Annotated in this window: 99 protein-coding genes and 1 tRNA gene (2 of these 100 cut by a window edge); 42 read left to right on the top strand and 58 right to left on the bottom strand. The window is 68.4% G+C overall.

Annotated features, from left to right (window positions below):
- Positions 1-195 carry the 5' portion of a lipid A export permease/ATP-binding protein MsbA gene (gene msbA, locus AC1DNF_RS04780; protein ID WP_478147445.1) on the bottom strand. Its footprint begins 1,527 nt before the window's first position, so the window shows 195 of its 1,722 coding nt (coding positions 1-195); it begins with the start codon at positions 193-195; its stop codon lies off the left edge, out of view.
- A gap of 220 nt (positions 196-415) precedes the next feature.
- Between msbA and tolB the strand changes: the two genes are divergently transcribed.
- The 6 genes from tolB (at position 416) to AC1DNF_RS04750 (ending at position 4,563) form a co-directional block, all read left to right on the top strand.
- Positions 416-1,732 (top strand): Tol-Pal system beta propeller repeat protein TolB, encoded by a 1,317-nt coding sequence (gene tolB, locus AC1DNF_RS04775; RefSeq protein WP_478147405.1) that lies wholly within the window; start codon positions 416-418, stop codon positions 1,730-1,732.
- A 20-nt stretch (positions 1,733-1,752) separates the two neighbouring features.
- Positions 1,753-2,271, top strand: a complete 519-nt coding sequence (pal, locus tag AC1DNF_RS04770; protein WP_478147404.1) for a peptidoglycan-associated lipoprotein Pal — start codon at positions 1,753-1,755, stop codon at positions 2,269-2,271.
- A gap of 5 nt (positions 2,272-2,276) precedes the next feature.
- Positions 2,277-3,026 carry a tol-pal system protein YbgF gene (gene ybgF / locus AC1DNF_RS04765; RefSeq protein ID WP_478147403.1) on the top strand — a complete coding sequence of 250 codons (750 nt, stop codon included), beginning with the start codon at positions 2,277-2,279 and terminating at the stop codon, positions 3,024-3,026.
- Between the two features lie 28 nt (positions 3,027-3,054).
- Positions 3,055-3,867, top strand: a complete 813-nt coding sequence (locus AC1DNF_RS04760) for a tRNA threonylcarbamoyladenosine dehydratase (RefSeq protein WP_478147402.1) — start codon at positions 3,055-3,057, stop codon at positions 3,865-3,867.
- Positions 3,868-3,913: 46 nt separating this feature from the next.
- Positions 3,914-3,989 (top strand) — tRNA-Lys (locus AC1DNF_RS04755).
- Between the two features lie 307 nt (positions 3,990-4,296).
- Positions 4,297-4,563: a hypothetical protein gene (locus AC1DNF_RS04750; protein WP_478147401.1), complete on the top strand. Its 267-nt coding sequence runs from the start codon at positions 4,297-4,299 to the stop codon at positions 4,561-4,563.
- Here AC1DNF_RS04750 and AC1DNF_RS04745 read toward each other — a convergent pair.
- The 9 genes from AC1DNF_RS04745 to gabT form a co-directional block, all read right to left on the bottom strand.
- Complete coding sequence (locus AC1DNF_RS04745) at positions 4,560-4,877, bottom strand: hypothetical protein (protein WP_478147400.1); 318 nt, start codon at positions 4,875-4,877, stop codon at positions 4,560-4,562. The genes AC1DNF_RS04750 and AC1DNF_RS04745 overlap by 4 nt on opposite strands.
- Positions 4,878-5,000: 123 nt before the next feature.
- Positions 5,001-5,819: a DUF2182 domain-containing protein gene (locus tag AC1DNF_RS04740; RefSeq protein ID WP_478147399.1), complete on the bottom strand. Its 819-nt coding sequence runs from the start codon at positions 5,817-5,819 to the stop codon at positions 5,001-5,003.
- A gap of 12 nt (positions 5,820-5,831) precedes the next feature.
- Positions 5,832-6,434, bottom strand: a complete 603-nt coding sequence (locus AC1DNF_RS04735) for a DUF1326 domain-containing protein (protein ID WP_478147398.1) — start codon at positions 6,432-6,434, stop codon at positions 5,832-5,834.
- A gap of 115 nt (positions 6,435-6,549) precedes the next feature.
- Entirely contained in the window at positions 6,550-8,028 is a 1,479-nt protein-coding gene (locus AC1DNF_RS04730; protein WP_478147397.1) for an NAD-dependent succinate-semialdehyde dehydrogenase, read from the bottom strand.
- Positions 8,029-8,087: 59 nt separating this feature from the next.
- A complete protein-coding gene (locus AC1DNF_RS04725; RefSeq protein WP_478147396.1) occupies positions 8,088-8,906 on the bottom strand; it encodes an ABC transporter permease in 819 nt (272 codons plus the stop codon).
- Positions 8,907-8,924: 18 nt separating this feature from the next.
- Positions 8,925-10,181, bottom strand: a complete 1,257-nt coding sequence (locus AC1DNF_RS04720) for an ABC transporter permease (protein ID WP_478147395.1) — start codon at positions 10,179-10,181, stop codon at positions 8,925-8,927.
- Between the two features lie 12 nt (positions 10,182-10,193).
- A complete protein-coding gene (locus AC1DNF_RS04715; protein WP_478147394.1) occupies positions 10,194-11,222 on the bottom strand; it encodes an ABC transporter substrate-binding protein in 1,029 nt (342 codons plus the stop codon).
- A gap of 52 nt (positions 11,223-11,274) precedes the next feature.
- Positions 11,275-12,384 carry an ABC transporter ATP-binding protein gene (locus AC1DNF_RS04710; protein ID WP_478147393.1) on the bottom strand — a complete coding sequence of 370 codons (1,110 nt, stop codon included), beginning with the start codon at positions 12,382-12,384 and terminating at the stop codon, positions 11,275-11,277.
- Positions 12,385-12,398: 14 nt separating this feature from the next.
- A complete protein-coding gene (gene gabT, locus AC1DNF_RS04705; RefSeq protein ID WP_478147392.1) occupies positions 12,399-13,691 on the bottom strand; it encodes a 4-aminobutyrate--2-oxoglutarate transaminase in 1,293 nt (430 codons plus the stop codon).
- Positions 13,692-13,853: 162 nt separating this feature from the next.
- On the opposite strand from gabT, the gene AC1DNF_RS04700 reads away from it, so the two are divergent.
- The gene (locus AC1DNF_RS04700; protein ID WP_478147391.1) at positions 13,854-15,284 is read left to right on the top strand and encodes an aminotransferase-like domain-containing protein; all 1,431 of its coding nucleotides are present in this window, start codon (positions 13,854-13,856) and stop codon (positions 15,282-15,284) included.
- A 7-nt stretch (positions 15,285-15,291) separates the two neighbouring features.
- Here AC1DNF_RS04700 and AC1DNF_RS04695 read toward each other — a convergent pair whose 3' ends face one another.
- Positions 15,292-15,813: an Lrp/AsnC family transcriptional regulator gene (locus AC1DNF_RS04695; RefSeq protein ID WP_478147390.1), complete on the bottom strand. Its 522-nt coding sequence runs from the start codon at positions 15,811-15,813 to the stop codon at positions 15,292-15,294.
- A 92-nt stretch (positions 15,814-15,905) separates the two neighbouring features.
- On the opposite strand from AC1DNF_RS04695, the gene AC1DNF_RS04690 reads away from it, so the two are divergent.
- A complete protein-coding gene (locus AC1DNF_RS04690; protein ID WP_478147444.1) occupies positions 15,906-19,496 on the top strand; it encodes an indolepyruvate ferredoxin oxidoreductase family protein in 3,591 nt (1,196 codons plus the stop codon).
- A 40-nt stretch (positions 19,497-19,536) separates the two neighbouring features.
- Positions 19,537-21,618, top strand: a complete 2,082-nt coding sequence (locus AC1DNF_RS04685) for an NAD(+) synthase (RefSeq protein ID WP_478147389.1) — start codon at positions 19,537-19,539, stop codon at positions 21,616-21,618.
- 27 nt (positions 21,619-21,645) lie between these two features.
- Here the strand turns inward: AC1DNF_RS04685 and AC1DNF_RS04680 are convergent, their stop codons facing one another.
- The 3 genes from AC1DNF_RS04680 to AC1DNF_RS04670 form a co-directional block, all read right to left on the bottom strand.
- A complete protein-coding gene (locus AC1DNF_RS04680) occupies positions 21,646-21,993 on the bottom strand; it encodes a PRC-barrel domain-containing protein (protein ID WP_478147388.1) in 348 nt (115 codons plus the stop codon).
- A 154-nt stretch (positions 21,994-22,147) separates the two neighbouring features.
- A complete protein-coding gene (locus AC1DNF_RS04675; RefSeq protein ID WP_478147387.1) occupies positions 22,148-22,882 on the bottom strand; it encodes a GntR family transcriptional regulator in 735 nt (244 codons plus the stop codon).
- Between the two features lie 8 nt (positions 22,883-22,890).
- Positions 22,891-24,576, bottom strand: a complete 1,686-nt coding sequence (locus tag AC1DNF_RS04670) for a sigma 54-interacting transcriptional regulator (RefSeq protein WP_478147386.1) — start codon at positions 24,574-24,576, stop codon at positions 22,891-22,893.
- A 283-nt stretch (positions 24,577-24,859) separates the two neighbouring features.
- Here AC1DNF_RS04670 and AC1DNF_RS04665 point away from each other — a divergent pair, with 283 nt between their 5' ends.
- From AC1DNF_RS04665 to amrS, 18 genes are all read left to right on the top strand, one after another.
- On the top strand, positions 24,860-25,078 hold the full coding sequence (locus AC1DNF_RS04665) for a phenol hydroxylase subunit (protein WP_478147385.1): 219 nt from the start codon (positions 24,860-24,862) through the stop codon (positions 25,076-25,078).
- A 33-nt stretch (positions 25,079-25,111) separates the two neighbouring features.
- Complete coding sequence (locus AC1DNF_RS04660) at positions 25,112-26,107, top strand: aromatic/alkene monooxygenase hydroxylase subunit beta (RefSeq protein ID WP_478147384.1); 996 nt, start codon at positions 25,112-25,114, stop codon at positions 26,105-26,107.
- Positions 26,108-26,130: 23 nt separating this feature from the next.
- Entirely contained in the window at positions 26,131-26,400 is a 270-nt protein-coding gene (locus AC1DNF_RS04655; protein WP_478147383.1) for an MmoB/DmpM family protein, read from the top strand.
- 23 nt (positions 26,401-26,423) lie between these two features.
- Positions 26,424-28,001: an aromatic/alkene/methane monooxygenase hydroxylase/oxygenase subunit alpha gene (locus AC1DNF_RS04650; RefSeq protein ID WP_478147382.1), complete on the top strand. Its 1,578-nt coding sequence runs from the start codon at positions 26,424-26,426 to the stop codon at positions 27,999-28,001.
- Positions 27,998-28,354, top strand: a complete 357-nt coding sequence (locus AC1DNF_RS04645) for a phenol hydroxylase subunit P4 (protein ID WP_478147381.1) — start codon at positions 27,998-28,000, stop codon at positions 28,352-28,354. The genes AC1DNF_RS04650 and AC1DNF_RS04645 overlap by 4 nt, the downstream gene beginning before the upstream one ends.
- Before the next feature lie 28 nt (positions 28,355-28,382).
- A complete protein-coding gene (locus AC1DNF_RS04640) occupies positions 28,383-29,447 on the top strand; it encodes a 2Fe-2S iron-sulfur cluster-binding protein (RefSeq protein ID WP_478147380.1) in 1,065 nt (354 codons plus the stop codon).
- A 12-nt stretch (positions 29,448-29,459) separates the two neighbouring features.
- Entirely contained in the window at positions 29,460-29,801 is a 342-nt protein-coding gene (locus AC1DNF_RS04635; RefSeq protein WP_478147379.1) for a 2Fe-2S iron-sulfur cluster-binding protein, read from the top strand.
- Between the two features lies 1 nt (position 29,802).
- On the top strand, positions 29,803-30,747 hold the full coding sequence (locus tag AC1DNF_RS04630; RefSeq protein WP_478147378.1) for a catechol 2,3-dioxygenase: 945 nt from the start codon (positions 29,803-29,805) through the stop codon (positions 30,745-30,747).
- 16 nt (positions 30,748-30,763) lie between these two features.
- Positions 30,764-31,201, top strand: coding sequence for a GlcG/HbpS family heme-binding protein (locus tag AC1DNF_RS04625; RefSeq protein WP_478147377.1), 438 nt, complete (start codon positions 30,764-30,766; stop codon positions 31,199-31,201).
- A 13-nt stretch (positions 31,202-31,214) separates the two neighbouring features.
- On the top strand, positions 31,215-32,669 hold the full coding sequence (locus tag AC1DNF_RS04620) for a 2-hydroxymuconic semialdehyde dehydrogenase (RefSeq protein WP_478147376.1): 1,455 nt from the start codon (positions 31,215-31,217) through the stop codon (positions 32,667-32,669).
- A complete protein-coding gene (locus tag AC1DNF_RS04615) occupies positions 32,650-33,525 on the top strand; it encodes an alpha/beta fold hydrolase (protein ID WP_478147375.1) in 876 nt (291 codons plus the stop codon). The genes AC1DNF_RS04620 and AC1DNF_RS04615 overlap by 20 nt, the downstream gene beginning before the upstream one ends.
- The gene (dmpE, locus tag AC1DNF_RS04610) at positions 33,522-34,304 is read left to right on the top strand and encodes a 2-oxopent-4-enoate hydratase (protein ID WP_478147374.1); all 783 of its coding nucleotides are present in this window, start codon (positions 33,522-33,524) and stop codon (positions 34,302-34,304) included. The genes AC1DNF_RS04615 and dmpE overlap by 4 nt, the downstream gene beginning before the upstream one ends.
- Before the next feature lie 14 nt (positions 34,305-34,318).
- Positions 34,319-35,230 (top strand): acetaldehyde dehydrogenase (acetylating), encoded by a 912-nt coding sequence (locus AC1DNF_RS04605; RefSeq protein WP_478147373.1) that lies wholly within the window; start codon positions 34,319-34,321, stop codon positions 35,228-35,230.
- Between the two features lie 13 nt (positions 35,231-35,243).
- A complete protein-coding gene (gene dmpG / locus AC1DNF_RS04600) occupies positions 35,244-36,287 on the top strand; it encodes a 4-hydroxy-2-oxovalerate aldolase (RefSeq protein WP_478147372.1) in 1,044 nt (347 codons plus the stop codon).
- Positions 36,288-36,298: 11 nt separating this feature from the next.
- Positions 36,299-37,087 carry a 2-oxo-3-hexenedioate decarboxylase gene (gene dmpH, locus AC1DNF_RS04595; RefSeq protein ID WP_478147371.1) on the top strand — a complete coding sequence of 263 codons (789 nt, stop codon included), beginning with the start codon at positions 36,299-36,301 and terminating at the stop codon, positions 37,085-37,087.
- Between the two features lie 13 nt (positions 37,088-37,100).
- Positions 37,101-37,292, top strand: coding sequence for a 2-hydroxymuconate tautomerase (locus tag AC1DNF_RS04590; RefSeq protein ID WP_478147370.1), 192 nt, complete (start codon positions 37,101-37,103; stop codon positions 37,290-37,292).
- 82 nt (positions 37,293-37,374) lie between these two features.
- Positions 37,375-38,190 (top strand): AmmeMemoRadiSam system protein B, encoded by an 816-nt coding sequence (amrB, locus tag AC1DNF_RS04585; RefSeq protein WP_478147369.1) that lies wholly within the window; start codon positions 37,375-37,377, stop codon positions 38,188-38,190.
- The gene (amrS, locus tag AC1DNF_RS04580) at positions 38,187-39,296 is read left to right on the top strand and encodes an AmmeMemoRadiSam system radical SAM enzyme (protein ID WP_478147368.1); all 1,110 of its coding nucleotides are present in this window, start codon (positions 38,187-38,189) and stop codon (positions 39,294-39,296) included. Before amrB ends, amrS begins: the two co-directional genes overlap by 4 nt.
- Before the next feature lie 38 nt (positions 39,297-39,334).
- Here the strand turns inward: amrS and AC1DNF_RS04575 are convergent, their stop codons facing one another.
- The 8 genes from AC1DNF_RS04575 to AC1DNF_RS04540 all read right to left on the bottom strand — a co-directional run bounded on the left by AC1DNF_RS04575 (position 39,335) and on the right by AC1DNF_RS04540 (position 47,462).
- Positions 39,335-41,305 carry a hybrid sensor histidine kinase/response regulator gene (locus AC1DNF_RS04575; RefSeq protein ID WP_478147367.1) on the bottom strand — a complete coding sequence of 657 codons (1,971 nt, stop codon included), beginning with the start codon at positions 41,303-41,305 and terminating at the stop codon, positions 39,335-39,337.
- Positions 41,306-41,310: 5 nt separating this feature from the next.
- The gene (locus AC1DNF_RS04570; protein ID WP_478147366.1) at positions 41,311-42,201 is read right to left on the bottom strand and encodes a sensor histidine kinase; all 891 of its coding nucleotides are present in this window, start codon (positions 42,199-42,201) and stop codon (positions 41,311-41,313) included.
- A gap of 4 nt (positions 42,202-42,205) precedes the next feature.
- Positions 42,206-43,228: an ATP-binding protein gene (locus AC1DNF_RS04565; RefSeq protein ID WP_478147365.1), complete on the bottom strand. Its 1,023-nt coding sequence runs from the start codon at positions 43,226-43,228 to the stop codon at positions 42,206-42,208.
- Positions 43,219-43,623: an anti-sigma regulatory factor gene (locus AC1DNF_RS04560; RefSeq protein WP_478147364.1), complete on the bottom strand. Its 405-nt coding sequence runs from the start codon at positions 43,621-43,623 to the stop codon at positions 43,219-43,221. The genes AC1DNF_RS04565 and AC1DNF_RS04560 overlap by 10 nt, the downstream gene beginning before the upstream one ends.
- Positions 43,613-43,987, bottom strand: a complete 375-nt coding sequence (locus AC1DNF_RS04555; protein ID WP_478147363.1) for an STAS domain-containing protein — start codon at positions 43,985-43,987, stop codon at positions 43,613-43,615. Before AC1DNF_RS04555 ends, AC1DNF_RS04560 begins: the two co-directional genes overlap by 11 nt.
- Positions 43,988-43,994: 7 nt before the next feature.
- The gene (locus tag AC1DNF_RS04550; protein WP_478147362.1) at positions 43,995-44,840 is read right to left on the bottom strand and encodes an STAS domain-containing protein; all 846 of its coding nucleotides are present in this window, start codon (positions 44,838-44,840) and stop codon (positions 43,995-43,997) included.
- A 280-nt stretch (positions 44,841-45,120) separates the two neighbouring features.
- Complete coding sequence (locus tag AC1DNF_RS04545) at positions 45,121-46,275, bottom strand: outer membrane beta-barrel protein (RefSeq protein WP_478147361.1); 1,155 nt, start codon at positions 46,273-46,275, stop codon at positions 45,121-45,123.
- Between the two features lie 56 nt (positions 46,276-46,331).
- Positions 46,332-47,462, bottom strand: coding sequence for an ice-binding family protein (locus tag AC1DNF_RS04540; protein WP_478147360.1), 1,131 nt, complete (start codon positions 47,460-47,462; stop codon positions 46,332-46,334).
- A gap of 236 nt (positions 47,463-47,698) precedes the next feature.
- Between AC1DNF_RS04540 and AC1DNF_RS04535 the strand changes: the two genes are divergently transcribed.
- The 4 genes from AC1DNF_RS04535 to AC1DNF_RS04520 all read left to right on the top strand — a co-directional run bounded on the left by AC1DNF_RS04535 (position 47,699) and on the right by AC1DNF_RS04520 (position 53,199).
- Positions 47,699-48,070 carry a hypothetical protein gene (locus AC1DNF_RS04535; protein WP_478147359.1) on the top strand — a complete coding sequence of 124 codons (372 nt, stop codon included), beginning with the start codon at positions 47,699-47,701 and terminating at the stop codon, positions 48,068-48,070.
- 135 nt (positions 48,071-48,205) lie between these two features.
- Entirely contained in the window at positions 48,206-49,351 is a 1,146-nt protein-coding gene (locus AC1DNF_RS04530) for a substrate-binding domain-containing protein (protein ID WP_478147358.1), read from the top strand.
- Positions 49,352-49,363: 12 nt separating this feature from the next.
- Positions 49,364-52,366 carry an EAL domain-containing protein gene (locus tag AC1DNF_RS04525; RefSeq protein WP_478147357.1) on the top strand — a complete coding sequence of 1,001 codons (3,003 nt, stop codon included), beginning with the start codon at positions 49,364-49,366 and terminating at the stop codon, positions 52,364-52,366.
- A gap of 65 nt (positions 52,367-52,431) precedes the next feature.
- Positions 52,432-53,199: an SOS response-associated peptidase gene (locus tag AC1DNF_RS04520; RefSeq protein ID WP_478147356.1), complete on the top strand. Its 768-nt coding sequence runs from the start codon at positions 52,432-52,434 to the stop codon at positions 53,197-53,199.
- Between the two features lies 1 nt (position 53,200).
- Here the strand turns inward: AC1DNF_RS04520 and AC1DNF_RS04515 are convergent, their stop codons facing one another.
- The 6 genes from AC1DNF_RS04515 to AC1DNF_RS04490 form a co-directional block, all read right to left on the bottom strand.
- Positions 53,201-55,207, bottom strand: coding sequence for a bifunctional DedA family/phosphatase PAP2 family protein (locus AC1DNF_RS04515; RefSeq protein WP_478147355.1), 2,007 nt, complete (start codon positions 55,205-55,207; stop codon positions 53,201-53,203).
- A gap of 95 nt (positions 55,208-55,302) precedes the next feature.
- Positions 55,303-55,584: a hypothetical protein gene (locus AC1DNF_RS04510; protein WP_478147354.1), complete on the bottom strand. Its 282-nt coding sequence runs from the start codon at positions 55,582-55,584 to the stop codon at positions 55,303-55,305.
- A 121-nt stretch (positions 55,585-55,705) separates the two neighbouring features.
- Complete coding sequence (locus AC1DNF_RS04505) at positions 55,706-56,626, bottom strand: NAD(P)/FAD-dependent oxidoreductase (RefSeq protein WP_478147353.1); 921 nt, start codon at positions 56,624-56,626, stop codon at positions 55,706-55,708.
- Positions 56,626-58,296, bottom strand: coding sequence for a UGSC family (seleno)protein (locus tag AC1DNF_RS04500; protein ID WP_478147352.1), 1,671 nt, complete (start codon positions 58,294-58,296; stop codon positions 56,626-56,628). Before AC1DNF_RS04500 ends, AC1DNF_RS04505 begins: the two co-directional genes overlap by 1 nt.
- 276 nt (positions 58,297-58,572) lie before the next feature.
- Entirely contained in the window at positions 58,573-59,697 is a 1,125-nt protein-coding gene (locus AC1DNF_RS04495) for an aldo/keto reductase (protein WP_478147351.1), read from the bottom strand.
- Positions 59,698-59,700: 3 nt separating this feature from the next.
- Positions 59,701-60,684, bottom strand: coding sequence for a tripartite tricarboxylate transporter substrate-binding protein (locus AC1DNF_RS04490; protein WP_478147350.1), 984 nt, complete (start codon positions 60,682-60,684; stop codon positions 59,701-59,703).
- Positions 60,685-60,858: 174 nt separating this feature from the next.
- On the opposite strand from AC1DNF_RS04490, the gene AC1DNF_RS04485 reads away from it, so the two are divergent.
- The gene (locus AC1DNF_RS04485; protein WP_478147349.1) at positions 60,859-61,773 is read left to right on the top strand and encodes a LysR family transcriptional regulator; all 915 of its coding nucleotides are present in this window, start codon (positions 60,859-60,861) and stop codon (positions 61,771-61,773) included.
- An 18-nt stretch (positions 61,774-61,791) separates the two neighbouring features.
- On the opposite strand, the gene AC1DNF_RS04480 is transcribed toward AC1DNF_RS04485, so the two are convergent.
- Genes AC1DNF_RS04480 through AC1DNF_RS04470 form a run of 3 tightly spaced genes read right to left on the bottom strand, consistent with a single transcriptional unit; the run spans position 61,792 to position 64,847 of the window.
- On the bottom strand, positions 61,792-62,703 hold the full coding sequence (locus AC1DNF_RS04480; RefSeq protein WP_478147348.1) for a LysR substrate-binding domain-containing protein: 912 nt from the start codon (positions 62,701-62,703) through the stop codon (positions 61,792-61,794).
- A gap of 37 nt (positions 62,704-62,740) precedes the next feature.
- Positions 62,741-63,838: a TauD/TfdA family dioxygenase gene (locus AC1DNF_RS04475; protein ID WP_478147347.1), complete on the bottom strand. Its 1,098-nt coding sequence runs from the start codon at positions 63,836-63,838 to the stop codon at positions 62,741-62,743.
- 40 nt (positions 63,839-63,878) lie between these two features.
- Positions 63,879-64,847, bottom strand: a complete 969-nt coding sequence (locus AC1DNF_RS04470; protein WP_478147346.1) for a tripartite tricarboxylate transporter substrate binding protein — start codon at positions 64,845-64,847, stop codon at positions 63,879-63,881.
- Positions 64,848-65,099: 252 nt separating this feature from the next.
- Between AC1DNF_RS04470 and AC1DNF_RS04465 the strand changes: the two genes are divergently transcribed.
- Positions 65,100-65,615 carry a hypothetical protein gene (locus AC1DNF_RS04465; protein WP_478147345.1) on the top strand — a complete coding sequence of 172 codons (516 nt, stop codon included), beginning with the start codon at positions 65,100-65,102 and terminating at the stop codon, positions 65,613-65,615.
- Here the strand turns inward: AC1DNF_RS04465 and AC1DNF_RS04460 are convergent.
- Genes AC1DNF_RS04460 through AC1DNF_RS04450 form a run of 3 tightly spaced genes read right to left on the bottom strand, consistent with a single transcriptional unit; the run spans position 65,612 to position 69,940 of the window.
- Positions 65,612-67,165 carry a hypothetical protein gene (locus AC1DNF_RS04460; protein ID WP_478147344.1) on the bottom strand — a complete coding sequence of 518 codons (1,554 nt, stop codon included), beginning with the start codon at positions 67,163-67,165 and terminating at the stop codon, positions 65,612-65,614. The genes AC1DNF_RS04465 and AC1DNF_RS04460 overlap by 4 nt on opposite strands.
- Entirely contained in the window at positions 67,143-68,423 is a 1,281-nt protein-coding gene (locus AC1DNF_RS04455) for an ATP-grasp domain-containing protein (RefSeq protein WP_478147343.1), read from the bottom strand. The genes AC1DNF_RS04460 and AC1DNF_RS04455 overlap by 23 nt, the downstream gene beginning before the upstream one ends.
- Positions 68,420-69,940, bottom strand: coding sequence for a pyridoxal phosphate-dependent decarboxylase family protein (locus tag AC1DNF_RS04450; RefSeq protein WP_478147342.1), 1,521 nt, complete (start codon positions 69,938-69,940; stop codon positions 68,420-68,422). The genes AC1DNF_RS04455 and AC1DNF_RS04450 overlap by 4 nt, the downstream gene beginning before the upstream one ends.
- A 186-nt stretch (positions 69,941-70,126) precedes the next feature.
- On the opposite strand from AC1DNF_RS04450, the gene AC1DNF_RS04445 reads away from it, so the two are divergent.
- The gene (locus AC1DNF_RS04445; RefSeq protein ID WP_478147341.1) at positions 70,127-71,041 is read left to right on the top strand and encodes a protein NO VEIN domain-containing protein; all 915 of its coding nucleotides are present in this window, start codon (positions 70,127-70,129) and stop codon (positions 71,039-71,041) included.
- A 39-nt stretch (positions 71,042-71,080) separates the two neighbouring features.
- Here AC1DNF_RS04445 and AC1DNF_RS04440 read toward each other — a convergent pair whose 3' ends face one another.
- Complete coding sequence (locus AC1DNF_RS04440) at positions 71,081-71,476, bottom strand: hypothetical protein (RefSeq protein ID WP_478147340.1); 396 nt, start codon at positions 71,474-71,476, stop codon at positions 71,081-71,083.
- 285 nt (positions 71,477-71,761) lie between these two features.
- Between AC1DNF_RS04440 and AC1DNF_RS04435 the strand changes: the two genes are divergently transcribed.
- Both AC1DNF_RS04435 and AC1DNF_RS04430 read left to right on the top strand, forming a co-directional pair.
- On the top strand, positions 71,762-77,536 hold the full coding sequence (locus AC1DNF_RS04435; RefSeq protein WP_478147339.1) for a HAMP domain-containing protein: 5,775 nt from the start codon (positions 71,762-71,764) through the stop codon (positions 77,534-77,536).
- Positions 77,533-79,797 (top strand): response regulator, encoded by a 2,265-nt coding sequence (locus AC1DNF_RS04430; protein ID WP_478147338.1) that lies wholly within the window; start codon positions 77,533-77,535, stop codon positions 79,795-79,797. Before AC1DNF_RS04435 ends, AC1DNF_RS04430 begins: the two co-directional genes overlap by 4 nt.
- Here AC1DNF_RS04430 and AC1DNF_RS04425 read toward each other — a convergent pair.
- From AC1DNF_RS04425 to dapC, 15 genes are all read right to left on the bottom strand, one after another.
- Complete coding sequence (locus AC1DNF_RS04425; RefSeq protein WP_478147337.1) at positions 79,737-80,654, bottom strand: aldo/keto reductase; 918 nt, start codon at positions 80,652-80,654, stop codon at positions 79,737-79,739. The genes AC1DNF_RS04430 and AC1DNF_RS04425 overlap by 61 nt on opposite strands.
- The gene (locus tag AC1DNF_RS04420; RefSeq protein WP_478147336.1) at positions 80,641-82,344 is read right to left on the bottom strand and encodes an FAD-dependent oxidoreductase; all 1,704 of its coding nucleotides are present in this window, start codon (positions 82,342-82,344) and stop codon (positions 80,641-80,643) included. Before AC1DNF_RS04420 ends, AC1DNF_RS04425 begins: the two co-directional genes overlap by 14 nt.
- Before the next feature lie 193 nt (positions 82,345-82,537).
- Positions 82,538-82,744, bottom strand: a complete 207-nt coding sequence (locus AC1DNF_RS04415) for a hypothetical protein (RefSeq protein ID WP_478147335.1) — start codon at positions 82,742-82,744, stop codon at positions 82,538-82,540.
- Between the two features lie 190 nt (positions 82,745-82,934).
- Entirely contained in the window at positions 82,935-83,519 is a 585-nt protein-coding gene (locus AC1DNF_RS04410; RefSeq protein WP_478147334.1) for a hypothetical protein, read from the bottom strand.
- A 35-nt stretch (positions 83,520-83,554) separates the two neighbouring features.
- Positions 83,555-85,594: an ABC-F family ATP-binding cassette domain-containing protein gene (locus tag AC1DNF_RS04405; RefSeq protein ID WP_478147333.1), complete on the bottom strand. Its 2,040-nt coding sequence runs from the start codon at positions 85,592-85,594 to the stop codon at positions 83,555-83,557.
- A complete protein-coding gene (locus AC1DNF_RS04400) occupies positions 85,591-87,345 on the bottom strand; it encodes a M14 family metallopeptidase (protein ID WP_478147332.1) in 1,755 nt (584 codons plus the stop codon). The genes AC1DNF_RS04405 and AC1DNF_RS04400 overlap by 4 nt, the downstream gene beginning before the upstream one ends.
- A gap of 2 nt (positions 87,346-87,347) precedes the next feature.
- Positions 87,348-88,217 carry an ABC transporter permease gene (locus AC1DNF_RS04395; RefSeq protein WP_478147331.1) on the bottom strand — a complete coding sequence of 290 codons (870 nt, stop codon included), beginning with the start codon at positions 88,215-88,217 and terminating at the stop codon, positions 87,348-87,350.
- A gap of 12 nt (positions 88,218-88,229) precedes the next feature.
- On the bottom strand, positions 88,230-89,153 hold the full coding sequence (locus AC1DNF_RS04390) for an ABC transporter permease (RefSeq protein WP_478147330.1): 924 nt from the start codon (positions 89,151-89,153) through the stop codon (positions 88,230-88,232).
- Positions 89,154-89,165: 12 nt separating this feature from the next.
- The gene (locus tag AC1DNF_RS04385) at positions 89,166-90,698 is read right to left on the bottom strand and encodes an ABC transporter substrate-binding protein (RefSeq protein WP_478147329.1); all 1,533 of its coding nucleotides are present in this window, start codon (positions 90,696-90,698) and stop codon (positions 89,166-89,168) included.
- Between the two features lie 49 nt (positions 90,699-90,747).
- Positions 90,748-92,607, bottom strand: a complete 1,860-nt coding sequence (locus AC1DNF_RS04380) for an ABC transporter ATP-binding protein (protein ID WP_478147328.1) — start codon at positions 92,605-92,607, stop codon at positions 90,748-90,750.
- Between the two features lie 95 nt (positions 92,608-92,702).
- Positions 92,703-93,590: a 50S ribosomal protein L3 N(5)-glutamine methyltransferase gene (prmB, locus tag AC1DNF_RS04375; RefSeq protein WP_478147327.1), complete on the bottom strand. Its 888-nt coding sequence runs from the start codon at positions 93,588-93,590 to the stop codon at positions 92,703-92,705.
- Positions 93,587-94,765 (bottom strand): succinyl-diaminopimelate desuccinylase, encoded by a 1,179-nt coding sequence (dapE, locus tag AC1DNF_RS04370; protein WP_478147326.1) that lies wholly within the window; start codon positions 94,763-94,765, stop codon positions 93,587-93,589. The genes prmB and dapE overlap by 4 nt, the downstream gene beginning before the upstream one ends.
- A gap of 26 nt (positions 94,766-94,791) precedes the next feature.
- Positions 94,792-95,940 (bottom strand): PilT/PilU family type 4a pilus ATPase, encoded by a 1,149-nt coding sequence (locus AC1DNF_RS04365; protein ID WP_478147325.1) that lies wholly within the window; start codon positions 95,938-95,940, stop codon positions 94,792-94,794.
- A gap of 125 nt (positions 95,941-96,065) precedes the next feature.
- Positions 96,066-96,890: a 2,3,4,5-tetrahydropyridine-2,6-dicarboxylate N-succinyltransferase gene (dapD, locus tag AC1DNF_RS04360; RefSeq protein WP_478147324.1), complete on the bottom strand. Its 825-nt coding sequence runs from the start codon at positions 96,888-96,890 to the stop codon at positions 96,066-96,068.
- A 9-nt stretch (positions 96,891-96,899) separates the two neighbouring features.
- Positions 96,900-98,099 (bottom strand): succinyldiaminopimelate transaminase, encoded by a 1,200-nt coding sequence (dapC, locus tag AC1DNF_RS04355; protein ID WP_478147323.1) that lies wholly within the window; start codon positions 98,097-98,099, stop codon positions 96,900-96,902.
- A gap of 170 nt (positions 98,100-98,269) precedes the next feature.
- Here dapC and AC1DNF_RS04350 point away from each other — a divergent pair, with 170 nt between their 5' ends.
- From AC1DNF_RS04350 to AC1DNF_RS04330, 5 genes are all read left to right on the top strand, one after another.
- Positions 98,270-100,105 (top strand): FAD-dependent oxidoreductase, encoded by a 1,836-nt coding sequence (locus AC1DNF_RS04350; RefSeq protein ID WP_478147322.1) that lies wholly within the window; start codon positions 98,270-98,272, stop codon positions 100,103-100,105.
- Positions 100,102-101,961 (top strand): 2-oxoacid:acceptor oxidoreductase subunit alpha, encoded by a 1,860-nt coding sequence (locus tag AC1DNF_RS04345; protein WP_478147321.1) that lies wholly within the window; start codon positions 100,102-100,104, stop codon positions 101,959-101,961. The genes AC1DNF_RS04350 and AC1DNF_RS04345 overlap by 4 nt, the downstream gene beginning before the upstream one ends.
- Entirely contained in the window at positions 101,958-103,013 is a 1,056-nt protein-coding gene (locus tag AC1DNF_RS04340; RefSeq protein WP_478147320.1) for a 2-oxoacid:ferredoxin oxidoreductase subunit beta, read from the top strand. The genes AC1DNF_RS04345 and AC1DNF_RS04340 overlap by 4 nt, the downstream gene beginning before the upstream one ends.
- Positions 103,014-103,057: 44 nt before the next feature.
- Positions 103,058-103,495 (top strand): CBS domain-containing protein, encoded by a 438-nt coding sequence (locus AC1DNF_RS04335; RefSeq protein WP_478147319.1) that lies wholly within the window; start codon positions 103,058-103,060, stop codon positions 103,493-103,495.
- A 202-nt stretch (positions 103,496-103,697) separates the two neighbouring features.
- Complete coding sequence (locus AC1DNF_RS04330; protein ID WP_478147318.1) at positions 103,698-104,144, top strand: SRPBCC family protein; 447 nt, start codon at positions 103,698-103,700, stop codon at positions 104,142-104,144.
- A gap of 76 nt (positions 104,145-104,220) precedes the next feature.
- Here the strand turns inward: AC1DNF_RS04330 and AC1DNF_RS04325 are convergent, their stop codons facing one another.
- From AC1DNF_RS04325 to AC1DNF_RS04290, 8 genes are all read right to left on the bottom strand, one after another.
- Positions 104,221-105,585 carry a 3-hydroxyacyl-CoA dehydrogenase gene (locus tag AC1DNF_RS04325; protein WP_478147317.1) on the bottom strand — a complete coding sequence of 455 codons (1,365 nt, stop codon included), beginning with the start codon at positions 105,583-105,585 and terminating at the stop codon, positions 104,221-104,223.
- Positions 105,586-105,590: 5 nt separating this feature from the next.
- Positions 105,591-106,379 carry a crotonase/enoyl-CoA hydratase family protein gene (locus tag AC1DNF_RS04320; protein WP_478147316.1) on the bottom strand — a complete coding sequence of 263 codons (789 nt, stop codon included), beginning with the start codon at positions 106,377-106,379 and terminating at the stop codon, positions 105,591-105,593.
- Positions 106,380-106,409: 30 nt separating this feature from the next.
- Positions 106,410-107,378 (bottom strand): PDR/VanB family oxidoreductase, encoded by a 969-nt coding sequence (locus AC1DNF_RS04315; RefSeq protein ID WP_478147315.1) that lies wholly within the window; start codon positions 107,376-107,378, stop codon positions 106,410-106,412.
- 20 nt (positions 107,379-107,398) lie between these two features.
- Positions 107,399-108,373 carry a Bug family tripartite tricarboxylate transporter substrate binding protein gene (locus AC1DNF_RS04310; protein ID WP_478147314.1) on the bottom strand — a complete coding sequence of 325 codons (975 nt, stop codon included), beginning with the start codon at positions 108,371-108,373 and terminating at the stop codon, positions 107,399-107,401.
- Between the two features lie 83 nt (positions 108,374-108,456).
- Positions 108,457-109,692 carry a Rieske 2Fe-2S domain-containing protein gene (locus AC1DNF_RS04305; RefSeq protein ID WP_478147313.1) on the bottom strand — a complete coding sequence of 412 codons (1,236 nt, stop codon included), beginning with the start codon at positions 109,690-109,692 and terminating at the stop codon, positions 108,457-108,459.
- Between the two features lie 45 nt (positions 109,693-109,737).
- On the bottom strand, positions 109,738-110,739 hold the full coding sequence (locus tag AC1DNF_RS04300) for an amidohydrolase family protein (protein WP_478147312.1): 1,002 nt from the start codon (positions 110,737-110,739) through the stop codon (positions 109,738-109,740).
- A 20-nt stretch (positions 110,740-110,759) separates the two neighbouring features.
- Entirely contained in the window at positions 110,760-111,146 is a 387-nt protein-coding gene (locus AC1DNF_RS04295) for a RidA family protein (RefSeq protein ID WP_478147311.1), read from the bottom strand.
- A 20-nt stretch (positions 111,147-111,166) separates the two neighbouring features.
- The gene (locus AC1DNF_RS04290) at positions 111,167-111,925 is read right to left on the bottom strand and encodes a GntR family transcriptional regulator (protein WP_478147310.1); all 759 of its coding nucleotides are present in this window, start codon (positions 111,923-111,925) and stop codon (positions 111,167-111,169) included.
- A gap of 329 nt (positions 111,926-112,254) precedes the next feature.
- Between AC1DNF_RS04290 and AC1DNF_RS04285 the strand changes: the two genes are divergently transcribed.
- Positions 112,255-113,225, top strand: partial view of an acetate--CoA ligase family protein gene (locus AC1DNF_RS04285; protein ID WP_478147309.1) — the 5' portion only. Its footprint extends 1,180 nt past the window's final position; the window shows 971 of its 2,151 coding nt (coding positions 1-971); its start codon is at positions 112,255-112,257; the stop codon falls past the right edge of the window.

The raw sequence follows: 113,225 nt of genomic DNA, 5'->3' as shown, positions 1-113,225 counted from the left end.
CTGCGCGATGCCGCGCACCGCGAAGAGCAGGATGATAGTGGCCGGGACAGTCCACAGCGCGAGCTGCCCTTTCGTGAAGCCGCGATCGAGCAGTGGCTTCAGTAGCGCGGGCATCAGGGGTTCGGTCAGCGCGGCAATGAGCGCGGCGCCCATCCCGACGGCCCACCACTGGCGCGAGCCTCCGAACCAGGTCATGAGCCGCGAGAGACGGCGCTTCAAGGGGGGGTGCGCGTTCTCCGCAGCGGGGTTCGATTGCATATGGCGGCGGATTCTACGGTTGTCCCTTTTTCCCTCGTCGTGTAGGACCGGACCGGTTCGTACACCTTTTGTGACTTCGACCGAGTCGCAATGTGTACCATGTGGCCTCGTTTCGTCCGGCGAAGAAACTTAATCGCCGGAAACCTCTCCGAACTGCATGAAAAAGCCGTTGCAAGAATATTCCCCGACCCCTTCTTCATCGTTTCTCGTCCGCCGCACCCTGATTGCGGCCCTGGCTGCCTCCCCCGTTCTCCCAGCGCTCGCCCAGTTCCGGGTCGAGGTGTCGGGTGTCGGGCTGACGCAGCTTCCGATCGCGCTCGCGCCCTTCAAGGGCGAGGAAGCGGCTCCCCAGAAACCCTCGGCCATCGTCCAGGCCGACCTAGAGCGCAGCGGGCAGTTCCGAGGCGTCGACGCCTCGGGCCAATCCCTCGACGAAAGCTCCAGGCCCGACCTGAGCCTCTGGCGCCAGCGCACGGCCGATTCGCTGGTCGTGGGCAGCATCAGCAGGCTGGCCGACGGCCGCTACGACGTGCGCTTTCGCCTGTGGGACGTGGTGCGCGGGCAGGACCTGGGCGGCCAGAGCTATACCGTGCCGCAGGGCGACCTGCGACTCGCATCGCACCGCATCGCCGACTATGTGTACGAAAAGCTGACAGGCGAGAAAGGCATCTTCTCGACCCGCATCGCCTACGTCACCAAGGCCGGCAACCGCTACAGCCTGTGGGTGGCCGACTCCGACGGCGAGAACGCGCAGGCCGCGCTCGCCAGCCCGGAGCCCATCATCTCGCCGTCCTGGTCGTCCAATGGGTCGCAGCTGGCCTATGTGTCCTTCGAGTCGCGCAAGCCGGTTGTCTACGTGCACAACGTCGCCAGCGGGCAGCGGCGGCTGGTGGCGAACTTCCGCGGCTCCAACAGCGCGCCGGCCTGGTCGCCCGACGGAGGCACGCTGGCCGTCACCCTGACCCGCGACGGCGGCTCGCAGCTCTACACCATCTCGTCGAACGGCGGCGAGCCGCGCCGGCTCACCCAGAGCAACAGCATCGACACCGAGCCGAAGTACTCCGCGGACGGCAGCTCCATCTACTTCGTGAGCGACCGCGGCGGCGCCCCGCAGATCTACAAGATGGGCGCCAGCGGTGGCAACCCCACCCGCGTGACCTTCACCGGCACCTACAACATTTCTCCGTCGATCAGCCCTGACGGGCGGTGGTTGGCCTACATCTCGCGCATCGGCGGCGCCTTCAAGCTCCAGGTGATGGAGCTGGCGACCGGCAATGTGCAGACCATCACCGAAACGACAGCCGACGAGAAGCCCAGCTTTGCCCCCAACAGCAAGTTGATCGTCTATGCAACCAAGTTGCAGGGACGCGAGGCGCTGATGACAACGACGCTTGACGGCAAGATCAAGGCGCGGTTGGCGGGGCAGGCAGGGGACATACGGGAACCGGACTGGGGTCCGTTTCAAAAGCAATGATTTACTTGAGGAGTTCGAAAATGTTGAAACGTACGATTTACTCGTTGGCCATCGTGGCGCTGATCGCCGGATGTTCGTCGGGAACCAAGCTGAATGAAGCACCGGTCGTCGACCGCGGTGCGGCCGGCGGCGCGGGCCAGGGCGGAGCGGCCAGCGGCGTGGCGCCTGTCACCATCGATGCGAATGCGCAGACGGCGCAGGGTCCGGTCGGTGTCGCGCGGATCATCTACTTCGATTTCGACAGCTACACCATCAAGCCCGAGTTCCAGCAACTCATCGATGGGCATGCCCGCTTCCTGAAGGCCAACCCGAACCGTCGCGTGTCCATCGAAGGCCACACCGACGAGCGCGGCGGCCGCGAGTACAACCTGGCGCTGGGCCAGAAGCGCTCCGAGGCCGTGCGCCGCGCGCTCACGCTGCTGGGCGTGAACGACAGCCAGCTCGAAGCGGTCAGCTTCGGCAAGGAAAAGCCGGCGGTACAAGGCACGGGTGAAGAGGTCTGGGCGCAGAACCGTCGCGCCGAGATCTTCTACCGCTGATGACGATGCGAAGCGTTTCCTTGCGAAGCGCTGCGCTCGCCGCCGCGTTGTTGTGCGCCTCGCTGGGCGCGCAGGCCGCGCTGTTCGAAGACGACGAAGCGCGCCGCGCGATCCTCGACCTTCGCCAGCGCGTGGAGACCCTGCGCGTCCAGAGCGAGCAGCGGCAGACCGAAGACATCGCCCAGTTGCGGCGCAGCCTGCTCGACCTGCAAACCCAGATCGAGCAGCTGCGTGGCGACCTGCAGCGCATGACCGGCCAGAACGAGCAGCTCACGCGCACGATCTCCGAGCTGCAGCAGCACCAGACCGACATCGACGACAAGCTCAAGAAGAACGAGCCCACCAAGGTGGCGGTGGATGGCCGCGAGTTCACGGCCGACCCGAAGGAGAAGGCGGACTTCGACGCCGCGCTCGGCATCTTCCGCGCCGGGCAGTTCGCGCAGGCGCAGACGGCCTTCGCGGAATTCGTCAAGCGCTATCCGCAGAGCGGCTACAACGCCTCGGCCCTGTTCTGGCTTGGCAATGCGCAATATGCGACGCGCAACTACAACGAGGCCATCGCCAATTTCAGGTCGATGCTGTCGCTGGCGCCCGATCATGCCAAGGCGCCCGAGGCCGTGCTGTCGATCGCGAATTGCCAGATCGAGCTCAAGGACACGCGCGCGGCGCGCAAGACCCTCGAGGATCTGACCAAGGCCTACCCGCAGTCCGAAGCCGCGCAAGCCGGGCGTGAACGTCTGTCGCGGCTTCGCTAGCCCCGGGGTGACTGATCCGGTGAACGGCGTGTCGAGCGCAGCACTTCCCATCGTCGCGCTGGACGAGCCGGACCTCGGCCGCCGCTTCGGCGGGCTCGAGCGCCTTTACGGCGTTCCGGGCGCGGCTCGCATCCGCGATGCGCACGTGATGGTCGCGGGCGTGGGCGGCGTCGGTTCCTGGGCGGTCGAGGCCCTGGCGCGCAGCGGGGTGGGGCGGCTCACGCTGATCGACCTCGATCACATCGCCGAATCCAATATCAACCGGCAGATCCATGCGCTCGACGCAACCGTCGGCCAGGCGAAGGTCGAGGCCATGCGGGAGCGCATCGCCCACATCAATCCCGCCTGCAGGGTGCTGGCGCTCGACGAGTTCGTCGAGCCCGACAACTGGCAGGCCTTGTTGGCGACTGCGCAGGCCGAGAACGGGCCCGTCGATGCGCTCATCGATGCCTGCGACCAGGTGAAGGCCAAGCTCGCGATGGCCGCATGGGCGCGCGAGACGGGCGTGGGCTTCATCACGGTCGGCGCGGCGGGCGGCAAGCGACTGGCGCACAAGGTCGACATCGACGACCTCGCCCTGGTCACCCACGACCCCTTGCTGGCGCAGCTGCGCCAGCGCCTGCGCAAGGCACATGGCGCGCCGCGCGAGGGAAAGAAGATCGGCGTGGCTTGCGTCTTCAGCCGCGAGAGCGTCGCGCCGCCCGATGCCTCCTGCGCGATCGAGGGCGACGGCTCGCTCAACTGCCATGGCTACGGCTCGGTGGTGAGCGTGACGGCGACCTTCGGACAATGCGCGGCCGGATGGGTCATGGACCGGATTGCCCGAATAGCGACGCTATAATCGCGGGCTTTGCCGGACTTGCTGCCGGCAAAAGAGATCGAAGCGTGGGACGTTAGCTCAGTTGGTAGAGCAGCGGACTTTTAATCCGTTGGTCACTGGTTCGAATCCAGTACGTCCTACCATGCGCACCGCATGGAATATGAAAAGCCTGTTATCTGTTTGATAGCAGGCTTTTTCGTTTTTGGGGGCGATCCGTGGCGTGTTCTTCAAGCCGGCGGATCGGGAAATGGAGCTGTCCGCGGTAGTGCCTGTTTATGAGGCATCGCGTCCCGAGCCAAGTCTGGAGCCAATCCCTGAGGTTTCCCCTGCCGTTGTCCACAGGTCTGTCCACGAGGCCAGGGGACAATCCTCGGCCGGTGGCGCTGTCCGTTGCGGCACCCCCCCGGGCGGCCAGCCGGGGCTACGATGCCATCTTTGCTGGAGGTCACCATGAGCATGCCACGCACCGAAGCACACGACCCGCCGATGGATCGAGGCACCGCCGCAATCCACGGCCTTCTGGCGACTCTGGTCGTCCTGCAGCGCAACGGGCATCTCCGGATTGCCGACGTCATCGCGGAGATCGGGAACGCCATCGATGCGCGTCGCCAGCAACATCTGGAGGACCGGGGACAGCACGAAGCCTTGGCGCACCTCTACGAGTTGCTGATCCACACCGATCGAAACGAGCGCCAACCCAAGGACACATCGGTCTAGTCCAAGGTGGCGTTCCGGTAATCAGCCAATGTCGTGCGGCGGAATGCGCCCACCGGGATGAGCTTGTCCCCCCGATCCGGAAAACGTGCGCGAACGTTGCCGGGTTCGCGGACCCAGCATCCGGTCGAGGTTCCGCCATCCCACGACGTCAGGTAACAGACACGGGATGGCGAGGGGCAATCATCCTGGGCGTCGGTCAACTGCAGCACCTGGAAAGGGCTTCCGTCTGCCACGAACAGAACACTCGGCTGCACGTCGCAGCCGACAGCGAATGTGCAACCGGCAACAACTGCCACGACTGAAGACGTCTTCATGCCGGACCCTCCAGAGGCTGTCGGGAAGGTCGATTGAGCGCTCTGCCATTGCAGGCGTCAACCCTGCTGATGGTGATAGGCCAGCGCCGCCGGCGACGCAGGCCTGCTCGCGCAGCCCGCGGCTCAGGTGTGGGTGGCGACCAGGACGATGGCCCAACCCAGAAGCCCCAGCCCGAGCGGCGTGCTGAGACGCCGGCCCCAGCGCAGGTTCTTCTCCACCGCCATCACGGCGGCGAGCAGGAGCATCCAGCCGAGGCTGCCGGTGCCGAGCGCGAACATCAGCAACATCAGCGCCCAGCAGCAGCCGACGCAGAACAGGCCGTGGTGCATGCCGAGCGCAAAGGCATGGCGCGCCTGCGCGCGACCGCGCCAGTGCTCCATGACGAAGCTCAAGGGCGTGCGACATTCTTCCAGACACCGGTACTTGAGCTGGCTGAACTGGAAGGCGCCGGCCACCGCGATGATCGCCGCGCCGATCACCCAGCCATGCCATGCCAGCGAGGGCGCGGCCGCAAGCAATGACAGCAGCACGCCGTGAAGCAGGTGCGCCAGCAGACCGAAGGCACCCCACACCGTCATGTAACCCAGGCCGAGCAGCGCGAGAAGGCGTCCGTGGTCGGGGCGCCCCGCCGTGAGACGGTCGAAGGCGGCGAAAAGAGGCAGTGTGGTCGGAAGCATCATGGCCGCGGTCATGAGCATCCACGCCAGGGCGTAGAACACCAGGGGCACGATCACCTCGCCGCCGGGCACGGCGCGGCACAGGAAGGCCGCAGGTCCCGAGGCCGCCCAGTCATCGTGTTCGAGATAGCGTCCGTAGGGACTGCGCGCCAGCGCCCACAGCGCCACCCACGCGAGCGCGATGAGCGCCGCGAGGAGCGGCAGGAACACGCGGCGATGACGGGCGGCCGCCGCCGAGGGCGCGGCACCCGCGATGGTGCTCATGGCTGCACGCGCTCAGGCGTCGAAGACGAAGGTGCTCTGCAGTGCGTTGTGGTTCTTGATGTCGAGGTCGATGCCGAGGGCGGCGTTCTTCGATCGATAGGTCGGCGCCTTGCCCACGAACACCGGAGCCCCGGGCACGGTGGAGAACACGGTGTCGGACAGGACGGTCTGGCCGCCGGTCGCGCCGCGGTAGGGCTCGAGCTCGGCGTAATAGTCCTTGCCGATCTTCAGTTCGCCCTTGCCCTCCGTCACCGTGAAGTCGATCTTCGCCCGTTCCACCGAGACGACCGTGCCGATGAGCTTGGCGAGGTCCGCGATCGGCCCGCCGGCCTGGCCCGTGTAGACCTTGAGCAGTGCCTCTTCCTGTTCCTTGGACGCCTTGTCGTCGACGTAGATCGCGGCGGTCCAGTTGCCTTGCAGGATGTTGCCGGGCACATGCGCCACCGCGGCGATGGTGTTGCCGCCGACGTCGAGGCCGTCGACGGTCCCGCTGTCGATTCGCCAGGCGACGATGGTGTCGCAGGTTCCGTTGTCGGGGTCCTCGCCGATCCAGCATGGACAGAGGACGTTGCAGTTGCAGACCTCGAGCAGGCGACCTTCCAGGTGATAACTCATATGAACCTCCTCGGATGAAGCCACACGAATGCGCACTGCGTCGCCGCAGCTCGCGCGGCAAGGGAAGAAATCCTACGCCGGGCGATGCCCCGAGTCCAGTACGACGGCGGTCGGCCTACTTCAGGATGTCGCCCAGGCAGAGGTACTTGATCTCGACATAGTCGTCGATGCCGTGGTGGGAGCCCTCGCGGCCCAGCCCCGACTGCTTGACGCCGCCGAAGGGCACGTGCTCGGTCGCGATGACGCCGGCGTTGATGCCCACCATGCCGTATTCCAGCGCCTCCGCCACGCGGAAGATGCGGCCGACGTCGCGGCTGTAGAAATAGCTGGCCAGGCCGAATTCGGTGTTGTTGGCCGCGTCGATGGCCTCCTGCTCGGTCTTGAAGCGGAACACCGGCGCGAACGGGCCGAAGGTCTCTTCCCTGGCGCACAGCATGTCGGCGGTGGCATCAGCCACCACGGTCGGCTCGAAGAACTGGCCCGCGAGCGCATGGCCGCCGGCCAGCAGCCGGCCGCCCTTGGCGAGCGCGTCGGCCACGTGCCTGCCGACCTTCTCCACGGCGGCCGGCTCGATCAGCGGGCCCTGCACGACGCCGTCCTCGAAGCCGTTGCCGACCTTCAGGGCCGTGACCTTGGCCGCGAACTTCTCGACGAAAGCGTCGAACACGCCGTCCTGGACATAGATCCGGTTGGCGCACACGCAGGTCTGGCCGGCATTGCGGTACTTGCTGGCCATGGCGCCTTCCACCGCGGAGTCGATGTCGGCGTCGTCGAACACGATGAAGGGGGCGTTGCCGCCCAACTCCAGAGAGAGCTTCTTGACGGTCGGCGCGCACTGGGCCATCAGGATGCGGCCGACCTCGGTCGAGCCGGTGAAGCTCAGGTGGCGCACGACGTCGTTCTCGCACAGCTCCTTGCCGATGGCGATGCTGTTGGCGCTGTCGGCGGTCAGCACGTTCAGCACGCCGGCCGGAATGCCCGCGCGCAGGGCGAGTTCCGCGGCCGCCAGGGCGGTCAGCGGCGTGAGCTCGGCCGGCTTGATCAGCACCGGGCAGCCGGCGGCGAGCGCCGGCGCCACCTTGCGCGTGATCATCGCGAGCGGGAAATTCCACGGCGTGATTGCCGCGCAGACGCCGATGGGCTGGCGCACCACCAGCAGGCGGCGGTTGTTGTCGAAGGGCGGCAGGGTCTCGCCGTTGACCCGCTTGGCCTCCTCGGCAAACCATTCGACGAAGCTGGCGGCGTAGGCGACTTCGCCCTTGGCTTCGGCGAAGGGCTTGCCCTGCTCGGCGGTCATGAGGCGGCCGAGGTCTTCGGCGTTGGCCATCAGCAGGTCGAACCACTTGCGCAGGATGATGCTGCGCTCCTTGCCGGTCTTGCCGCGCCAGCCGGGCAGCGCCTTGTTGGCTGCGGCCACGGCGGCCGCGGCGTCCTTGCGCGTGAGGTTGGCCACGTCGGCCAGCTTCAGGCCGGTGGCGGGGTCGTTGACGTCGAAGCGGCCGGCGCCGGCGAGCCATTCGCCGTCGACCAGCGCATCGGTCTTGAGCAGGCTCGGGTCCTTCAGCAGGCCGAGGGGAGAAGTCTTCATGTCCATGATCGGGTGTTCCTTGTCTTCGAATACGGGCCGACGGCGTCCGCGCCGGCCTCTTGCACTCAGCGGCGCCGGCCGCGCAGCCATTCGAGGGCCAGCAGCAGGCAGGTCGTGAAGACGATCAGCAGCGTCGCGACGGCGGCGATGGTCGGCGAGATATTTTCGCGGATGCCGGTGAACATCTGGCGCGGCAGCGTGACCTGGTCGGGCCCGGCGAGAAACAGCGTCACCACCACTTCGTCGAAGGAGGTGGCGAAGGCGAACAACGCCCCCGAGATCACGCCCGGCGCGATCACCGGCAGCGTGATGCGCATGAAGGTCCTGAACGGCGTCTCGCCCAGGCTCAGCGAGGCGCGCACCAGGTTGTGATTGAAGCCTGCCAGCGTGGCGAGCACCGTCGTCAGCACGAAGGGCGCCCCCAGTGCCGCATGCACGACGATCAGGCCGAAATAGGTGTCGGCCAGCCCGAGGGGTGCGAAGTAGAGGTAGGTCGCCACGCCCACCACCACCACCGGCACCACCATGGGCGAGATCAGCACGCTCATCAGCAGGCCCTTGAAGGCGAAGTTGGTTCGCGACAGGCCCACCGCGGCCAGCGTGCCCAGCACCGTGGCGATCACCGTGGCGGAAGGCGCGACGATGAAGCTGTTGCGTGCCGCGCGCGCCCACTCGGGCGATTCGAACAGGTTGCGATACCACTTGAGCGACCATCCCGGAATCGGGTAGGCCAGGAACGAGCTGTCGGAGAAGGACAGCGGGATCACCACCAGGATCGGCGCCAGCAGGAAGGCCAGCACCGCCACGCAGCCGGCACGCACCAGCCACCAGCCGAGCTTGTCGGCGAAGGTGGCGTAGGCGGGGAATGAGGGGAGCTTCGGCATGCTTGTCTTTCGTGCGCTTCAGCCCAGGCTCAACTCGGCCTTGCCGATGCGGCGGTACACGGCATAGAGCACGAGGGTGGCGGCCAGCAGCAGGCTGCCCAGTGCGCAGGCCATGCCCCAGTTGACTTCCACGTTGGTGTAGCGCGCGATGTAGTAGCTCAGCATCTGGTCGTCGGCGCCGCCCAGCAGCGCCGGCGTCACGTAGTAGCCGATCGCCAGGATGAAGACCAGCAGAGCGCCGGCGCCGATGCCCGGATAGGTCTGCGGCACATAGACGCGGAAGAAGGCCGCCAGCGGCGCGCTGCCCAGCGACACCGCCGCGCGCAGGTACGTTGGCGGCACGCTCTTCATGACGCTGTAGAGCGGCAGGATCATGAAGGGCAGCAGGATGTGCACCATCGCGATGATGACGCCCGTGCGGTTGAACAGCAGCGCCAGCGGATGGTCGATCAGGCCGATGCCCATGAGGCCGCGGTTGACCAGCCCCTCGGACTGCAGCAGCACGATCCAGGCCGCCACGCGCACGAGGATGGAGGTCCAGAAGGGCACCAGCACCAGGATCATCAGGATGTTGGCCTTGCGCGCCGGCAGCGTGGAAAGCCACCAGGCCAGCGGATAGGCGAGCAGCAGGCAGAAGAAGGTGACCACCGCGCTGATCTCGAAGGTGCGCACCAGGATGCCGGTGAAGGCGCGCTGGTCCGCCGGCATGCGCGCGACGCTGCCCGACGCGTCGCGCCGCAGGTCGACCGAGGCGAGCAGGTAGTCCGGCGTCCAGCGCGAGCCGTTCTTGGCGATCGCCTGCCAGTAGGGAAGCTCGGCCCAGCGGGCGTCGATCTCCAGCATGCGGGCCTTGACCTGTTGCGGCGTGCCGGCGATCGGCAGCGCCCGGAAGGTGCCCATCACGAGCGAGCGGGCACCGGCGATCTCGGTGTTGAGGCGGCGCGCCAGGGCGCCGGCGTCGGAGCTGTCGGGCAATCGGGCGAGGTCGGCCGCGATCGCGGCGAAAGCCTCGGGCGCGGGCGTGTCCTTGCGATTCCAGCCATCGAGGGCGCGCACCGTGCGCGGCAGCGCGTTCGCCACCTCCGGATTCTCGACCGCGCGCTGCAGCAGCGCCACGATCGGCACCAGCAGCGTCAGCAGCAGGAACAGCAGCAGCGGCAGCGTGAGCGCGAAGGCGCGCCGCTTGCGGCGAGCCTCCGCGCGCGCCATCGCGCGCCGAAGGTCCTGCGGCGGCGCATCGGGCTGGAGGAGGGGGGCGACCGCTGCAGAACTCATGGCGACTTGCTCTTACTGCGTGGCCCAGGATGCGAAGCGCTTCTCGAGCGCTTCGCCCTGGTCGGCCCAGAACGCGACGCTGAACTGCAGCGCCTCCTTGGCGTTGGCCGCCGAGGTCGGCAGATCGTCCAGCACCTTCTTGTCGAGCGAAGCCAGGGCCTTGGTGTTGGTCGGGCCGTAGGCGATGTTCTGCGCATAGACCGCCTGCGCGGCCGGCTGCATGGCGAACTGGATGAACTTCAGCGAAGCCTCCTTGTTCGGCGCGCCCTTGGGGATGACCCAGTAGTCGAGGTCGTAGATGCCGCCCGGCCAGAAGATCTTGAGGTTGCGGCCTTCTCGGTTGGCCGCGTCGATGCGGCCGTTGTAGACCGTGGTCAGCACCACGTCGCCCGCGACCAGGAACTGCGGCGGCTGCGCGCCGGCTTCCCACCACTGGATGTTGGGCTTGAGCTCGGTGAGCTTGTTGAATGCGCGGTCCGCGCCTTCCTTGGTGGCGAGCACCTTGTAGACGTCGGCGGGCTTCACGCCGTCGGCCATCAGCGCGAATTCGAGGTTGTAGCGCGCGCCCTTGCGCATGCCGCGCTTGCCCGGGATCTTCTTCACGTCCCAGAAGTCGGCCCAGGTGGTCGGCGCGGTCTTGAGCTTCTCTCCGTTGTAGGCCATGACGGTGGACCAGACGAACACGCCGATGCCGCATTCCGTGACGGCGGCCGGAAGGAAGTCCGCCTTGTTGCCGATCTTCGAGTAGTCGAGCTTCTCGAACAGGCCCTCGTCGCAGCCGCGCGCGGCGTCGGGCGATTCGACCTCGACCACGTCCCAGGTGACCTTCTTGGTCTCGACCATGGCCTTGATCTTGGCCTGTTCGCCGTTGTATTCGACCGGGACGACCTTGATGCCGGTCTTCTCGAAGGGCTCGTAGTAGGCCTTCTTCTGGGCGTTGGCATTGGCGCCGCCGAAGTTGACGACGGTGATCTGCTGCTGCGCGAGGGCCGGCAGCGCGAACCCTGCAGCGAGGATGCATGCGAGGAGAGTCTTTTTCATGGCGGGTAGCTTCCTGGGTGGTGGACGGGGACGGGAAAAAATGCGGGCGTGTTCAGTTCGCGTAGATGCGCGTGTGGCCGGCCGGGAACTCGAGCGACACGCGCTCGCCGCCTTGCGGCGGTGCGCTGCCGGCCAGGCCGGTCAGCGGCAGCTTCACGGTCGCCTCGGCCTGGCCGCCGCCCACGCTGCACAGCAGCCGCAGGTGGTCGCCGAAGTAGATGACGCGCGCCACCTCGGCCTGCAGCATGTTGGGGCCGGGCGCCTCGGGTTGCCGGTGCAGCACCACGCGCTCCGGGCGGATGCAGGCCTCGACCGCCGTGCCCGCGGGCGCGCCGCTCACGTTCAGGCCGCTCAGCACGCGGCCGTCGCCAAGGGTGATGTCGGCGCGCTCGCCGGCCTGCCTCAGCTGGCCCTTGAGCACCGTGTTGTCCCCGACGAAGCCGGCCACGAAGCGGTTGGCGGGCTTCTCGTACAGCCGGTCGACCGTGTCCAGCTGCTGGATCATGCCCTCGTTGAACACCGCGACGCGGTCGCTCATGGTCAGCGCCTCCCCCTGGTCGTGCGTGACGTAGACGAAGGTCACGCCGAGCTGGCGGTGCAGGTCCTTGAGTTCGATCTGCATGTGCTCGCGAAGCTGCTTGTCGAGCGCGCCGAGCGGCTCGTCCATCAGCACCAGCTGGGGCTCGAACACCAGCGCGCGCGCCAGCGCCACGCGCTGCTGCTGGCCGCCCGAGAGCTGGCCGGGCAGGCGGTCGGTCATGCCGCGCAGCTGCACCATGTCGAGCGCGCGCCGCACGCGGCGCTGCTGCTCGTCCTTCGACACCTTGCGCACCGTGAGCGGGTAGGCCACGTTCTGCCCCACGCTCATGTGCGGGAACAGCGCGTAGTTCTGGAACACCATGCCGAAGTGCCGCTTGTGCGGCGGCGTGCGCGTGATCTGCCGGCCCTCCAGCAGGATGTCGCCGGAGGTCGGCGACTCGAAGCCCGCCAGCATCATCAGCGTGGTGGTCTTGCCCGAGCCCGAGGGCCCGAGCAGGCTCAGGAACTCTCCGCGATGGATGTCCAGATCGAGCTGGCGCACCACGAGGTGTTCACCGTCGTAGGTCTTCTGGACGCGCTGGAAGCGCACCAGCGGTTCGTCTGTGGTGGAGATGGTGTTCACGGGCGGCGGGTCGATCAGCGAAGCGCGGCGAAGCTGTCCGCCAGGAGCGCCAGGCCCTCGTCGACAAGCAAGTCGGATGCCGTCAACGGCACCAGCACGCGGATCACGTTGCCGTAGCTGCCGCAGGACAGCAGGATCAGGCCGCGCCGGGCAGCCTCCGCGACCACCTTGCGGGTGAGAGCGGCGTCCGGCCGGGCGATGTCGCCCTGCTCGAACAGCTCGATCGCCACCATGGCGCCGAGGCCGCGCACGTCGCCGATGGCGGGCTGCGCGGCCGCGATGCGGCGCAGGCCCGCCATCAGGCGCTCGCCCAGCGCCTTGCTGCGCGCGAGCAGCTGCTCGTCGTCGAAGACCTTGAGCACGGCCAGCGCCGCGGCGCAGCCGATCGGGCTGCCGGCATAGGTGCCGCCCAGCCCTCCGGGCGCGGGCGCGTCCATCACCTCTGCGCGGCCCACCACGCCGGAGATCGGGAAGCCGCCGGCCATCGACTTGGCGGTGGTGATCAGGTCGGGCGCCACCGGCCACTGCTCGCTCGCGAACCAGGTGCCGGTGCGGCCCGCGCCGGTCTGGACCTCGTCGGCGATGAGCAGGATGCCGTGGCGGTCGGCCAGCGCGCGCAGGCCCTCGACGAAGCCGGCGGGCGCCACGTAGAAGCCGCCTTCCCCCTGCACAGGCTCCAGGATGAAGGCCGCCACGCGTTCGGGCTCGATGTCGTTCTTGAACAGCAGCTCGACCGATCGCAGCGCATCGTCCACGCTCACGCCGTGCAGCGCATTCGGATACAGCGCATGGAAGACCTCGCCCGGGAACGGCCCGAAGCCGACCTTGTACGGAGCGACCTTGCCCGTGAGGCCGAGCGTCATCATCGTGCGGCCGTGGTAGCCGCCGGTGAAGGCGATGACGCCGGGGCGCCGCGTGAACGAGCGCGCGATCTTGACCGCGTTCTCGACCGCCTCGGCGCCGGTGCTCAGGAAGATCGACTTCTTCGCGAAGTTGCCGGGGGCGAGCGCGTTCAGGCGTTCGGCGAGCTCGACGTAGGGCTCGTAGGCCAGCACCTGGAAGCAGGTGTGCGAATAGAGGTCGACCTGGGCCTTCACGGCGGCGCTGATCTCCGGGTGGCAGTGGCCGGTGTTGAGCACGGCGATGCCGCCGGCGAAGTCGATGTAGCGGCGGCCCTCGACGTCCCAGACCTCGGCGTTGCTGCCGCGGCTGATGAAGATCTCATGGGCCTGGCCGACGCCGCGGGCGACCGCCGCGTGGCGCCGCGCCATGAGGGTGGCGTTGCTGAGAAGAGGTTCGCGCTGCATGGGGGAGGACCTGTACCTGGATGGATGGGATGGGCGCACTGTAGGCACTCCATTCCGGCGCGGCCATGTACAGCCGGCACGATCATCCAGTGGACTGTGCTGGTCTTGTATCCTGTACATAGATTCCTCAATATGGTGCGGCGCGGTCTGCCGGCTTCCCTGATGCTCATCCTTCGTCCCGAACTACCGACACCTCTGGTCAGCCAGATCGTGGAGGGGCTGCGCGGGCTGATCGGCACGCAGAAGCTCAAGCCCGGCAGCAAGCTTCCCTCGATTCGGGCATTCGCGGCGGCCCATGGCGTCAGTGTTTTCACCGTGGTCGAGGCCTACGACCGGCTGGTAGCGCAGGGCCTGCTGATGTCGCGCGCCAACGCGGGCTTCTTCGTCAAGCGCCGCGCCGAGGACCGCGGGGCCGGCGCGGCCGGCGCGCCGCGCCTCGACCCGCGCTTCGACGCCCGCTGGTACCTGCAGCAGATCTTCGAGAACCGCAACCTCCCGCTCAAGCCGGGCTGCGGATGGCTGCCGCACGACTGGCTGTTCGAGGAGGGCATGCGCCGCAGCCTGCGCCACCTGGCTTCCGAAGGCACGGACATCGGCGGCTACGGCCTGCCTTTCGGGCACATGGCGCTGCGCATGGCGGTGGCCGAGTCGCTGTCGGAGCACCAGATCGTCGTCGAGGCCGGGCAGGTCCTGCTCACGCAAGGCTCCAGCCAGGCGCTCGACCTGGTGGCGCGCCGGCTGCTCAAGCCGGGCGACGCGGTGCTGGTGGACGACCCCGGCTACCCCAACCTGATGTTCATGCTGCGCTTTCTCGGCGTGAACCTCATCGGCGTGCCGCGCACGCCCAGCGGCTACGACCTGCCCGCGCTGGAGGCCCTGCTGGCCGTGCACCGGCCCAAGGCCTTCTTCACCCAGCCGCGCCTGCAGAGCCCGACCTGCTCGATGGCCTCGCTGCCGCAACTGGTGAGCCTGCTGCAGCTGGCGCATGCGCACGATGTCGTGCTGGTCGAGAACGACATCTACGCCGACATGGACAGCTCCATGCGCCCGTCGCTCGCCAGCCTGGCCCAGCTGCGCCGGGTCGTGTACGTGGGCAGCTTCTCCAAGACCATCTCGCCGAACCTGCGGGTCGGCTACGTCGTCGCCGAGCCCGTTCTGCTGGAGGAGCTGGCCCAGCTCAAGATGGTTTCCGGCCTGACCTCGTCCGACATCACCGAGCGGCTGGCCTTCGGCGCGGTGACCGACGGCCGCTGGCGCAAGCACCTGAAGTCGCTGCGCGAGCGGCTGGCCGGCTCCCATGCCCGCGTGGCGCGGCGGCTGGAGGCGCTGGGCTTCGAACTGTTCTTCGAGCCGGGAATGGGCATGTACCTGTGGGCGCGCCATCCGGACATCGCCGACAGCGCCGAGCTCTCCAGGCGCGCGGCGGGCGAGGGCATCCTGCTCGGCCCGGGAGAGCTGTTCCTGGTCGATCCGCACCCCACCGGCTGGCTGCGCTTCAACGTCGCCTTCAGCGAGGACGAAAGGCTGTGGCGCTTCCTGGAGCGCGCCATCGAACAGCAGAGCGACGCGCTCACGCAGCTGTCCGAGGACTGAAGCGCCCTCAGCCGCGGCGGCCGCGCCGCGCGGGCGCCGAAGGCTGCGCGACCTGGTCGATCGGCAGGGCCACCTCGGACTTGATGTCCTTCAGCACGATGCTGGAGCGAACATGCGTCACGCCGGAAAGACTGAAGAGGGTCTCGTGCAGGAAGCGCTCGTAGTGCTTCATGTCCGGCACCAGCACGGTGAGGATGTAGTCCGCCGGGCCGGTGGCGGACACGCAGCGCACGATCTGCGGGCTCGCCGCGACCGCTTCCTCGAAGCGCCGTACCTGCGATTCGCTGTGCCGGTCCAGGTTCACCTCGGCGACCGCCGCGACATGGAGGCCCACCTTTTCCCGGTCGACCACGGCGGTGTAGCCCAGGATCACGCCCGCGGCTTCCATGTCCTTGATGCGCTTCCAGCAGGGCGTGGGCGAGAGGCCCACCGCGTCCGAGATCTGCTGCACGGTCTGCCGCGCGTCGCGCTGCAATTCGAAAAGAATCTTCAGGCTGTGAGCGTCCAGAAGAACAGGATCGACTTCCATGGGGTGATTTGAGAAGGATTCTCTTTGAATAGGGGATTTCGCTAGTGTATTGAAGAAGCACTTACCTGCGAAGGAGAAGAACAATGGCCCGCATGACTACCCCCTCGTCCCCATCTCCCGTCCTGCGTCCCGAATATCAACTGGCGGACAGCCTCTGGGCATCGACTGGAACCATCTACCTGACCGGCACGCAGGCGCTGGTGCGCATCCTGCTGATGCAGCGGCAGCGCGACGCGGCCCGCGGCCTTGCGACCCAGGGCTTCGTCAGCGGCTACCGCGGCTCGCCGCTCGGCATGGTGGACCAGGCCATCTGGAAGGCCGGCGCGCGCTTCAAGGACACCGGCATCCGCTTCGTGCCGGCCATCAACGAGGAGCTGGCCGCCACGCAGGTGCTGGGCACGCAGCGCGTCGAGTCCGACCCCGAGCGCACGGTCGAAGGCGTGTTCGCCATGTGGTACGGCAAGGGCCCCGGCGTGGACCGCGCCGGCGACGCCCTCAAGCACGGCAACGCCTACGGCGCGTCGCCGCACGGCGGTGTGCTGGTGGTGGCCGGCGACGACCACGGCTGCGTCTCGTCCTCGATGCCGCATCAGAGCGACCATGCCTTCGTCGCGTGGAGCATGCCCATCCTCCAGCCGGCCAACGTGGCCGAGTACCTGGAGTTCGGCCTCTACGGCTACGAACTCTCGCGCTTCTCCGGCGCCTGGGTGGGCATGGCCGCCTTGTCCGAAGTGGTCGAGAGCGCGGGCACCGTCGACCTCGACCTGATCGGCGCCCGCGTCGCCGCCTGGGGCGATGCCGAGACGGTGCGCGCCGCCACCGGCCATCAGGCGCCCGCCGACGGCCTGCACTACCGCTGGCCCGACCTGCCCTCGCTGCGGATCGAATCGAGGCAGGCGGACAAGCTGGAGGCGGTGGCGGCCTTCGCGCGCGTCAACAGCATCGACCGCCAGGTGATCGAGAGCCCGCATGCCAGGGTGGGCATCGTCACCTGCGGCAAGGCGCACTACGACCTGATGGAAGTGCTGCGCCGGCTCGAGGTGTCGCCGGCGAGCCTGGCCAAGGTCGGCGTGCGCCTCTACAAGGTGGGCCTGAGCTTCCCGATCGAGCAGACCCGCCTGCGGGCCTTCGCGCAGGGACTCGACGAGATCCTGATCGTCGAGGAGAAGGGCGCGATCGTCGAGAACCAGATGCGCGAGCTGTTCTACAACGCGCCCGCCGGCGCACGGCCGGCGCTGGTCGGCAAGCAGGATCGCAATGGCCACCCCCTGGTGTCGGCGCTCGGCGAACTTCGGCCTTCGCGCCTGATCGAGCTGGTGGCGCACTGGCTGGCCGAACACTTTCCCGACAACGGCGAACTCGGCGACCACCTGCGGCACGTGCGCGACTTCACGCTCCCCGAACTGCTCAGCAACGGCGGCGACTCGGTGAAGCGGGTGCCGTATTTCTGCGCCGGCTGTCCCCACAACACCAGCACCAAGGTGCCCGAGGGGTCGACGGCGCGCGCCGGCATCGGCTGCCACTTCATGGCCAACTGGATGGATCGCAGCACCGCCGGCCTGATCCAGATGGGCGGCGAGGGCGTCGATTGGGTCTCGCACTCGATGTTCACGCGAACGCCCCACGTGTTCCAGAACCTGGGCGACGGCACCTACTACCACTCGGGCTACCTCGCGATCCGGCAGGCCGTCGCGGCCAAGGCGACGCTCACCTACAAGATCCTCTTCAACGACGCGGTCGCCATGACCGGCGGCCAGCCGGTCGACGGCGTGATCAGCGTCGACGCCATCGCGCGCCAGGTGGAATCCGAAGGCGTGAAGCAGGTGGTGGTCGTCAGCGACGCGATCGACAAGTACGACGCGATCAAGGACCGCTTCCCCGCCGGCACGGAGTTCCATGACCGCGCCGAACTCGACGCCGTGCAGCGCCGCCTGCGGGAGATCCCCGGCGTCACGGTGCTGATCTACGAGCAGACCTGCGCCGCCGAGAAACGCCGCCGCCGCAAGAAGGGCGAGCTGGCCGATCCCCCCAAGCGCCTGTTCATCAACGAAGCGGTGTGCGAAGGCTGCGGCGACTGCAGCGTGCAGAGCAACTGCGTGGCGGTGTTGCCGCACGAGACCGAATTCGGCCGCAAGCGAAAGATCGACCAGACCAGCTGCAACAAGGACTATTCCTGCGCGAAGGGCTTCTGCCCCAGCTTCGTCGGCGTGAGCGGCGGGGCCCTGCGCAAGAAGAGCGGCGCGCTGGCCGCGGGCAAGGAGGCCTTCCTGCAGCAGGTGGCCAGGCTGCCGCGGCCGCCCGCCCGCAACTGGGATGCGCCCTACGACCTGCTGGTGACCGGCGTCGGCGGCACCGGCGTGGTGACCGTCGGTGCCGTGATCGCGATGGCCGCCCACCTCGAAGGCAAGTCCGCCAGCGTGCTCGACTTCATGGGCTTCGCGCAGAAGGGCGGCGCGGTGCTGAGCTTCGTTCGCCTGGCCGACATGGCCGAGCGGCTGAACCAGGTGCGCATCGATACCCAGCAGGCCGATGCCATCCTGGCCTGCGACGTGGTCGTGGGGGCGTCGGCGGATGCCTTGCAGACGGTCCGCCATGGCCGCACCCGCATCCTGGCGAACGTGCACGAGATCCCGGTGGCCGAGTCCCTTCGCAACCCGGACGCCGACCTCAAGGTCGAACTGCTGCTGGAGAAGATGCGATTCGTCGCGGGCGACGAGCAGGTCCAGACCTTCGACGCGCAGACGCTCGCCGAGGAGTTCATGGGCGACACGCTGGCCTCCAACATCCTCGCGGCGGGCTATGCCTGGCAGCTGGGCCTCATTCCGCTGAGCCTGGAATCGCTCATGCGCGCCATCGAACTCAATGGCGTCGCCGTCGCTTCCAACCAGATGGCCTTCTCGCTGGGACGTCTTGCCGCGGGCGATCCGCAGGCGCTCGAACGCCTCGCCGGCGCACGCGCGCCCGAAGCCGATGATGCCTCGCTGGACCTGCTCTTCGAACGCGCCAAGGCGCATCTGACCGGCTACCAGAACGCCGCGTGGGCGCGCCGCTTCGAGGCCGTGGTGCGACGCGTCCAGCGGCAGGAGGCGGCGCTGGCCGGCGGCGATGCGGCGCTGCCGGTGACTCGCAACGTGGCCCGCAGCCTGCTCAAGCTGATGAGCTACAAGGACGAATACGAGGTGGCGCGGCTCTACAGCAACGGCGAGTTCCGCAGCCGGCTCCTGCAGCAGTTCGAAGGCGATCTCAAGCTCGAATTCCATATGGCCCCCCCGTTCCTGGCGCGCCCGAAGAACGGCCAGCCGCCGGTGAAGATCCGCCTGGGCGCCTGGATGTGGCCGGCCATGGGCTGGCTGGCGCGCGGAAAGGCCTTGCGCGGCACCGCGCTGGACCCCTTCGGCTACACGCAGGAACGCCGGCTCGAACGCACCCTCATCGACGAGTTCGAGAAGCGCGTCGACGAACTGCTGGCCGAGCTGAGCCCGGCCAACCAGGCGCTGGTCGCGCAGATCGCCGCCATCCCGCTGTCCGTGCGCGGATTCGGCCACGTGAAGCTCGCCAACCTGGCGCTGGCCCGGACCCGCGAGGCCGAACTGCTGTACAGGTTCGCGCCGAAGCGCTACCCGCGGCCGGCATCGCAAGCCAAGGCCGGGCAGATCCGCGGGATCGCCGTGGTGGCCGGCTGATCGACGAGGTCCTCGTGGCTTCGCCTGACAGAATGAAGCCATGAAGACCGAACTCGAATTCCTGAACCCGTACCGGCACGGCTTCGTCCGCGTCGCTGTGGCGGTGCCGCGCATTCGCGTCGCCGATCCGATGTTCAACGCCAGGGAAAGCATCGCGCTGTACCGCGAGGCGAGCGCGCAAGGCGCGCGCGTGGTGGCCTTTCCGGAACTGGGCCTCTCGGCCTACACCTGCGACGACCTCTTCCACCAGGCGGCACTGCTCGACGCCTGCGAGGCCGCGCTGCGGGAGGTGGTGGAGGCATCGCGCGACATCGCCGCGCTGGCGGTGGTGGGGCTGCCGCTGCGGGTCGATCACCGGCTCTTCAACTGCGCGGCCGTGGTCGCCGGCGGGCGTCTGCTGGCCGTGCTGCCCAAGACCTATCTGCCGAACTATGGCGAGTTCTACGAGGCGCGCCAGTTCAGCGCGGCCGACAGCGCGCTCGCCACCGAGATCGAGCTGTGCGGCCAGCGCGTCCCCTTCGGCGCCGACCTGCTGCTGCAGGCGCGCCAGCTTCCGCTGCTGAAGCTGCACGTCGAGATCTGCGAGGACGTGTGGGTGCCGATCCCGCCTTCGAGCTACGCGGCGCTGGCCGGCGCGACCCTGCTGGTCAACCTCTCGGCCTCCAACATCACGATCGGCAAGTCCGAGTACCGGCACCGGCTGGTCAGCCTGCATTCGGCGCGCTGCCTGGCGGCCTACCTCTATTCGTCGGCCGGCATCGGCGAGTCGACCACCGACCTGGCCTGGGACGGCCAGTCCCTCATCTACGAGAACGGCGAGATGCTCGCCGAGAGCGAGCGCTTCAGCAACCGCTCCCACCTGATCATGGCCGACGTCGACCTGGAGCACCTCTCGCGCGAGCGCATGCGGCAGAACTCCTTCGGCGTGTCGGCGCAGAAGCACAAGGCCGCGCTGGCGGCATGGCGCACCGTCAGCTTCGACCTGGAGCCGCCGCGCCAGCTGCCGCGCGGCCTGCTGCGTCAGGTCGAGCGCTTTCCCTATGTGCCGGCCGATGCCGCCAAGCGGGACGAGCGCTGCCTGGAGGTCTTCAACATCCAGGTCCAGTCGCTGGTGCAGCGGCTCGAGGCCACCGGCATCGACAAGCTGGTGATCGGCGTCTCCGGCGGGCTCGATTCCACCCACGCCTTGCTCGTGTGCGCGCAGGCGATGGACCGGCTCCGCCTGCCGCGGGCCAACATCCTCGGCTTCACGATGCCCGGCTTCGCCACCAGCGAGCGCACGCGAGACCAGGCGCACCGGCTCATGCTGGCCCTGGGCTGCACGGCGAGCGAGATCGACATCCGGCCGAGCTGCACCCAGATGCTGACCGACCTGGGGCATCCCTTCGGCCAGGGCGTGCCGCAGTACGACATCACCTTCGAGAACGTGCAGGCGGGCGAACGCACCAGCCATCTGTTCAGGCTGGCCAACTTTCATGGCGGCATCGTGGTCGGCACCGGGGATCTCAGCGAGCTGGCGCTGGGCTGGTGCACCTATGGCGTGGGCGATCACATGTCGCACTACAACGTGAACGCCAGCATCCCGAAGACGCTGGTCAAGCACCTCGTGCGGTGGGTGGCCGAGACCGGGGAAGCGGGCGATGCGGCCCGCCAGGTGCTCAGGGACATCCTCGCAACCGAGGTCAGTCCGGAGCTGATCCCCTCCAGCGCCACGGCGGATGGCGACGGGGCCGCGCAGCCCGGGCAGAAGACCGAGGACACGATCGGCCCCTACGAGCTGCAGGACTTCCATCTCTACTACACGCTGCGCTACGGTTTCAAGCCCACCAAGGTGGCCTTCCTGGCCCACGCCGCCTGGCATGACCGCGAGAGCGGGCGCTGGCCGGACGACCTGCAGGGCCCGCACAACCAGTATTCGCTGAAGGACATCCGGCGCCACCTGGGGACCTTCCTGTTCCGCTTCTTCAAGACGAGCCAGTTCAAGCGCTCCTGCGTTCCGAACGCGCCCAAGGTCGGCTCCGGCGGCTCGCTGTCGCCGCGGGGAGACTGGCGCGCGCCCAGCGATTCCGAGGCGGTGGTCTGGATGGCGGATCTGGAGGCCGTGCCCGAGGACGCCGACTGAGGGCCGGGCGCGAAGCCTCGACCGGAATCAGAGTCCGTAGTACCGGTCGACGCTCGTGCTGTACTCCCTGTCGTACTCGGGCACCTCGTCCTGCGAGTAGCGCGGCGCGGCGTCGAGCTGCTTCTTGTCCAGGGGCACGACATAGCCGTCCTGCGAGGTGTCGTACTTGAGCATGTGCCAGGGAATCGGGTACCGGTCGGTGCCCATCCCGAGGAAGCCCCCGAACTCCATGACGGCGTAGCGGACCTGGCCCGAGATCTTGTCGATCATCAGGTCGTCGATCGTGCCGAGCTTGTCGCCCGCCGGGTTGTAGACGGTCGTCCCTTCGACGCGGTCCGAAGAGATGACATCGTTGCTGAAAGTGGTCGTCGTCATGTTCGCGCTCCAATCCATCGACCGGCATTGCTGGGACACCGGCCTCGATTTCCAAAGCCCAGCAATGCGGGTATCTCGCGGCCGCGCGCCCGGGCCGATCAGCCTTCGGGCTGTTCTCCTGTAGGCGCAGGCTCGCGTGGCTGTGCGCTTCGGCTCAGCCCGGCAGCACCTGCCGGCCCTCGCGCTGCGCGCGCAGCAGCAGGTCCGGCGTGGCGCGGATGTGCGCTTCGAGCGCGAGCGCCGCGCGCGCCTCCAGGCCCTGCATCGCCAGCTCGAAGATCTCGCGATGCTCCGCATGCACGTCGCGGCCGCTGTCGGTCAGGCCGATCGCATAGCGCCGGTAGCGTTCGCCATGGCGCGCCAGCAGCCGCAGGACCCTGAGCGTCCAAGGTGACGCATGGGCGGCGATCAGGGCCTCGTGAAAGCGTGTGTTGAGCAGCTCCCAGCGGCGGCGCAGCTGCGGGCGGATCGGCTGCTCGAAGCCCGACAGCTCGTCGTAGGCCTGTTGCAGCTGCGCGCGCCACGCGGCGTCGCCGTGGCGGATCGACTGGCGCAAGGCGTCGATCTCGATGAACAGGCGCAGCCGCGTCAGGTCCTCCAGGTCTTCCAGCGTGATCGCCGTGACGCGGAAGCCGCGCTGGCCTTCGGCCGCGACCAGCGCATCGCTGACCAGCCGCGTGATGGCTTCGCGCAAGGTGCCGGCGCCGACGCTGTAGTGCGCCTTGAGATGCTCGACCCGCAGCTTGGTGCCGGGCTCCAGCCGCCCCTCGATGATGTCGTCGCGCAGTTGCGCGTACGCACGCTCGATCAGCGTGCGCGAAGAGTCGGCATCGTCGTCGATGACGCCGCCGGGCGCGGCCACGAGAGCCAGGAAGGTACGCTTCACCATCGGTCGATTCACTCCTGCGCGCGTTCGCGCACGCGCTGCAGCCTGTAGCTCAGTTGCGGCCGGGTCAGCCCCAGGGCGCGGGCCGCGGCCGACAGATTGCCGTCCGCGCGCTCCACGGCTTCCTGGATCAACGCGTCCTCCAGCAAGTCGAGGCTGAGGCCGTGGCGCATCACGTCGTCGTACAGCGCCGCGCCGGCGCCCGGCGCGCAACGCGCCAGCTGGCCGGCCGCGTTGACGGTGACGGCGCCGCGGCCGGGCAGGGCGGGAAACAGCTCGTGCACGTCGATCGGTTCGCCGGGGCTCGACAGGATCACGCCGCGCTCGATCAGGTTCTCCAGCTCGCGCACGTTGCCCGGCCAGGGGTAGCCGCGCATGGCATCGAGCGCGCGGTCGGTGATGCCGGCCACGCGCTTGTCGTGCAGCGCGGCGAAGCGCTGCAGCAGGTGCAGCGCCAGCGGCTCGATGTCGTCGACGCGCTCGCGCAGCGGCGGAATGCGGATCGGGTAGACATTGAGCCGGTACATCAGGTCGCGCCGGAAGCGCCCGGCGGCCACGGCGGCGTCGAGGTCGACGTTGGTCGCGGCCACCACGCGCACATCGATCTTGCGCGGCTGCGTGCCGCCCAGGCGCTCGACCTCGCCATGCTGCAGCACGCGCAGCAGCTTGGCCTGCGCCGGCAGCGGCAGCTCGCCGAGCTCGTCGAGCATCAGCGTGCCGCCGTCGGCGCGCTCGAAGCGACCGGGCCGGGCCGCGCTGGCGCCGGTGTAGGCGCCTTTCTCGGCACCGAAGAGTTCGCTCTCGATCAGCTCGCCCGGCAGCGCCGCGCAGTTGACGGCAACGAAGGGCTTGGCCGCGCGCGGGCTCATCTGGTGCAGGGCGCGCGCGAAGCGTTCCTTGCCGACGCCGGTCTCGCCGGTCAGCAGCACGGTGACCTGCGTGCCCGCGGCCTTGCGCAGCAGCTCGGCGGCCGCGCCGAAGGCCCGGGAGCGGCCGATCAGGGGGCCCAGCTCGTCGGCCGGCTGGAGCGTCGAGCGCAGCGTCTCGACCTGCGACTGCAGGTCCTCGATGCGCACGATCAGCGAGTCGGCGTGGTAGTCGCGCGCCATCGCCTCGCCATCGGGCCATGCGGCCAGGGGACGGCCCTCGATGCGGCAATGCTCGGCGCCGCAGGCCTGGCAGTCCACCTCCTTGTAGAGCACCGGCTGGCCCATGAAGGCGCTGGTGTAGCCCGACGCATAGCCCAGCAGCATCCAGCACACGGGCTCCTCCTGCGGGCCGAAGTCGCGTGTGTGGATCTCGACCTCCCATGAATGGTCCCAGCGGAACACGCCGTGGTAGTGGCCGCTGGCCATGTCGAGTTCGAAGCGCTCGGGCGTGACCTGCACCGCGCCCTCGAGCATGTGCAGTTGCGGGCCGACGGCGAACATGTCGAACAGCGCCGCATTGCCACGCACCTTGCGCGCGAGCACGGCGTCGCGTTCGCCCGACGCATAGCCGGCGCGCAGCATCACGCGGCGGGCCTGCTCGCGGCCGATGGTCTGCATCAGCTCGCGCCGCAGCGCGCCGAGCGCGGCCGTGTGGACCAGCACCATGCGCTGCCCCGCAAGCCAGATACGACCGTCGCCGGCCGAGAAGTGCACCAGCCGGCGCAGATCCGCGTCCGACGGCAGGGGCGGGAGTGTGGAATCCGACATGGTGAAATTATCGAGATATTGGACTTGCGTGTCGATGTGGCGCTGATCGGCAAGGCGCAATGGTATTCATCAAATGGTCAAAAGGGCTTGTCGCCGGTCAATGAATTGATCATGCTGCACTGCGGAAAACACGGGGTGCGGGCCTCTGCTGCCGGCCGTCGAGGGGGCTGCCGATGCCCTGTCGGGCCTCCATCGTCGGGGTTTACCCGTAAATTATCGAGATTATGGGGTTGAGGCGCCTTTGCTGGCATGCGCTGTGCGTTGTTCATCGCATCCAGCCGCCATGCAAGACCTCTCCATGCCCTCCATCGCTCCTCCCAACGACCTGCCTGTTTGCGACACCTCGCTCAGGTTCGTCCGCGTGCTCGAAGAACGCGCCGACGGCCTGGTGTCCTTCGAGTTTTCGATCGGCTGGCCCGAGCTCGCAGTGGAACTGCTGCTGCCCGCGCAAGCCTTCGTCGAGTTCTGCCGCATCAATCGCGTGCAGCGCATCGACAGCTGACCTTTACGCCACAACCCCGACAGGAGACACCGAATGAACATCGACCTGCAGGCGCGCGAGATCACGCCGCTGCGCAATACCTTCGCCAATGTCGCGAAATACATCGGCGACGACAAGCCGGCCTCGCGCTACCAGGAGGCGACGCTGGGCGCGCAGCCTTCGGCCAACTTCCACTACCGTCCCACCTGGGACCCGGACCACGAACTGTTCGACGCCTCGCGCAGCGCCATCGTGCTGGCCGACTGGTACGTGCTCAAGGACCCGCGCCAGTTCTACTACGCCAACTGGACCATCGCGCGGGCCCGCCAGCAGGACGCGATGGAATCCAACTTCCAGTTCGTCGACGACCGCGCCATGGTCGACAAGATCCCCGACGACGTGCGCCAGAAGGCACTGCAGGTGCTGCTGCCGCTGCGCCACGTGACGTGGGGCGCGAACATGAACAACGCCTCGATCTGCGCCTACGGCTGGGGCACCGCCTTCACCGCGCCGGCGATGTTCCACGCGATGGACAACCTGGGCGTGGCGCAGTACCTCACCCGGCTGGGCCTCGCGCTCGACGACCCCAGCGTGCTCGACGACGGCAAGCAGGCCTGGCTGGACGATCCGCGCTGGCAGGTGCTGCGCCGCTATGTGGAAGACACCTTCGTCGTGCAGGACCCGTTCGAGCTCTTCGTGGCGCAGAACCTCGCGCTCGACGGCCTGCTGTACCCGCTGATCTACGGCAGCTTCGTGGACGACCACATCGCCCTGCGGGGCGGCACGGCGGTGGCGATGTTGACGGCCTTCATGCCCGAGTGGCACGACGAGAGCGCCCGCTGGGTCGACGCGGTGGTCAAGACCGCGGCCGCCGAATCCGAAGCCAACCGGCTGCAACTCGTGCAGTGGGTGCGGGACTGGACCGAACGCGCCCGCGCCGCGCTGGCGCCCGTGGCCGAGCTCGCGCTCGGCGAGGCGGGCCAGGACGCGCTCGACGAGGCCAGGGCCAAGCTGGCCGAGCGCTGCCGCAAGGCCGGCGTCGGCGCCTGACATTCATCACCCGAGGAACCCTCATGTCCAACGTATTCATTGCCTTCCAGCACAACGAGGAGTCGCGGCCGGTGGTCGACGCCATCGCCTTCGACAACCCCGCCGCGGTGATCACGCATTCGCCCGGCCTCGTGAAGATCGATGCGCCCGACCGGCTGACGATCCGGCGCGAAACCATCGAGACGCAGACCGGCCGCCCCTACGACCTGCAGCAGCTGCACGTGAACCTGGTGACGCTGTCGGGCCACATCGACGAAGACGACGACCAGCTGACCCTCAGCTGGAAGCACTGATCATCCAACCTCGGAGACAAATCATGGATACCCGTGTCGTAAAGAAAAAGCTCGGCCTGAAAGAACGCTACGCCGCCATGACGCGCGGCCTCGGCTGGGAGACCAGCTACCAGCCCATGGACAAGGTCTTCCCGTACGACAGGTACGAGGGCATCAAGGTCCACGACTGGAACAAGTGGCAAGACCCCTTCCGCCTGACCATGGACGCCTACTGGAAGTACCAGGGCGAGAAGGAGAAGAAGCTCTACGCCGTGATCGAGGCCTTCGCGCAGAACAACGGCCAGCTCGGCGTGAGCGACGCGCGCTACGTCAACGCCCTCAAGCTCTTCATCCAGGGCGTGACGCCTCTCGAATACTGCGCGCACCGCGGCTTCGCCCATGTGGGTCGGCAGTTCACGGGGGAGGGCGCGCGCGTGGCCGCGCAGATGCAGTCGGTGGACGAACTGCGCCACTACCAGACCGAGACGCACGCGATCTCCCACTACAACAAGTACTTCAACGGCATGCACCACGCGAACCACTGGTTCGACCGCGTGTGGTACCTGTCGGTGCCGAAGTCCTTCTTCGAGGACGCCATGACCGGCGGCCCGTTCGAATTCCTGGTCGCGGTGAGCTTCTCCTTCGAATATGTGCTGACGAACCTGCTGTTCGTGCCCTTCATGTCGGGCGCGGCGCACAACGGCGACATGTCCACCGTCACCTTCGGCTTCTCGGCGCAGAGCGACGAGTCGCGCCACATGACGCTGGGCATCGAGTGCATCAAGTTCCTGCTCGAGCAGGACCCGGCCAACGTGCCGATCGTGCAGGGCTGGATCGACAAGTGGTTCTGGCGCGGCTACCGCCTGCTCACGCTGGTGGCCATGATGCAGGACTACATGCTGCCCAAGCGCGTGATGAGCTGGAAGGAAGCGTGGGAGATGTACGCCGAGCAGAACGGCGGCGCGCTCTTCAAGGACCTCGCGCGCTACGGCATCCGCGAGCCCAAGGGCTGGAAGGACGCCTGCGAGGGCAAGGACCACATCAGCCACCAGGCCTGGAACACCTTCTACAACTACAACGCCGCCGCGCCCTTCCACACCTGGGTGCCCACCGACGAGGAGATGCAGTGGCTGTCGGAGAAATACCCCGACACCTTCGACACCCTCTACCGCCCGCGGCTGGAGCACTACCGCGAGGAGCAGAAGAAGGGCAACCGCTACTACAACAAGACGCTGCCGATGCTGTGCACCACCTGCCAGATCCCGATGCTCTTCACCGAGCCCGGCGACGCCACCAAGATCTGCTACCGGGAGTCGGACTACCTCGGCGACAAATATCACTTCTGCAGCGACCACTGCAAGGGCATCTTCGACCACGAGCCCGAGAAGTACGTGCAGTCGTGGCTGCCGGTGCACCAGATCTACCAGGGCCACTGCTTCAAGCCCGGCACCGACCCGACCGCGGCGGGCTTCGACCCCCTGCTGGCGGTGCTCGACTACTACGAGATGAACGTCGGCCGCGACAACTTCGACTTCGAGGGATCGGAGGACCAGAAGAACTTCGCCGCCTGGCGCGGAGACGCCGCGCCGTCCGCCCCCACCGAACCAGGAGATGCGAAATGAGCGTCGTCGCCCTCAAGCCCTACCACTTCCCCGCGAAGGACGTTCGCGAGAACTTCCCCGCGCCGCTGCTCTACATCGGCTGGGAAGACCACCTGATGTTCTGCGCGCCCTTCTGCCTGCCGCTGCCGCCCGACACGCCCTTCGGCGCCCTGGCCGAGGCGATCCTGCCGGGCATCTACGGCTGGCACCCCGACTTCGCGAAGATCGACTGGAGCCGGGCGCAGTGGTTCAAGTCGGGCCAGCCCTGGAGCCCCGACCCGGCGAAGTCGCTCGCCGAGAACGGCCTGAAGCACAAGGACGCGATCCGCTTCCGCACGCCGGGCCTCACCGGCATCAAGGGCTCGTTCAGCTGAGCCCGGGGCCTTGCCGATTGCCATTGCCATGAGCCATACCCTGACCATCGAACCCCTGGGCGCCACCATCGAGGTGGAGGAGGGCCAGACCCTGCTCGACGCCGCGCTGCGCCAGGGCATCTACATCCCGCATGCCTGCTGCCATGGCCTGTGCGGCACCTGCAAGGTGCAGGTGTCCGACGGCGAGGTGGACCACGGCCATGCCAACCCCTTCGCGCTGATGGAGTTCGAGCGCGACGAGGGCAAGGCGCTGGCCTGCTGCGCCACGCTGCTGGCCGACTCGGTGATCGAGGCCGACATCGACGAAGAGCCCGACGCCGAGGTCATCCCGGTGCGCGACTTCGCCGGCACCGTCACGCGCATCGTCGACCTGACGCCGACCATCCGGGGCCTGTTCATCACGCTGGACAAGCCGATCCACTTCCAGGCCGGGCAGTACGTGCAGCTGGAGATCCCGGGCCTGGGGGAGAGCCGCTCGTTTTCCATCGCCAACGCGCCGGACGCGCGCGGCAACAGCACGGAGATCGAGCTCAACGTGCGCATCGTCGCGGGCGGCCCCGGCACCACCTACCTGCACAAGCAGCTCGCGGTGGGCGAGCGGCTGCGCCTGGCGGGGCCCTATGGCCGCTTCTTCGTGCGCAAGTCCTCGCGGATGCCGATGGTCTTCATGGCCGGCGGCTCGGGCCTGTCGAGCCCGCGCTCGATGATCCTGGACCTGCTCGCCAGCGGCTGCACGCAGCCGATCACGCTGGTCTACGGCCAGCGCTCGCACGCGGAGCTCTACTACGACGCCGAGTTCCGCGCACTGGCGCGCGAGTACCCGAACTTCAGCTACGTGCCGGCCCTCTCCGACGAACCCGCGGGCTCGGCCTGGGCCGACGCCCGGGGCTTCGTGCACGAGGCGGCGCGGGCGCATTTCGGCGCCGGCTTCCAGGGCCACAAGGCCTACCTGTGCGGGCCGCCGCCGATGGTCGAGGCCTGCATTTCGACGCTGATGCAGGGGCGCCTGTTCGAGCGCGACATCTACACCGAGAAGTTCCTCTCGGCGGCCGATACCAGCACGCAGCGCAGCCCGCTGTTCCAGCGGGTCTGAAGGAGCGCACGGATGTTCTTCGACAGCCGTCCCAAGCACAGCGTGCACATCGGGCAGACCGGGGAGACCTACCCCTGCGCCGGCGACGAGAGCCTGCTGCGGGGCATGTTGCACCTGGGCCGCAAGGGCATCCCGGCGGGCTGCGTCAACGGCGGCTGCGGCGTCTGCAAGGTGCGCATCGTCGAAGGAACGGTGCGCGCGCTCGGGCCGGTGAGCCGCGCGCATGTGAGCGAAGAGGAAGAGCGGTGCGGGGTCACGCTGGCCTGCCGGGTGGCGCCTGCCACCACGGTGCGGCTGGAGGTGGCCGGCAGGCTCGAGAAGCGATTTTCATCAACACAGCAACAGGAGACTTGAAATGGGTGTACTCAGAATCGGCCACGCCAGCTTGAAGGTGATGGACATGGCGGCCGCCGTGAAGCACTACGAGAACGTGCTGGGCATGAAGACGACGATGCAGGACAAGGTCGGCAACGTCTACCTCAAGTGCTGGGACGAGTGGGACAAGTATTCGCTGATCCTGACGCCGTCGGACCAGGCGGGCCTGAACCACGTCGCCTACAAGGTGCGCGACGATGCCGACCTCGACGTGCTCCAGAAGCGCATCGAGACCTGGGGCATCCGCACCACGATGCTGCCCGAAGGCACGCTGCCCTCCACCGGCCGCATGCTGCAGTTCAAGCTGCCGAGCGAGCATGAGATGCGCCTCTACGCCATGAAGGAATACGTCGGCACCGAGGTCGGCACCGTCAACCCCGATCCATGGCCCGACAACCTCAAGGGCGCGGGCGCGCACTGGCTCGACCACCTCCTGCTCATGTGCGAGCTGAACCCGGAGACCGGCGTCAACAAGGTGGCGGACAACACGCGCTTCCTGATCGAGGCGCTGGACTTCTTCCTCACCGAGCAGGTGATGGTCGGCCCGGGCGGCCAGATCCAGGCGGCGACCTGGATGAGCCGCACCACCACGCCGCACGACATCGCCTTCGTCGGCGGTCCGAAGGCGGGCCTGCACCACATCGCGTTCTTCCTCGACTCGTGGCACGACGTGCTCAAGGCCGCCGACGTGATGGCGAAGAACAAGGTCCGCATCGACGTGGCGCCCACGCGCCACGGCATCACGCGCGGCGAGACGATCTACTTCTTCGACCCGAGCGGCAACCGCAACGAGACCTTCGCGGGCCTGGGCTACCTGGCCCAGCCGGACCGCCCCGTCACGACCTGGACCGAGGACAAGCTGGGCAGCGGGATCTTCTATCACACCGGTGATCTCGTGCCCTCGTTCACCGACGTCTACACCTGAGCAGGCGAGGCCCCCGATGAGCTCCAGTTCACACAGCGTGGCCCAGCGCTGCATCGCCTGGACCGCGGCCCACGCCGCGGCCGGCGCCGCGGTGCGGGCGGCCGAAGCCCTGGACGTGCGGGTCAACGTCGCGCTGGTCGACGCGAGCGGCTTGCCGGCGGCCTTCCTGCGCATGCCGGGCGCGCCGCTCCACTCGGTGGAGATCGCCATGGACAAGGCCTTCACCGCCGCCAGCTTCGGCCTGCCGACCTCGCGCTGGAGCGAGGTGCTGCTGACGCACTCGGCCGCGGTGCGCGAAGGCCTGGTGCGGCGGCCGCGCTTCGTGGCCTTCGGCGGCGGCCTGCCGATCGTCGAGGAGGGCGTGCTGATCGGCGCCATCGGCGTCTCCGGCGGCAGCGAAGAACAGGACGAACTTATTGCCCGCGCCGGACTGGCGGCGCTGGCGCTCGAATGATCCAGACCCAACCATGAAACAGATCCTCAACTTCATCAACGGCGAATACACCGCCGGCCGCCGCACTTTCGACAAGGTCTCGCCGCTCACCGGCCGCGTGATCGCGCAGGTCCACGAGGCCGGGCCCGTCGAGGTCGACGCCGCGGTGGCGGCGGCGCGCGCGGCGCTGCGGGGCCCGTGGGCGCGCATGACGGTGGCCGAGCGCGTCGAGCGCCTCTACGCGCTCGCCGACGGCATCAACCGCCGCTTCGACGACTTCCTCGAAGCCGAGTGCGCCGACACCGGCAAGCCCATGAGCCTGGCGCGGCACATCGACATCCCGCGCGGGGCGGCCAACTTCAAGATCTTCGCCGACGTGGTGAAGAACGTGCCCACCGAGTTCTTCGAGATGGCCACGCCCGACGGCCGCGGCGCGATCAACTACGGCTACCGCTCGCCCGTGGGCGTGGTGGGCGTCATCTGCCCCTGGAACCTGCCGCTGCTGCTGATGACCTGGAAGGTCGGCCCCGCGCTGGCCTGCGGCAACACGGTGGTCGTCAAGCCCTCCGAGGAAACGCCGCAGACCGCGGCGCTCCTGGGCGAGGTGATGAACGAGGCCGGCATCCCCAAGGGCGTCTACAACGTGGTGCACGGCTTCGGGCCCGATTCGGCCGGCGAGTTCGTCACCACGCATCCGCATGTCGACGCGATCACCTTCACCGGCGAGACGCGCACGGGCGAGGTCATCATGCGCGCCGCCGCCCATGGCGCGCGGCCGGTGAGCCTGGAGATGGGCGGCAAGAACGCGGCCATCGTGTTCGCCGACTGCGACTTCGACGCCGCGATCGAGGGCACGATGCGCTCCGCTTTCGCCAACTGCGGGCAGGTGTGCCTGGGCACCGAACGCGTCTACGTCGAGCGGCCGCTGTTCGACCGCTTCGTCGCCGCGCTGAAGAAGGGCGCCGAGGGACTCAGGATCGGCCGCCCCGAGGATGCGGCCACCGGCATGGGCCCGCTGATCAGCAAGGAGCATCAGGCCAAGGTGCTGTCCTACTACAAGCTCGCGGCCGAGGAGGGCGCCACCCTGGTGACGGGCGGCGGCGTGCCGCCGATGGCCGGCGACCTGGCCGATGGCGCCTGGGTGCAGCCGACGATCTGGACCGGCCTGCCCGAGAGTTCGCGCGTGATCAAGGAGGAAGTGTTCGGCCCCTGCTGCCACATCGCGCCCTTCGACACCGAGGACGAAGTGCTGGCCAAGGCCAACGCCAACGACTACGGCCTGGCCACCGCGATCTGGACGCGCGACCTCTCGCGCGCGCACCGCGTGGCGCAGCGCATGGAGGTCGGCATCGCCTGGGTCAACAGCTGGTTCCTGCGTGACCTGCGCACGCCCTTCGGCGGCGCCAAGCAGTCGGGCATCGGGCGCGAGGGCGGGGTCCACTCGCTGGAGTTCTACACGGAGCTGAAGAATGTCTGCATCAAGCTCTGACAACCCGGAGATCGGCAAGTCCGTGCTCGCCGCGGGCATCCGCACCAACGTGCACGACCTCGGCGGCGGGCCGCCGGTGCTGATGATCCACGGCTCCGGCCCCGGCGTCTCGGCCTGGGCCAACTGGCGCCTCGTGATGCCCGCGCTGGCCAGGCAGGCGAGGGTGATCGCGCCCGACATGGTGGGCTTCGGCTTCACCGAGCGTCCCGCCGGGCAGCGCTACGACATGGACACCTGGGTCGCGCAGGCGGTGGGCCTGCTCGATGCGCTCGACATCCAGCAGACCGACCTGGTCGGCAACTCCTTCGGCGGCGCGCTGGCCCTGGCGCTGACCATCCGCCACCCGCGGCGCGTGCGCCGCCTGGTGCTGATGGGCAGCGTGGGCGTGCCCTTCGCGATCACCCGCGGGCTCGATGCGGTGTGGGGCTACACGCCCTCGCTGCAGGCCATGCGCGGGCTGCTCGACATCTTTGCCTACGACCGTGGCCTGGTGAACGACGAGCTGGCGCAACTGCGCTACGAGGCCAGCATCCGGCCCGGTTTCCAGGAGTCCTACGCCGCCATGTTTCCCGCGCCGCGCCAGCGCTGGGTGGACGCCATGGCCAGCCCCGAGGCCGACATCCGCGGCGTCGGCCACGAGGCGCTGGTGATCCACGGCCGCGAAGACCAGGTGATCCCGCTGGCCAATTCGCTCACGCTCGCGCAGTGGCTGCCGCGCGCGCAGCTGCACGTCTATCCGCACTGCGGCCACTGGACGCAGATCGAGCACGCGGCGCGCTTCGCGCAGCTGGTCGGCAACTTCCTCGCCGAAGGCGGCGCCGACCCATCCCAACCCGCAAAGGCCTCACGCCCATGAACCCCGAACTGATCGCAACACTCGGCGACGAACTCCACGACGCGCTCAAGGCCTGCCGCGTGGTGGACCCGCTCACCACCCGCCACCCCGGCATCACCATCGAGGACGCCTACCGCATCCAGCAGCGGCTGAACGCGCGGCGCATCGAGGCCGGCGAGACGGTGGTCGGCAAGAAGATCGGCGTCACCTCCAGCGCGGTGATGAACATGCTGGGCGTCTTCCAGCCCGACTTCGGCATCCTGCTCGACGGCATGGTCTACAACGAAGGCCAGGCGATCGAGGCCGCCTCGCTGATCCAGCCCAAGGCCGAAGGCGAGATCGCCTTCCTGCTCAAGCACGACCTGAAGGGCCCCGGCGTCAGCGCCGCCGACGTGCTGGCCGCCACCGAGGGCGTGATGGCGTGCTTCGAGATCGTCGACTCGCGCATCCGCGACTGGAAGATCAAGATCCAGGACACCGTGGCCGACAACGCGTCCTGCGGCGTGTTCGTGCTGGGCGAGCGCGTGGTCGACCCGCGCGAGGTCGACCTCGACACCTGCGGCATGGTGCTGGAGAAGAACGGCGAGATCGTCGCCACCGGGGCCGGCGCCGCCGCGCTCGGCGCCCCCGCCAATGCCGTGGCCTGGCTGGCCAACACCCTCGGCGCGCTCGGCGTCGGCCTGAAGGCCGGCGAGGTGGTGCTCTCCGGCTCGCTCGCCGCGATGGTGCCTGTGAAGGCCGGCGACAACCTGCGCGTGACCATCGGCGGCATCGGCGGCTGCTCGGTCCGATTCATCTGAACCTTGGAGAACCCATGAAGAAAGTGAAATGCGCCCTCATCGGGCCCGGCAACATCGGCACCGACCTGCTGGCCAAGCTGCAGCGCAGCGAGGTGCTGGAGCCGGTCTGGATGGTGGGCATCGACCCCGATTCCGACGGCCTGCGGCGCGCCCGCGAGATGGGCATCAAGACCACCGCCGACGGCGTGGAAGGCTTGCTGCCGCATGTGAAGGCCGACGACGTGCAGATCGCCTTCGACGCCACCAGCGCCTACGTGCATGCCGAGAACTCGCGCAAGCTCAATGCGCTCGGCGTGATGATGATCGACCTCACGCCCGCGGCCATCGGCCCCTACTGCGTGCCCCCGGTCAACCTGAAGCAGCATGTGGGGCGGCGCGAGATGAACGTCAACATGGTCACCTGCGGCGGGCAGGCGACCATCCCCATGGTGTATGCCGTCTCGCGCGTGCAGCCGGTCGACTACGCCGAGATCATCGCGACCGTCGCATCGCGCAGCGCCGGCCCCGGCACGCGCCGCAACATCGACGAGTTCACCCGCACCACGGCCGGCGCGGTGGCCAAGGTGGGCGGCGCGAAGAAGGGCAAGGCCATCATCGTCATCAACCCGGCCGAGCCGCCGCTGATCATGCGCGACACCGTGCACTGCCTGGTCGAAGGCACGCCCAAGGCCGCGCAGATCGAGGAATCGGTGCACGCGATGATCAAGGAAGTGCAGAAGTACGTGCCCGGCTACCGGCTGGTCAACGGCCCGGTCATCGACGGCAACCGTGTCTCGATCTACCTCGAGGTCGAAGGCCTCGGGGACTACCTGCCCAAGTACGCGGGCAACCTGGACATCATGACCGCGGCCGCCGCGCGCACCGCCGAGATGTTCGCCGAAGAAATCCTCAATGGCTCGCTGACGCTCGAGCCCCTGGCCACCTGAAGGAACAAGCACCATGACACTCAAGGGCAAACACATCGTCGTGCACGACATGACGCTGCGCGACGGCATGCACCCCAAGCGCCACCAGATGACGCTCGACCAGATGAAGAGCATCGCGCAGGGCCTGGACAACGCGGGCGTGCCGCTCATCGAGGTGACGCACGGCGACGGGCTGGGCGGCAGCTCCGTCAACTACGGCTTCCCGGCGCACACCGACGAGGAATACCTCTCGGCCGTGATCCCGCTGATGAAGCAGGCCAAGGTCTCGGCGCTGCTGATCCCGGGGATCGGCACGGTCGAGCACCTGCGCATGGCGCATGAGCTGGGCGTGCGCACGATCCGCGTCGCCACGCATTGCACCGAGGGCGATGTGAGCGAACAGCACATCACGGCCGCGCGCAAGCTCGGCATGGACACGGTGGGCTTCCTGATGATGGCGCACATGAACAGCCCCGAGGGGCTGGCCAGGCAGGCCTTGCTGATGGAGGGCTACGGCGCCAACTGCATCTACGTGACCGACTCGGCCGGCTACATGCTGCCCGACGACGTGAAGGCGCGCATCTCGGCGGTGCGCGAGGCGCTCAAGCCGGAGACGGAACTCGGCTTCCACGGCCACCACAACCTGGCCATGGGCGTGGCGAACTCGATCGCCGCCATCGAGGCGGGCGCGACGCGCATCGACGCGGCCGCCGCCGGGCTGGGCGCCGGCGCGGGCAACACGCCGATGGAAGTGCTGGTGGCGGTGTGCGACCGCATGGGCATCGAGACCGGCGTGGACGTCTGGAAGATCCAGGACGTGGCCGAGGACCTGGTGGTGCCGATCATGGACTTCCCGATCCGCATCGACCGCGATGCGCTCACGCTCGGCTATGCCGGCGTCTACGGCTCCTTCCTGCTCTTCGCCAAGCGCGCGGAGAAGAAATACGGCGTGTCGGCACGCGACATCCTCGTCGAGCTGGGCCGTCGCGGCATGGTCGGCGGGCAGGAAGACATGATCGAAGACACGGCGCTGACGCTGGCAAAGGCGCGCGGCCTGATGCCGGCGCTGGCCGCCTGAGGAGACACCCCATGGCACTCGACAAAAGCACCATCGCCGCCCTGGCCGAGCACCTGGAGACCTGCGAACTGCAGGCGCGGGACACGCCCAAGATCACCGACGAACATCCCGGCATGGACTGGGACGACGCCTACGCGATCCAGGACGAGATCCTGCGCCGCAAGCTCTCGCGCGGCGCGCGCGTGGTCGGGCTGAAGGCGGGCCTGACCTCGCACGCGAAGATGAAGCAGATGGGCGTGGACATGCCGGTCTTCGGCTTCCTGGTCGACAGCTTCAGCCTGCCGGAGGGCGCCGAGGTCCGGATGAAGGAACTGATCCACCCCAAGGTGGAACCCGAGATCGCCTTCGTCCTGAAGCGGGCGCTGAAGGGGCCGGGCTGCCACATCGGCTCGGTGCTCGCGGCCACCGACTTCGTGATGCCGGGCATCGAGGTCATCGACAGCCGCTACCGCGACTTCAAGTTCGACCTGAAGAGCGTGGTGGCCGACAACACCTCGGCCTCGCGCTTCGTCGTGGGCGGGCGCGCGGCCTCGCCGCAGAGCGTGGACCTGCGCACGCTCGGCGTGGTGATGGAGAAGAACGGCCAGGTCGTGTCGCTCGGCGCCGGTGCCGCCGTGCTGGGCCATCCGGCCGCGGCGGTGGCGATGCTCGCCAACCACCTGGGCCGTCGCGGGCAGGAGATCCCGGCCGGCAGCGTGATCCTGTCGGGCGGCGTCACCGAGGCGGTGGCGGTCGAGGCCGGCGACCACGTCAGCCTGCGCATCCAGCACCTGGGCAGCGTGTCGCTGCGTTTCGTCTGAAGGGAGAACCGACATGCCGTTCGCACAGATCTACATGATCGAGGGCCGCACCGCCGAACAGAAGAAGGCGGTGATCGAGAAGGTGACGCAGGCGCTGGTGGAAGCCGTCGGCGCGCCGAAGGAGAACGTTCGCGTCTGGATCCACGACGTGCCCAAGGAGAACTGGGGCATCGCCGGGGTCAGCGCGAAAGACCTCGGGCGCTGACGGGGCCGCGCGGGCCCTCTCGCCGCGCCGATTGACGTCGAGGCGCGGCGAGTCCATATTGGCGCGAGGAGCCGATGCCGCCATGCCTGCTGTTCGTCCCGCCGCGGTTGCTGGGATGTTCTACGCCGAGGACGCGCGGCAGCTCGGGCGACAGGTTCGCGATTGCCTCGCCGCCGCGGCCGTCTCCGGTCTGGCGGCCGGCGAGGCGGCGGGATTTCCCAAGTTGCTCATCGTTCCGCATGCGGGCTATCGGTATTCCGGGGCCATCGCGGCACAGGCCTATTTCCGCCTGGCGCCATGGCGCGAGCGGATCAGCCGCATCGTGCTGATGGGTCCGGCCCATCACCATGGCGTGCGCGCGCTCACGGCGCCGGTGGCGGACGCCTTCGACACGCCGCTCGGCCGTGTCGCCCTGGACCAGGTCGCGCTCGCCACCCTCGGCGACCTGCCGCAAGTCGCGCGCGACGACCGCCCGCACGCTTTCGAGCACGCGCTGGAGGTGCAGCTTCCGTTCCTGCAGACGATGCTGGATTCGTTCGCGCTGGTGCCGCTGCTCGTCGGCAACGCCGGGGCCGCCGAGGTCGCGCAAGTGCTGGAGCGCCTGTGGGGCGGAGACGAGACGCTGATCGTCATCAGCTCCGATCTCTCGCACTACCTGCCCCATGCGCAGGCGCAGGCCCGCGATCGCGAGACGGTGCGCCGCATTCTCGATTTCGACGGCGCCCTGGATCCGGAGGAGGCCTGCGGCGCGCTGGCGATCAACGGCGCGCTGCGGGCGGCCCGCCATCACCGCCTGATGCCGAGGCTGCTGGACCTGCGCAACTCCGGCGACACCGCGGGAGACCGCCGCCGCGTCGTCGGCTATGCCGCGATCGCGTTCGAGGCGCAGGCATCATGAACACGGCCTGGCCCCAGGACCCGGGCGACACGGCGTACCCGGCACGCTGGTGGCACCGGCTCGACGACGGGCGCATCCAGTGCGACCTGTGCCCGCGCGACTGCCGGCTGCACGAGGGCCAGCGCGGCTTGTGCTTCGTGCGCCAGCGGGTGGACGATGCGATGGTGCTGACGACCTACGGACGCAGCTCTGGCTTCTGCATCGACCCGATCGAGAAGAAGCCCCTGAACCATTTCCATCCCGGCTCCAGCGTGCTCTCGTTCGGCACCGCGGGCTGCAACCTGGCGTGCAAGTTCTGCCAGAACTGGGACATCTCGAAGAGCCGCGAGATGGATCGGCTCATGGACACCGCCTCGCCGCGACGCATCGCCGAGCTGGCGCGCGAGCGGGGCGCGCTGAGCGTGGCCTTCACCTACAACGACCCGGTGATCTTCGCCGAGTACGCGATGGACACCGCCGATGCCTGCCATGCGCTGGGCCTGTTCAGCGTCGCCGTGACCGCGGGCTACATGCACGCCGAGCCGCGGCGCGCGTTCTATGCCAGGATGAACGCGGCCAATGTCGACCTCAAGGGCTTCACCGAAGACTTCTACTTCCGGCAGACCGGGGCGCACCTCGCGCCGGTGCTCGACACGCTGCAGTACCTGCGCCACGAGACGACCTGCTGGTTCGAGATCACGACGCTGCTGATTCCCGGCCTCAATGACAGCGATGCGGAGATCGAGGCGATGAGCCGCTGGCTCGCGGACCACCTCGGCCCGGACGTGCCGCTGCACTTCACGGCCTTCCACCCGGACTACAAGATGACGGAACTGCCGCCGACGCCGCCGGCCACGCTCAGGCGCGCCCGCGCCATCGCGCTGCGCAACGGCTTGCACCATGTCTACACCGGCAATGTGCACGACGTGGAGGGCGGCACGACCTTCTGCCCCCACTGCGGCGCGCCGCTGGTGCGCAGGGACTGGTACGCCGTGCTGGCGTGCGAACTCGATGCGCGTGGCGAATGCCCGCACTGCGGCACGAAGATCGCCGGGCGCTTCGGGGCCTTCGACGGCGGCTTCGGGCGGCGGCGAATTCCGGTGCGGGTGGCGGCCGCTTCGCGGTAGCCGGTCCTGTCGGTGCTTCTGCCTCCAGAGCGAGCCTGTCAGCGTTGCCGACCGTTGATCACATTCATCAAGACGTGCGGCTGAAGCGGCTTGCCCAGGTGCTCGTCGAAGCCCGCTTCCAAGGCCCTGGCACGGTCCTGGGGCCGCGAGAATGCCGTCAGCGCGACGGCGTAGAGCGGGGTCGAACCCTGCGACTCGCCGTGTTGCCGCGCCAGCCGGATCAGTTCATAGCCGTCACGTCCCGGCAGTCCGATATCGCTCACCAGCACCTCGGGCCAATGCTGTTGGATCAGTTGCATGGCGTCTTCGCAGTTCGCCGCCAGCCGGACGTGGGCGCCCGCGTCCGCGAGCACCATGGTGAGCATCTCGCTCGCGTCCGCGTTGTCCTCGACAACCACCACCTCGATCCCGTCCAGCACGCGACCGATGAGGAGCGCTGGTCGCGACTCCTGCCGTTCGCTCAGAACCAGCGAAGAACCGTCGCCCGGCACCACGATCAGGTCGACGCGCAGCGTGGCCCCTTTGCCGGCGCCTTCGCTGTCCGCCGTGACGCTGCCCTCGTGCAGCTCCGCCAGGTTCTTCACGATCGAGAGCCCCAGGCCGAGGCCTCCGTGGAAGCGGTTGTCGGGCGAGTCGCTTTGGGTGAAGCGGTCGAACAGATGGGCCTTGAACTCGGCGTCGATGCCACGGCCGAAGTCCTGCACGCAAAGCACCAGGTGATCCTCACTGCGCGCTAGGCTGATGCGGATCGACCCGCCCTCGTTCGAGAACTTGACGGCGTTCGACAACAGGTTCCAGACGATCTGCTGGAAGCGCGTGGGGTCGAGCCAGGCCGGCTGCTCGGCTTCCTCGTGCTCGAACCGGATGTCGAGGCGCTTGGACGCGATCGCCGCGCCCAGGGCCTCGATGGAGGAGGCGACAAGCGCCCGCGGTTCGCTCCATTCGGGGTACAGCCGAAGCTTCCCGGAGCTGATGCGCGAGACGTCGAGGATGTCGGAAATCAGGCGGGCCTGCGCCTTCACGCTGCGGTCGATCGCGGTCAGCCCCTTCTCGAGCAGGTCGGGCGAATGGTTGCGCGTCTTCAAGACGTGCACCCAGCCCCCGATGGCATTGAGCGGATTGCGCAACTCGTGCGAGAGGACGGCGACGAAATCGTCCTTGGTACGGCTGTGCCGTTCCGCCGCCGCGCGCGCCGCCTGCTCGCGTTGCAGCACTTCCAGGCGACGTGCCTCGAGCTCGAAGCGTTCCGAGACATCGAGCGCGATGCCGATGCGCAATCCGGGCTCGATGGGGGCCGACATCGTCCACTCCAGGCGCACCACGCTGCCGTCCCGCCGCCGCAGCGCGAACTCGGACTGCCAGGCGGCCGAGCCCTCGTGCGCGCCGGCGGTCTTCTCGCGCACCAGGTCCTCCCACTCGTCGGATGCGAAGGCAGCCACCGCTTCGCCGATGATTTCCTCGCGGGCGCGGTGCAGCATGGCGAGCATGGTCGGGTTGACGTCGACGAAGCGACCGGCATCGTCGATCAGCGCCATGCCGGTGGGGGCCTGGGTATAGATCGCGCGGAAGCGCGATTCGCTGCTGCGCAGCCGGTCTTCCGCCATGCGGGCGCGGATGAGCGCCTGCAGCGTCGCGATCAGCATCGCCGGCTCGACAGGGTGCACCAGGTAGGCATCGGCGCCGGCATTCAAGCCCGTGACCTTGTCCTCGTTGCGCACGAAGGCCGCCGACAGGTGGATCACCGGCAAGGTCGCCATGGCCGGGTCGGCGCGGATCGTCCGGCACACCTCGAAGCCGTCGATGTCGGGCAGATGCACGTCGAGAACCACCGCCGACACCTGGGTGGCGGCCAGGTCGAGCGCCTCGCGCCCGGTGCCGGCCTCGGTGGTCAGGAACCCCGCGGCGCGGATCACGCGTGCCGTCGAATACCGCGTGGCGGGGTTGTCGTCGACCACCAGCACGGTGTGGCGGCCACGGTCGATGGTGGTGTTGATGACGTTGGAGACCATCGCACTCAGTCCTTCTCCGGCGTCTCGGAGCGCTTCAGCTGGACCGGCAGGATCACCGAGAACACCGAGCCCTTGCCAAGCTCGCTGGCGATCTTCACCTCCCCGCCGAGCAGCTGCGCGAGGTGCTTGCTCAGCGAGAGGCCGAGGCCTGTGCCGCGCAGGCGCTTCTGAAGCGGCGAATCGACCTGCGTGAAGTCGTCGAACACGGCCGCATGATGCTCGCGCGCGATGCCGATGCCGGTGTCCGACACCGAGAAGCGCACGAAGTCGCCGTCCAGCCTCGTCGCCGACACGCGCACTTCCCCCTGCAAGGTGAACTTGAGCGCGTTCGAGATGAAGTTGCGCAGAATCTGCGAAAGCTTCCGGTCGTCCGTGAAGAGCCGCGGCAGTTCATGCGGCTCCTCGAAGATCAGCGCGGTGTCGGGATTGGTGACCATGGGCTTGAACATGCCCCGCAGCGCCGTGAAGAGGTCGACCATCTCGAACCAGGCAGGGGAGATCTCGAGCCGGCCCGCCTCGATCTTGGCGAGGTCGAGCAGGTCGTCGACCAGGTCGGCGAATTCGGCGGCACTCGTCTCGATGAACTTCACCTGGCGCTCTTGTTCGGACGTGAGCGGGCCGTCGACCCGGTCGACCAGGAGCCGCGTGATGCTGCGGATGGAGTTGATCGGGGTGCGGAACTCGTGGCTCATGTAGGCGAGGAAACGGCTCTTGAGTTCCGTCGCCTGCTTGAGCTGCTCGGCCTGCGCGTCGAGTTCGGCATAGAGCGCCACCACGCCGCGGTTGGTCTCCTCGAGTTCCGCGCGCAGCTCGTTCGCTTCCTGGCGACTGGCGGCCAGCGCGGAGGGATCGTCGCCGGGCGGAGCGTTCGAAGGCGGGTTGATTTCGGGTGTCATGTCGCTAGTCCAGTCGCCGCAGCACGACGACGGTCGCGTCGTCCCGCTGCCGCGTGTGGTCGCGCAACAGGATGGCCGCCACCAGGGCGGGGTCCTTCTGCAGCACCGGCAGCAGGCGCTCGCCCCGCCAGCGCGTGTCGATGCCGTCGCTGTGAATGATCACCAGGGCATGCGCTGGGAGCGCCATTGAACTCTCCTCGGGTCGTCGAATCTGGAGGCCGGCCGTGCCGTGCTGCGTGATGATCGCCTTGTCGAACACGCCCGAGAACACCCGGCCGACCACGTTGCCGGCGCCGGAGTAGCTCAAGGTCGAGGCCCCGGCGTCGATCCGGACCGCGCAGACGGCCGCGCCGCGCGTCGTCTGCAGTGCCAGGTGCGCTTTCTGCACCAGCTCGCGCGGCGCCGCCGACGGGTCGAGGGCAAACGCGGCGGTGGCCGCCAGAGAGGCCTTCGCGGCCTCCGGGCCATGGCCGAGGCCGTCGGCGAGCATGAGGCTGATCCGCATCCCGTCGCGGCCGGCGGACCAGGCATCGCCGCACACCGTTTCACCCGGTGCCGGCAGCCGCACGGCGCCGATCAGCACCGCGGGCTCGCCGGCCTGCGCGCCGTCGGGCGCGCCCGGCCGGCGAACGCGCGCGACGCTCACGGTGCCATGCGGCACGGACGAATGAATATCGAAATCGTCGGCCAGTCGCCGTATGGCGCCCAGGCCGGTGCCGGGCGTGCCGCCGGAAGACTGTCCGTCCTGCATCGACAGCGGCAGGTCGGCGATGCCGGGCCCTTCGTCGATGGCGATGATCTCGACGTCGCGGGCCTCGGGGCGCGCGGCGATCAGCAGCCGGCCCTTGCTCGCATGCCGCTGCAGGTTGGTCCCGAGTTCGGTCACGACCAGCGCCAGGCGGCCGGCATCGACCTCGGAGAACCCCAGCCCGGACGCCAGCAGCGCGGCATGGCGGCGCGCTTCCCCAACCCGGCTCGCGTCGTCGATGGGGAAGGCCTTGTGGGTCCAGCCGGCGATTACTTCCACTTGGTGATGCTCACGCGGGTGCCCTCGCCGAAGACCGAGTGAACGTCGAAATCATTGACCAGGCGCTTGCTGCCGGGCAGGCCGAAGCCCATGCCGGTGCCGGTGGTCCAGCCGTCGGTCAGCGCCAGCGCAAGATCGGCGATGCCCGGCCCACGGTCCTCGAAATGCAGTTGCAAGCCGCGCCTGCCATTGCGTTCCACGAACGCCCAACGCATGGTCCCGCCGCCGCCGTGGATCAGCGTGTTGCGCGCCAGCTCGCTGGCGGCGGTGATCATCTTGGTCTGGTCGACCAGCGACAGCTTGAGCTCCTGGCAAAGCGTGCGCACCATCTGCCGGCTGGCGACGATGTTCTGCTCCGATTGCAGGGGCAGCGCTCCGGTGGGCTCAGCAGCCAAGAGAGGGCTCCTCGCGAGCGCGCTGGAGCAGTTCCATGCCGCGCTCGACGTTGAGCGCGGTCCGGACGCCTTCGAGCGACAGGCCCAGCTCGACCAGCGTGATGGCCACCGCGGGCTGCATGCCGACGACCACCGTCGTGGCGGAGAGGATGCGGGCTATGCCCGAGATGCTGGTCAGCATGCGGCCGATGAAGGAATCGACGATCTCGAGCGCGGAGATGTCGATCATCACGCCCGAAGCAGCGGTCTTGGCGATCCGCTCGGCAAGATCGTCCTGCAGAGTCAACGCGGTCTGATCCTGCATGTCGACCTGGATGGTCACCAGGAGGGTCTCGCCGATGCGCAGGATGGGGATGCGGTCCATGGCGGCCTTACTTGTCGCGCGAAATGCGCCAGCCCGTCCGCTGAAGCGCGAGCGCGAGCGCATCGGCCAGCGTGGCCTTGGTACTGACCCCTTGGAGGTCGATGCCGAGGTGCACGATCGTCTGCGCGATCTGCGGGCGAATGCCGCTGATGATGCAGTCCGCCCCCATGAGGCGGATGGCGGTGACGGTCTTGAGGAGATGCTGCGCCACCAGGGTATCGACCGTCGGCACGCCGGTGATGTCGATGATCGCCAGCGCCGAGCCGGTGTCGACGATGCGTTGCAGCAGCGCCTCCATGACCATCTGTGTTCGGCTGCTGTCGAGCACGCCGATCATCGGCACGGCCAGCACCCCTTCCCACAGCTTGACGACCGGTGTCGACAGCTCGAGAAGCTCGTCCTGCTGGCGCCGGATGATGTCCTCGCGCGCCTGCTGAAAGGTCGACGCCGTGTGCTGGGCGAACCTGTCGACCATGGTCGAGAGGGCCCAAAGCGCGGGCGCCATCGACTCGGGCTGTTCGCTCAGTCGCCTCTGCAGCGCGGCAAACAAGGGCTTCTTGAACGCCAGCACGAAGACGCTGGTCTCGCCCGCCGACTGTCCCTGCGCCGCCCTTGAGCCCGACAGCGTGGACAGCACGTCGCGCAGCGCCGCCCATTCGGCGGCTTCGAGGCTCGAGGGATCCGCGCCAGCCTGCAGGCCGTCGCGCAGGTTGCGCAGGAGTTCGGAAGCCTCGGATTGCATCGCGCGGCGGCTGCGGCCGTCCGTGGCCGGAAGTTCGCCCAGCCATTCTTCGACGAGACTGCTTTCCTCTTCCTGCAAGGCACCCAGGAGGGCCTCGAAATCGTTCTTCATGTCTTTCCTCTGCAGGAGCTTGCGCCTGCGCGGCTGGTTCGCACCCTGTCTTCGGCAAGGGTGGACAGCGCAAAAAATCGGCAGATCGGCGATCTGCCTGTGCTGGATGGTATCGACTGCGCCGGCGCCTCCCGCGGCCGCGGCGTCGATTTCAAGGATCGCCTACGCCTGCGCGGCGCCCAGGCCTACAGGCGGCGATGCGCCGACTTGATCCTCAAGGCGCGTCGCGCCAGCAAGCGCCCCGGGCTGCCGGAGCTGCGATTTGCGACTGCGCAGAAAGTCAGCGCAGCCCGACAACACCCACCTCGACCCGGCGATCGGGCTGCAAGCAGGCGATCAACGCGGCGCTCGGCTTGCTGCCCTTGCACTCGCCGGCCTTCGTGACCGGCGCCGTGCTGGCCTTGCCCGTTGCCATGATCTTTCCTGGATCGATGCGAGCGGACTGCGCAAGATAAGCCTTGACGGCTTCGGCACGTTGCACGGACAGCCGCTGATTGTGGGCGACGGCGCCGAGACGGTCGGTATGACCTTCGACCGTGATCACATCGAACTGGGTCTGGGCGAGTTCCGCGCCGAACCGGTCGAGCGCGACCTTGCCGGGCGGCGTGACTTCGGACCGGTCGAAGCCGAACAGCGAATCGGCCGAGAAGCTGACCCGGCGTACCGGGGCAGCCGCAACGGGCGCGGCCGGCACCGCCGCCGCCGGGGCGGGCGCGGGCTCCGCCGGCGCAGCCGCCAAACTGCGCACGGGCGCGGCAGCGGGGCGACCGAATGGAAAGACCAGGCTGACCGTGGCCGCGTTGATGTCGCCGCGGTTGCCCACGGCATCATTGACCCGGTAGCGTTCGAGCTCTCCGCGGATCAGGAAGCCGGGGCTGACCGCGTACTGGACGCCCACGCCGACCTTGAAGTTGGTCTCGCTGCTGCTGGGGTTCAAGGCCGTCAAGGCAACCGCGCCGCTGCGCGTGAAGGTGTCGCGCGTCTTGCCGTGTTGCACCCCCACCCGCCCGAGCAGCGACCAGCGCTCGTCCAGGGGAAGCGTGCCCACGAGGTCGAGGTTGAGGCCCTGGAACTTCGCCTGGCCCGTCAAGGTCCCGGCCGGCATCGTGGTGGCTGCGTACCCGAACTTGCCGAGATTGAAGTAGCCCGCTTCCAACGCCCAGTTCGGCGTGAACTGGTAGCCGCCGAAGATCTTGTAGGCGGTCGAACTCTCGTCGAGCGTCATGCGGGTGGTCGCAAGACCGGCGCCGCGCAAGCGCGCGACGATGCTCTCGTCGTCGATGCGGGCTTGCGAGGCGCCCAGCGAGACGCCGCCGTAGAAATAGGGCGAGTAGGGCGAGGCGAGCCCATCGCGGTTCTGGGCCAGGGCGGAGCCGGCGGCCACGCATCCAAGGCCGGTCAGGCCGATCATGCGCAGGACGTGTCGAGGTTTCATCGTTGCTCTCCGGAGGATGTGCGCGGCGTGGAGTCGAGCGAGGCAGGCGCGGGCGCTCACGGGGCCACCACCGTGGTGTTGACCATGGTCACCGAGGCGGAGAGGCCCAGGGCGCGTCCCGTCAGGACGGTCTGAGCGGTCTGACCGGCCGTGGAGATCGTCACGCCGGCGACGGCGATGATGGTGCCCACCATGCTGCTTCCGTCCTCGATGCGAGCGGCGCTGCCGACTTGCCAGAACACGTTCTGGGCTTGTGCGCCATTGGTCAGCAGCACCTGGCGGGGCGTGGCGCCCAGGCCGACGGTCAGAGCCGACGGCACCTGGAACACCCACACCGCATTCGGGTCCCCCTGTGCGTCCAGGGTGAGGTCGCCTGTCGTGATCGCGAAGCTGCCTCCCGCCGAGGTGTAGATCGCTGGCGGCAACACGCGTCCACCGAGTTGACCGGCGCCCGGGTCGCTTCCCGCCGGCAAGGCCGCCAGTTCGTTGTATGCCTGCCGGGCATCGGCCGCCGCTTGCGTGGCGATCGTCATGCCGGCGGCGGTTCCTGGCGCGGGAGGTGCGCAGAACACGGCGCCGTTGTTCACCGCGCCGATGTTCAGGGGCGTCTCCGTGTAGGTGTTGGAGGCATCGTGGAAGCCCGTGATCAGGGTGCATGCCGCGGTGGTTCCGAGCTTGCCGTTGACGACAGTGTTGACGCCCTGGTTGGTGACGCCGGCGCCCCCGCCGAAACCGCCGAACGAACTGGAGCTGCGCAGATTGACCGGGGCCACGCAGGCCTTGGCGCCTGTGGTGAAGCTCCAGACCACGTCGGCCAGCAGGGCCAGGCCGTCCTGGTCCTTGACGCCCGCGTTGCCCGATTTGACCGTCGCGACGAATGCGCTGCTGGCCGCGAAGCCCGCCGCCGCCGTCGGAACGAAGCGCGCCACGCGCGTCGCCGGGTCATAGCTGACGGTCCCGGGGACCGAGGCGCCGTTGCCCATCACCTGGAAGGTGTTGCCGTTGATGGTCGCCGCATCCATGGCCTTGTCGAAGGTGGCGCTGACGGTGGTCACCGGGCACAGACCCACGGCCCCGATGGATGGACTCACCGACGCGATCCTCGGAGCGACGGGCGCGACCTGCAATCCCCCAGCTCCCGCCCCAGCGGTCTGCCCGACGGCCGCCCCACCCAGGATCGGATCCATTCCGCCGCCACCGCCGCAACCGGCCAGGAAACAGGCCAGCAGCACCGGAATGGCCCGGGGAAATAATTTGAAATATGTAGGTAAATGGCTCATAAATAATATGTTCAGGAAGCGGTGCTGCAATTTGCTTGACGATTCAAGCTGGAACGGAAATTTCATCTTAGATGAAGAGCCGGGAAATAAGCGCGCATTGGAAATGAAATGGCGTCCCGTCCGACAAATGCATCGCGCAAGCAATGATTCCCGACCGCTCAGGGGAATTCTGCAATACAGGTCTGACGCCGGGAAGGGAAGAAAGACGACGCGGATTTCTCGCTATTGATTGGGGGCTATTTCCGTGCGGCAGAACCAATAGAAATAGCGTTGAGCCGCAGGCTGTTTCCACGGGGATGGCCGTTCGTATTTCCATCGGCTCGATTTGGATGGCTGATGGTCAATATCAAAATGGGCGCCGAACCAAGGCAATACAGAAATACCTGGTCGGCGCGCGGGGCGCGCTGCGCCGCAGGCCCGCGAAGATGGACCGCCTTCGGGCCGGCCTGGCGTGTGCCTTCCCGTGGCCGCACGAGCAGGTGGCGGTCTTGCTGGCAGCGGTTCCGGTGGCTTAATGCACAGAGACCGCAAGCCCGTGCCGGAGGGTTGCGTCCATGCCCCTGCCCGCAGGGTAAATTCCCCCGGACCGCCCGCCAACCGATCGTGTTGCGACTGTGTCATTTGTCCATCCGATCGGAGTGTGAAAGTCGATGAAGCTCAAGCTCATGCCGCGTCCCTGGCTCGCCGGCGCCGGTCGCCTCGCCGTGGCGCTCGTCGTCGTGTCGGCGTGGGTGCTGCCATGCGCCTCGCGCGCGGAGGCCGCGGGGCCGGTGTCGCTCGCGGAAGCGCGTCGGATCGTTGCCGAGGCGAGCAAGCACGGCGCCCCTTGGCGCGGCCCGCAATCCGGACCGCAGGCCCCGGGCGGCAAGACCATTGCGTTCGTCGCCGAAGACCTGCGCAACGGCGGCATCGTCGGGGTGGCGCAGGGCGTGCGCGAGGCCGCGCGCATCCTCGGCTGGAAGCTCAGCATCGTCGATGCCGGCGGCTCCGCGCCCGGCCGGGCGAAGGCCCTGGCAGCCGCGCTGGCCAGCGCGCCCGACGGACTCGTGCTGTGCGGGATGGACGCGCTCGAGAACGCGCCGGCGCTCGCGCCCTTCGCCGAGCGCGGCATTCCCGTCGTGGCCTGGCATGCGGGCTCCTCGCCGGGCCCGATCGGCGGGACGCCGGTGGCCATGAACGTGACCACCGATCCGCTCGAGGTGGCGCGCGTGACCGCGATGGCCGCGCTCGCCCAGTCCGAGGGCCGCGCCGGCGTGGTGATCTTCACCGACTCGCGTTTCCGCATCGCCAGCGCCAAGGCCTATGAAATGGCCGGGATCGTGCGGGCCTGCTGGGGCTGCACGCTGCTGGAGGTGCGCGACGTCCCGCTGTCGGAGAGCGACGAGCGGATGCCCGCGATCACGCAGGAACTGTTGCAGCGCTACGGCAAGCGCTGGACGCATGCGCTGGCGATCAATGACATCTACTTCGACTATGCGATCCCGACCCTGACCAAGGCCGGATTGAGCAGCGAGGCGCTGAGCCTGCTGTCGGCCGGCGACGGCAGCGCGCCGGCCCTCCTGCGCATCCAGGCCAGGACCTTCCAGACCGGCACCGTCGCCGAGCCGCTGAACCAGCAGGGCTGGCAGGTGCTCGACGAACTCAACCGCCTGTTCGCGCGCCAGCCGGTGAGCGGCTTCGTCGCGCCGGTGCATCTGGTCACAGCGGATAACATTGCCTTCGACGGGGGGCATCGCCTGCAGTACGACCCCGACAACGGGTACCGCGACATCTACCGACGCTTCTGGAAGCGTTGAGACTGGGCCGCCATGCTATCGATCTCGCACCGCTGGAGAGTACCGGCCTGGCTGCCATCCGCCTGGCTGCCGCGTTCGCTGCGCGGACAGTTCATGCTTGCGCTGTCGATCCTGTCGGCGCTGATGCTCGCCGGTGGGCTCGCCGCGGTCTACGCCTTGCGCACTTCCAGCGATGCGACCCATCAGCTCACGCAGGTGCGGCTCTCGCGCATGCAGGCCGCGCAGGACATGGTGGAGCGCACACTGCTGATCGAGCGCGAAACCGAACGCTTGCTGTCGACCGCCTCGCTGCCGAGGGTGCAATTGAGCTACGCCGCCATCGTGGAGCAGACCACGGTGCTGGACCGCGTGATCGCCGGGCTGGCGGTCGCCCACGACGATGTCGGCGTGCTGGACCTGTACCAGGCGAGCCAGCTGTTTCGCAACACGGCCAACGTCGTGGCGCAATTGCGCGAGAGCGAGTTGAAGACCGACCAGATGTTCACCCAGCTGCAGTTGAACTGGATCGGCAACCTCGAAGCCGACGGGGGCAAGGATGCGCCTTCGCTGGTGTTGCTGCTCTATAGCCTGCAGGGGGCCGACAGCCGCGCCGCCGTCGACAAGCTGCGCACCGAGTTCGCGCACCTCTCGCCCCTGGCGCGCGCGCGCCTCGATGGCGCGCGCAGTGCCCTGGCCACGCCGAGTTCATCCTCGGCGGGCGTGGCGGCGGCGGACAGGCACGATCCGTTCGCGGTGCGGCTCGCACAGATCCAGCAGCGCGAGGTGCTCGCCCGGTACCACGAGCAGCTGTCGAGCCAGGCGGAGGCGATGGTGGCGGCCGCGCGCGTGCGCTCGGAATTCTTCGACGGCGACTACCGTGCGGCCGTGCAGCGCCTGGTCGAGGCATCCAGCCACCAGCAGAACTGGGTGCTGACGCTGCTGGCGACGAGCCTGCTGTTCGCCTGGCTGGTGGTCGGCGTCTTCCTGGGCCGCCATCTCCTGGGCCGCCTGCAGCACGTGAGCCGCTACCTCCAGTGGCACGGCAGCGCCGATACGCCGCTCGAAGAGCTGGTCCGGGGGCGCGACGAGATCGGCGACATGGCGCGCGCCGTGGACCGATTCCTCAGCGACCGCGCGCAGCTGCAATCGCGAACCACGGAGCTGTTCCTCACCAAGCAGCACCTGGTCGAACAGGGGCAGGTCCTCGAAATGATCGCGGCGGGCAAGCCGCTGGCGGACATTCTGGACCGGCTGACGCTGTCGATCGAAGCCCAACTGGAGGGCATCCAGGGCTCCATCCTGCTGCTCGACCTCGACGGGCTGCACCTGCGCCACGGCGCGGGGCCCAGCCTGCCTCCAGCCTACGTGCGGGCGATCGACGGCGTTCGCATCGGTCCGAAGGTCGGCTCCTGCGGCACGTCCGTCTATCGCCGCGAGGCGGTCATCGTGTCGGATGTCCAGGCCGATCCGCTGTGGGAGGACTATCGCGAACTGGCGGACCTTCACGGCTTGCGCTCCTGCTGGTCGGCGCCGATCCTGTCGCATCAGGGGACGGTGCTCGGCACCTTCGCGATGTACTCGGCGACCGTGCGCACCCCGGGCGCCGGCGAGCGGAAGTTGATCGAGCTGGCCACCCGCATCGCCGGCATCGCGATCGAGCGCCATCGCTCGGAAGAGCGCATCCGCCACATGGCGTACCACGACGAACTGACGGGGCTGCCGAACCGCCTGCTGCTCAACGACAGGCTGACGCAGGCCCTGATGCAGGCGCGCCGCACGGGGCGTTCGATGGCCTTGCTGTTCGTCGACCTCGACGGCTTCAAGTTCATCAACGACAGCTTCGGCCATGCGGTGGGCGATGCGGTGCTGGTCGCGGTGGCCGAGCGGCTCGCGAGCGTGGCGAAGGAGGGCGACACCGTGGCCCGCCTGGGTGGCGACGAGTTCGTGCTGATGCTGCTCGACCTGGACGGCGGCGACGATGCCGTCGGCGTGGCGCAACAGGTGCTGAGCGCGCTGGCGCTGCCCTTGCGCATCGAGCCTCGCAGCCTGCACGTGAGCGCCAGTATCGGGATCAGCGTCTACCCGGGAGACGGCAGCGACAGCGAGACACTGCTCAGGCACGCCGACGTCGCGCTCTACCGCGCCAAGCAACAGGGCCGCAACGGTTACCAGTGCTACACCGAGAGCATGGGCCAGGAGGCCCGCAGCGACACGGAGCTGCGCGCGGCGCTCCAGCACGCGCTGCAGGAGCGGCAGTTCGAGCTGTACTACCAGCCGCAGATCGACCTGCGGACCGGGCGCATGAGCGCGATGGAAGCGCTGGTCCGATGGCGGCATCCCGAGCTCGGGGCGGTTTCCCCGGCCCGCTTCATTCCATTGGCCGAGGAGACGGGACTGATCGTGCCGATCGGCGAGTGGGTGCTGCGCAGCGCCTGCGCGCAGCTGAAGGCGTGGCATGAGGCGGGGCATCCGGGCCTGGTGGTCGCGGTCAACCTGTCGGCCCGCCAGTTCCAGGGGCAGGACGTGGCCAAGCTCGTGCGCCGCGTGCTCGCCGACTGCGCGCTGCCGGCCGGGTGCCTGGAACTGGAGCTGACGGAGAGCGCGCTGATGCTCGACACCGGCTCGATCCTGCAGACACTCATCGAGCTCAAGGCCATGGGCGTGGGCCTGGCGCTGGACGATTTCGGGACGGGCTATTCCAGCCTCAGCCACCTCCGGCGCTTCCCGATCGACGCGATCAAGGTCGATCAGTCCTTCACCTTCGACGTGACGATCAGCGAAGAGGCGGCATCGATCACGCGCGCGATCATCGCCATGGCCCGCTCGCTGGGCGTGAAGACGGTTGCCGAAGGCGTGGAGACCGAGGCGCAGCTGCGCTTCATGGCCGCGCATCGCTGCGACAGCGTGCAGGGCTACTACTTCAGCCGGCCGCTGCCGGTGGCCGACATGAGCGCGCTGCTTTCGGAGAACCGGGGCTGGATACCGCCGGACCTGGTCGAGTCGGCCCTGAGCGCGGATCGGGTCCTGGTGGTCTGAACCGGGTGCGAGCGGGTGCCGAGGGCGCCGTGGCGCCGCGTGGCGAGAGCCGATAGCATCCGGGGATGTGCAGTCATTACCAGGCCGAGAAGCGCCGCAAGCAGCTCGAGAAACGCGGCATCCACCTGCCGCCCGACTGGGAACCGCCGCCTGGCGGCATGCACATCTACCCGACGCAATTGGCGCCCTTCATTCGCCGGCCGCCCGAGCGGGATTCGGGCGACGAAGCCGTGCCGGCGCTGGAAATGGTGGAGGGGCATTTCGGCCTCCTGCCCGGCTTCGCCAAGGACGCCGGCTACGGCAAGAACACCTACAACGCGCGCACCGAGACGGTCGACCAGCTCGCCAGCTTCAAGCATGCCTGGGCCAAGGCGCGCCACTGCATCGTGCCCTGCGAGGCCATCTACGAACCGGACTGGCGCACGGGCAGCCACATCCCGACGCGCTTCACCGCCGCGAACGACGAAATGCTGGGCGTCGCCGGGCTCTGGGCGCCGTGGAAGAACCCGGCGACCGGGCAGTGGGCCAACAGCTTCTGCATGCTGACGATCAATGCCGACGATCATCCGCTGTTCAAGCAGATGCACAGGCCCGACCCCAAGCGTCCCGCGCACATGCAGGACAAGCGCATGGTCGTGATCCTGCCCGAGGGCGCCTACGAGGCCTGGCTGGACGCGCCGGCCCAGCAGTCGATGGAGTTCATGCGGCAGTACCCGGCCGATCGCCTGCTTGCCACGCCGGAGCCCTTGCCCCCGAAGTCATCGAAACCATCGAAGCCGTCGAAGCCGTCGAAGGCCGGGCCTGCGCGCGACGATCAATTGGGGCTGCTGTGACTCACCAGAGCAGCAGGACGGCCCGGCCGGCGCGTTCCCGCCATTGCGCGAAGCCCTGCTGATCGTGAAGATCCCGTGCCAGCTGCCGCAGCGGCGTCATGAAGTCGCGCCCGGTCGCGGCCAGCGTGACCAGGCCGGCAGGGTGCCGCAGGCGCTCCGTGGTCACCATGCCGATCCACAAGGGGCGGGTTGCCCCTGCGCCGTCGTTGTCCCCGACGACATAGGGCGACGGCCACAGGCGCAGCACGATGCGTTCGTCGGCGTTCAGCACCTTCATCGACGTCATCCCTTGCGGCTGGCCATTGTCGAGCTTCGGCAACACGGCAAGCGCCTCGATCGGCGTGTTCGGCATCAGCCACACCAGCGCCGTCCCGGCGGACCAGGGCGGCGGGGCGCGCCATCCCGCCCTGATCAGGGCGTCCGCGATCTCCTGCGCGGTGCCCGCCCATTGAACTGACAGCGGCTCTTCGGCATCGCCCCCGAGGTCGGTCCGGGTGGCGGCAAGTCCGCGCCACCCCTGCGCCCGCCAGTCGCTGACGAGGACCGCATCGTTTCGCGGGCGATAGGCGTAGCGGGCCAGATCGCGGGGGTGATATTCGGCGACCACCCAGCCACCGGCGAGCGCCATGGTCAGCAGGGCGACCGCCGACAGCCCCAGGGCCGGCACCTCCTCGTGCCGCACATGGTGGATGTACGCGATGCCCAGCAGCGCCACCCAGGCAAGGCCCAGGCTCAGGCTCGCGAGCACGTCCGAGAACCAGTGCGCGCCCAGGTACAGGCGCGAGAACGCGATCAGCGCAATGACCACCACCGCCGCCAGCGTGATCGCGATCTTCGCCGCGACCGGCCTGGCGCGTGCCAGCAGGAAGGCCAGGAAGCCGTAGACCACGATGTTCATCGCGGCATGGCCGCTGGGGAACGAATAGGGGTCGATGCCGCTGTAGATCTCGGTGGGACGCGCGCGCTCGAGGGTGAACTTCAGCGTCCAGACGAGCGCCTGGGCGAAACCGGCGGCCGCGAGCCAGTACGCCAGCGTGCGCCAGCGGCGCCTTGCCGCGAGCCACAAGGACACGGCGGCGATGACCGCAACCACGACGGGTGCGCCGCCGAACTCGGTGGCGGCGACCATGAAGCTGTCGCCCCAGGCCGTGCGATGGCTCTGCAGCACCGCGTGGACGCCTCGGTCGAACTGCACGAGCGGGTCCTCGGACAACACGTCCTCGAGCACGCCGAAGAACAGCCACGCGCTGCCGATCAGCGCCAGCGCGGTGACCAGCAGGACCTTCTGCTCGGGGCGGGTGGGATCGAAGAGCGACAGGGCGATGCGCGTGGGCAGGTCCGATCGTGTGCGGCCCCAGGCCACGGAGCGGTCTCGCCAGGCCACGATGCGCGGACGTGCCTGGCGGACCAGGAAGGCGACGGCCCGGACGATGAGCCACAAGGCCGCGGCAAGCAGGAGCAGCAGAAGCGCAAGGCGCGAACTCACGGCGCCGGCCATCTGAAGCGAGGCACCGAACAGGAAACCCGGAACCAGGTGCACCGCTGCCCACGGCAAAGCCGACAGGAAGTTGAAGCTGAAGAACTGCGCGGCCGGAAGACCCGCCATGCCGGCGATGACCGGCACGATGGCGCGCAGCGGACCGAGGAAGCGGGCCAGGAACACGCTGCCGCGGCCATGCTTCGCGAAATAGGCTTGCCCGCGGTCGAACAGGGCGGGGTGAGCCTGGATCGGCCACTGCGCGCGAATCCGGTCGCGATAGCGCCGGCCGAACCAGTAGCTGAGGCCGTCGCCGGCAATCGCGCCGCTGACGGCGGCGGCGGCGGTCGACACCGGTTCGAGCGCCTGCAGGCCGACGAGCATGCCGCCGATGAAGACGATCGAACTGCCGGGAACGATGGTGCCGATCACGACCAGCGACTCCAGCATGGCCGCGGCGAAAACCGCGGCGAGCGCCAGTTGCGGGTGCGCGGAGAAGTAGCCGATCAGCGATTGAAGATGTGATTCCACCAGCGCGCGATTGTCGACGCCCTGGCCGCTTTCGGCTGATCGATCGGCGGCCGCTCAGGGCCGCCGGGGGCCGGCCGCGGGGCCGGCCTTGTCTGTCAGCGCCAGTCGTAGTGGCCGCGCATCTGGTGGCGGCCTTCGCGGTGGGCCGGCACCCAGACCTTATGCCTGCGGTGAGGCTGCGCCATGGGGCGCATGATCGCCGGGGGCGCCGCTTCGTGGCGGTTCATCTCGTTGCCGCCCCTGTCGCGCTGTTCCATCGCGCGCTGCACCAGGGCACTGTGCTCCCTGTCGCGGTCTTCGCGCGAGGGCTGGGCGGGCTGGCTGAACGCAACGACGGACATTGCGCAAGTCGCGAGGGCGAGGAGGACCTTCTTCATGCTTGTTTCCTTTGGCGCACCGAAAGTGGCGCGAAAGGAGAGTAGACCGGCACGGCGCCTCACCGCCTGTAGGCCGTGGGGCTTTTCACGAGCAGGCCGCCGAGCCGGCGGGCCTGCCCGGTCAACGGCCTTCTTCGAGATAGCGATGGACCGCCAGGGCGGCGGTCGCGCCCTCCGCAGCGGCGGTCGCCAGCAGGAACGACGAGCCCGCGCGGATGTCGCCCGCGGCGAAGATGCCGGGCACCCCGGTTCGCATGTGCGCATCGGTTGCGATGCGGCCCTCGGGATCGCGCCCGAGCAAGGGGCCCGGGAACGCGGAGTCGGCCACCAGGCCGGCGTAGACGAACACGCCCTGCACCGCCAGGACCCGCGAGGCGTCTCCCGCCGTTGTCAGCCGGACGCCGCAGACCCCTTGCTCGCCGAGGATCTCGGCCACCGTGCTGCGCGGGAGCAGGGTCACGTTGGGCATGGCGGTGAGCGCCTCGACCAGATAGTGCTGGGCGCGCGGCCGTTCCTCGCGGAACACCAGCGTCACGGCCCGCGCATGCGCGGCGAGGACGGCCGCCTCGCTGAAGGCCGAGTCGCCGCCACCCACCACGCACAGGTCCTCGCCCCTGAACAGCGGCCCGTCGCAGGACGCGCAATGAGAAACACCGCGGCCCTCGAATGCATGCTCGCCGGGAACGTCCAGCCGGCGGCGCGCGGAACCCGTGGCCACCAGGACGGCGCGCGCGGAGATCTCCTCGCCGCCGCAACGCAGCACGAAGCGCCCATTCGCGCGAGGCTCGATGGCCTGCACCTCGTCGAGCATGAACTCCGCGCCCGCGGCTTCGGCCTGCTCCTGGAGCAGCGGCCCCAGGTCGAATCCGCTGATGCCTTGAGGGAAGCCGGGGTAGTTGGCGATGCGCTCGACGTTCATCACCTGGCCGCCGGAGCCCATGCGCTCGATCACCAGGACGTCCAGGCCTTGCTGAGCGGCGGTCAGAGCGGCTGTCAAGCCTGCCGTGCCGGCGCCGATGATCGCGAGATCCGTCTCGCGCATCATCGCCACTCGTCCACCGAAGCGGTCGCCTTGTGGTGCGCGCCCATGATCTGCCAGTAGCCGTTGGCCTCGCCGCCGACGACCACCACGTTGATGTCCTTCTCCTCGAACATGCGCACCGGCGTGTCGGCGGGCACGTCCAGGTAGGCGGCCTTGGGCGACTCGCCGAAGGTCGCGCGCGTGTGGATGTAGTTCTGCACCAGCTGCAGGTCCCAGTATCGGCCGGCCGGCATCTCGGCCGTCTCGTGCAGCCAGCGGATGAGCTTGGCCTTGGTGTCGAAGCCGCCGCGGTCGATGAACTGCCGCGCGGTGATCGGGTCGAGCAGCAGCACCGGCGCCGTGATGGCGTCCGTGCCCAGCAGCATGTCGCGCACGTGCTCGCGCCAGTGCTCCTTGCGCAGGCCCAGGCCGAAGGTGGTGGAGCGGCAACCGTGGAAGACCGTGACGGTGCTCGTGTCCTTGTCGAAGCCCTTCTGCACATGCAGCGCCTCCCAGGGGCTGCGTTCCTCGTTCTCCGCGAAGGTGATGCCGTTGTAGGTGTAGTTGTTGCCGATCGATCCCATGAAGGTCTCGTTCGGCACCGATCCGCCCTGCAGGTTCTGCGACAGCAGGCCGTAGGCGCGGCCGATGGTGGCATTGGCGTGGTTGTAGGGGCCCATCGCGCCGATGCCGCAGTTCATGCCGATCTCCTGCCGGATCGGGCCGTTGACGACGGTCATCACGGAGGCCGAGCTGGAGGTGCTGCCGCGCGCGGAGATGCCGGTGGCGGCGAGCGCCAGGATGATCGGGAAGTACTCGGGCCTGGCACCGGCCATGACGGCATTCACCGCCACCTTCTCCACCGTGTATTCCCACAGCCCGCGGTTGGGCGTGGGCTGCATGCGGCCCACCACTTCGTCCGGGCGCCGCCGGGTGCCGGCGAGCATCGCGGCCACGCGCGCCTCGGTGGGCAGGACGATGGGGAGGTGGTCCGTCCAGAGATTGCGCTCGAACAGGGCCCGCAGGTTGTCCTCGGTGTCCGGCGCCTCGTGGCGCGGCGTGGTGCGCGCATAGGCTTCCTCTCCCGCCAGAGAGGCCGCCAGACCCTGCGTCAGCGCGGCCACGATCTCCTGCATGACGGGCTTTCCCGTGTACGGGTCCTTGCCTTCCACGTAGGCGCGCAGCTCGGCTTCGGACTTGCCCATGACGGGCTGAGGCACGAAGACCAGCGGCGCCTGCGGCAGGCCGCCCATGCGCACCACCGACTGCACCACCTTCACGAACTTGTCGGTGTGCAGGGCGACCGTCGGCACGCCGTACTGGGTCTCCAGGGTGATCGCATGCGTGGACACGGCCGGCGCGCAGGTGCTGCAATGGCCCACGCCGAGGATGGCCGCGTGGCCCTGGGTCTTGATTTCGTTCCACAGCGCGGGGTCGTCCTTGCCGTAGTAGCTGGCCATCTGCACCAGCTTCGTCTTCACGCCCGGCATGTGCGCCTCGAACCACAGCTTCACCTGCTTGAGGAGTTCCACCGAATCATCGAAGCGGCTGTCGATGAGGTAGATGGTCTTGCCGTCCAGGCTGGACAGGCGCGGCGCCGGCTGCTTGCGCGTGATCCGGGGCGGGTAGCCCACCGGGTTGTGCACCGTGAGCATCGGCGCGGCTTGATAGTCCTTGACAGGGGTCAGCATGAGGTCGTGTTCTCCAGGAAGTGATGGGTGCGTAGCAGCCGCCGGTCCGGCGCGGGGTGCGTCGAATCGATCGGTGTCATCGCGATGAAATCGGCGCGGCCCGACGCCAGGGATACCGCGGAACCGGCTTTGCCGGGCCGCCGGTATCGCCCCCTTGAGGGGGAGGCGCCGCAGGCGCTTCGGGGGTGTGCGGATACCGCGGAACCGGCTTTGCCGGGCCGCCGGTATCGCCCCCTTGAGGGGGAGGCGCCGCAGGCGCTTCGGGGGTGTTTCATCCTAGTGCGCGGCCTGGCTGCGCGCACCCGCCCGGGCGGCCTGCATGGCGGCGAATTCGTGAACCTTTTCCGGCCGCAGCGTGCGGTAGACCGGTGCCACGCTTCGGTCTTCGTCCACCAGCGTGATGCGATCGATCTCCACCAGGTCCTGCGGGGTGAAGCGGATGTCCAGGGCCTTGACGTTGTCTCTCAGGTGCTCGGGCTTGTCCGCCCCGGCGATCACCGTGAAGGTCGCCGGCCGGGTCAGCAGCCATGCGAGCGACATCTGCGCCAGGGTCCAGCCGCGCGCCTGGGCATAGGCGGCCAGGCGCTCCTGCACGTCCCAGTTGCGGTCCGACTGCCATGCCGCCGTGTTCGGATTGTTGGCCTGCCGCGTGCCGGCCGTGACGCTGCCCCGGCGATAGGCGCCGGCCAGCATGCCGCCGGCCAGCGGGAAGTAGTGCGTCATGCCGATGCCGTGCCTGATGCAGAAGGGTTCGAAGTTCTTCTCGATGTCGCGGTAGAGCAGGTTGTAGTGGTCCTGCGATGAAATGAAGGGCGACATGCCGAGCCGTTCGGCGCTCAGATTCGCCTCGCACAGCTCCCAGGCGAAGAGATTCGACGCGCCTAGGTAGCGGACCTTGCCCGCGCGCACCAGGTCGTCCAGCGCGCGCAGCGTTTCCTCGATCGGCGTCTCGCGGTCGGGCCAATGCAACTGGTACAGGTCGATGTAGTCGGTGTTCAGGCGCCGCAGGCTGTCTTCGCAGGCGCGGATGATCGCCATCCGCGAGGCCCCCGCGTCGTTGGGACCGTCGCCCATGCGGTTGCCGAACTTGGTGGCGATCAGCGCCTGGTGTCGCCTGCCACCCGCGAGGGCCAGGCCCAGTGCCGTCTCGGACTTGCCGATGCCGTAGCTGTTGGCGGTGTCGAAGTAGTTGATGCCGAGTTCGAGCGCCTGGTCCACCACGGCCCGCACGGTGTCCTGCCCGACGAAGCCGCCGAATGGAAAGCAGCCGACGCCGATGGCCGAAGCGATCAGCCCCGAGCGGCCCACGTGCCGGTACTGCATGCCCGTGCCTTGCCGGGGCGTCAGGCCGATGGCCGTGACGCGCTGATGCGCGTCGTCTGCCTGTGTCGTCATGGTCATGGGTCAGGCGTCCATCTTGATGCCGGTTTCCTTGACCACAGGCGCCCAGCGGTCGCGGTTGGCCTGCAGCTTGCGCAGGAACTCCGCCGGTGTCCCGCCCCGGGGCACGAGGCCCATCTTGTGCAACGACTCGACGACGGCCGGTGTGGCCAGGGCCTCGGTGACGATCGCCGCGTAGTCCGCCGCCAGCGTCTTGGGGAAGCCCGCCTTGCCGTAGAGGCCGAAGAAGGTCTCCGCCACGTAGCCCGGGTAGCCGGCTTCGGCGAAGGTCGGAATATCGGGTGCGAGCACCGAGCGGCTCTCGCTGGCGACCGCCAGGATCCTGAGCTTGCCGGCGCGATGCATTTCCAGGTAGTCCGGCAGGATGGAGGCGCTGGCCGGTATCTGGTTGCCCAGCAGGTCGGCCAGCAGCGGCGAGCCGCCGCGGTAGGGCACGGACTGCAAGGGCATCCCCAGCTGCTTGCCCAGCTGATGGACCACCAGCGGAGACAGGCCGACGGGGCTCGGAATGCCGATGGAGCCGCGCCTCGGGTCCTTGCGAACCGAGTCGAAATACTCGGCGAGCGTGGCGACGCCCGACGCGCGATTGACAGTCATCGTGGTGGGCGCCGCGGCGCAGTCCACGATGGGCTGCAGGTCCTTCTCGAAGTCGAAGGTCGGCTTGGTCGCGAAGAGCGGCAGCAGGGACACCGCGGAGTTCGGCGCCATCATCAGGTAGGACCCATCGGCGTCGAAGTTGCGCAGGTACTGGATGGCAACGAGCCCGCCGGCGCCGGACCTCGAATCCACGAGCACCGGGCGGTTCAGCCTGACCCGCAGGGCGTCGCCCAGCATGCGAGCCAGCGTGTCCGAGGATGTCCCGGGCGGTACCGTGAGGATGATGGTCAGGGGCTTGTCGCCCTGCGCGCGAACCAGCGCGGGCATGCCCAGGACCACCGGCGTCGCCGCCAGGCTGGCGATCAGACGCCGTCTGCTCAAGTCGATCATCTTTGTCTCCTTCAGGCCGCCAGGGCCTCTTGTTGGGGGCATGTGCCCCGGTGCGCTCCAGCCTTCGAGGGATGGTTAACGTCTCCGCGGTGCATTATTTCCCTCGGGGCGGGGCCTCATCAATTGAAAATAGCGTCCTTGCTATTAGCCTTCGGTTAACACCCCTGCCACGCCATGAATCTCAGACAGATGGAAGTCTTTCGCGCCGTCATGTTTTCCGGCGGCGTCAACAGCGCCGCGGAGATGCTGCACGTCTCGCCGCCCGCCGTCAGCAAGGTGCTGGCGCAGGCGGCACGCGCCACCGGGCTCGTGCTGTTCGAGCGCGTGAAGGGGCGGCTGATTCCGACGCCGGAGGGCACACGGCTCTATGCCGAGATCGACGAACTGTGGCGGGGTGTCGAGAAGGTGCGCGACGTGTCGCGCGAACTGGCGCAGCCCAACCGGACCACGCTGCGGCTCGTGTGCTCGGCCAGCCTCGCCCCCTGCCTGGTGGCGCGGACGGTCGCCCGGCTCTATGAGCGCTTTCCCCAGCTGCAGTGCAGGGTGCAGGTGTTCTCGCCCGACGTCCTCAACCAGACGCTGCTGGATCGCTCGACCCACCTGGGCGTCGCGCTGCTGCCCCACGAGCATCCCAACCTGATCACCGTCAAGGGTTACCACTGCGGGCTGGCGTGCGTCATGCGCAGCGATCATCGGCTCGCGTCGCGCAAGCTGATCAAGCCTTCGGATCTGCGTGGCGAGCGGGTGATCTCGTCGCCGGAGGCCACCCCGTTCGGGCAGACGCTCAGGCGCGTCTTCGGCGCGGCGGCCGAGGGCATGATCCGCGACTTCGAAGTCACCAGCTCCACCACCGCCTGCTGGTTCGCGCAGGCGGGGGTCGGTGTCGCGGTGGTGGACCAAGTGTCCATCGCCGGCGGCCTGCTCGCGGGGCTGGAGGTGCGTCCGTTCCAGTCATCCGAAAGGCTGGCGGTGCGGATCATCCGCAACCGCTTCCAGCCGATGTCCGTGGCCGAGCGTGCCTTCGTCGAGGTCTTCGACGAGGTGTGGGGCTCGGTCATCAAGGTGGGCAACGGCGTCGGGCGAACCTGAGCCGGACCCGCCGCGATCTCACACGGGCTGGACTTCGCCGGTCAGCACTTCGTCCCGCCACCGCCGGGTGAAGGCGTCGCAGAAGGCCTGCGCCACGCCGGACAGCGGCCGGTAGATATTGCGCACGATGCTCGCGTTGACGCGCGGGCTCGGCGTGAAAGGCACGGCCGTGAGCCCCGCGAAGGGCGTGCCGGCCACCGTCGTCGCATCGAGAACGGCCACGCCGGCGCCGGCCTGCACGAACCAGCATGCCGCCGGCCCGGAGCTCACCTCGATGTCCACGGGAACGTCCCTCAGGATGTCCCCATACACCGCTTCGAGCAGTTGGCCGAACGGCGGCGCCTGCGAGATCGCGATCAGCCGCTCGCCGCGCAGATCGGCGGCCGAGATGGTCTTGCGGCGCGCCAGCGGATGGCCCGCCGGGACGATGCACACCAGCGAACAGGAGAACTGCCGCACGTGCGTCAGGTTGGGATGGTCCACCGGCAGCATGGCGATGCCGAGGTCGGCCGCGCCGGCCGCCAGCGCATCGTTGAGCAGATGCGGCATCACCATGTCGACATGGAGCCGCACGGCCGGGAAGGCCTTGAAGAGGTCGGTGGCGGCCGCCGGAACCAGCCAGGTGCAGAACCTGGCGCTGGCAATGATGCGCAGGCTGCCGCCGGCCGGCACGGCCAGCTCGCGACTCACGCTCTGCGCCTTCTCCAGCACCCGCCAGACCGCCTCGACTTCCGCGTAGAGCAGATGGGCTTCGGGTGTGGCGACCAGGCGTCCCTTGACGCGCTCGAACAGCCGCAGGCGGGAGCGGCGCTCGGCCTGGGCCAGCAGCTTGCTGGCCGCGGGCTGCGAGACATGGAGCAGGTCGCTCGCGCCCTTGACTGTACCGGTGAGCATCACGGCCCGAAACACTTCCATATCGCGCAGGTTCATGCGCGCACTGTAGCGGGCCGTCGCCGCCGGGCGACTTTCAGGCGGTGCGCGCCGCCAGCTCGTCCGACACCTTCAGGTCGGGCACGCCGCCGGTCGCCACCGGATCGTCCGCGTAGAGCTTCTTGAAGTTGAGCGTGGCGCCCTTGCCTTCGCGTCGCGGCACGCCATTGGTCTCGTGGAAGTTGTACTCGGGCGGCGCGTCCCGGAATCCGTCCTGGTCGAGCCACAGGCGCACCAGGTGACGCTTGCGCTCGGGCTCGGGAAAGTTCTGGAACGAGGTGCGCGCGTGCATGACCGTGTAGTTGTTGATGACGATCATGTCGCCGCGCTCGAGAAAGAAGGCCAGCCTGTTCTCGGGCGCCGTGGCCACCTGGTCGAAGCGATTCATGGCGTGGATCTCCTCGGCGGTCAGCGGCGTGCCCAGCACCTTGTGGCCCGCGACCAGGTTCGACCGGAGGTAGCGCGAGCTCAGCTGGCCGTTGCGCACCGCGAACAGCGGAACCCGGTGGCGGGTGACGGGCGGCTCGCCCGGCGCCTCTTCGCCCACCTGGTGATAGTGGAAACCCTGGTAGAGGGGTTCGAGCAGCTCCGGCGCGCTGCCACGCAGCTCGTCGTGGACCGTCACGGCGCTGACGATCACCGAGGCTCCGCCCGACTGCGACTTGTGCCAGCAGGCCAGCGAAATCATGGCGGTGATGTCGTTGTGCGGCCGCAGCTCGAGGTTGCTGCGGTACATGCGGGGCGTGGCGTCGTCCGCGCTGGCGTCGACCACGTGTCCGATGAGGTCGCCGCCGGTGTTCTGCGACAGCGCCTTGCCGAAGTGCGTGCCGATGCCCCAGACCGCGGCGACGAATTCCTGCTCCGACATGTCGTCGACGGGCAGGCCGCGCAGCACGACGAAGCCGCGCCCCGCGCGCACTTCCTCATAGGCCTCGCGCAAGCGGGGCGCGAGGGTGGGGAATGCGAATGCGGCCTTGCCATGGTCTTGCGGCGTGCCGTCCGGCGGCAGTGCCCGCACGGCGTCGAGCACTTCCTGCCGCTGCGCCGCCGTGAGCTGCAAGCTGTAGTCCGCCGCGCTCTTGAAGGAGCTTGCCTTCCAGGCGAATGATTGGGAGTCGTGGTGATAGAGGGTCATGGTTTGGATTGCTGGCTTGATGATCCGAGGCCGCGGGCACTCAGTCGGCTGTCGCTCCGGAGGACTTGACGATGGGCGCCCACTTGGCGATGTCCGCGCGGATCAGGGCATCGAACTGCGCGGGCGTCGACCCCACGGGCTCCACGCCCATGGCCCGCATGCGCGCGGACATCTCGGGCGACTTGACGACCCCCGCGATGTCGGCGCTCGCCTTGGCGATCACGGCCCGCGGCACACCGGCCGGTGCGACGATGCCGATGACGCTGACGGCGCTGACGCCGGGCACCGTCTCGTCGACGCTGGCGACGCCGGGGATTGCCGGCGTGCGCTGAGGGCTGAACAGCCCGAGGATCTTCAGCTTGCCGCTCTTCACGAAGGGCGCCGTGCTGTGATAGATGTCGACCAGCAGCGGGACCTGTCCGCCGATGACGTCCTGCTGCGCGGGGGCGCCTCCCTTGTACGGTACGTGGCCGATGTCCACGCCGGCCTTGGCCTTCAGCAGCTCGAAGCCGAGGTGCAGTGCCGTGCCGGCGCCCGAGGAGGCGTAGCTGATGGAGCCCGGGTTCTTCTTCGCCAGTGCGATCAGTTCGGCGATGTTGTTGGCCGGGAAGGCGGGGTTGGCGGCGATCACCATGTGCTGCATGCCGATCTGCGAGACCGCCGCGAAATCCTTGAGCGTGTCGTAGGGCAGGTTGGGCCGCAGGCTGGGGTTGATGGTGTGGGCCGAGACGACCATTCCCATCGTGTAGCCGTCGGGCGGTGCCTTGGCCACGGCCTCGGTGCCGATCACCGTGCCCGCGCCCGGCCTGTTGTCGACGATCACCGGCTGGCCCCAGACCAGCGTCAGTTGCTGGGCCATGATGCGGGCGACCGAATCGGTCGCGCCGCCGGCCGAGAACGGAACGATCAGCCGTACCGGCCTGCTGGGCCAGGCGCCGGAATTCTCGGCCGAGGCGAGCCAGGGCAGCCCAGCCAGCATCACGGCGATGCATGCCGTACGTCTCTTCATCTTGTTTGTCTCCTGTTGCACGCGGGTGCGATTTCTTCGAGCCGGCGATTATTGAATCGGGCTCCGTCGCGCGGCAATTGACTTCAGGAGGGGGGTCGATTAACCGGTGGTTATGGGCAGGGGCCGATGAGAGAGGGGCGCGCCGGCGTGCGGCAGCCCGGCGGCACATGCGCGTAAAGACGATCTGCGCGCAGCAAGTGTCTGCCGAGTCCCTGTATCGTCACGGCAGTCGACAATCACGAGAAGGAACACATGGCTGAACCAATGCTGCCGAAGGAAGAATATGCAAGCCTGCACAACGAGGTCCAGGCTTGCATGGGCGAACTGGCCGCGCTCGAGCGGCTGTGCGTGTTCGGCGTGGCGGGCGTGTTCGCCTGGGTGGCCATCAACGCGGAGGCCCTGGTCGGGTTTGCCGGGCTGGTGTGGCTGGTTCCCTTCCTCATTGCCGTCTATGGAAGCCTGAAGGCCTTGGCCATCCGCCGGCACATCTCGGTCCTGGGGGGCTGCCTGCGGGAACTGGAAGCCCAGTCCGGCGGCGGTGACCAGGGGCCGCGGCATTTCGGGCGCAGATGGGGAACGCGCAAGTGGGCCGCGGCGGCGGCGTGGCTCGTGTTCGTGGCGATGACGGTGGCCGGCAGTACCCTTGGCTTCCTTCAGTTCCGCGCCGAATGCCCTGGCCCGCTGTTGAACGCCTGCGCCCAGAACGACGGCGCGGACAACAGCCAGGAACAGGATCAGGAGCAGGAGAGCATGAAGCTGGGCACCTAGCCCAAGCCGGCCTCGGCGCGCGGCGCGGGTTCCGGTGGCGGAGCCGCGCCCGGCGGGGCCTGGATCAACCGGGTGATCGTATCCAGGCAGGCCATGGCCTGGCCGATGATGCCGGCACCCTGGTCGGGGTCGCGCGCGGCCTGAACGGCCAGCCTGGCGCTCATGCACAGGCGCAACGCGCTGACCGGAACGCCCGACCGGTGGCCGCAATCCACCGGCTGACCCATCTGGAAGGCCCATTCGTGGGAGCCCTGCGCCGGTGTCTGCAGGCGGCGGTGGATGTCCGCCGTTTCGTCCCGGCCGAGCAACATGCCGACGCCGTGCGGCGTGGGCCGGCACAGCAGGAAGGGATGGATCGTCTGTACGCCATCCCAATGCGAAGGACTGCCCAGCGCCCCACGGTCCAGGGCCGGGACGGGCAGGGCGGCGAAGAACGGATCACGGCGCAGCCGCTGCCGCAGCGCGATCGCGAAGCGCCGCAGGAACTGTTCGACCTGGGGCGCGGGCAACGCAAGAAACTCGCGCAGCTCGTGGATCGCCGCCTGCCAGCGCGCCAACAGGCCGAAGTTCGCGTGGGATTCCAGCGCTTGGGCGCATGCCCAGTCCTGGGGCCATTCCTCGCAGGCCGAGTAGGCGCGCAGTTCGGGGGACAGGGGCTTCTGGCGCAGCCGTGTGCCGAGCGCCGGCGGCAGCAGCAAGGCGCCGGAGAACGACGGCCCTGTCAGGAACTTGGAGCCGGTCACCGCGACCATGAAACCGTTGCGCAGGTAAGCCCGGATGGTCGCGGGCTCGAGCCTGAACTGGCAGGCATCCACCAGCACCTGCACCGCCGGGCCGAAGCGACGATGAAGGTTCAGAACGCTCGCGATTCCCGGCGCGATGCAGCCCGTCTTGGAGACGTCCATCAGCACCAGCAGGACCTGGCGTCCTTCGCGCATCGCGCGGTGGACGAGCGATTCGACTTCCGCGTCAACCAGCGCCGCATCGCGCGGCGTTCCGTCCCGCGCGCGGATCGGCACATCGAGGATGTCGCTGGCGCATGCATCGCCCATGGACTCGCCCGGCATGGTGGCCAGGCCCAGGGCGCTGCAGCTGCTGAAGTGCCGCCCCGCGAGTGCCGCGGGCACGCCGCTGCCGCTCTCGGATGCGCCGGCCAGGATGACCAGCGGCCTGCCGGCCGCGCCATCGGCGGCCACGCGCGCCGCGAGCAGGTGGACGTCGGTGCCGGAGGCCGAGAAGACCAGCCCGGTGCCGGATCCGTCCTCGATGCCGCACAAGGCCAGAAGCTCGCGGCGCAGGCGCTCCATCTCGTGGCGATAGAGCCGGGCCGCGGGCTGCTGCGCCAGCCCGGCCGCGAGCCGCTCGCGAAGCGAGTCGACGACCGCGAGCGCCGCCGGCGAGATCCCGGAGGAGGTGGACGAGCCGAAGGAGATCAGGTTCGAGGCGGTCACCGGGTGGCAGCCGTACTTGTTCCGGCCGGTGGCCGGATCCAGGGCGATGCGGTGATCGCCCCCGCTGACCAGCAGCTCAGCCGTCGATGGCAGCGGCATCTGCGGTGTCCCGTCGGTCGGCACGGGCTCTCCGGCTGGCGTGGGTCAGCATGGTCCTGAAGGCATCGAAGACCTTGCGCATCTGCGGCTGCTTGTAGGGAAAGACGTCGACCGGATCGATGTCGTGCACCACCATGGCCGTATCGGCCTCGAAGACCAGCAACTCGCCATCCGGCGTTTCCGCGCAATCCAGCCCGAGATAGTCGAGGTCCAGGCGCTTGCGGATCAGGTCCAGGGCGTCCTTGTGGCGGCGCGCGAAGCCGTCGTCGAAGTCGCGCATGATGGCCGCTTCTTCCTCGCGCTTCGCGGCGCTCTCGGCCATGCCGGCATTCAGGTAGTGGATCATCCAGTGTTCGGAGATGCCCACGTGACACACGTACGGCCGACCCTCGATGAGGACGAGCCGGTATTTCCGGAACAGGCCATCCGCATTGCGGTAGTCGACGAAGTTGGAAACGTAGAAGGCCTGCTCGACGGTCTGCGCGAGGTAGGCGGCAAGTTCGGCGGCGTCGCCGATCTTTTCCAGTCCCTTGCCGGCATGGGAGCCCAGCGGCCTGACGATGATGGGGAAACGCCCTCCGCCCAGAACCGACGAGATCTCCACCTGCCGACTGGCGATATCGGCGAGCGCTTGCCTGTCCACGCGCAGGGTCGGCGGCATGCGGATTCCCGGCGCCGCAGCGAGCACCGATGCGGCCTTGTCCCGCGACAGCTGCCGCAGGCGCTCCGGCATGTTCAGCACGGGGCGCGGCCAGTTCTCGGCGAGGGCGCACAGCTGCTCCAGCACCGGCTGCGTCCGGTCGGATTCACCGACGGCGATGAAGAGAATGTCGTGTTCCGGCACCGCCTGCGGCAGGGGGTTTTCAGGCGTGACATACAGCGCGTCGAGCGCCACGTCGGAGTCGGCGAGCAGGCATTCCAGCGGCGTGTTCGACATCAGGTCGCCCGAGACCATGATCGCCAGCACGCGCAGCCGGGCCTCGCCCTCGGGGACCGTTCGCAGGTGATAGAGCTGCCGGATCCGAAGCGCTTCGGCCTGGATGGTCATGGCCAGCGCATGGTCGCCGATCAGCTGCAGGACGAGAGACAGATCCATCAGCGCGTTGGCATCGTCCGGATGCGACTCCAGATGCGCGATCAGCCGCGCGCCCAGGGGGCGCAGGTCCTGGTTCTGGTTCGCCGCTCCCAACAGGAGCCGCAGGCTGGTCAAGGTGTCCGGGGCCGGGGTGTTCGTCGCGAGGTCGTGGATTGCGTTCATGGGGATGAGGTCATCGCTTCCGGGATGGCTGGGCAAGCGCTCAGCGACCTGCCGAGCGCGAGGGTGGTGCTCAGCAGGACATCGATATCCCGCAGCGTGCTGCGGTGGTTGAAGAGCGCGGCCCGGATGGCGAAGCGCCCATCCAGCACGGTCGATGAAGGCGCGCAGAGGCCGGATTCCTGCAGGGCGACGACCAGGTCGCGGTTCACCTGGTCGATGGAGTCGCGGTCGTCGCCATCGCCGCCGATGAAGCGGAAGCAGACGATGTTGAGGGATACGGCCGCCAGCAACTCCAGTTCTGGTTGCGCATCGATGCGCCGCGCGAGTTCCTGTGCGAGGGTGCAGCTGTGGGCGATCATGGCGCCCAGCCGCTCGGTGCCGTAGACCTTGATCGTGAACCAGGTCTTCAATGCGCGAAAGCCGCGCGAGAGGTCGGGGCCGAAGTCGCACGGCCAGGGCGAGCCGGCGGACATGCCACGCTCGCCGCGGCTGAGATAGGTGCCCTCCTGCGTGGCAAAGGTGCGCAGGTGCAGTTCGCGATCCCTGACCAGGATGAAGCCGGCGTCGTAGGGCACCTGCAGCCATTTGTGGAAGTCGAAGGCGATGGAGTCCGCCAGCTCGATGCCGCGCAGCCGCGCGGCCAGGGCGGGGCTCAGGATGGCAAGCGCGCCGAAGGCGCCATCCACGTGGAAATGCAGCCGCTCCCGCCTGGCGATGGCCGCGATGGCGGCGAGATCGTCGATGGCGCCCGTATCGACGGTACCCGCCGTGCCGACCACGAGAAAAGGGCTGAGGCCGGCCGCGCGATCCACGGCGATGGCGCGGTCGAGGCGCGCCAGGTCCATGCGACCGTCCTTGTCCACGGGAATCGAGCGCAGCTGCTCTCGTCCCAGCCCGGCCAGATCCATGCCCTGCGCGATGCAGCCATGCGCCCGCGCGGACGTGTAGGCCACCAGGCGGGGTGACGTCCGCGCGATGCCGCGATGGCGTACTTCGCTGCCGAGGGCTCGGGTCCTGGCCACCAGCACGCCGATCAGGTTGGCCATGGAAGAGCCCGTGAGGAACAGGCCGCTGGCGTCCTGCGGGAATCCGAACAGTTCGATGACCCAGCGCAGCACCTGCCGCTCCACTTCGACCGGGACATGGTCACGGCCGCCCAGGTTGGCGTTGAGCCCCGCCGCGAGCATTTCCGCCAGCATTCCGACGGCGGTGCCGCCACCGTGGACCCAGCCCATGAAACCAGGATGCGCATTGCCCACGGCGAAAGGCAGGACGCCTTCCATGAAGGCCTGATGCACCTGTTGCAGCCCGCTTCCCTGGCGCGGCAGCGGCTCGCGGAAGCGTTCTCGAATCTCATCGGGAATCGGCTGCCAGACCGGCCGCTCGCGAATATCCTGAACGTAGTCCAGGATGTCGTCGAGCATGCGATGGCCTTGCGCCCTCAGCTCGCTCCAATCGCCGGGATCGAGATTCGCTGGAACGGGTGGCCGGCTGCGGGAGTCGATGGGCGTTGACATTGGTGGGCAGGATAGCCCCGCGCCCGAAGATCCAATGCGAGGAACAGAGCGGGTTTGATGCCTTATTTCCCGGCCACGACACTCGCCCCCTGGATGCATTCGCGCGAGCGCACCGCGATACGCCGAGGAGCGCCGTGCGCTTCGCGGCATACTCGATCCAGTCACAACTCGCCCGAACCCTCCCGAATGGACAAAGAAGTCGACCCCGCGGTACTTGCGGTCATCAATGAAAAGCGCCTGGCAGGCGAGAAGCGCACGCCCGTCGAGATCATTGCCAGGATGGGCGTGTTCGATGCGCCTCAGAAAGCCTCCGAATACGCCTGGCTGGCGACGGGCGACAACGTGATCGCCACCATCTGGGCGGAGTTCGTGAGCATCGGCGCCGGCGGGCGCTGGTTCTATCTCGAGTCTCTGGATACGCAACATCGCATCGGCGGCGGCGAGCGCTCGGCCCTGCAGATCCGGCGCGCCAAGGACCGGCTCGTCCTGCTCAAGCGCTCGCTGGACGCGGGCCAGGGCGTGAGGGCCGTGCTGCAGACAAACCGCATCGCCATTTCCGACCTGGAGACCGACAAGGCCGCCAAGGTGTCGACGCGGGTGCCGGACGACCAGGAATGGCACGTCGCCACGTGGGATGCCGAGCAAAGAATCGCGGTCCTCGTGCGCGGCCCGCGCGGGTGGCTGCCGACGGAAGAAGACATGCAGGCCGCGCGCGCGCGCGGCGGCGTGCCGGTCGCGCCGGTGGAGGAGTCATCCGGCCAGGCATCATGGGAGGAGGTCCAGGCGGCCGCGCTCGACTACCTCACGCGCCATTTCGCGGGCTACGGCTACAAGGTCGAGAACGTGGCCAGCCAGCAGCTGGGCTACGACATCGAGGTGTCGGACAAGAAGGGCGCCACCTTGCTCAAGCTGGCGGTGAAGGGCACCGTGCCCGGAATGACCGGCTTCCAGCTCACGGCCGACGAGCGCGCCTGCGCAAAGCGGGGAGATCCCTGGCGCCTTGCGGTGGTCACGGACGCCATCGGCCCCGCGGCGCAGCACAAGCTCTACAAGCCGTCCGAGATCGACCAGGCACCCGGTCTGGAGCCGCTGCTCGACTAGCGAGCCGGCGCCCGGCAAAGGCAGCGCGACGCGCCGCGCCTAGAAGGTTTCGCGGCCGAGTGGCTCGACCTTGCCCCCGAGTGCGGCCATGCGGGCGCGGCGGGCCCGGTCCTCATTGAGCCTGAGCGCCGCTTCCACCCTGGCTTGCCTGCGTTCCTTTCGCCGCTCCCGCCATGTCACCGGCATCGTGACGAACAGGCCCACCAGCGCAATCAGCGCGAGCGATCCGGCGAGCGCGGTCAGGATGTTGAGATCTTCCCGGTCGAAGTCGCCTGGCATCGCGGGCGTCGACTGCGCGAGAAAGAGTTGCGCCGGCGGGAAGGCCAGTGCCGCCCACACGAGGCCAAGGCCGATGATCGTGGCCAGCACGAACATCCAGGCGAAAGCCCGCCGGTAGGTCTTGCGCGCCGAGGCTCTCGGCCTCATCGGACTCATGCCTTCTCCGTCAGTGCAAATGGAAGCTCGCGTGATGGTGCGCGACGACGCGCCGACGGGTGTCGGCCAATGCCGTCAGGCCGCGCCGGACAAGCGGCTGTCGTCGCCCGGTGTAGGCCGGCGCCTACGTTGCAATGTTCCTGACTCCGACACTCGAGGGTGGAGCCTATTGCGGTATTGGCACGTAGGATTTTGCGCGCGTGGGGGGAGGAATTTTGGTCACACTTGCCAGGAATTGCCGGTCTCCCGCGGCCCCTTGATCCGCAGCTCACCCTCGAGGCTTCCATGAACGTCATCGACCAAGACCCCTCCACAGACGCGGCGCAGCACATGGCCGTCCTGCTCGACGCCATGACCCGGCTGCGCAGGGGCGACGCCAGGGCGCGATTGCCCGTTCACTGGAGCGGACTGTCCGGCAAGCTCGCGGACGTCTTCAACGATCTCGTCGAGCAGAACGCCATGCTGGCGTCCGAGCTGACGCGGCTGCGGCAGGTGGTCGGCAAGGAAGGCAAGCTCAAGCAGCGCGCGGTGATGCACGAGACGCGCGGCTTCTGGGGCGAATCGATCGAGTGCGTCAACGCCTTGATCGACGACCTGGTGCACCCCACCAGCGAAGTCGCCCGCGTGATCGGCGCGGTCGCGCAGGGCGACCTGTCCAAGAGCATGGCGCTGGAGGTCGAGGGCCGCGAACTCGAAGGCGAGTTCCTGCGCACCGCCAGGACCATCAACAAGATGGTCGAACAGCTGGGCAACTTCTCCGCCGAGGTCACGCGCGTGGCGCGCGAGGTGGGCACCGAAGGCAAGCTCGGCGGGCAGGCCAAGGTCAAGGGCGTCGCCGGGACCTGGAAGGACCTCACCGATTCCGTGAACTCCATGGCCGGCAACCTGACCGACCAGGTGCGCAACATCGCCGACGTCACGACCGCCGTCGCCAAGGGCGACCTGTCGAAGAAGATCGACGTCGACGTGAAGGGCGAGTTCCTCACCCTGAAGAACACGATCAACACCATGGTCGACCAGCTGCGCTCCTTCGCATCCGAGGTCACGCGCGTCGCGCGCGAGGTCGGCACGGAAGGCTCCCTGGGCGGGCAGGCGCGGGTCGAGGGCGTCTCCGGCACCTGGAAGGACCTCACCGACTCCGTCAATTCCATGGCGGGCAATCTGACCAGCCAGGTGCGCAATATCGCCGACGTCACGAAGGCGGTGGCCGCCGGCGACCTCTCCAAGAAGATCACGGTGGATGGCAAGGGCGAGATCCTGGAGCTGAAGAACACTGTGAACACGCTGGTCGACCAGCTGCGTTCCTTCGCGGCGGAGGTCACGCGGGTGGCGCGGGAAGTGGGCACCGAGGGCAAGCTCGGCGGGCAGGCGGACGTGCAGGGCGTGGCCGGCACATGGAAGGACCTCACGGACTCCGTCAATTCCATGGCCGGCAATCTGACGAGCCAGGTGCGCAACATCGCCGACGTGACGAAGGCCGTCGCGGCGGGGGACCTGTCGAAGAAGATCACGGTGGACGTGAAGGGCGAGATCCTGGAGCTCAAGGCCACCATCAACACCATGGTGGACCAGCTGCGCTCCTTCGCGGCGGAGGTGACGCGGGTGGCGCGGGAAGTGGGCACCGAGGGCAAGCTCGGCGGGCAGGCGGACGTGCAGGGCGTGGCCGGCACCTGGAAGGACCTCACCGAGTCGGTGAACTTCATGGCGGGCAACCTGACCTCGCAGGTGCGAAACATCGCCGACGTCACCAAGGCGGTGGCCGCGGGGGATCTGTCCAAGAAGATCTCGGTCGACACCAAGGGCGAGATCCTCGAACTCACCAACACCATCAACACGATGGTGGACCAGCTCTCCTCCTTCGCGGCGGAGGTCACGCGGGTGGCGCGCGAGGTGGGCACCGAAGGCAAGCTCGGCGGCCAGGCCGACGTGCAGGGCGTGGCCGGCACCTGGAAGGACCTGACTGAGTCGGTCAATTCGATGGCGTCGAACCTGACCTCGCAGGTGCGCAACATCGCGGACGTGACGAAGGCGGTGGCCGCGGGCGACCTCTCCAAGAAGATCACCGTCGACGTGAAGGGCGAGATCCTGGAGCTGAAGAACACCGTGAACACCATGGTCGACCAGCTGCGCTCCTTCGCCGCTGAAGTGACGCGGGTGGCGCGCGAAGTGGGCACCGAAGGCATCCTGGGCGGCCAGGCGGACGTGCAGGGCGTGGCGGGGACCTGGAAGGACCTGACCGAGTCGGTGAACTTCATGGCCGGCAATCTGACCTCCCAGGTGCGCAACATCGCCGAGGTGACGACGGCCGTGGCGGCGGGGGACCTGTCCAAGAAGATCACGGTGGACGTGAAGGGCGAGATCTCGGAGCTCAAGAACACCGTCAACACCATGGTGGACCAGCTGCGCTCCTTCGCCGCCGAAGTCACGCGCGTGGCGCTGGAAGTGGGCACCGAGGGCATCCTGGGCGGGCAGGCGGACGTGCAGGGCGTGGCCGGCACCTGGAAGGACCTGACGGACTCCGTCAACCTGATGGCGTCCAACCTCACATCGCAGGTGCGCAACATCGCCGACGTGACGAAGGCCGTGGCGGCCGGGGACCTGTCGAAGAAGATCACGGTGGACGTGAAGGGCGAGATCCTGGAGCTCAAGGCGACCATCAACACCATGGTGGACCAGCTCTCCTCCTTCGCGGCGGAGGTGACGCGCGTGGCGCGCGAGGTCGGCACCGAGGGTCGCCTGGGCGGGCAGGCGCAGGTGCGCGACGTCTCGGGCACCTGGAAGGACCTGACGGACAACGTCAATTTCATGGCGGGCAACCTCACGGGCCAGGTGCGGGGCATCGCCAAGGTCGTGACCGCCGTGGCCGACGGCGACCTGAAGCAGAAGCTCACGGTGGAGGCCAAGGGCGAGATCGCGGCGCTGGCCGAGACCATCAACAGCATGACCGACACGCTGGCCACCTTCGCCGACCAGGTGACGACCGTCGCGCGCGAAGTGGGTGTCGAAGGCAAGCTCGGCGGGCAGGCCAAGGTGCCCGGCGCCGCCGGCACCTGGAAGGGGCTGACGGAAAACGTCAACCAGCTCGCGGCCAACCTGACGACCCAGGTGCGCGCCATCGCCGAAGTGGCCACCGCGGTGACGCAGGGCGACCTGACGCGTTCCATCACGGTCGAGGCGCAGGGCGAGGTGGCGGCGCTGAAGGACACCATCAACGAGATGATCCGCAACCTCAAGGACACGACGCAGAAGAACACCGAGCAGGACTGGCTCAAGACCAACCTCGCCAAGTTCAGCCGCATGCTGCAGGGCCAGAAGGACCTGCTCACCGTCGGCCAGCTGATCCTGTCCGAGCTGGCACCGGTGGTGGGCGCTCATCAGGCCGAGTTCTACGTTCTCGCCAACAGCGGCGGCACGCCCCGGCTCAAGCTGTTCGCGAGCTATGCCTCGGGCGGCCAGGGATCGCACGGCAAGGAGATCGAGGTCGGCCAGGGGCTGGTCGGCCAGTGCGCCATCGAGAAATCGAAGATCCTGCTCACCAATGTGCCGAGCGCGGCCTTCAAGGTCGCGACCGGCCTGAGCGAAAGCGCGGCGATGGATGTGATCGTGCTGCCGGTCGTGTTCGAGGACGAGGTGCGCGGCGTGCTGGAGCTGGCCTCGCTGGAGCGCTTCAACCCGGCGCACCAGGCCTTTCTCGACCAGCTGACGGAATCGATCGGCATCGTGATCAACACCATCTCCGCCAACATGCGCACGGAGCATCTGCTGACGCAGTCGCAGTCGCTCGCCGAGGAGCTGCAGAGCCGCCAGCAGGAGCTGCAGCAGACCAACGAGGCGCTGCAGGAAAAGGCCCGCCTGCTGGTGCACCAGAACCAGGAGGTCGAGCGCAAGAACCAGGAGGTGGAGCAGGCCCGCCAGGCGCTGGAGGAGAAGGCCGAACAGCTCGCGCTGACCTCCAAGTACAAGTCCGAGTTCCTGGCCAACATGTCGCACGAGCTGCGCACGCCGCTCAACAGCCTGCTGATCCTGTCGGACCAGCTCTGCAAGAACAGCGACGGCAACCTGACGCCGCGCCAGGTCGACTATGCCAAGACGATCCACCTGTCGGGCAACGACCTGCTGATGCTGATCAACGACATCCTGGACCTCTCGAAGATCGAATCGGGCACGGTGGCGGTGGAAGTCAGCGAGCTTCGGCTGGACGAACTGCGGCGCTCCGTCGAGCGCAGCTTCCGCCATGTGGCGGAGGCCAGGCACGTGGACTTCGAGATCACCATGCTCGAGCCCTTGCCCGAGAGCATGGTCACGGACGTCAAGCGGCTGCAGCAGATCATCAAGAACCTGCTGTCGAATGCGTTCAAGTTCACCCATCGCGGCTCGGTGGCGCTGTCGATCCGTCGCGCCGAGAGCGGGTGGTCGCGCGACTCGGAGGAGCTCAACCGGGCCAGCCAGGTGATGGCCTTCGCGGTGTCCGATACGGGCATCGGGATTTCCGCCGACAAGCAGCAGATCGTGTTCGAGGCCTTCCAGCAGGCCGACGGCTCGACCTCGCGCAAGTACGGCGGCACCGGGCTCGGCCTGGCGATCAGCCGCGAACTCGCGCGCCTGCTGGGCGGCGAGATCCGCCTGGCCAGCGCGCCGTCGCAGGGCAGCACCTTCACGCTGTACCTGCCGCAGAGTTACAGCCCCTCGCGCACCGCGCGGGCCGGCCGCGCCTGGCTCGCGGAACCCCGGGACCGGTCCGCCCTGCTCGCGCCGGAGTCGCGCGAGGCGCTGGCGCCGGGCTCGGCGGGCGCCCCGCACGACGACCGCACCGTGGACGACCTGCCGGCGCTCAACGTCGCGGACGACGACCGCGACACCATCCTGCCCGGCGACAAGGTCGCGCTCGTCGTCGAGAACGACCTCGCCTTTGCGAAGGTGCTGATGCAGGCGGCGCGCCGCAGCGGCTTCAAGGCCCTCGTGAGCCCGAGCGGTGCCGGCGCCCTGGCCATGACGCGCGACTACCGTCCGAGCCTGATCACGCTCGACATCTTCCTGCCAGACATGGAAGGCTGGCGCATCCTGGAGCGCCTGAAGGCCGATCTGGCGACGCGCCACATTCCGGTGTGCGTGGTCTCCACGGACGACTCGCGCGAACGCGCGCTGGGTTCGGGCGCGCTGGGGTTCCTCGCCAAGCCGCTGCAATCGGTCGACCAGGTGGAGGCGGCCATGGCCGAGCTGCATCGCTACGTGCATGCGCCCACGAGGAAGCTGCTGGTGGCGATGGCCGCGGCGCCCGCGCGCGATGCCTGCCTGGCGGCCTTCGACGTGGACGGCGTCGCGGCGGTGCTGGCCGAAAGCGCGGATGACCTTCGCCGCGAACTCGCGAGCGGCGAGGTCGATTGCCTCATCACCGACGGCCGCATCCCCGGCTTCGACCGCTCGGACCTCGCCGATCCGCTGGAGCAGCGCCCGCCCGTGCATCAGCTGCCGGTGGTGGTCTACAGCGAGGACGAGCCCGGTGCCCCGGCCGAGGGGCCGCTTGCGCCGGACTGGCCCCACGGCCCCGGCGGGTCGGCCTGGCGAAAGGTGCGATCGGCCGATGAGTTGATCGAGGCGGGCACCTTCTTCCTGCACCGCGCCACGGCCACCATGTCGGAGATGGAGCGGCGTGCCGTCGAGGCGGTGAACGAGGGCGCCTGCTCGCTCGCCGGCAAGAAGGCGCTCATCGTCGACGACGACATGCGCAACATCTTCGCGCTCGCTGCGGTGCTGGACCAGCAGGGCATGGAGATCGTGTCGGCGGAAAACGGCCGCGACGCGATTCGCCGGGTCCAGGAGGACCCGTCGATCGACATCGTCCTCATGGACATCATGATGCCGGAGATGGACGGCATGGAGACCATGCGCGAGTTGCGGCGCCTTCCGCGCGGAAGGCACCTGCCCCTGGTGGCGGTCACCGCCAAGGCGATGAAGGGAGACCGGGAAAAATGCATCGAGGCCGGCGCCTGGGACTATCTGTCGAAGCCGGTCGACACCGCCTATCTGCTGGTCGTCCTGCGAGGCTGGCTCTGCAAATGACAGCGTTTCCCGTCCCGCACGCGCCGGCCGGCGATGCCGAGCGGGCCAACATCCTGGTCGTCGACGACCTGCCGGAGAAGCTGCTCGTCTTCCAGACCGTCCTGGAGGATCTGGGGCAGAACCTGGTGCTGGTGCGCTCGGGCGCGCAGGCGCTGCGGGAGGTGCTGCAGCGCGAGTTCGCCGTCATCATGCTGGACGTCAACATGCCGGGCATGGACGGCTTCGAAACCGCGGCGCTGATCCGCCAGCATCGCCGCGGCGCGCACACGCCGATCATCTTCATCACCTCCTATGCCGACGAGATGCAGACGGCGCGCGGCTACTCGCTCGGCGCGGTCGATTACATCCTGTCGCCGCTGGTGCCGGAGGTGCTGCGCAGCAAGGTGAGCGTCTTCGTCTCGCTCTTCCTGATGCAGCGCGAGGTGCAGCTGCAGGCCGACGCGCGCGCCGCCATGATGGCGGCGGAAGCCGCGCGCCGCGTGGCGGAAGAGCGGGACCGGCGCTCCGCCTTCCTCGCGCACGCGAGCCGGGCCCTGAGCGGATCGCTGGAGATCCAGGTCGCCGCGCGCCAGCTGGCCCGGTTGCTGGTGCCGACCGTCGCGGCGGTCTCCGTCGTGCTGCCGGCGAGTCCCGATTTCGGTACCGTCGAGGCGGTGGCGGCGCGCGAGCAGGGCGGCCGAGCGCTGGTGACGAGCGGGCCGGAATCCGGCATGGACGCCGCGGTGCGCAAGGCGCTCGACGACGCGATCATGGGGCAGCGTCTGGTCGTCCTGGCCGGCGCGGAATTGAACGGCCTGACCGTCGAATCCTTCGGCCTGGGCGGCGGCATGGCGCCATGGCCGGCACTGCGGTCGGCCGCCGCCGTGCCGCTGGTCTTCGGCGAGCGGGTGCTGGGTGCGCTGCTGGTGCTTTCGAGCGAAGAGGCCGCCTGGGAGCGCGCCGCCGACAGGTCGATCCTGGACGAGGTCGCCGTGCGGGCGGCCACCGCCTTCGAGAACGCCAGGCTCTACCGGGTGCTGCAGCGCGAGATCGTGGAGCGCAAGGCCGCGCAGGAAGAACTGCTGCGGGCCGATCAGCGCAAGGACGAGTTCCTCGCGATGATGTCCCACGAGCTGCGCAACCCGCTGGCACCGATCCACACCGCCGTGGAGGTGATCCGGCGGGTGGCGCCCTCGAACGCGAAGATCAGCTGGGCGCTCGACATCGCCAGCCGCCAGCTCAAGCAGATGACACGCCTGATCGAGGAACTGCTGGACGTCACGCGTATCAGCCAGGGCAAGATCACGCTCAAGCGCGAGCCGATGGACCTGAACAAGGTGCTGGCGCAGAGCGTGGAGACGATCCAGCCCGCCATCCAGGCCCGGCGCCAGGTGCTCGGCGTCGCGATGCCGGAGGGCCCGGTCTGGTTGCATGGCGATCCCGCCAGGCTCACGCAGGTCATTGCCAATCTGCTGCACAACGCGTCGAAATACAGCCCGGAAGGGACCGCGATCGATCTGCGATCGGAGTCCCTGGAGGGCGAGGCGATCGTCACGGTGCGCGACCACGGCATCGGCATCGACGAGGAACTGCTGCCGCGCATCTTCGACCTGTTCTCGCAGGGCAAGCGCGGTCTCGATCGTGCGCAGGGAGGCCTGGGCGTCGGGTTGACGCTGGCGCGGCGCCTGACCGAAATGCACGGCGGCCGGATCGAGGCGCGCAGCTTCGGCCGGGACCAGGGCTCGGAGTTCCGGGTGCGGCTGCCCTGCATCGCCCTGGTGCGCCGGGATTCCGATGCCGCATCGCCCGCCGCCCCGGCGCCCGAGGCGCGCCCGCAGCGGGTGCTGGTCGTGGATGACAACCTCGACGCCGCGCGGGCCATCGCGACCATGCTGGAGCTGGACGGTCATGTCGTGCGGACCGCCGCCGACGGCGAAGATGCCCTGGCGGCCGTGACGCAGCACCGTCCGACCGTGGTCGTGCTGGACATCGGCCTGCCGCTGCTCGATGGCTACGAAGTCGCCCGGAGGATGCGGCTCATGGAGGAGACGCAAGGCGCGCTTCTGATCGCGCTGACGGGCTACGGCCAGAAGGAGGATCGCCAGAACGCGATCGAGGCCGGCTTCGACCACCACTTCGTCAAGCCCGCGGACCCGGCCGTGCTGCTCGAGTGCATCCGTGCCTGGTGCGAAGCGGCCACGGGCGCGGCGGGGCAGGCGCCTCAGGGCACCGCTGGAATCATCGACAGCGCATCTTCCAGCGAGGCGCGCTCGCGGCTGTAGCGTTCGACCGCCGCGACGTTGTCCGCGATGTGCTCGCGCGTGTACATGCCGGCCACCACCGCGCCGCGTTCGCCGGCCTCGTGGCAGGCCCAGGCGAACATCGCCTCGGCGTGGCTGAGCCCGAGCCGCCGCGCGGTGGCGAGCAGCGCGGGCGCGGCGAGGGCCGCGTCCCCGCCGGCCATCGGCTGGGTGACGAAGCGGAAGCGCGTGTCGGCCGCCGCGCCGGCGACCCCACGGCCGAAACTCGAAGGCTGCTGGATCACGCTGCCCAGGCGTTCCTGCGTCGCCTCGTCTTCGCCCGCCGGGTGGGCCAGTCCCCAGGCCCGGATCTGGCCGGCGCGCACCCGTCCGTCCAGGAAGTCCCGCAACTCCTCGCGCTGAGGCAGGTGGGCCACGCGGGGCTCGTGCAGCAGGTAGAAGTCGATGTAATCGGTGCCCAGCTCGCGCAGGGAGGTCTCGAGGCACTCGCGCGCATAGGCGGCATCGTGGCGGCACTGGCCCAGCAGGCTGCCCGACACGGTGCGCACGCGCTTGCGCAGCGGCGCCAGCGCGTTGCGCAAGGGTCGCACCAGTGGCCGCGCGAGGCGCTGCCAGGTCTTGAGGTGGGGCGCGACGATGCCGAACTTGGAGGTGATGGTCACGCGGTCGCGCTTGCCGCGGATGAATTCGCCGAGCACCTTCTCGGCATCGCCGAAGCCGTAGGAACGCGCGACGTCGAAATGCGTGACGCCGAGATCGAGCGCGCAGGCCATGGCGTCCAGCGCCTGGCTGCCGCTGACGCGCCCCATGACGGAGGCGCAACCGAAGCCGAGCAGCGAGACCCGTGGGCCGGCGGGAGCGAATTCAACCATGTGCATGATGGGCGCTCGCGATGTGGTCGGCCTGCCGCACGGCGAAGGCCATGAGGGTCAGCGTCGGATTGGCCTGACCCGAGGTTGGGAAAAGCGAACTGCTGCAAGCGTACAGGTTGGAGGTGCCAAAGAGCAAGCCGAAGCCGTCCGCGACGCCGTCCTCGGCGGTGGCGGCCATGCGAGTGGTGCCGATCTGATGCAGGCCGTCGCGCGCCTGGCGCATCACGGCGTCGACACGTTCGCCTTCGGGGTACTGGTAGATCAGCTCGCCGATGTCGTGGGCGCGCAGGTGCGCATCGAGCACGGCGTGCGCCGCCACCACCGATTCGGCATCGCCGCGGTGAAAGCGCAGGTCGATCCGCGCGCGCGGCAGACCCAGCCGGTCGTGCGCGTCGGCCAGCGTGATGCGACTCTGGTCGAAGGGCGACTGTTCGGCGTGGTAGTGCAGGGCGTAGCGATTGCCCGGGCTGTGGACGAAGAAGCCCGGCAGCCGGGTCTTGGCAAAGTAGCGCCCATGCAGGAAGCGGGTGACGAAGGCGGCCGTGCCGAAGGGCGCGCGCAGCAGGTTGCGCGCATGGCGCAGCAGGCTGGGCCTGGGCCCGCCGCCGATCAACGCCTTGCGGATGGCGGGCGCGGCGAGCTTGTCGCGCAGCACCGGCGTGGACAGCGCGAGGTACGCCGCCGACAGGATGCCCGAGCCATGCACGGGATCGACCGGCGGCGGATTGTCGAGCCACAGCGCGATGTTCAGCAGCTTGTGGGCGCGCAGCGCGGCCTCGGTGAAGGTGAAGCGCCGGCGCACATAGTGGCTTCCCGAGCGCTCGAAGCCGTAATGGGTCTTGCCGGGATCTCCGCGGAACTGGACGGTCGCGATCTTGCCGGACAGGTGGCCCATGTAGTAGCGCCCCAGGTGCGCCGCGCCGGCGAGCGCAACCCTGCCGGCCTTCTGGGCCTGCAGCAGCAGACGGGTGGTCTCGACGCCACCGCAGGCCAGGATGAAGACGTCCGCGGCCATGCGCCGCGGCGCCTGTGCCGCATCGCCCTCGGAGGAGCGCAGCAACAGGGCCGCGATGGCGCCGGGGCGCTCGCTCGGCTCGACGTCGACGACGGTCGCGCCCAGCACGCATTCGATCAGCGCTTGCTGGCGGATCCTGGGGCCGAGCCGCCCGACCAGTACGGGGTTGGCGCTCCAGCGCTCGAGGTGGGAGGAGAGCACTTCGCCCTCGACGAAGCGCGCCACCAGGGGACCGCGCGCATTGGCCGCCACGGCGTCGGCGTAGTCGAAGCGCGCCTGGCCGCAATCGGCGTAGTGGCAGGCCTGCGCCCAGTGCGGCGCCAGTTCGTCGACGGTGAATGGCCAGTGCGCCGGGCGCAGCGGGCCGCGCTCCACGAAATCGAGCGCGTCATAGGGCAGGCAGCGCCCGCCCCACAGATGGCTGGTGCCGCCGAAACGGCGCTGCACCGCGTCTTCCATCGGTGCGTGGGTCTGGGCGGCGGCCAGTTCGGCATCGGACAGGCGCTGGGCCTCCTCGCTGCGCGCCTCCAGGCCGCTCTCGATCAGCGTGACGCGGCAGCCGCGGCGCGCCAGTTCCAGCGCCAGCACCATGCCGGCGGGCCCGCTGCCGACCACCGCGACGTGAAGAGGAGGGGCCGCGAGGGCTTCGGCAGGGGACGGAGAGGGCGAAGCTGGCGGCATGCGCCGGATCATACGGGAGGCCCCATGGCGGCCTTCCGCGCGGCCGGCGCCCGCGTCGGCCGGACCCAGGATGAAGAAAAGGCCGCGAATGCGGCCTTTTCGGGGTGTGATGTGTGCGGGGGCGTTCGGAAAGCGATCCGGCGCTTCTCCAGGCCGCCGCCGCCGGCTGGCGGCTCTCAGCGCCTCTCGTGCGTCACGGAACGGTGCGCGCGCCGGAAATCGCCGAGACGAGGCCCACGGCGCCGGCGCGCAGCAGCTCCTGCCGCAGCGCCGCCTCGAGCTGGGCGCGCGCCAGGTCGGGCCGGTCATGGTCGTATTCCTCGTCCAGTTCGCAGTGCAGGTAGTAGTCGACCCTTGCCATGATTCTTTCTACCGAAGCTGCGAGGTCTGTCTCATTCATGTCCGCTCCTCCGAATGTCGTCGTGCGGAAACGACTCGTTTCTGATCCCTGATCACATCCGCCGTTGGGCCGAAGCCACGTTGGTGCTTCGATACAATTTGCGCATTATGGCCCGCTGGATCAACGACACAGTGGCCTTTGTCGTGGTAGGCCAACATCCCGTGTGGCTAAAGTTGCTAGGTAAATATACCTAGCGCAGGCGGAATCGATCCCATATCCGGGGGATGCGGGGGGCGCGCAGGGGGGCATGCCCTGGCGGCGGTGCCGCTGCTTCCTGCCCCGCCGGGGGCGGCGCCAGCAGGTGCCGGACGGACTGCGAGACCTTCACGCAATCCTTGATGTGCAACTCGCCCAGCGCCCGCAAGGCCGCATAGCCGAGCGCGGCGGACACCACCTGGCCCGCGATGGGGACGTATTTCGCGGCCTGCCTGGCCGTCATCCGCACGCCGGCATGGCGCGCGAGGGTGATCAGCAGCTCGCGCGTCACGAGTTTGCCCACCAGCAGCGCGCCGACAGCCGAGGCGGCTTTCTGGACGTGATCGCGCTGGTAGGGGGCCAGCCGCTCGATCTGGGCCACCGAAAGGCCGAATTCGGCGCTGATCCGGGGAATCAGGCGCGACAGCAGCGCCGCGTCGGCGGCCCAGTCGACACCGGGAATGGGGATGGCGCTCGCGGCTGCCGCGACCAGCGCCTGCCGCCCGAGCAGACGCCGGGCGCGCCGGATCGCGGCGATCAGTTGCGGGTCCCCTTGGGCGAGCTGGATGGCGGAGGGCATGCCGTCCGCAGCTTAGCAGGCCTGGTCGAGCCGCGTCAGGCGGTCAGCGTCTCGAGCTGGTCCGACAGGGCGAGCCAGCGTTCCTCCAGCTGGGCGATCTCGTCGTTGAGCGCCTTCAGGCGCTTGCCGGCTTCGACGATCTCCGCCGCCGCCAGCGGCTGGGCCATGCGGGCCTCGAGCGCGGTCTTTTCGCTGCCGGCCGCGGCGAGGCGCTGGTCGACCTGGGCGAGCTCGCGCTTGAGCGGCTTGGCCTGGTCGCTGCGCTGCTGGCGGTCCTGCGCGTCCTGCTTGCGCTGGGTCTTGCCGGCCGCCGGGGTCTCCCGGGCCACGGGCGAGGCCGCCGCCTTGGGCGCGGGGGCGCTCGCCACCATGGCCGGGGCCGACGCCACGGGCAGGGCCGCCGCGTCGCGCGTGGCCGCCTTGGCCTCTTCGCGCAAACGCTTGGCCTCATCGAGCAGGTAGCGCTGGTAGTCGTCCAGATCGCCGTCGAAATCGGTCACCACGCCGCGGCCGACCAGCCAGAACTCGTCGCACACCGAGCGCAGCAGCGCCCGGTCGTGGCTGACCAGCATCAGCGTGCCCTCGAACTCGTTGAGCGCCACCGCCAGCGCCTCGCGCGTGGCGAGGTCCAGGTGGTTGGTCGGCTCGTCAAGCAGCAGCAGGTTGGGCCGTTGCCAGACCATCATGGCCAGCACCAGGCGCGCCTTCTCGCCGCCGCTCATGGTGCCCACCGCCTGCTTGACCATGTCGCCGCTGAAATTGAAGCTGCCGAGGTAGCCGCGCAGATCCTGCTCGCCGGTGCGTTCCTTGACGCTCGAACCCAGTTCGCGCGCCATGCGCACCATGTGTTCGAGCGGCGTGTCCTGCGGGCGCAGCACGTCGAGTTCCTGCTGGGCGAAGTAGCCGATGTTCAGGCCCTTGCCCTCGGTCACCGTGCCGGCCAGCGCGCCCATTTCGCGCGCGATGGTCTTGACCAGCGTCGACTTGCCCTGGCCGTTGGCGCCCAGGATGCCGATGCGCTGGCCGGCGAGCACGGAGCGGTTCACGCCGCGCAGGATGACCTTGGGCGCCTCGCCCTCGACCTGGTAGCCGAAGCTCGCGTCGCTGATCGAGAGCATCGGATTCGGGATGTTGCCCGGCTCCTTGAACTCGAAGGTGAAGTCGGCCTCCGCCAGCAGCGGCGCCACCTTCTCCATGCGCTCCAGCGCCTTGACGCGGCTTTGCGCCTGCTTGGCCTTGCTCGCCTTGGCCTTGAAGCGGTCGATGAACTTCTGCAGATGGGCGATCTTGTCCTGCTGCTTGGAGAAGGCCGACTGCTGCAGCTCCATCTGCTGCGCGCGCAGCGTCTCGAAGGCGCTGTAGTTGCCGCCGTAGCGCGTGAGCTTGGCATGCTCGATGTGCAGCGTCACGTCGGTCACGGCGTCGAGGAACTCGCGGTCGTGGCTGATGACGATCATCGTGCCGGTGTATTTCTGCAACCAGGCTTCGAGCCAGACGAGCGCGTCCAGGTCCAGGTGGTTCGTCGGCTCGTCGAGCAGCATCAGGTCGCTCGGGCACATCAGGGCGCGCGCCAGCTGCAGCCGCATGCGCCAGCCGCCGGAGAAGCTGTTGACGGGGTGGTCGAGCTCGTGCACCTTGAAGCCCAGCCCGAGGATCAGCGCCTGCGCGCGCGGTGCCGCATCGTGCTCGCCGGCATCGGCCAGGTCGGTGTAGGCATGCGCCAGGGCCATGCCCAGCTCGTGGTCGTCCGGCTTGGCCTCGTGCGCGGCCTCGACCGCGGCCAGCGCCTCGCGCAGCTCCACCAGCCGGGTGTCGCCGCCGACCACGAACTCGGTCGCGCCTTCGTCGGTTTCGGGCATGTTCTGCGCCACCTGCGCCATGCGCCACGGCCTGGGCAGGGAGAAATCGCCGCCGTCCTCGTGCAGCGTGCCGTTGAACAGCGCGAACAAGGTGGACTTGCCCGCGCCGTTGCGGCCCACCAGCCCCACCTTCTCGCCGGGATTGATGGTGACGCTGGCGCCGTCCAGCAGCACTTTGGCGCTGCGGCGCAGGATGACATTCTTCAGGGTGATCATTGGCTCGGCGAAATGAGGCTCATGGCTTCGACCGCGGCCAGCACGGCGGCGGTCTGGGTGTCGTGGGCAAGTATGAAAGCATCACCGTAGACGGTTTCGTCGGGAAACTCGGTGATCAGGGTCAGGGCGGGTCCGGGGCGGTCGACCTCGCTGATGGCGCAGGCCGTGCCCTGAATCACTTCGAAAGGAAGCTCGCCGGCGTGCGTATTGTAGGTGGCGAGCTGCGCCGCGTTGAAAGCCATGAGATCGGGGCGCTCGGCGAGGCGGCGGCACACGTGCTCCGCGAGTTGCCGCGCCTGGGCCGCCCAGCCCGCGTGGTGGCGCAGGATCAGGAAGAAGCCCTTCGGCACGGTCCACAGGTCGAAGCCGCGCGGGATGTAGCCGCTCAGGGGGCGCGTCCATTCATGCGCCGGGTAGCCGTGCAGGTTGACGTGCAGGGTCGCGCCGGACATCTCCAGCGCGCGGTGGCGGGCCTCGCGTTCGTGGAACGGCCGCTTGTCCCTGTACTCGACGTCGTCGCCCAGGGCCGTGTAGCGCGCGGCGTGGTGCATGTGCCGGGGCGCATGTGCGCAGAGTTCCCGGTGCAGCGCGTAGCCGTCGGGGTTTTCGAGCGCGATGAGGGCGAAGTGCGAGCCCGGCCGCGCGGCCAGCGCCTGGGCGGCACGCAAGGCGCCGACCACGCCCGAGGTCTCGTTGGCATGCTGGCCGCCGCTGATGATCACTGCCGGGCCGTCGCCGCGGTGATGGATGCCGATCACGCCGCGCCCCTGCCGGCTGAGCGCCTGGAAGCGCTCGCCGCGGATCTGCGCCATTTCCTGCCTGATGCGTGCCGGGTGGAGCGGCGCGTAGGCCTCGGCGAGCGCCGTCGCGTGTTCGGTGTCCGCTTCGGCCGTGGGGGCGGTATACGGGCTCAGGCTGACTCGCAGCGACACCGGGCCCGCGCTCGCGCGGATGTCCGGCACGATCTGGCCCGGTTGCAGCCGGCGGTCGCCGGCCGGCCGCCCGCTGCGGTGCTGGAAGATCTCCAGCAGCGAGAAATAGAGGTCCTCGTGCAGCGCTTCGTGCGTGTCCATCCAGGCGCTGCCGCCCTGCGGCAATTGCGCGATCCCGGGCATGTCTATCCGGATGTCGAGCCGTTCGAAGTAGGGTTCGGTCGCCGGCCAGGCGTGCCCGTGCAGGGCTTCCATCGCCAGGCGAAAGATCTCCTCGTAGTCCGATACGCGCGCGCCATCGCTCGACGTGTGCGAGCCGGCGCCCACCCGAAGCCAGGCGCAAGGCGACAGCATCGTGTTGCCGAGCAGGTCTTCGTGCACGCGGTTCGGCGCGAACACGGTGTCGACGCGCTGTTCGCCGCTCTGCCAATGAAGCTCGACCTCGTAGCGCGGCGTGGCATCCGACACCGCTTGCGGCTCCAGCCGCAGCTCGATCCCCGCGAGCATGGCGGCCAGCGGATAGCTCTCCAGTGCGAAGCGGCGCGGCGATGCCTGGGGATGCACCGGGTAGCGCACCGTCACGCTGGCGAGCGCGCGGCGGTCCACCTCCTCCTGGAAGTGATGCACCAGCGGCTTGTAGGCGCTGCGAAAGCGCGCCTTGATCCCGGCGGCCGCCAGGCGTCGCTCGGCGTCACGCCGCGCCGGCCAGCCTTCGAAAAGCCACGCCTCGACATCGGCGCCGGGCGCGGCGTCCGCCAGGAGTTCCTCGATCCAGGTATCGAGCGTGCGCGGCAGTTGTGCCTCGAGGAGAACTGTCATCGTCAAACCTTGCCGAGGGGGTCGAGCCGGTCGCGCAGCCAATCGCCCAGCAGGTTGAGGCCAAGCACGGTCAGCATGATCGCCAGCCCCGGAAACACGCTCACCCACCACGCCGTCTGCAGGTAGTTGCGGCCATCGGCCAGCATGCCGCCCCAGCTCGGGATCTGCGGGTCCACGCCCAGGCCGAGAAAGGTCAGGCTGCTTTCCAGCAGGATGTTCTCGGCCACGTTGAGCGTCATCAGGATCACCACCGGCCCCAGCACGTTCGGCAGGATGTGGTGCCGCACCATGGAGAAGTCACGCACGCCGAAGGCGCGCGCCGCCTGCACGAACTCGCGCTCGCGCAGCGACAGCACCAGCCCGCGGACCAGCCGCGCGTACTGCACCCACTGCGACAGCACCATGAACAGGATGATGTTGCCCAGGCCGCCGCCGAGAATCGAGATGAAGGTCAGCGCGATCAGGATGAAGGGCAGGGCCAGCTGCACGTCGACGCAGCGCATCAGGAACATGTCCCAGAAGCCGCGGTAGTAGCCCGCCACCAGCCCGACGACGACGCCCACCGTCACCGAGCCCAGCACCGACACGAAGCCGACGTAGAGCGAGATGCGGCCGCCCAGCAGCACGCGCTCCAGCACGTCGCGGCCCAGCGGATCGGTGCCCAGCAGATGCGCCCAGTGCGTGAAGGGCGCCGTGAGACGCGCGCCCAGGTCCATCTTCGCGCCCTGGTCGGGAAAGAGGATCGGCGACAGCAGCGCGAGCGCCACCATGCTGCCCACCAGCAGCACGCCGACGATGAACTCCAGCGAGCGCAGGTGGCGCCAGCGCCCGGGCTTCTGCGTCGGGACGGCGGAAACGGCAAGGGTCGACATCAACCGGGCCTCTCAACTGTTGCGGATGCGCGGATCGACCAGCCCGTAGGCCAGGTCCACCAGCAGGTTGGCGAAGACCACCAGCAGGGCCAGCACCGTGACGGCGCCCTGCAGCACGGGGTAGTCGCGCGCCGAGATGGCGTCGAAGGCCAGCGTGCCCATGCCGGGCCAGTTGAAGACCTTCTCCACGACCACCAGGCCGCCGATCATCTTGCCGAACTGGAGGCCGATGTAGGTGATCAGCGGAATCGCGCAGTTGCGCAGCGCGTGCTTGTAGAGCACCACGCGGTTCTTCAGGCCCTTGGCGCGCGCCACCATGATGTACTGCGCCGAGAGCGTCTCCAGCATCGAGGTGCGCACCAGCCGCACGTTGGTGGCCGAGAAGATGATCGCCATCGTCAGCGTCGGCATGATCAGGCTCACCGGCCCGTCCCACCCCGAGGGCGGCAGCAGCGGGAAGGTGATCGACAGCAGCAGCACCAGCATGATGGCCAGCCAGAAATTCGGGAACGACAGGCCGACCAGCGAGCCGATGCGGATCGCCTGGTCCACGCCGCCGCCCTGGTGCACCGCGGCCTGGATGCCCAACGGAATCGAGATCAGCAGCGACAGCAGCAGCGAGGCCCCCGCCAGCGCCAGCGTCGCGGGCAGGGCATCGCCGATGAGCCGCGACACCGGCGTGCCGCCGAGGAAGCTCTTGCCGAAGTCGCCGACCACCATGCCCTTGAGGAACTCCGCGTACTGCACCGGGAAGGGCCGGTCCAGGCCCAGCCCGATGCGGATGTTCTGCAGGTCCTGTTCGGTCACGCTGCCCGCGCCCTGCGCCAGCATGATGGCCGGATCGCCCGAGAGCCTCACCGCATAGGAGACGAACAGCGTGACCACCAGGACCACGAAGATGGCCTGGAGGACCCGCTTGACGAAGAAACCGAGCATGAGGCGAGGACGTTATTCGACCGTGGCATCCACGAAGCGGAAGCGGCCGTCGGCGGGCAGCGCGAGGTTCCTGGCGCGCTTGTTCACGCCGTAGACCGTGTTCAGGCTGTAGAGCGGCATTTCGAGCGCCTGGTCGGCCACGTAGCGGCCGATCTCGCGCAGCGTCTTCTGGCGCTCGGCCTGGTCCCAGGTGTTGCGCTGGGTGTGCAGCAGCGCATTGAGCTTGGCGTCGTCGTCGAAGGGGTTCCAGCGCTGCTTGGTGTAGTACATCGCATACGCGGTGTTGTCGTAGTCGAAGGTCCAGCCGCCCCACTGGTTCTGCCACATCTCGCCGGTCTTGCCGTTCGGGATGATGTCGTTGAGCAGCACGTTGGTTTCATAGGGCTTGAGCGAGACCTGCACGCCGACCGCGCCCAGGTAGGCCGCCACCGCCTGCGAGACCTCGCGGAAGTTGCTGTCCGGCCCGCGGAAGTCCAGCTGGATCTGCGTGCCCGGCTTCACGCCGGCCTTCGCCAGCATCGCCTTGGCCTGCGCCGGATTGAAGGGCAGGGGCTTGAGGGCGGGGTCGTAGCCGAAGGACAGCTCGCCCTGGAAGCTCGCGATCGGCTTGGCCTGCCCGAGCAGGATGGTCTTGATGATGGCGTCGCGGTCGACCGCCATGATGAGCGCCTTGCGCACCTGGGGGTCCTTCATGATGCCGCGCTGCGTGTTGTAGCGCAGCGCCAGCGCCACCGGGCCGTCCATGCTCACCACCGAGAGCTTCGGGTCTTTCTTGAGGGTGTCGAGCATCGACAGCGGCACCTGGTTGGCGACGTCGACGCGGCCGGCCTGCAGCTCGGCGGCCTGCGTCGCGGGCTCGGCGATGAAGCGGTAGACCAGCTTGTCGATCTTGGGCGCCCCGCCCCAGTAGGCCGCGTTGCGCTCGAAGGAGAGGCTGACCTTGGGCTTGTACTCGGTGAACTTGAAAGGGCCGGTGCCCACCGGGTTCATGCCGAAGTATTCGCTGCCCTTTTCCTTGATGTACTTGGGCGGCACGATCATCGCGCCGTAGCCCGCCAGCTTGGTCAGCAGCACCGGGTCGGGCGACTTCAGGTAGAAGTCGACCGTCAGCGGATTGACCACCACCACCTTGTCGATCGAGTTGTAGTTGGACTGCTGCGGGCCCTTCTTGCCTTCGTCGCCGAGCAGGCGGTCGAAGGTGAACTTGACGGCTTCCGCATCGAAGGGCTCGCCGTCGTGGAACTTCACGTTCGGGCGCAGCGTGAAGCGCAGCCTGGCGTTCTTGTCCAGGAACTCCCACTTGGTCGCCAGGCCCGGCACCAGCTTCATGTCCGCCGTGCGCATGATGAGGCCGTCGAACACCTGCCCGCCGACGGCGCCCCAGGAGACCAGGAAGGTGGCGATCGGGTCCCAGTTGCCCGGGTCCTGGTGCAGCGCGACGGTCAGCGTGCCGGCGGCTTGCGCCGTGGTCGCGGCCATGGGGCTGCACAGCGCGGCCAGCGCGAGGCCGGTGGCCAGCAGGGTGCCTTTGAACTTCGTGAGCATGGGAATAACTCCTGTTGAGTTGTCGTTTGGAATCGGAGAAAGAAAACGTTCAGGCCGCGGCGACGACGGCGGCGCGATGGCCCGCCGCGACGTCCATCAGCCGCAGGATGGCCGGCTCGTCGCCGACCCGCCGCATCGGGCTGGGGATCTCGCCCTCGATGAGCGATGTGTCCTTGTGGCGGCCCGGCTCGGCCACCGGGACGGCCGCGAGCAGCTTGCGCGTGTAGGGATGGCTGGGCGACTCGAAGACCGCCTGGCGCGTGCCGATCTCCACGATCTGCCCCAGGTACATCACGGCCACGCGGTGGCTGATCTTCTCGACCACCGCCATGTCGTGCGTGATGAAGAGATAGGACAGGCCGCGCTCCGCCTGCAAGGCCATGAGCAGGTCGATGATCTGGGCCTGGATCGAGACGTCGAGCGCGGACACCGATTCGTCCGCGATGATGAGCCGCGGGTTGCACGCCAGCGCCCGCGCGATGCACACGCGCTGGCGCTGCCCGCCGGAGAACTCGTGCGGAAAGCGCCCGGCATGCTCGGGCTGGAGGCCGACGCTCTCCAGCAGCTCGGCCACGCGCCGCTCGATGGCCGCGCCTTCCGGCAGCAGCTTGTGCGTGCGGATCGGCTCGGCGATGCTGAAGCCCACCCGCTTGCGCGGATCGAGCGACGCATAGGGGTCCTGGAAGATGTACTGGATGTCCTGGCGCAGCCGGCGGCGCCCGGCCATGTCGAGTTCGGCGATGTCGCGCCCGTCGAAGCGGATCGTTCCGCCGGTCGGCTCCACCAGCTGCTGCAGCGTCTTGCCGATGGTCGACTTGCCGCTGCCGGACTCGCCCACCAGGGCCAGCGTCTCGCCGGGGTAGATGTCCAGGCTCACGCTCTCCACCGCATGCACGCGGTGCGTCACGCGGCCCAGCCAGTCGCGCTTGACGTCGAAGCGGGTCGTCAGCTTGTCGACCTGCAGCAGCGGCTTCTCGTAGCGCGCCGTGTCCTGGACGCGCGTAGTGCCGACGGTGCGGCGTGTCTCGCCCTCCAGCACCTCCAGCGGCGTGCGCAGCGGCCAGGGCTGGCCGGCGAGGCTGCCCAGGCGCGGCACCGCCGCCAGGAGCGTCTGCGTGTAGGGATGCGCCGGCGCCCTGAAGATCTGCTCGACCGTGCCTTGCTCGACCTTGCGCCCGCGCCACATCACCACCACATCGTCGGCCATCTCGGCCACCACGCCCATGTCGTGGGTGATGAAGATCACGGCGGTGCCGAAGTCGCGCTGCAGCTCGCGGACGGTGTTGAGGATCTGGGCCTGGATGGTCACGTCCAGCGCGGTGGTCGGCTCGTCGGCGATCAGCAGCGTCGGGCGGCACGACAGCGCCATCGCGATCATCGCCCGCTGGCGCATGCCGCCCGAGAGCTGGTGCGGGAAGGCGTCGAGCAGCCGTTCGGCGTCCGGCAGGCGCACCTTGCGCAGCAGCGCCAGCGCTTCCTGCCGCGCCTCCCGCGCGCTCATGGCGCGGTGCAGCACCAGCGCCTCCACGATCTGGTTGCCGACCGTGAACACCGGGTTCAGCGAGGTCATCGGCTCCTGGAAGATCATCGCCATCTCGTTGCCGCGCATGCGCAGCAGCGTGGAAGGCTCGGCCTGGGTCATGTCGAGCACGGCACCGTCGCGGGAGCGGAACATGACCTGGCCGCCGGCGATGCGGCCGCGCGTGTAGTCCGTCAGCCGCATGATGGCCATCGAGGTGACGGACTTGCCCGAGCCGGATTCGCCGACGATGGCCAGCGTGCGCCCGGGCGCCACCTCGAAGCTCAGGTCGTCGACGGCGCGGAAGACGCCCTGAGGCGTATCGAACTCGACGCAGAGGTTCCGCACGGACAGCAGTGGCGCGTCGGGGGAGGGCAGGGGGCTGGGCAAGGGGCTTCTTTTCTTTCTGTGTCCTGGCGGTCGCTAGCGCTCTCGTGGCGCGATGCCATTCCTGCAGTGCAAGGCGCGTGCCACGGAGTCGGCGCTCAATGCCGGGTCGGGTTGGAATGGCGCACGAGCGCCTCGCGCGTGACCAGCAGCACCTGGTCCTCGCCGGCGGAGGTTTCGAGCCAGACCACCTCGAGCGTGGGGAAGGCCGCCTCGAAATGCTCGCGCTCGTTGCCGATCTCGAGCACCAGCACGGCGCGCTCGTTCATGACAGCGGCCGCGTCGCGCAGCAGCGCCCGGACGAAGTCCATGCCGTCGGCGCCGCCGGCCAGCGCCAGCGCGGGCTCGGCCTGGTATTCGGCGGGCAGCCCGGCCATGCTTCGCGCATTGACGTAGGGCGGGTTGCACAGGATCAGGTCGTAGGGCCCGCGCACGTCGGCCAGGCCGTCGGATTCGATCAGCGTGATGCGGGCGTCGAGTTCATGGCGCGTCACGTTGATGGCCGCGACTTCCAGGGCCTCGGTCGAGAGGTCCGCCGCGTCGACGCTGACTTCCGGGTAGGTCATCGCCGCGATGATCGCCAGGCTGCCGTTGCCCGTGCACAGGTCGAGCACGCGCCGCGTCTGCTCGTCGAGCCAGTAGTCGATGCTGCCGTCGACCAGCAGCTCGGCGATGAAGCTGCGCGGCACGATGGCGCGCTCGTCGATGTAGAAGGGCACGCCTTGCAGCCAGGCCTCCTTCGTCAGGTAGGCCGCGGGCTTGCGCGATGCGATGCGCATCGCGAAGAGATCGGTGACGCGGGTGGCGTCCGCCGGCGAGACCGGGCGATGCGCCACCGACTCCAGTTCGTCCAGCGGCAAGCCCAGGCGCCACAGCACGAGCCACACGGCTTCGTCGAAGGCGTTGTCGGTGCCATGGCCGAAGGCCACGCCCGCGTCGGCGAGCTGCCGCGCGCCGGCTTCGATGAGTTCGAGGACCGTGCTCATGCCGGCAGCCACGCCTCGAGCGTATCCAGCGTGCGCCTGTAGATGTTCTTGAGCGTCTCGATCTCATCCACCGCGATGTGCTCGTCGATCTTGTGGATGCTCGCGTTGACCGGGCCCAGTTCGATCACCTGCTCGCAGATCTTCGCGATGAAGCGCGCGTCGCTGGTGCCGCCGCTGGTGGAAAGCTCGGTCTCGATGCCGGTCTCGTCGCGGATGGCCTGCTGCACGGCCTCGACCAGCGGGCCCGGCACCGTCAGGAAGGGCAGGCCGCTGATCGTCCAGTCCAGCGTGTAGTCGACGTCATGCTTGTCCAGCACGGCGTGCACGCGCTGCTGCAGCGCTTCGGCCGTCGACTCGGTCGAGAAGCGGAAATTGAAGTCCACCACCGCCGCGCCCGGGATCACGTTGCCGGCGCCGGTGCCCGAATGAATGTTGCTCACCTGCCAGCTGGTGGGCTGGAAGTGCGCGTTTCCCGCATCCCAGCCGCCGCTCTGATTGATGGCGACCAGCTCGGCCAGCGCGGGCGCGAGCGAATGGACCGGGTTCTTCGCCAGGTGCGGGTAGGCGATGTGGCCCTGCACGCCCTTGACGGTGAGCCTGCCGCTCATCGTGCCGCGCCGGCCGTTCTTGATCATGTCGCCGCAGCGCTCGACGGCGGTGGGCTCGCCGACGATGCAATAGTCCAGGCGCTCGCCGCGCGCGGCCAGCGTGTTGCAGACGATCACGGTGCCGTCGCGGCCCGGGCCTTCCTCGTCGCTGGTCAGCAGCAGGGCCAGCGTGAGGCGCGGGTCGGGCGTGGCCGCGAGGAATTCCTCGATCGCGACGACGAAGGCCGCCAGCGAGGTCTTCATGTCGCAGGCGCCGCGCCCGTAGAGCTTGCCGTCGCGGTGCGTGGGCGTGAAGGGGTGGCTGGTCCACTGGTCGAGGGGCCCGGTCGGCACCACGTCGGTGTGCCCCGCGAAGGCCAGGGTCCTCGCGCCCGCGTCCCCGGCGCTGCCGGCACGCACGGCCCACAGGTTGGTCACGCGGAAGTCCGCCGGGCCGCTCTCGATGCTCTCGAGCCTGAAGCCGGCGCGCGCGAGCCGCTCGCCGAGGATCTGCTGGCAACCCGCATCATCGGGCGTGACGGAGGGGCGGGAGATCAGTTGCTCGGCGAGCTGCAGCGTTCGGGACATCGAAGTGACAAGAGAGTGCGAGAGTTTCAGAGACGCACGTCGAGCGTGATGTCGGTGAAGGTGGGTTCCTCGACCTGGTCGAGCAGGGAGCGTTCTTCGTTGCGCGCGGCGGGCGCCGTGCGATTCTGCAGCCGCCACATCAGGTTGGTCGGCGAATCGGCCTGGGCCAGGCCTTCCTCGCGGGTGACCAGTTCTTCGGTGATCAGGCGGGCGATGTCTTCCTCGAAGGTCTGCGAGCCTTCGGCCATGGATTGCTCCATCGCTTCCTTGACGCCGGAGAAGTCGCCCTTGCCGATGAGCTCGGCCACCAGGGCCGTGTTCAGCAGCACTTCGAGGGCCGGCACGCGCGCGCCATTGGGCGTGCGCAGCAGGCGCTGGGCGACGATCGCGCGCAGCGCGCCGCCGAGATCGCCCAGCAGGGTGGCGCGCACCTCCACGGGGTAGAAGCTCAGGATGCGGTTGAGCGCGCGGTAGCTGTTGTTGGCATGCAGCGTGGCCACGCACAGGTGGCCCGACTGCGCATAGGCGATCGCGGCCGTCATGGTCTCGCGGTCGCGGATCTCGCCGATCTGGATCACGTCGGGCGCCTGGCGCAGCGCGTTCTTCAGGGCGATCTGCAGCGACTGCGTGTCGCTGCCGACGTCGCGCTGGTTCACCATCGACTTCTTGTTGGTGAAGGTGAACTCGATCGGTTCCTCCACCGTCAGGATGTGGCCGGTGGCGTTCTCGTTGCGGTAGTCGAGCATCGAGGCCAGCGTGGTGCTCTTGCCGGCGCCGGTGGAGCCCACCATCAGGATGAGCCCGCGCTTTTCCATCACGAGCGTCTTGAGGATCTCGGGGAGGTTCAGGTCCTCGAAGGATGGAATGACGGAGGCGATGTGCCGCACCACCACCGCATAGCTGCCGCGCTGGCGCATGGCGCTGATGCGGAAGTTGCCCGAGCCTTCGAGGGCGATCGCCATGTTCAGTTCGCCGGAGCGCTCCAGCTCGGCGATGCGGTCCGCGTGCACCACCTCGGCCAGCAGGCCGAGCGGCGCCTCGGGGGGCAGCACCTGCGCATTGATCGGCATGCAGTTGCCGTTGATGCGGATCAGCGCCGGGGAGTTCGCCGACAGATAGATATCGGAGGCCTTGCGCTCGGCCATCAGGCGAAGAATTCGCTCCATCATCTTCATCTGTCTTCTCCTCGACGCTTGGGTTGTGGAAACGGGGCCGCCGCCGGGCCGCCCCAAGGCGGCCGCGCCTCCCCCTCGGGGGGTGGCGAAGCACACGCAGTGGCGAGCCGGGGGGCTGACATCGATCAGTCGCGCAGCAGGTCGTTGAGCGAGGTCTTTGCGCGTGTCTGCGCATCGACACGCTTCACGATGATCGCGGCGTAGAGGCTGTAGCGGCCGTTGTCCTTGGGCAGCGTGCCGCTGATGACGACCGAGCCCGCCGGCACGCGGCCGTAGGTGACCTCGCCGGTGGCGCGGTCATAGATGGGGGTGCTCTGGCCGAGGTACACGCCCATCGACAGCACCGAGTTCTCCTCGACCACCACGCCCTCGACCACTTCGGAGCGCGCGCCGATGAAGCAGTTGTCCTCGATGATGGTCGGGCCGGCCTGCAGGGGCTCCAGCACGCCGCCGATGCCCACGCCGCCCGAGAGGTGCACGTTGGCGCCGATCTGGGCGCAGGAGCCGACCGTGGCCCAGGTGTCCACCATCGTGCCTTCGCCGACGTAGGCGCCGATGTTCACATAGGAGGGCATGAGGATCGCGCCCTTGGCGATGTAGCTGCCGCGGCGCGCCACGGCCGGCGGCACGATGCGCACGCCGGCTTCCTTGAGCTCGTTGGCCGACAGGTGCGAGAACTTCGTCGGCACCTTGTCGTAGAAGCCCAGGGAGCCCGCCTGCATCTGCTCGTTGTCCTTGATGCGGAAGGACAGCAGCACCGCCTTCTTGATCCACTGGTGCACGGTCCATTGGCCGACGCTCTCGCGGGTGGCCACGCGCAGCTTGCCGTTGTTGAGCTCGGCGATCACGTGCTCGACGGCATCGCGGACTTCCTTGGAAGCATTGGCGGCGGAGATGTTGGCGCGGTCTTCCCACGCTGCGTCGATGGTCTGCTGGAGTTGTTGGGTCATGGAAAAAGCTCAGTCCTGGATGAAGTTCACGATGCGCTGTGCGGCCTCGGTGCATTCGGCGGTGTCCGCCACCAGCGCCATCCGTATGCGACCCCGGCCCGGATTGGCGCCGTCGACGTCGCGGGCGAGGTAGCTGCCGGGCAGCACCGTCACATTGTATTGAGCGTACAGCGCGCGGGCGAAGGCCTGGTCGTCGCCCTTCCAGGCGGCGGGGATGCCGGCCCACAGATAGAAGCTGGCATCGGGCAGGCGCACGTCGAGCACCGGCTCGAGCAGGGGCGTGACGGCGGCGAACTTGGCGCGGTACATGGCGCGGTTCTCGACCACGTGGGCCTCGTCGTTCCAGGCGGCGATGCTGGCCGCGGCCACCGTGCCGCTCATCGCGCTGCCGTGGTAGGTGCGGTAGAGCAGGAAGGACTTGATGATCGCCGCGTCGCCCGCGACGAAGCCGCTGCGCATGCCCGGCACGTTGCTGCGCTTGGACAGCGAGGTCAGCGCGATGAGGTTGCGGAAGTCGGCGCGGCCCAGCCGGGCGGCGGCTTCGAGCCCGCCGAGCGGGGGCTCATCGCGGAAATAGATCTCGCTGTAGCACTCGTCGGCCGCGATCACGAAGCCGTGGCGGTCGGAGAGCGCGAAGAGCTTCTCCCATTCGTCCAGCGGCATCACGGCGCCGGTCGGATTGCCGGGCGAGCAGACGAACACCAGCTGCGTGCGGGCCCAGACCTCGTCCGTCACGCTGTCCCAGTCGAGCGCGAAGTTGCGCGCGGGCACGCTGGGCACATAACGCATTTCCGCGCCCGCCAGCAGGCCCGAGCCTTCGTAGATCTGATAGAACGGATTGGGCGACAGCACGATCGGCGCCGGCGACTTCGTCGGGTCGACCACGGTCTGCGTGAGCGCGAACAGCGCCTCGCGCGTGCCGTTGACCGGCAGCACCTGGGTGGCCGGGTCGAGGTCGAGCCCGTAGCGGCGCTGCAGCCAGCCGGTGAAGGAGGCGCGCAGTTTCAGGTCGCCGGCCGTGGCCGGGTACGCGGCCAGCGCGCCGAGGCTGCCGGTCAGCGCCTGCTTGATGAATTCCGGCGTGGGGTGCTTGGGCTCGCCGATGCCCAGGCTGATCGGGGAGAACGCGGGGTTGGGCGTGACGCCCGCGAAGAGTTGTCGCAGCCGCTCGAAGGGGTAGGGCTGCAGTTTGGCGAGCAGGGGATTCATGGGCCAGGATTATCGGGGCAGCCGGCGAGCCGGGGGGCGGCGCGGGCGGCCCGGGGCGCGGGTGCTGCGGGATTCCACCAGGGAATCGGGGTCACTGGTGCGGCGCATACTGGCGGCAGACCCGCGCCGGCTCCCCCCCGGAGCCACCGGGCGGCAGACAGGAGACCGCATTGCAGCGAACCAACATTGCCAACCCGGCCTATTTCCACAAGGTCGTCGATTGCCAGTACGCCTGTCCGGCGCACACCCCCGTCCCCGAGTACATCCGCATGATCGCGCAGCGCCGCTACGGCGACGCCTACATGATCAACTGGGTTTCCAACGTCTTCCCCGGCATCCTGGGACGCACCTGCGACCGGCCCTGCGAGCCGGCCTGCCGGCGCGGGCGGGTCGAGGAGAGCAACGCCAAGGACCCCGAACCGGTGGCCATCTGCCGGCTCAAGCGCGTGGCGGCCGACATGAAGGAGGATGTGCGCGCGCGCATGCCCAAGGTCGAACCGAGGAACGGCAAGCGCGTCGCCTGCATCGGCGCGGGGCCGGCCTCGCTCACCGTCGCGCGCGATCTGGCGCCGCTCGGCTACGAAGTGACGGTGTTCGACGGCGAGGCCAAGGCCGGCGGCTTCATCCGCACCCAGATCCCGCGCTTTCGCCTGCCGGAGTCGGTGATCGACGAGGAGACGGGCTATATCCTCGACCTGGGCGTGGACTTCCGCGGCGGCGAGCGCATCGACTCGATGAAGGCCCTGATGGCGCAGGGCTGGGACGCCATCTTCGTCGGCTGCGGCGCGCCGCGCGGGCGTGACCTGGAGGATGTCCCCGGGCGCCGGGAAGCGGCGGCCGGCATCCACATCGGCATCGACTGGCTGGCCTCCGTCTCCTTCGGCCACGTCACCCACATCGGCCAGCGCGTGATCGTGCTGGGCGGCGGAAACACGGCGATGGACTGCTGCCGATCGGCCCGCCGCCTGGGCGGCACCGACGTCAAGGTCATCGTGCGCAGCGGCTTCGACGAGATGAAGGCCTCTCCCTGGGAGAAGGAGGACGCGCAGCACGAGGGCATTCCCATCATCAACTTCCATGTGCCCAAGGCCTTCGTCCACGACGAGGGCCGGCTGGTGGGCATGCGCTTCCAGATCGTCCGGGCCGAGACCGACGCGCAGGGCCGCCGCGCGCTGGTGCCGACCGGCGAGCCGGACCCCTTCTTCGAATGCGACGAGGTGCTGCTGGCGGTGGGCCAGGAAAATTCCTTCCCCTGGATCGAGCGCGACTGCGGCATCGCCTTCGACAAGGCGGGCCTGCCCAGGCTGGACAAGGACACCTTCCAGTCGACGGTGCCGAATGTCTTCTTCGGCGGCGACGCGGCTTTCGGCCCCAAGAACATCATCACGGCGGTGGCCCATGGCCACGAGGCCGCGGTGTCCATCGACCAGCTGCTGCACGCCGCGCCGGTCACGCAGCGCCCGCCGCCCATGACCAACCTGGTGTCGCAGAAGATGGGCATCCACGAATGGAGCTACGACAACAACACCTCCAACGACCTGCGCTACAAGGTGCCCTGGGCCAAGGCCGAGAAGGCGTTGGCGAGCATCGGCGTCGAGGTCGAGCTTGGCTTCGACGCCGCCACCGCCTTCAAGGAGGCCGAGCGCTGCCTGAACTGCGACGTGCAGACCGTCTTCACGGAGGCCGCCTGCATCGAATGCGATGCCTGCGTGGACATCTGCCCGATGGACTGCATCACCTTCACCACCAACGGCGACGAGGCGGACCTGCGGCCCCGATTGAAGGCGCCCGCGCTCAACCTGGCGCAGGACCTCTATGTGTCCGGCGGGCTGAAGACGGGCAGGGTGATGGTGAAGGACGAGGACGTCTGCCTTCACTGCGGCCTGTGCGCCGAGCGCTGCCCCACGGGCGCCTGGGACATGCAGAAATTCCTGCTGAAGATGACGCCGGCGGGCCCCGCCTGCCGCGATTCGCACGGCGTGCCGACGCAGGGGGTGCCCGCATGAAACAGATCGAAGGCGTCAACGATTTCGTCATCAAGTTCGCCAACGTCAACGGCTCGGGCTCGGCCTCGGCCAACGAGCTGTTCGCCAAGTCCATCCTGCGCATGGGCGTGCCGGTGAGCCCGCGCAACATCTTCCCCAGCAATATCCAGGGCCTGCCGACCTGGTACGAGGTGCGCGTGACCGAACAGGGCCACATGGGCCGGCGCGGCGGCACCGACATGATGGTGGCGATGAACCCGCAGACCTGGGACGCCGACGTGGCCGAACTCGAGCCCGGCGGCTACCTCTTCTACGACAGCACGCGCGCGCTGCCGCCGTCGAAATTCCGCGACGACATCCGGGTCATCGGCATGCCGCTCACCGAGATCTGCAACGCCGTCTACCAGGACCCGCGGCAGCGCCAGCTCTTCAAGAACATCGTCTACGTGGGGGCCCTGGCCATCCTGCTGGGCATCGAGCCGGAAGTGGTCGAGAAGCTGTTCGGCGAGCAGTACAAGGGCAAGGAGAAGCTGCTGGCCTCCAACGTGCAGGCCCTGCACCTGGGCTGCGACTTCGCCAGGGAGCACCTGAGCGAGCCCCTGGGCCTGAAGGTGCGGCGTGCCGACCGGGTGGGCGACCGGATCTTCGTGGACGGCAACAGCGCGGCCGCGCTGGGCTGCGTGTACGGGGGCGCCACGGTCGCGGCCTGGTACCCGATCACGCCCTCGTCCTCGGTGGCCGAGGCCTTCCAGCGGTACTGCACCAGGTTCCGCGTCGATCCGGCCACCGGCCAGCACCGCTTCGCCATCGTGCAGGCGGAGGACGAGCTCGCCTCGATCGGCATGGTCGTGGGCGCCGGCTGGAACGGCGCGCGGGCCTTCACGGCGACCTCGGGGCCGGGCATTTCCCTGATGAGCGAGTTCATCGGCCTGGCCTACTTCGCCGAGATCCCGGTCACCATCATCAACGTGCAGCGCGGCGGGCCTTCCACCGGCATGCCCACCCGCACGCAGCAGGCCGACATCCTGTGCTGCGCCTATGCCTCGCACGGCGACACCAAGCACGTGCTGCTGTTCCCCGAAGACCCGCACGAGTGCTTCGAGCACGCGGCGGCGGCGCTGGACCTGGCCGACCGGCTGCAGACGCCCGTCTTCGTGATGACGGACCTGGACATCGGCATGAACCAGCGCCTGTGCGCCGCCTTCGCCTGGGACGACAGCCGCGCCTACGACCGCGGCAAGGTCATGACCGCCGAAGAGCTGGAGCAGGGGCGCGACTTCGGCCGCTACAAGGACGTGGACGGCGACGGCATCCCCTGGCGCACGCTGCCCGGCACCCACCCGACCAAGGGCAGCTTCTTCACCCGCGGCACCACGCGCGACGCCTACGCCCGGTATTCGGAGCGCGGTCCCGACTACATCTACAACATGGAGCGGCTGCTGAAGAAGTTCGCGACCGCGGCCACCCTGGTCCCGCAGCCGGTGCTGCGGCTGGCCTCCGGCAAGACGGAGCTGGGCGTGATCTATTTCGGTTCGACCAGCCCGGCCATGCAGGAGGCCCTGGAGGCGCTCGATGAACGCGGCATCCGCCTGGACGCGCTGCGGCTGCGGGCCTTCCCCTTCCCGGACAGCGTGGCGCGCTTCCTGGCGCAACACAGCCAGGTGTTCGTGGTCGAGCAGAACCGCGACGGCCAGATGCGCAGCCTGCTCGTCAACGAGCTGGGCATCGATCCCGCCCGGCTGGTTCCCGTGCTGCATTTCGACGGCACGCCCATCACGGCGCGCTTCATCACCCAGGCGATCGGCGCGCATGTGCCCGCGCCCGCGCCCACGCCCGCGCCCGGCGCCGGCGCCGCCCAGACGAAGGAGCCTGCATGACCTACCTCGCCAAGCCCCGGCTGCACCATCCGACGCTGGCCACCAACAAGGTCGGCTACACGCGCCGCGACTACGAGGGCAAGATCTCGACCCTCTGCGCCGGCTGCGGTCACGACTCGATCTCCGCCGCCATCATCGAGGCCTGCTGGGAGCTCGATATCCAGCCGCACCGCGTGGCGAAGCTCTCGGGCATCGGCTGCAGCTCCAAGACGCCGGATTACTTCCTGGGCGCCTCGCACGGCTTCAACACCGTGCACGGCCGCATGCCCAGCGTGCTGACCGGCGCCAACCTGGCCAACCGCGACCTGCTGTACCTGGGCGTTTCGGGCGACGGGGATTCGGCCTCCATCGGGCTGGGCCAGTTCGCCCACGCGATGCGGCGCGGCGTGCGCATGGCCTACATCGTGGAGAACAACGGCGTCTACGGGCTGACCAAGGGGCAGTTCTCGGCCACGGCCGACCAGGGTTCCAAGAGCAAGAAGGGCGTCGTCAACACCGACAGCCCGGTGGACCTGGCGGCCATGGCGCTGCAGCTGGGCGCCACCTACGTGGGGCGCGGATTTTCGGGTAACAAGGCGCAACTGGTGCCCTTGATCAAGGGCGCGATCAGCCATGGCGGGGCCGCCTTCATCGACGTCATCAGCCCCTGCGTCGCCTTCAACAACCACCCGGGCAGCACCAAGAGCTACGACTACGTGCGCGAGCACAACGAGGCGGTCAGCCGCATCGACTTCATCAGCGGACGCGAGGAAATCACCGTGGACATGGCCCCGGGCGAGGTGCTGGACGTGCGGCAGCACGACGGCACGCTGCTGCGGCTGCGCAGCCTGCACCCCGACTACAACCCCGGCGACCGCTACGCCGCCATGGCCCACATGCAGCGGCACCAGGAAATGGGCGAGGTGGTGACGGGGCTGCTCTACGTCGACCCGCTGGCCACCGACCTGCACACGGCGCTCAACACCGTCGACCGGCCGCTGAACACGCTCGGCCCCGCCGAGCTGTGTCCTGGCGTGCGGGCGCTGGAACGTCTCAACGCCTCCTTGCGCTAAGCCGAACCTGGTTGCACCATAGCGCTTGTTCTGGAGGGGGCACCATGGCCGAACGTACCGTTTTTCAGTCCGTCTCGCGCAAGCATGTGATCTGCGTGGGACCGCAGTCCAGCGTGCGCGAGGCCGCGCGGGTGATGACGCGCGTCAATTGCGGCAGCGTGCTCGTCATGGAACCGCCCGACACCCTGCTGGGCATCCTGACCGAGCGCGACCTGATGACGCGCGTGCTGGCGCGGGGCCTGGACCCCGACCGAACGACAACGCGCGAGGTGATGACACCCAACCCGATCTGCGTGCCGCCGGAAATGCTGGTGTCCGACGCCGTCGTGATCATGCTGGAGCGGGGCTTCCGCCACCTGCCGCTGGTGGCGGGGAAGAAGATCCTCGGGGTGTTCTCGGTGCGCGATGCGCTGCCGCGGGAGATCGGCGCGGCGGTGAGCCAGACGGAGTTCAATGAGCAGGTGAACGACGTGTTGGGGTAGCACTATCGCGGTGTCAGCCCGCATGAATGGTCTTCGTCGAGAACCCATTCGACGGCGCCTTTCCTTCCGACATTCATTCGCACGTTTCCGCCCGAGCCGTCGACGCCGGCAGTGGAGGCGAAGGCAGATTCCAGCCCGGGCGTTGGCCATACCCGATGTCGGCGATCGAGGGTCGTCGTCCGCACTTCAGGAGAACACAACCATGGCTACCAACACCATCCGTCTGCACCGCGTGCTGCGCACCTCACCGGACCGGCTCTACCGTGCCTTCGTCGAACGCAGTGCTTTCGAGCGCTGGCTACCGCCCTTCGGATTCATCGGCCGGGTCCACGAGATGGAGCCCGTGGTGGGGGGTGCCTGGCGCATGTCTTTCACCAACTTTGGCAGCGGGCACAGCCACTCGTTCGGCGGGAAATACCTGGAACTGGTCCCTGGCCAACGCATTGCATACGATGCGACCTTCGACGATCCCGGCCTGCCGGGCACCATGAAGACCACGGTGACGCTGACCCCCGTGTCCTGTGGCACCGAGATGTCCGTCGTGCAGGAAGGCATCCCCGATGTGATTCCTGCCGAGATGTGCTACCTGGGCTGGCAGGAGTCGCTTCTCGCGCTGGCTCAATTGGTCGAACCGAATATTCCCGGTTGAAGTCTCGTTGCTGCCGCCGTAGATCGACATCGCGCGCCGCCTGGCGACAGCGACGACAACGCGCTGGCCGAGGCCATCATCGGGCTTCACCGGTGGGGTATAACTGCAGGTCGGCAAAGGACTTGCGTTCGCGCACCAGCTTCTCGAGGAGCGGGGCGGGCGTCCACCAGAACCCCTCCTTCGCATGGAAGCGCCGGATGTCGGCCAGCACCTTGTCCAGACCGATGCGGTCGGCCAGGTACATCGGCCCGCCATGGTGGGCCGGAAATCCGTAGCCCGTAAGGTAGGTGATGTCGATGTCGCCCGGACGCAGGGCGATGCCCTGTTCGAGCAGCTTCGCGCCTTCGTTGATCATGCCGTACAGGCAACGCTTGACGATGTCCTCTTCGGTCATCGGCTGGCGCCGGATCCCCATGCGGGCGGACTCCTCGACGATGAACTGCTCCACCTCGGGATCGCGCTGCGGGGTGCGGTCGCCCTTGTCGTAGCGATACCAGCCCTTGCCGCTTTTCTGGCCGAGGCGCCCCCGATCGCACAGCTTGAGGATCAGGTCGTTCCAGCGTCGGTCGGTCGGGCGGGTGGCCAGCTGGGCCTTGCGCGTCTGGTAGCCGACATCGTTGCCGGCCATGTCGTGCACGGCGAAGATGCCCATGGCGTAGCCGAACTTCTTCAGTGCGGCATCCACCTCGTGCGGCAGCGCGCCATCCTCCACCAGGAAGTGCGCCTCGCGCGTGTAGTTGCGAAACAGCGCATTGCCGATGAAGCCGGGGTAGATGCGCGCCAGCACCGCGACTTTGCCCATGCGCCGACCCAGATCCATGAGCGTCGCGATCACGTCGGGCGCGGTCCGGTCGGCGCGCACCACCTCCAGCAGTCTCATCACATGCGCAGGGCTGAAGAAATGGGCGCCGACCACGTCCTGCGCACGCGTGGTCACGGCCGCGATCCTGTCAACGTCCAGGCCCGAGGTGTTGGTGGCGAGGATGGCGCCGGGCCTGGCCAGGGTGTCGAGCTGGCGGAAGATGCCCTGCTTCAGGCCCATGTCCTCGAACACGGCCTCGATCACGATGTCCGCATCCTTCACATCGGCCATCTCCAGCGAGCCCGCGATCAGCGCGAGGCGCTGGTCCCTCTGGGCCGGGTCGAGCTTGCCGCGCGAGACGCTGCCGTCGTAGTTGTCCCTCACGCGCTGCAAGCCGCGTTCGAGCCCTTGCTGGTTCGCGTCGATCAGCGTGACGGGAATGCCGAGGTTGGCCAGCGACATGGCAATGCCGCCGCCCATCGTGCCGGCGCCGATCACGGCAGCCCGACGCACGGGGCGCAGCGGCGTACCCGGGGGGATGCCGGGGATCTGCCCCGCCTGGGCGGCGGCTGACCTGGCATGGGCGGCGGCGCGTTCGCGCTCGGCATCGCCGACGGTGAAGAGATCGGTAGTGCTCATGGGTGTCAGGCCTGGTTGTCCTGCAGTTTCAGGGCTTTGCCGTCGACGAACTCGCGCAGGCGCTGCTCGGCCTCCGGCGGGCGCGCGCGCGCCGAGTTGAGTTGCTCGACGAACAGGCCGTCGTCGTGCGACATGTCCTGGATGCGCGGCAGCACGTTGATGATCATCCAGTTGGTCTCGGCGCTGTTCCTGGCGATGCGGACGGCCAGGTCCTTGGCCTTGGCCAGAGCCTCGCCGGCGGGCGTGACGTAGCGCACGATGTGCTCCTGCAGTCCCTCGGACGATGTCAGCAGCCGACCTGTGAGCATCATGTCCGTCATCACCGAGGTGCCGACCACGCGCTGGATGCGAACCGTGCCGCCGCCACCCACGAAGATGCCGCGCTGACCTTCGGGCAGGCCGAAGAGGGCGGTGTCGTCGCACACGCGCAGGTGTGCCGACGTGGCCAATTCCAGCCCGCCGCCCACCACCGCGCCGTGCAGCGCGGCGACGAAGGGGATCGGGCCGCGCGCGATGAGGTCGAACACTTCGTGCCAGTTGTGGCGGCGGCGCTTGCGCGGGGGCTTGATGGCGCCCGTGGCCCGGGCCAGCGCTTCGGCCAGGTCCAGGCCGGCGCAGAAGTTGCTGCCGTGACCGAACAGGACGGCCACGTCGGCTTCTTCGTGGGCACGCAGCACGGCCGCGCGCAACTCATCGATCAGCGGGTCATTGATGGCATTGCGCTTGTCGGGGCGGTTCAAGCCGATGAGGGCCGCGTTGCCGTCGAGTTCGTAGCTGATCAAAGGGGCACTCATGGGTTCGTCTTTCGATTCGAATGGGGCAGGTCAGAGGTCAAGAACCAGCCTGGGTGTCCGGGAGCCCGAGCAACAGACCATGATCCGGTCGTTGGCGGCCTTCTCGGCGTTGCTGAGCACCAGGTCTCGGTGGTCGGGGATGCCTGCGATCACGCGCACTTCACAGGTGCCGCAGACGCCTTCCTGGCAGGAGTACGCAGGCTCGACGCCTTCGGCTATCAGGCTGTCCAGGATGGTCTGGCCGACCCGCACCTGAACGGTCTTGCCCGAGCGGGCCAGCTCCACGACGAAGCCGCCGTCGGTCGCGGGCGCTTCTCGCGCCGCGAAGTACTCCATGTGCACGCGCTCGGGCTGCAGGCCGGCGGTCGCCTGCTCGTAGGCGGCGAGCATGGGCAGCGGGCCGCAGCAATAGACGTGGGCGCCGGGTGGGAGCGCCTGCACGATYGCCGGCAGGTCCATCATCCGGCCGCCGGGTTCCTGGTCGAAGTTGAGGCTCAGCTCGACGTTGGAATCGTTGTGGTAGCCGTGCAGCACGTCAAGGAAGGCCGCGCCGCGGCGCGTGCGCGCGGCATAGTGGAGCTTCCACGGCGTGCCCAGGGCCTGGCTGCGCGCCATCATGCTCATGAGCGGCGTGATGCCGATGCCCCCGGCGATGAAGACGTTGAGCGAAGACGTCTCGTCGAGGAGGAAATTGTTTCGCGGTGCGCCGACGGCCAATGTGTCTCCGGCGCGCAGTACCTCGTGCAGGTAGCGCGAGCCGCCGCGGCTTTGCGCGTCCTTGTTCACGCCAATCAGGTAACGGTGGCGCTCGTGCGGCGCGTTGAGCAGTGAATAGCTGCGCAGCAGGCCGTTGGGCAGGTGCAGGTCGATATGCGAGCCGGCCGTGAAAGGCGGCAGCTCCCTGAGCGGCGGCATCGGCACGAGCTCGAACCCGAGAATGCCCTCGGCTTCGTAGGTCACGGCCCGGACGCGGACCTGCAGTGTTTCTTGTGTGCTCATGCCAGGGCTTTCCGGAGAACTCACTCGGGCCTGAAGCCGGAGGCCTTGATGATCGGTTCCCAATGGGCCAGCTCGGCGCGCTGCAACGCGTCCAGCTCCGCACCGGTGCGGAAATCCGGTTGCACCCAGAGCTGTCGGCTGAGCAGGTTGGCGACCTCGGGAATCCGCAGGGCCTGCTGCACGGCCTTCTGCATGCGCTCGACCGCGGCCGCCGGCGTGCCCGCGCGGGCCCACATGCCGGTCCATCCTTCGCCGGAGGTCACGTCGATGCCCTGTTCGGCAAAGGTGGGAATCTCCGGGATCAGCGGCGAACGCGCCTTGGTGAAGATGCCGATCACGCGGATCTTGCCGGAACGATGGTGCGGCATCATGCCGTCGATCAGGCTGATGGCGGAGGGCACATGGCCGCCCACGAGATCGGTCACCATGGGCGGTGTCCCCTTGTAGGGCGTCACCGGCAGGTCGATGCCCGTCGTCGTGGCCAGTTGCACGCCCAGGAAGTGGTTCTGTCCCCCCAGGCCCGGTGTGCCGAAGCTGGCCTTGCCCGGATTGCGCCTCACCCAATCGATGAACTCGCGCGCGTTGTTGGCGCCCGTGTCCAGCGCCACCCCCATGCCGAGCGGATACGAGCCCAGGGTCGCGACCGGGCTGAAGTCCTTCAGGATGTTCCAGTGGATCTCGCGGCCGAAGACCAGCATCTGAAAGGTCGGTGTGGCGTTGGGCGCCACCATGAAGGTCAGGCCGTCGGCGGGTGCCCCAAGTACGGCGTCAGCCGCGATGCGGCCCCCCACGCCGGGCTTGTTTTCGATGATCACCGGTTGACCCAGCAGGCTGGGCAGCTGGTTGGCGATCACGCGGGCGATGGCGTCCGTCGCGCCGCCTGGCGGAAAGCCGACCATGATGCGAATCAAAGGCTTGTTCTGGGCCCGGCTGGCCTGGGGCGAGGCCAGCAAGGCGCCGCTGGACAGCAGGAGGTCGCGACGGGTGAGCTTCATGGATGTCCCTGAATCGATGTGCATTCGAGCCTCTGCCCGCGGATGTCTTGCGCACCCTTGCCCGGCAGCGGACCGCGCCGGTTTCAGGCGTCGGCCAGGGCGCGCCAGTCGCTGCCGACGGGCAGCACGCCGCCCACCGACCGGATCTTCCGATAGTCCAGATCGGGGTGGTGCGCCAGGGTCGGCGCCTTGCCTTCCATGAATTCGCGCGCGGCTTTCAGCAGCATCTGGCGCACGCGGATGACGGCGCCGTCGGCGGAGCACAGCTGCTCGTCGGTGCGGTCGGCGATCGGTCCCTGGCTCAGGAACATGGCGAAGTCTTCGGTGCCCAGATGCTGCGGAAACCCGGTCTTGTGGCCGCGCTTCATGAGGTCGCGGTTCTGGCCCCAGTTGTCCTTCGCGTCGCCGGGCGGCAGGGGCGGGAAGTCCCACACGTCGGGCGAGGCCGACATGACCGTCATGCCCAGAGGGCGGTGCGAGTTGAAGTGCACGAACCACGCGCGGTGCGTCACGTCGTCGACAGGGGTGGAGAAGAACACCGTGGTGGGACCGGTGGCGTCGGGCGGGCAGATGATCCCGTACCAGGGCATGACGAAGTTGTTGACGCGGGCATAGACCTGGCCGTCGGGCAGGGCGCGCAAGGCGGCATAGCGGTAACCGTAGGGGCGCTCCTCGAACTCCAGCTTGGGCGCCAGGGCCTTGGTCATCAGCATCCGTTCGTTGCCGCCGCCTGAGGTGAGCTGAGTGGTGGATTCATGCAGCACGCCCACGTGCGACGAGTCCATCGACGCCTCCACACCCTGCACCCAATTGGTCGGCACTTCCGCGCTGGTGACCGATCGCTGGTGGGGCGGCAGGTCCATGAAGGGCAGGTCGGGGAAGGGCGGCGGCGTGTCACCCTGGCCGAGCCAGGCCCAGACGATGCCTCCGCGGTCCGCGGCGGTGTAGCGGTTCACGCGCACATGCTGGCAGAACTGCTCCTGGCTGCCGGCATGGTTGGGCGCTTCCACCACTTCGCCTTTGACGTTGAACTTCCAGCCGTGATAGAGGCAGCGCAGCCCGTTGTCTTCATTGCGCGCCAGCGCCAGCGAGGCCTTGCGATGCGGGCACTGCTCGTCGAGCACGCCCACGCTGCCATCGGTGGCGCGAAAGGCAACGTAGTTCCTGCCGAGCAGGCGGATGCGCAACGGAGCGCCATCGGCCTCGAGCTTGGACGAGGGCGCGGCCGGCAGCCAGTAGTGCTGGCGGATCATCTCGCCCATCGGGGCGCCGTTCTCGACGCGGGTCAGCAGGTCGTTGTCTTCTTTGCTCAGGGGCATGAGAGTCTCCAGTGTGTCGTATGGGCCGAGCCTGCGCTTGCAGGATCAGCAGTCCTCGTCCTTGCGGAAGGCGAGCGGATAGACGCGGCGGCAGTTGCATTCGAAGATGTTCTTGCGCTGCTCTTCGCTGAGCCATTCGATGCTCTCGATCACAGGCTTCATGTCGTCGTAGTCGCGGCCGCTGACGGGATCGCGCGAACTGCCGGTGCCGGGCTTTTCGGTGCCGAAGAGCACGTTGTCCGTGCCGGCCACTTTCAGCAGCAGCTCGATGGCGTCCTTGCTGTAGTTGCAGGTGTCGAAGTACAGCTTCCTGAGCTGCTCGTCGAAGGTCTCCGCGTCACCCTTGCGCACGGTCCAGGAGCGAAAGCGCCCCATCTGGTAGGGAATGGCGCCCCCGCCGTGGGCCACGACGATCTTCAGGTCGGGGAAGGCGTCGAAGGTCCTGGCGCCCAGCAGCGAAACGATGGCGATGCTTTCTTCGTTGATGAACTTCAGCGTGTAGGACTCGCGGGCGCTGCAGCTGCCTGCCGAGTGAATCAGGCCGGGCACGTTCAATTCGATCATCGCCCGATACAGGGGGTGCCAGAACGGGTCGCCCAGGCCCGGCGGATCGCCCAGGCCTTCGGTGGGATCGGGATTGATCAGGCAGCCGACAAAGCCCAGCTTGTCGACGCAACGCCGCAGCTCGGGGATGGCGCGCAGGTCGAGCGGCTCGTCCATGTACTGCGGCAGGCCGGCCACGCCGCGGAAGCGCTCGGGGAACATCTCGACGAAGCGGGCGATCAGGTCGTTGCAGTGGGTGGTCCAGAGCTCGGTCACGCGGCCTGGCTTGACCGAGTGCATTTGCAGGTAGGGGCGCGGCGAAATGAACTGCACATCGGTTCCGACGCTGTCCATGCTCTTGACCAGCTCCTCGGCCATCTTGCGGACCGAGGCATCGGGAATCTTGGGCAGCGTGTTGGGATTGGCGCGCCCGCCCACGAGCTCCGCCATGAAGCGGAAGCTCTCGGGCGGCATGACGATGTGGGCGTGGGAATCGATGATCATGAGGGGAGCGCTTTCGGGGTTTATCGGACGACGGCCATCACCTCGAGCTGCAGCCACATGCCGTGCTGCAGGTCATGGACCGTGATGTGGCGCGCGGGGCGGTCGTGGGGCTCGGGGAAGCAGGCCAGCCACTCGGTGTTGATCACCTCGCGCACCGTGTTGTCCTTGACGGTGACGGCGAGCTTGACCACGTCGGCCAGCGTGGCGCCGCCGGCCGCCAAGAGCGCGCGCAGGTTGGCGAAGGCCAGCCGGGCTTGCGCGGCGGCGTCCGAGGGAAGCACCCCGGTGGCCGCGTCCTTGCCGGAGATGGCGGAGGAGCACAGGATGTTGCCGACGCGGGCGGCCGCCGGGATGGGGGCCTTGTGCGAGGCGCCTGGCAGGTCGATGGAGCGGTGTGGACGGTTCATGGAGAGGGGCTTTCCTGAGGTCAGGCGTCGCCGGGTTCGGCCTCGAACAGGCTCATGGGAATGCGGGCCAGGAACTCGGAGAAACCCGTCGAGCCCGAGGGCACGTGCAGCAGCATCTGCAGCGCCGCGGCGGCCTCGTCACTCTCCTGGATGGCGCGCGCGATCTTGCGGTGGTCCTGCAGCGACTGGTTGATCTGCGCCCTGGTGACGAAGTCGCGCAGCCGATAGCGGTGGATCTGGCGGCGTGCGTTGCGGATCAGGTCGGCCAGGTAGGGGTTGCGGCTGCCGGCGTAGATGACTTCGTGGAAACGGGCATTGGCCATGGCGTACTCCTCGGTGCCGCCTTCCACGGCCGCGTCCTGGCACAACTGCAGCGCTTCGTCGAGCTGCCTGCGCAGTTCATCGTCCACCCGGCGGGCGGCGAGCTTGGCGCAGGTGGACTCGAGCTCGCCCACCCCTTCCATGATGGCGCGCACCTGGCTGATGGACAGGCGCGCGACGCTCATCCCCTGGCGCGGCGCGATGCGCACGAGTTCGCGCGCAGCCAATTGCTGCAGCGCCTCGCGCACGGGGGTGCGGGAGACCTGGAAGCGCAGGGCCAGGGCCCGCTCGTCGAGCGGGCTGCCGGGAGGCAGCTTGCCGCTTTCGATCTCCTCCTGAAGCGCGGCGCGGATTTCGTTGGCGCGGCCCGCCCGCGGACGCGCCTCGTCGACCGCCATGAAGGGGTCGGCTTCGGCGTCAAGCGGGGCGGCAGCGGAGATGCGGTGTTCCATAGGCATGAAAATATACCTCTAAGTTAATGTGGTATGCAAGAAGTATTTATTGCGATACCACGACAAGAAGAAATGTCGATCAAGTATCCATGGTATGCCTGCCTCTGTGGCCTGGCAGCGAGGGGCGCGCCATTCGGCCTTGGCGAGCCTTCTTGTTCGTGGCGACGCCGTCCCGATGGCCATTGAGCGTGCGATACGTCGTAGGCGAAAACCCTGACGAACACCAAATACGGTGAACTGGTATATTGACAGCGCACATTTGTATGCCAGAATTTGCAGCATCGGGCGCAAGTGGGGTTCACCTGCTGCCTTCCACCCAACAAAGGTTTGACCGGATGAGCGCTTTCGCCCCGGGCTCGGACATGCCGGCCCAGTCCCTCGACCGCATCCTGCGGCCTCGTTCCATCGCGATCGTCGGCGCCTCGGCCGATCCGCGTGCCTTCGGCGGCTTCGTCCAGGCCAACCTGGAGGGCTTCGGCTTCGAGGGCCAGCTGCATCTGGTCAGCCGCAGCAGCCCGGAGATCCACGGCCGTGCCTGCGTGAAGACGGTGGACGAACTGCCGGAGAGCATCGATCTGGCGGTGCTGGCCATTCCCGAGGCGGGCGTGCTGGACGCGGTCGAGGGTCTGGCGGCGCGGCGCTGCCACGCAGCCGTCCTGTTCGCTTCCGGCTACGCCGAGGCCGGCGAGGACGGACAGGCCAGGCAGCATGCGCTGGCCGCCGCGGCGCGCGCGGCCGGCATCGTGCTGGTCGGGCCGAACTGCATGGGCTTCAGCAACCTCGCGGCCGGCATCCCGGTCACCTTCGAGCCGCTGGCGGCCCGCCCGCGCGAATCCCGCCCCGGCGTGGGTGTGGTGGCGCAAAGCGGTTTCATGGCGGCCACCCTGCGCGATGCATTCCTGTGTCGCGGCGTCCCCGTGACCTGCGTGTTCTCGACCGGCAACGAGGTCTCGGTGTGCGTGGAGGATGTGCTTGCGCATTACATCGGCGATGCGCAAACCCGCGTCATCACGATCTATGCGGAGCAGATCCGCCGTCCGCGACTGTTCCTGGAGCTCTCCGCCCGGGCGCGTGTGGCGGGCAAGCCCGTGGTGCTGCTGATGCCGGGGCGCAGCGCCCGCGCCCGCGAGGCGGCGCAGTCGCACACCGGTGCGCTGGCGGGTGATCACGCCACCGCCAGTGCGCTCCTCAGGCGCGAGGCGGTGGTGGTGGTCGAGTCGCTCGACGAGCTACTGGACACCACGGCCATCCTGTTGCGCTACCCGCGGCCGCCGGCCGGCGGCACCGCCTTCATGACCGGCTCCGG

Source organism: Variovorax sp. 01T432 (genome assembly GCF_056398605.1).
The sequence above is the reverse complement of the archived record's forward strand: the minus strand, read 5'-3'. Positions and strand labels throughout refer to the sequence as shown.

Bases quoted from the DNA above. Each gene is read 5' to 3' on its own strand.
- tolB (WP_478147405.1), top strand. From the start codon at position 416: ATGAAAAAGCCGTTGCAAGAATATTCCCCGACCCCTTCTTCATCGTTT.
- pal (WP_478147404.1), top strand. From the start codon at position 1,753: ATGTTGAAACGTACGATTTACTCGTTGGCCATCGTGGCGCTGATCGCC.
- ybgF (WP_478147403.1), top strand. From the start codon at position 2,277: ATGCGAAGCGTTTCCTTGCGAAGCGCTGCGCTCGCCGCCGCGTTGTTG.
- AC1DNF_RS04750 (WP_478147401.1), top strand. From the start codon at position 4,297: ATGAGCATGCCACGCACCGAAGCACACGACCCGCCGATGGATCGAGGC.
- AC1DNF_RS04745 (WP_478147400.1), bottom strand. From the start codon at position 4,877: ATGAAGACGTCTTCAGTCGTGGCAGTTGTTGCCGGTTGCACATTCGCT.
- AC1DNF_RS04740 (WP_478147399.1), bottom strand. From the start codon at position 5,819: ATGAGCACCATCGCGGGTGCCGCGCCCTCGGCGGCGGCCGCCCGTCAT.
- AC1DNF_RS04735 (WP_478147398.1), bottom strand. From the start codon at position 6,434: ATGAGTTATCACCTGGAAGGTCGCCTGCTCGAGGTCTGCAACTGCAAC.
- AC1DNF_RS04730 (WP_478147397.1), bottom strand. From the start codon at position 8,028: ATGGACATGAAGACTTCTCCCCTCGGCCTGCTGAAGGACCCGAGCCTG.
- AC1DNF_RS04725 (WP_478147396.1), bottom strand. From the start codon at position 8,906: ATGCCGAAGCTCCCCTCATTCCCCGCCTACGCCACCTTCGCCGACAAG.
- AC1DNF_RS04720 (WP_478147395.1), bottom strand. From the start codon at position 10,181: ATGAGTTCTGCAGCGGTCGCCCCCCTCCTCCAGCCCGATGCGCCGCCG.
- AC1DNF_RS04715 (WP_478147394.1), bottom strand. From the start codon at position 11,222: ATGAAAAAGACTCTCCTCGCATGCATCCTCGCTGCAGGGTTCGCGCTG.
- gabT (WP_478147392.1), bottom strand. From the start codon at position 13,691: ATGCAGCGCGAACCTCTTCTCAGCAACGCCACCCTCATGGCGCGGCGC.
- AC1DNF_RS04700 (WP_478147391.1), top strand. From the start codon at position 13,854: ATGCTCATCCTTCGTCCCGAACTACCGACACCTCTGGTCAGCCAGATC.
- AC1DNF_RS04695 (WP_478147390.1), bottom strand. From the start codon at position 15,813: ATGGAAGTCGATCCTGTTCTTCTGGACGCTCACAGCCTGAAGATTCTT.
- AC1DNF_RS04690 (WP_478147444.1), top strand. From the start codon at position 15,906: ATGACTACCCCCTCGTCCCCATCTCCCGTCCTGCGTCCCGAATATCAA.
- AC1DNF_RS04685 (WP_478147389.1), top strand. From the start codon at position 19,537: ATGAAGACCGAACTCGAATTCCTGAACCCGTACCGGCACGGCTTCGTC.
- AC1DNF_RS04680 (WP_478147388.1), bottom strand. From the start codon at position 21,993: ATGACGACGACCACTTTCAGCAACGATGTCATCTCTTCGGACCGCGTC.
- AC1DNF_RS04675 (WP_478147387.1), bottom strand. From the start codon at position 22,882: ATGGTGAAGCGTACCTTCCTGGCTCTCGTGGCCGCGCCCGGCGGCGTC.
- AC1DNF_RS04670 (WP_478147386.1), bottom strand. From the start codon at position 24,576: ATGTCGGATTCCACACTCCCGCCCCTGCCGTCGGACGCGGATCTGCGC.
- AC1DNF_RS04665 (WP_478147385.1), top strand. From the start codon at position 24,860: ATGCAAGACCTCTCCATGCCCTCCATCGCTCCTCCCAACGACCTGCCT.
- AC1DNF_RS04660 (WP_478147384.1), top strand. From the start codon at position 25,112: ATGAACATCGACCTGCAGGCGCGCGAGATCACGCCGCTGCGCAATACC.
- AC1DNF_RS04655 (WP_478147383.1), top strand. From the start codon at position 26,131: ATGTCCAACGTATTCATTGCCTTCCAGCACAACGAGGAGTCGCGGCCG.
- AC1DNF_RS04650 (WP_478147382.1), top strand. From the start codon at position 26,424: ATGGATACCCGTGTCGTAAAGAAAAAGCTCGGCCTGAAAGAACGCTAC.
- AC1DNF_RS04645 (WP_478147381.1), top strand. From the start codon at position 27,998: ATGAGCGTCGTCGCCCTCAAGCCCTACCACTTCCCCGCGAAGGACGTT.
- AC1DNF_RS04640 (WP_478147380.1), top strand. From the start codon at position 28,383: ATGAGCCATACCCTGACCATCGAACCCCTGGGCGCCACCATCGAGGTG.
- AC1DNF_RS04635 (WP_478147379.1), top strand. From the start codon at position 29,460: ATGTTCTTCGACAGCCGTCCCAAGCACAGCGTGCACATCGGGCAGACC.
- AC1DNF_RS04630 (WP_478147378.1), top strand. From the start codon at position 29,803: ATGGGTGTACTCAGAATCGGCCACGCCAGCTTGAAGGTGATGGACATG.
- AC1DNF_RS04625 (WP_478147377.1), top strand. From the start codon at position 30,764: ATGAGCTCCAGTTCACACAGCGTGGCCCAGCGCTGCATCGCCTGGACC.
- AC1DNF_RS04620 (WP_478147376.1), top strand. From the start codon at position 31,215: ATGAAACAGATCCTCAACTTCATCAACGGCGAATACACCGCCGGCCGC.
- AC1DNF_RS04615 (WP_478147375.1), top strand. From the start codon at position 32,650: ATGTCTGCATCAAGCTCTGACAACCCGGAGATCGGCAAGTCCGTGCTC.
- dmpE (WP_478147374.1), top strand. From the start codon at position 33,522: ATGAACCCCGAACTGATCGCAACACTCGGCGACGAACTCCACGACGCG.
- AC1DNF_RS04605 (WP_478147373.1), top strand. From the start codon at position 34,319: ATGAAGAAAGTGAAATGCGCCCTCATCGGGCCCGGCAACATCGGCACC.
- dmpG (WP_478147372.1), top strand. From the start codon at position 35,244: ATGACACTCAAGGGCAAACACATCGTCGTGCACGACATGACGCTGCGC.
- dmpH (WP_478147371.1), top strand. From the start codon at position 36,299: ATGGCACTCGACAAAAGCACCATCGCCGCCCTGGCCGAGCACCTGGAG.
- AC1DNF_RS04590 (WP_478147370.1), top strand. From the start codon at position 37,101: ATGCCGTTCGCACAGATCTACATGATCGAGGGCCGCACCGCCGAACAG.
- amrB (WP_478147369.1), top strand. From the start codon at position 37,375: ATGCCTGCTGTTCGTCCCGCCGCGGTTGCTGGGATGTTCTACGCCGAG.
- amrS (WP_478147368.1), top strand. From the start codon at position 38,187: ATGAACACGGCCTGGCCCCAGGACCCGGGCGACACGGCGTACCCGGCA.
- AC1DNF_RS04575 (WP_478147367.1), bottom strand. From the start codon at position 41,305: ATGGTCTCCAACGTCATCAACACCACCATCGACCGTGGCCGCCACACC.
- AC1DNF_RS04570 (WP_478147366.1), bottom strand. From the start codon at position 42,201: ATGACACCCGAAATCAACCCGCCTTCGAACGCTCCGCCCGGCGACGAT.
- AC1DNF_RS04555 (WP_478147363.1), bottom strand. From the start codon at position 43,987: ATGGACCGCATCCCCATCCTGCGCATCGGCGAGACCCTCCTGGTGACC.
- AC1DNF_RS04550 (WP_478147362.1), bottom strand. From the start codon at position 44,840: ATGAAGAACGATTTCGAGGCCCTCCTGGGTGCCTTGCAGGAAGAGGAA.
- AC1DNF_RS04545 (WP_478147361.1), bottom strand. From the start codon at position 46,275: ATGAAACCTCGACACGTCCTGCGCATGATCGGCCTGACCGGCCTTGGA.
- AC1DNF_RS04540 (WP_478147360.1), bottom strand. From the start codon at position 47,462: ATGGATCCGATCCTGGGTGGGGCGGCCGTCGGGCAGACCGCTGGGGCG.
- AC1DNF_RS04535 (WP_478147359.1), top strand. From the start codon at position 47,699: ATGATTCCCGACCGCTCAGGGGAATTCTGCAATACAGGTCTGACGCCG.
- AC1DNF_RS04530 (WP_478147358.1), top strand. From the start codon at position 48,206: ATGAAGCTCAAGCTCATGCCGCGTCCCTGGCTCGCCGGCGCCGGTCGC.
- AC1DNF_RS04525 (WP_478147357.1), top strand. From the start codon at position 49,364: ATGCTATCGATCTCGCACCGCTGGAGAGTACCGGCCTGGCTGCCATCC.
- AC1DNF_RS04520 (WP_478147356.1), top strand. From the start codon at position 52,432: ATGTGCAGTCATTACCAGGCCGAGAAGCGCCGCAAGCAGCTCGAGAAA.
- AC1DNF_RS04510 (WP_478147354.1), bottom strand. From the start codon at position 55,584: ATGAAGAAGGTCCTCCTCGCCCTCGCGACTTGCGCAATGTCCGTCGTT.
- AC1DNF_RS04505 (WP_478147353.1), bottom strand. From the start codon at position 56,626: ATGCGCGAGACGGATCTCGCGATCATCGGCGCCGGCACGGCAGGCTTG.
- AC1DNF_RS04500 (WP_478147352.1), bottom strand. From the start codon at position 58,296: ATGCTGACCCCTGTCAAGGACTATCAAGCCGCGCCGATGCTCACGGTG.
- AC1DNF_RS04495 (WP_478147351.1), bottom strand. From the start codon at position 59,697: ATGACCATGACGACACAGGCAGACGACGCGCATCAGCGCGTCACGGCC.
- AC1DNF_RS04490 (WP_478147350.1), bottom strand. From the start codon at position 60,684: ATGATCGACTTGAGCAGACGGCGTCTGATCGCCAGCCTGGCGGCGACG.
- AC1DNF_RS04485 (WP_478147349.1), top strand. From the start codon at position 60,859: ATGAATCTCAGACAGATGGAAGTCTTTCGCGCCGTCATGTTTTCCGGC.
- AC1DNF_RS04480 (WP_478147348.1), bottom strand. From the start codon at position 62,703: ATGAACCTGCGCGATATGGAAGTGTTTCGGGCCGTGATGCTCACCGGT.
- AC1DNF_RS04475 (WP_478147347.1), bottom strand. From the start codon at position 63,838: ATGACCCTCTATCACCACGACTCCCAATCATTCGCCTGGAAGGCAAGC.
- AC1DNF_RS04470 (WP_478147346.1), bottom strand. From the start codon at position 64,847: ATGAAGAGACGTACGGCATGCATCGCCGTGATGCTGGCTGGGCTGCCC.
- AC1DNF_RS04465 (WP_478147345.1), top strand. From the start codon at position 65,100: ATGGCTGAACCAATGCTGCCGAAGGAAGAATATGCAAGCCTGCACAAC.
- AC1DNF_RS04460 (WP_478147344.1), bottom strand. From the start codon at position 67,165: ATGCCGCTGCCATCGACGGCTGAGCTGCTGGTCAGCGGGGGCGATCAC.
- AC1DNF_RS04455 (WP_478147343.1), bottom strand. From the start codon at position 68,423: ATGAACGCAATCCACGACCTCGCGACGAACACCCCGGCCCCGGACACC.
- AC1DNF_RS04450 (WP_478147342.1), bottom strand. From the start codon at position 69,940: ATGTCAACGCCCATCGACTCCCGCAGCCGGCCACCCGTTCCAGCGAAT.
- AC1DNF_RS04445 (WP_478147341.1), top strand. From the start codon at position 70,127: ATGGACAAAGAAGTCGACCCCGCGGTACTTGCGGTCATCAATGAAAAG.
- AC1DNF_RS04440 (WP_478147340.1), bottom strand. From the start codon at position 71,476: ATGAGTCCGATGAGGCCGAGAGCCTCGGCGCGCAAGACCTACCGGCGG.
- AC1DNF_RS04435 (WP_478147339.1), top strand. From the start codon at position 71,762: ATGAACGTCATCGACCAAGACCCCTCCACAGACGCGGCGCAGCACATG.
- AC1DNF_RS04430 (WP_478147338.1), top strand. From the start codon at position 77,533: ATGACAGCGTTTCCCGTCCCGCACGCGCCGGCCGGCGATGCCGAGCGG.
- AC1DNF_RS04425 (WP_478147337.1), bottom strand. From the start codon at position 80,654: ATGCACATGGTTGAATTCGCTCCCGCCGGCCCACGGGTCTCGCTGCTC.
- AC1DNF_RS04420 (WP_478147336.1), bottom strand. From the start codon at position 82,344: ATGCCGCCAGCTTCGCCCTCTCCGTCCCCTGCCGAAGCCCTCGCGGCC.
- AC1DNF_RS04415 (WP_478147335.1), bottom strand. From the start codon at position 82,744: ATGAATGAGACAGACCTCGCAGCTTCGGTAGAAAGAATCATGGCAAGG.
- AC1DNF_RS04410 (WP_478147334.1), bottom strand. From the start codon at position 83,519: ATGCCCTCCGCCATCCAGCTCGCCCAAGGGGACCCGCAACTGATCGCC.
- AC1DNF_RS04405 (WP_478147333.1), bottom strand. From the start codon at position 85,594: ATGATCACCCTGAAGAATGTCATCCTGCGCCGCAGCGCCAAAGTGCTG.
- AC1DNF_RS04400 (WP_478147332.1), bottom strand. From the start codon at position 87,345: ATGACAGTTCTCCTCGAGGCACAACTGCCGCGCACGCTCGATACCTGG.
- AC1DNF_RS04395 (WP_478147331.1), bottom strand. From the start codon at position 88,217: ATGTCGACCCTTGCCGTTTCCGCCGTCCCGACGCAGAAGCCCGGGCGC.
- AC1DNF_RS04390 (WP_478147330.1), bottom strand. From the start codon at position 89,153: ATGCTCGGTTTCTTCGTCAAGCGGGTCCTCCAGGCCATCTTCGTGGTC.
- AC1DNF_RS04385 (WP_478147329.1), bottom strand. From the start codon at position 90,698: ATGCTCACGAAGTTCAAAGGCACCCTGCTGGCCACCGGCCTCGCGCTG.
- prmB (WP_478147327.1), bottom strand. From the start codon at position 93,590: ATGAGCACGGTCCTCGAACTCATCGAAGCCGGCGCGCGGCAGCTCGCC.
- dapE (WP_478147326.1), bottom strand. From the start codon at position 94,765: ATGTCCCGAACGCTGCAGCTCGCCGAGCAACTGATCTCCCGCCCCTCC.
- AC1DNF_RS04365 (WP_478147325.1), bottom strand. From the start codon at position 95,940: ATGAAGATGATGGAGCGAATTCTTCGCCTGATGGCCGAGCGCAAGGCC.
- dapD (WP_478147324.1), bottom strand. From the start codon at position 96,890: ATGACCCAACAACTCCAGCAGACCATCGACGCAGCGTGGGAAGACCGC.
- dapC (WP_478147323.1), bottom strand. From the start codon at position 98,099: ATGAATCCCCTGCTCGCCAAACTGCAGCCCTACCCCTTCGAGCGGCTG.
- AC1DNF_RS04345 (WP_478147321.1), top strand. From the start codon at position 100,102: ATGAAACAGATCGAAGGCGTCAACGATTTCGTCATCAAGTTCGCCAAC.
- AC1DNF_RS04340 (WP_478147320.1), top strand. From the start codon at position 101,958: ATGACCTACCTCGCCAAGCCCCGGCTGCACCATCCGACGCTGGCCACC.
- AC1DNF_RS04335 (WP_478147319.1), top strand. From the start codon at position 103,058: ATGGCCGAACGTACCGTTTTTCAGTCCGTCTCGCGCAAGCATGTGATC.
- AC1DNF_RS04330 (WP_478147318.1), top strand. From the start codon at position 103,698: ATGGCTACCAACACCATCCGTCTGCACCGCGTGCTGCGCACCTCACCG.
- AC1DNF_RS04325 (WP_478147317.1), bottom strand. From the start codon at position 105,585: ATGAGCACTACCGATCTCTTCACCGTCGGCGATGCCGAGCGCGAACGC.
- AC1DNF_RS04320 (WP_478147316.1), bottom strand. From the start codon at position 106,379: ATGAGTGCCCCTTTGATCAGCTACGAACTCGACGGCAACGCGGCCCTC.
- AC1DNF_RS04310 (WP_478147314.1), bottom strand. From the start codon at position 108,373: ATGAAGCTCACCCGTCGCGACCTCCTGCTGTCCAGCGGCGCCTTGCTG.
- AC1DNF_RS04305 (WP_478147313.1), bottom strand. From the start codon at position 109,692: ATGCCCCTGAGCAAAGAAGACAACGACCTGCTGACCCGCGTCGAGAAC.
- AC1DNF_RS04300 (WP_478147312.1), bottom strand. From the start codon at position 110,739: ATGATCATCGATTCCCACGCCCACATCGTCATGCCGCCCGAGAGCTTC.
- AC1DNF_RS04295 (WP_478147311.1), bottom strand. From the start codon at position 111,146: ATGAACCGTCCACACCGCTCCATCGACCTGCCAGGCGCCTCGCACAAG.
- AC1DNF_RS04290 (WP_478147310.1), bottom strand. From the start codon at position 111,925: ATGCCTATGGAACACCGCATCTCCGCTGCCGCCCCGCTTGACGCCGAA.